Below are 113458 nucleotides of genomic sequence, written 5' to 3' on the forward strand. Positions count from 1 at the left end.
TGGTGCAGCGATACAGCTACTGCAGCTCGCCTGCCCGACGCTAGTCAACCGCATTGCCCAAGTGGCTTGGCCACCAGAACCATCGGCCGGCTAACCGGACCACGTGCCCACTTACTTAATGATGTGAAGGCCGTTGGTTTAGTTATCGGAACGTGCTTGCAGGGACTTGAGTTTTTTTTTGAAAGGGTCTAGGAACATTTAGATCTGGTGAAAAAAGCGCTTTGCGGCTGCCAACTCCAAATCTGCTTTCCAGGCATTCTTTCTAGACTGCGGTTCATGGCTATTCACCAGAAACCCGTCAAAACTCCGAACAAGGCTCATAACGGCGCGCGCGCCCAGGTCTTGAGGTTGGCCCAGCAAAATTGGGAGTCGGGTGTGAAATACGCCAAGTCTGGCGACTGGTCCAAGGCGCAAGTCGCCTTCGACAAGGCGGTGAAAGGGCAACCCCAGGATGCGCTGTACCTGCTGAACCTGGCGCGGGCCCAGATGAAGAATGGCGACACCAAGCACGCTCAGCTCACGGCGATGAAGGTGGTCGACCTGGAGCCGGACAATGTCCTTGCCCTTGAGATCGCCTGTGAGTGCCTGAACCTGCAGAACCGCCATGTCGAGAGCGTGGTGTTGATGCAGAAGCTGCCTGAACATGTGACGCGTTCGGCCCGCTATTACCAGCTGCTGGGCGAATCCTTGTTCAACGCCAGTCAGTATGAGCAGGCCATCAGTGCCTTGTTCGCGGGCTTGGGGCTGGACATCGACCACGTCCTGTCTCACTACCGGCTTGGGCTGTCATTCAATGCGCTCGGGCTCAAGCAGGAAGCCATCGAATGCTTTCGCACGGCGCTGACCTTGGGCATGGGGCCGGGCGATCTGGCCGCGCAAGGCCTGTTGACCTTCATCGAGCGAGAAATCTGCTCCTGGCAGCATGCCAGGACCGACCTGGCGGTCCTTCGCGGCTTGGCCGCCAAGCTGCCAGCTGATTCAGTGGCCTGGGCTTCGGTGTTCGCGCATGTCACGGTCACGGACGATGCGCAAGAGCACCTTCGCGTCGCTCGCTCGTGTGCGCGCTTCCAGGCCCGCCTGGCAGAGCCACTCGCGCCTTTGGCGCCCCGTGCGCTCGGCGAACGTCTCCGCGTGGGTTTTGTGTCGGCCGATTTCCACCAACATGCCACCGCCATCCTGATGGCGGAGGTGTTTGAGCAGTTGCACGCAGATTCCCGCTTTGAAGTCACCATGTACTCCCATGGCCCGGAAGATGGCAGCCCCATGCGTGAGCGGCTCAAGCTGGCTTGTGCCAAGTTTGTCAAGGTCGAGGCATTGAGCGACAAGCAGGTTGCGCAGGTGGTCCGCGAGGATGGCATCGAGGTGTTGGTTGACCTGAAGGGGCACACTCGCGGCAGCCGCCTGGGTATCTTTGGCCATCGGGCCGCGCCAGTGCAGGCCAGCTTCCTGGGCTTTCCCGGCACGACGGGCGCCGACTACATGGACTACTTCATTGGCGATGCCATCGTGTCGCCCCTGGAGCACGCGAACAACTACAGCGAGAAGCTGGCCCTGATGCCACGCTGCTACCAGCCCAACGATCGCCAGCGTGCCAAGCCACAGCCTTGCACCCGCGAAGAAGTGGGGTTGCCGCAGGATGCCTTGGTGCTGTGCGGCTTCAATCAGCCCTTCAAACTGTCACCCGAGGTGTTCGATGTCTGGTGCCGCATGCTGCGCCAGCTGCCTGGCTCGGTGCTTTGGCTGCTGCAGTGGAACGACCAGTCGCCTGCTCAACTGCGCGCTGAAGCTGAGGCGCGTGGTGTAGACGCCAGCCGCCTGTTCTTCGCGCCCAGGGTAGGGGCCAAGGAGCACATGAGCCGCCTTGCGCTGGCCGATGTGTTCATCGACACCTGGCCTTGCAATGCGCACACCACCGCCAGCGATGCCTTGTGGGCGGGCGTGCCTTTGGTGACCTATGCCGGCCATACCTTCGCGTCGCGCGTGGCCGCCAGCTTGTTGAACGACGTGGGCTTGCCCGAGCTGATCACCACCAACCTGGCCGACTACGAGGCCAAGGTGATGCAACTGGCCACCGACGCTGCTCGGCGTCAAGCCATTCGGGACCACTTGGTTCAGGCGCGCGAGACTGCGCCACTGTTTGACAGCCACAGCTACACACGCGATTTCGGCCGCTTGCTGTGGGCCATGGCCGAGCGTTGGTCGCAAGGCCAACCCTGCGATCACATCGCCCTCATTGAAGACGGAACCGCATCATGACCCAGCTCCCCCACATCCACCTGTGCATCGTGCAACCGAGTGGCTATGTGCATTCGCTGGGTTTCCTGGACCAGGCGCGCTATTTCCGCCACCAGTTCCGCCGCATGGGCGCCCAGGTGAGCCTGGCCAAGAACCGTTTGCGGCATGACGCGGTCAACTTCATCTTTGGTGCACACCTGGGCTTCGACGCTTCGCTGCGTCAGCGCTACAGCTGCATCTTTGTGAACCTGGAGCAACTGGGGCAAGGCGGTGCGGCCGTATCGCGCGACTACCTGCAGTTGCTGTCCGGCTCAGCCGTGGTGGACTACGACGCGGACAACGTCGCTGCTTACGCCTCAAACGCTGATGACGTGCCTTTGGTGCCATTCTTGTACGCACCCTATTTGTCGCAGGTCGAATTCTTGCCACTGGAAGACCGCCCGATTGACCTGCTCTTCATCGGCAGCATGAACGAGCGTCGCCGGGCCATGATCAGCCGCATTGAGGCCCAGGGGGTGAAAGTCAGCTTGTTTGACAGCCCGCTCTATGGACCTGAGCGCGATCAGTTGATTGTTCAGTCCAAGGCCGTGTTCAACGCGCACTTCTACGCCAGCAGCCGGTTCGAACAGGCACGTGTATCGCACTGCCTGTCAGTGGGCACGCCGGTGATCTCCGAGCGAACCCCACAAACACGGCCGCACGCCGCGTTTGAAGACAGCGTGATCTGGCTGGACGAGGCCAACCTTGACACCTATTTTGCCGAGCAGTTCCGCTCCCCCGAGTTCTACGAGCAGGCCATCCAGTGCCTGGTGAACTTCCAGGATGCCGACCCCATCGAGGCCTACGCCGACTTGCTGGCCTTTGCCGCCGGTTATGGCCGCACGCACCAACTGGCGCGATCGCACGATGATTGGCAACCGACCCGGATCAACCTGGGTTCGGGCAAGGATTACAAGCCTGGCTGGCTGAACATCGACGTGCTGGACCGCGCGCAGCCCGACCTGGTGCTGGACCTGGGGCGGCCCGTGACCTGGCCGGTCAGGGTCACGACCTCGTATGGCGGCCCGCTCTGTCTTCAAGCGGGTGGTGCCGACCTGATCTACGCCAACAATGTGCTGGAGCATGTGCCGGACTTACCCGAGCTGATGGGCAATTGCCTGAAGTTGCTGAAGACTGGGGGCAAGTTCTTGCTGGAGGTCCCCTACGAGCACGCGGCGACGGCCTGGCAGGATCCCACCCACCTTCGCGCTCTGAACGAGAAGTCTTGGTTGTACTACACCGACTGGTTCTGGTACCTGGGTTGGTTTGAGCATCGATTCACTGTCGAGCAGTTCGGCTACCTTGACGACAAGCTCCAGGAGTGCGCCAAAGACAAGGCCGCTTTCATGCGTGTGGTGCTGACCAAAGTCGAGACCACGATGAAGGAGCGCACCACAGCACGCGTCATGCGGGCCGACTTCTGCCTGCCCGACGACTTGCCGACCGATGCCATCGCGGCAGTCGATTCAAGACCGGGCTTGGTGCTGCATCAAGCAGGCAAGAAGCACATTGTCAACAAGACGGGCCTGCGCGACAAAGTGGGGCGCAGCGATGTCTGCATTGGCCGTTTCACCTATGGCATGGAGCACCTTTCCGTGCGTGAGTGGGGCGATAGCGCTTCGCTGGACATCGGCAGCTTTTGTTCCATCGCTTCGTCCGTGACCATTTTCCTGGGTGGTAATCACCGAACCGACTGGGCGACCACTTATCCCTTTGGACACTTGTATCCCGACGAGCTCGGCGGCCAAGGCATCAAGGGACATCCTGCCACCAATGGGGATGTGGTCATTGGCAACGATGTGTGGATTGGCCATGGGAGCACCATCATGTCGGGCATCACCATCGGGGATGGGGCGGTGATTGCCGCCAATGCCCAGGTCGTCAAGGATGTCGCGCCCTATGAGATCGTGGGTGGCAATCCGGCCAAGCACCTCAAGTTCCGGTTCGACGAGCCCATCCGGGCCGCCCTGCTGAGGCTGCAATGGTGGACTTTGCCGGAAGAGGCCATTCGTCAGATCGCCGAGATTCTCAGTGCCGAGCCCACGCTGGCGGTGGTCGAGGCATTGGTGCAAAAGTTCAGGGCCGTGGATGCTGGGTCCAAGGACCTGGCGGCCTGATCAGAACAAGCGCTGCCCCGTGAGCCGCTCGTGCTCGCGGATGGCGAATCGGTCGGTCATGCCGGCGATGTAGTCGGCCACCGCGCGGTGCTTGTCCTCGCGCTGAGCGTGGTCCACAGGCATCTCGCCGGGATGTTGGGCATAGGCCGCGAACAACTCGGCAATCACCCGCTTGGCGCGGACCGTGGTCTCGTTGACCTGTGGATGCCGGTACAGCTCCTTGAACAGGAAGCGCTTGAGCTGCGTGCTGGCTTCCCGCATCGGGTGGCTGAAACGCACCAGCGACGGGCACAAACGCGCCGCGTCGGCGGAACTCGGCGCGTGTTCGGTGATGGCGTCGCGTGTGGCGTCGATCACGTCGTAGACCTGCTGCGAGAGCATGCGGCGGATGGTGTCGAACAGCAAGCGCCGTCCTTTCACCTGCGGGAACTCCGACAAGGTCTCGTCGCGAAAGCGCGTGAACAAGGGCACGTCTTCCAGCTGCTCCATGGTGATCAAGCCGGAGCGCACGCCATCGTCGATGTCGTGGGCGTTGTAGGCGATCTCGTCGGCCAGGTTGCACAGCTGGGCTTCCAGGCTGGGCTGCGTGCCCTGCAGAAACCGGTGGCCCACGCCATGGAGCTCGCGCGCTTCCATCAGTTCGGCATTCTTGCGTGTGCAATGCTTGAGCACGCCTTCGCGGGTTTCAAAGCTCAGGTTCAATCCGTTGAAGGCGGGGTAGCGCTCTTCCAGCTCATCAATCACGCGTAGCGACTGCAGGTTGTGTTCAAAGCCGCCATAAGTGCTCATGCACTCGTTGAGCGTGTCCTGGCCCGCGTGGCCAAAGGGCGTGTGGCCCAAGTCATGCGCCAGCGCGATGGCCTCGACCAGGTCTTCGTTCAGGCCCAAGGCCCGCGCGATGGAGCGGCCCAGTTGCGCCACTTCCAGCGAATGCGTCAGGCGTGTGCGGAACAGGTCACCTTCGTGGTTCAGGAAGACCTGCGTTTTGTAGACCAGGCGCCGGAAGGCCGTGCTGTGCACGATGCGGTCGCGGTCGCGCTGGTAGTCGTTGCGCGTCGGCGCAGGAGCTTCCGCGTGTCGCCGACCTTTGGACTGGTCAGGGTGAGAGGCGTAAGGCGCTAACCACATGAGTTTTTGATGTGAGAGCCAAGATGTCAAATCTTAGTGTCTTTGTGCGTGAATCCTTGAGCCTCTCGCATCTGCGCAGCGTCCAGTGCCACCCTGATCGGATCGCAAGTACTTTTGAACATGGCCCGAGTCACGGTGTGAGCATGACACACCGGGCATGTCAAGGGCATAGCTGCCTGATGCCAGTTTGAGGGGACTTGCCAGCAGCACCAAGGACTTCACATCAACTTGTGCCCAAGTGACCGAGACTAAAGCCCATCAAGGCCTGAATTGCAAGCCAGGGTATCTAAGCAACGCAAATACGCAATCCCCTGTTGCCAACGCAAATAGCAACGTTGTAGAGTTTGCCCAGATCTACAGAAACTCAAGGGAGGAAGCCATGGCTAATCAATCACTCGTTCGCGCCCCTGTTCGCCTATCGGTCAGACACGCGTTGCTGGTCATGGCACTGGCCATGTGTTCCACCGGCTCCAGGGCCGCCATGCCAATCGCTGTGTCGTCCGGCTATCAATACAACTGCGCATTGACGTCTGCAGGCGGTGTTAAGTGTTGGGGCATTACACCTGGGCTGTTGGGCAATGGCACTATGGCCACTTCCAGCGTCCCTGTGGACGCCACTGGCTTGACCAGCGGGGTCAGCGCTGTCTTCACCGGTCCCAACCACGCTTGCGCAATCCTGACTGCCAACGGTACTGTCAAATGCTGGGGGGGCAATGACGTTGGTCAATTGGGAAATGGCACCAAAAGCACCTCTGCCCCTGTCCCAACACCTGTCACGGTTACCGGCCTTTCAGGCGCGACTTCTATAGCAGTAGGCTCCGCTCATACCTGTGCCTCGCTGTCAAACGGGACCGTCAAATGTTGGGGCAAAAACAACGTCTACCAGTATGGTACGGGTAACACGATCGAATCAATGACTCCCGTTGATGTCCCCGGTCTGACAGGCGTTGTTGGCGTCATGGCCGGAAATCAACATACCTGTGCCTGGACAATCGCGCAAACAGTTAAATGTTGGGGCAACAACAACTACGGACAACTTGGTTTTGCCACCCCAAACCCTGCCACCCTGAGAACGGACGTTAGCGGAGTGAGCAATGTTGTCGCCATGTCTGCAGGGCAATGGCATACCTGTGCCCTCACCTCCGCAGGTGAGGTGAAGTGTTGGGGCGCAAACAGTTATGGACAAGTGGGAACCGCGCCAGCAACGAGTGTTCCTACACCAACCACAGCTACCGGCCTTGCGAGCGGAGTGATTTCGTTGGCAAAGATCACTGCTCAGGCCAACAGCAGCTGCGCAGTTCTGGCTTCGGGTGAAGTGCGGTGTTGGGGCTTGAACAACAATCGGCAACTGGGTCTCGGAAGCGACAACACCAACAAGTCCACGCCCACGGCCGTTCTGGGCTTACCTGGAAGCGCTAGCGCCGTATCCATGGGCGGAACAAGTGCCTGCGCCTTGGTTCAAGATGGCGTGCAATGCTGGGGCGCCAATGGGGGGCAACTGGGTAACGGCACAACGGCGGCAATTCAAATTCCAGTGGGCGTGTCAGGCTTGTTCGGCAGCGCACCACCAGCCCTGCCGGAGCCAATCAGTCCCGTTACTTCTTCAACACCAGCCTATGTTTGGAAAGCCATCCCCGGCGCAAGCGACTATCGCATCAATGTTAATGGAAGCGTCAGCAGCTATACCGCAACGCAAGCGGGATGCGAAGGTGGAGTCGGTTTGTGTAGGATCGTAGGCGCCACGCTGACATCGGGTGTCTACACATGGTACGTCCAAGGCTATAACAGCTATGGCAACGGACCATGGAGCAGCGGCACTAACTTTGCACTTTGACGAGAGAGGCTTGGCGGCCTCTTATCAATTTGAACACCTTTGATCGAGTGCGAGGCTTCAGCCCTGCGGCCTTACTTCACAGGTCGATCAGGCGGTGTGCGCGGCGATGACTTCGCGCACGATGGCATCGGGCGCGGGGCGCATGCTGGCCTTGCCCAACTGATCGATCACCACGAAGCGGATCTCACCGTCTTCGGCTTTCTTGTCCACGCTCATCAATTCCAGGTAGCGTTCAAAGCCCAGGGCGGGGCCAACCACGGGCAAGCCAGTGCGTTCGATCAGGGCCTTGATGCGCAGGGACGTGGCCTGGTCGATCAGGCCCAGGCGGCTGGACAGGTCGGCGGCCATCACCATGCCGCAACCCACGGCTTCACCGTGCAGCCACTCGCCATAGCCCAGTCCGGCCTCGATGGCGTGGCCGAAGGTGTGGCCAAAGTTGAGGATGGCGCGCAGGCCGGCTTCTTTCTCGTCGTGGCCCACCACCCAAGCCTTGATCTCGCACGAGCGGCGGATGGCGTGGCGCAGGGCAGCGCGGTCGCGCGCCAGCAGGGCGTCCAGGTTGTCTTCCAGCCAGGTCAGAAATTCGGCATCGGCGATGGGGCCGTATTTGATGACCTCGGCCAGGCCGGCGAGCAACTCGCTTTGCGCCAGGGTGTCGAGCGTGTCGATGTCGCAGATCACGCGCTGGGGCTGGTAGAAGGCCCCGATCATGTTCTTGCCCACCGGGTGGTTGATGGCGGTTTTGCCGCCCACGCTGGAATCGACCTGGGCCAGCAAGGTGGTGGGCACCTGCACAAAGGGCACGCCTCGCATGTAGCAGGCGGCCGCAAAACCCGTCATGTCACCCACCACGCCGCCGCCCAGGGCGTACAGCACCGTCTTGCGGTCGCAGGCCTGTTCGAGCAGGGTGGTGAAGACTTGGTTCAGCGAGGGCCAGTCTTTGAACTCTTCGCCATCGGGCAGTTCGACCGACAGCACGCGCTTGTGGTGGGCCCGCAGGGCTTGCGTCAGCTTGGCCGTGTAAAGCGGCCCCACGGTGGTGTTGGTGACGATCAGGGCCGTGGCCGATTTGGGCAAGCCAGCGTAGGTGCCGGGCTGGCCGAGCAGGCCTTCGCCGATCAGGATGTCGTAGCTGCGGTCACCCAGGTCGATGGCGACGGTGGTGGTGGAAGGCGAGCTGGAGGAGGTCGATGCCATGAGCGCTTGGGGTCCCAACAAGGGCCCCAAGCCCGCGCAAGAGTGGGTGGAGTTCCCAGCGGTCCCGGCCGCGACGCAGGGGGCATCAATCAAAAGAAAAGGGTGACGAGCCTTACCCCGGCACTGGAGGCAAACGGTTAGGGCTGCTTCGTTCCCAATCTGACCCGGTTGGCCGCGCCCCCATGCGGGGAGGCCCGTCACTGACCATTGTAAACGAGGTCTCAGAACAGGGTGCGGCAGACCTCTGGCGAGTGGGGGAGTCCTGCCGTCAGATCGTGCTGGACAAAGCTCACCTGCCCTTGCCAGCGCCCCTGCTGGCATTGGAAGCCCAGCACGCCAAACCCATCGCCCGGGCGTGGGTACCAGGTGTCGACGTGGCAGACCAGTTGGGTACCTGCCAAGGGCGTGCGCAGGGAAAACGACTCGCGGGGCACGAAGTCTTCGCGCCGCGAGTTGGCGAAGGGGAAAGGCGCATACAGGGCCGGGCAATGCACGGACCAGGCGGTGACGTCCCGCTCCGGGGCCTCTGGGCAACTGATGGTGATCTGGCATACGCAGCCCAGGTGTTCGTCGCCCGACGCGAACACCACGTGCCTGGCCTGGAGTTGCCACAGCCGGGCGAGCAGGTCGTGCAGGGCGGCGGGGTAGCCGTCCCAGGCATCAGACTGGAGGGCGCCGGCCTCGTCGGCCAGGCTGGTGTGTCGGCGAGGCAGCACCATGGAGGGCCCGGCCACCACCTTGGGCGTCCAGGTGCCAGCGTGTGTTGCCAGCCAAGCATCCAAGGCCTGCCTTTGTGCGCTGGACATGATGCGGGCCTGGCCCAGGGTGCGTGCCTGCCGACGTTCGCGCTCCGTGCGCGTGTCCATCATGAAGCAGGCCAGGGGGCCTTGCTGGAAGTGGTACCAGACAGGTGGCGCGGTCTGGTGGACGGAGTGGCCCCTCAAATGGGCAAAGTAGGCGGCCAGGCCGCTTTGCCGGACATGGTTATTCTCGCCAAACCGGGTGTGCAGCGGCCCGATGGGCGACCAGTTGTCATGGAACTCGTGGTCGTCCGGCAGGGCGTGAACCATGGGGCCCGCCAGGGCCTGGCGCACCACCGGGCGGGACAACCAGTGCCGGTAGGGGCCGTGGTAGCGGTCATCCACCGCGGTCGGGTCGAACAGGCCCGCCGTGGCATCGCTGTAGACCTGGTCTCCGACCAGCAGGATGGCATCCAGGGGGCTGTGCTTTTGCCATTGGCCCAGGCGGTGGTAAGACAGGTCGGCCGGCCCGGGCGCCCACTGGCCGCCACGTGGCTGGCCATCAATCATGCCGCTGGCGTATTGGCAACTGGCCACGGCGATGTGGATGCGTTGTGCTTTGGGCACGCGGTGCTGAGCCGGCCACCGCGTGCGGCGGGCCGCGAGCAGGTTCAGCTGTGCCAGGTCTTGAAAGCGCCCGCCTTCCAGGTGGCGGTGAATCTCTTCGCTGATGCCGGGGTGATCCAGCTCGGGCATGCAGCCCGGTGCGCTGGATGGATCGGTCAGCAGCAGTGCGGCACAGCGGTCATGGGCTTGCAGCCAGCCGTCGGGGATGTCGAAAAAATGCACGGTGGCGTGGTTGGCTGGCCAGCGCCAGGCGTGGATGTGCCAACGGTCCGAACCGGGCTGCGCGGGGGCCACCAGCACCGCGAAAGTAGGATGGCATTCGCCGGGCGCGGCGCCCAGGCCAACCCGCACGACATCGCTTTCGGCCTGGTGCAGCACCATGAACGGACCATGGCCCGGCGTTGAGCAGCCCAGCCTCCCTGAACCCCGAGGGGTGATTTTTTGCATATCAACATCACAACGACAACAACCCGGTGAGCTTGCTCAATGCAAGAAGCGTGTGATGTGTGGAAAAACGTCGTGATGTGCCCGTTTTCCGATCAGGCAGTCTTGATGTCCATAGCCGGGAATGGGGGCGCAGACCAGGCGTTCGGCAAATGCCGGCCCCAGGCTGTCCACAAAATCCCGGAACAGGTGCATGCCGGTGATGTCGGACAGGCCGTTTTCCTCGCCATGCACGTACAGGCAGGGAAAGGTGAACGCGGCGGCCATGCGGGCGGGCGTCACGTAGATGGGGTTGCCTTGCTGGTCGGTCAGGCAACGCCAGCGGGCGAAGTGGATGGCCTGGCTGACTGAGGCCAGGTTCATGGGGCCGAAGTGGTCGTCAATGGCGTCCAGCATGCCCGCCGACAGGTTCAGGGCGTTGAAATCGCGGCCATACAGCGCGTCCATGCGGTGCCGTGTGCCGATCCAACTGGCTTGGCGCCAGGGCGGCCAGAACGGGTTCTCCATGCTGTATTCCGCGTCGGGGTAGGCCTGTGAGGCCAGCAGGCGGTCCAGCAAGGTGTCGGCCAGGGTGGGGTGCTCGGGGCGGAACTCGAAGCGGCCCAAAGGCATGAACTGGCGCAGGTAGCGGGCCAGGTAGGCCCGCATCACATTGGCTGGGCTGAAGGCCACCTTGGGGGCGACCTGCGAGATGACCAGTCGGCGGATGCGGCCCTTGAGCGCTGCGCGCAAGGCGGGCCGGGCATCCGTGGGTGTGGCGTGCGCTGGCAGGTCGCCGAGCAAGGCCATCCACAGCATCGCCGAGCCCATGCAGTGGGCCACGATGTCGATCTGGGCGTGGCCGGTGGCGCGCGCGATGTGGTCCACCGCTTCAGGGATGTCGTTGTAGGCGACTTCCTCGAAGCTCCAGGGTTGGCTCGACGTGGGCATGCCGGGGCTGGTGCGCATGTCCAGGATCCACACGTCATGGCCTTGCTTCCACAGGGTCTCGGCCAGGTTGGGGCGCACAGCCGGGTGGGCAAAGGTGGTGCCACTGGCGCTGTAGCCGTGGATCATCAGCACCGGACGGCCTTGGTGTCGGGCGTAGCGTGTGAGCCGGATGCGCACGGTGGGCGGGCCCATGTCCAGCTCGATGATCTCTGGCGGGGGTAGGTCAGGGATGGCGCCGGGCAGCCGATGGGCCTGGCGCGGCGGGGGCGCGTCGGGCTTGCGAAAGGTCCACACGTGGGTGTGCAGCAGCACGCGCGAGACCCAGGCCGCCAGGCTGCCCAGGTCGGCCAGGGCATCCGGCATGGTGTCGAAGCGCAGCAATCGCAGCAAGGGCACGCCTTGCTCTGCGAAGTACGACAGGTTCACCTGCATGGGGATGTCGGCGTTGGACCAGACGGGGCGCCCCGGGTGCTGGGTCAGGCGCATGCTCATCAATTGAGCCCAGGGGTTGCCACGCCGCGAATAGGTCAGACGCTTGTGGCCGGCCAGGTCTTGGCCTTGCCAGGCCTGCTGGAGCTGCAGAACCCAGGGGGCCTGGCTTTGCGTTGTGGCTTCGAGTGTGCGCAAGCGGTAGTCAAAGCGGCGCACCTCACCGGCCCGGGTGGCCAGTTGAAGCAGCCCGCGCAGGCGATCGACTGTGCTCAGTTGGAGGGTTGATGAGGACGGCGGGTCGCGGCCCAACAGGTGGAGCACGGTGTCTCGCAGGCCGCGGTTGATGAGCCAGGCCCAACCCGCGCGTGCCGTGCGTTGCCAGGCCCCCGAGGCCTCGCGGTGCATGAAACGCAACTGGCCCGCCAAAGGGGCCGTCAAGACCACCTGGCCCCATTCGAAGGCCGATGCCACGCGCGACGCCTGGCTGGCGATCAGGGCAAATTCCAGTCGGCTGTGCTGCGGGTCCAGGCGCAGGGTGCGGGCATCGGGATGCGGCTTGAGCAGGGACAAGGCTTCCACCGGCTGAAAGCGCAAGGTCAGCCTCAAGGCCAGGCGGTGTCCTTTGGGCCAGGGGGCGTGTGTCCAGTCCCCGGGGTTCACCCAACCATGCAGTTGCTCGGTGACATCAATGGTCGTGGGGGTTCGTTGGCGCGCGGCGCTGCCGTACAAGGTTGATGGCTGACGGTAGACGCGCGGGGCGGTCACGGGGGCTGGTGGCGTGAGGTCTGCCTCGGTCAGTAGCCAGAGCACGCGCAGCCGATCGATGGCCCGTTGTGCCACGGCGGCGATGGTCAAGGCGGGGTTGATGCCCAGTGAGGTGGGAATGATCGAGCCGTCCAGCACGACAAGGTCCGGGTGCACCTCGGTGCCCTGCCCCTGGAAGACCTGGCCGAGGTGGTTGACCACGCCATGGGTGCCCGAATCTCCCATGGCACAGCCGCCGAGCGGGTGGGTGCTCACGGCCGGGCCTTTTTGATCGCCGGTCAAGGCGCGCATGCTGGCGGGCAAGGGCTGCCACAAAGGCATGGGGAGCACCTGACCGGGCCGGGCATTGGCCTCGCACCATTGGCGCAGCGCCGCCAGTTGCTGGTCGGGCCGTGGGTCTTCCTGCAACTCGGGCCAGGACACAGTGAGCAGCCCTTCGCCACGGCTCGGGTCTTCCCAGTCGATGAGGTCGGGCGGGCGCAGGTGGCCGTTGGCACTGTCGTGACCAATGATCGCCAGCACCTGGGTGTGCCTGAGTTGCTGGTCCAGCAGCACCAGGGGGTCGTCGTCGTCCGGCTGGTGGCGGGTCAGGTCGAAACGGTCAAGGTCGTGCAGGGCCTTGGCGGTGGTGAACAGTTCTGCGAACAGCCGCTTGAGGGGCCCGGGCACGGCCAGTTCCTGAACAACGTGGCCCAGGCCCGGCGCCGTGGTTTGTCCGGCATGGGAGGCCTGGCGCAGATCGACCATCGCGGTGATGGTGGGGCCCACCTCGCGTTCACCAGGGGCTTGGTGCTCATCAGCCACGGCATTGACCGGCGAGGCCTGCCCGTACACGGCGGCGAGCACATCGCCGTTGCTTGAAAAGTGCTCGCCCAGGCGGCCTGAGGTTGGCAGGCCATGGGCCCGTGAGCGCATGAGGATTTCGGTGGAGCCGAACGTGCCTGCGGCCAGCACGACCCGCCTGGCGCGAACGGTGAACGCCTGGTCAGTTTGCGCCGCGAACAAGGGGTTGGTGTGTTCGATCCAGACCCGCCACCCCCCATTGGACAGGGCCTCCAAACGCTGCACGCTGGCACCGGTGACCAAGGTCGCGCCCCGCCGCCGAGCCGAGGCCAGCAAGGTCTTGTCCAGTGATCGTTTGGCGTTGTGGTTGCAGCCCGTGGCGCAATCACCGCAGCGTTGGCAGCTTGACCAGTCCACGGTGATGGGCACCGATTTGAACGTGCCGCCATGGGCGGGCGATGCGTCGGCCAACGCTTCGAGCGCGGCGTGCTTGGCCAGCCTGGGCTGGTCGGTGGGGCAGGGCTGCGCGCCCAGCCGGGTGGATAAACCTTGTGCCAGATCGCGCAGCAAGGCAGTGTCTTGGCGCAAGGCATCCGGCCACGCGGCCTGCTCGAACACCTGGGGCTCAGGCATGGCCATCACACCGGCATTGATCAGTGAGCCGCCACCCAGGCCGTTGGCCACCACGGCGCACACATCGGGCCCCACGCGCACGTCGAACAAGCCGGTGCGCATCCCTTGTGCCGTGGTGCTGTCGGGTGCGGTGAATCGCACGTGGCCAGGCAGTTCGGCCAACCGAGCGGGAAAACTGCCTTGCGCGTAGGGCTGGCCGCGCTCCAGCACCCACACCCGACTGGCTTGGCCGGTGTGGCCATCAAGCACGCCAGCCAGGGCGTCGGCGGTCACGGCGGCGCCATAGCCACTGCCCACGATCAGGACATCGCAATCAAATCGTTCTGCCGAGGATTTGGCCCGCTCAAGCCTGATGCCCTCTTGCCTGGCCATCAGTGATTCCAATCCCATGGAAAAAAGATGTTCGGCAGCGTCTGGGGGCATGCTCAGTTTTCTTCCTCAAGCGCCAGCCGAATGGCTTGAAGCAAGGTGTCGGCGGACACCGGTTTGTGCAGCAAAAGCAAGCCTTCTTCCTGGGCTTCCCTCAAGCGGTCGGGCGCGGTGTCGCCGCTCACCAGCAGGGCGGGCAGGCTGGGCTGCAGTTGCCTGAGCTTGCGGATGGCCTTGATGCCGTTTTCTTCGGCGCGCAGTCGGAAGTCCACCAGGGCGATGTCGGGCGGGTCTTCGGCGGCCAAGCGGATGGCCTCGTCCGTGCTGGCGGCCAGGGTGACGCGGCAACCCCGCGAGGTCAGCAAGGCTTTCATGGCTGCGCGCACTTCGGTCTCGTCGTCAATGACCAGCATGTGGCACATCGGCATGGACGCTTCCGGCTCTTCAGGCGCCGGTGTTGGGGGCAGCGCCGATGTGGCTGCGCCCATGCTCAAGGTCACCTGGGTGCCCACGCCGATTTCTGATTCCAGGGAGATCCGGATGTCCAGCAGTTGAGACAGCCTTTGCACGATCGACAGGCCCAGCCCCAGGCCTTTGGTACGGTCGCGCTCGGGGTTGTCCAGCTGGAAGAATTCTTCGAACACTTGGCGGTGGTGTTCGGATGGAATGCCTCGGCCGGTGTCGCGCACCTTGATGAGCACCCGGTCGGGCAGCCCATCCTGCCCGGGCAGGGCCTCGGCGCCCAGCCAGACCGTGCCGGCATCGCAGTATTTGATGGCGTTGTCCAGCAGATTGCGCACCACCCGGCTGAGGTGCACGCCGTCAGAGTGAACGCCCAGCGATTCGGGGCAGGTCAGCACCAAGCGCAGGCCTTTGCTGTGGGCCAGGGGCGTGAACTCGTGGTGCAGCTGCTTGAGCAAGGGCGCCAGGTGCATGGCGCAGGCCTGGGTCTGGATGATGCCGGCGTCCAGCTTGGACAGGTCGAGCAAGCCCGACAGTTGTTCGCCCAGCGCCCGGATGGCGGTGTTCATGTGGCCCACGATGTCCTGGGCGCGATCCGACAGGTTCTCGGTGTTCAAGGCGGCGCTGAACAGCGTCAGGGTGTGCAGGGGCTGGCGCAAGTCATGGCTGGCGGAGGCCAGGAAGCGCGTCTTGGCGATGTTGGCATGTTCGGCGACCTCCAACGCGCCACGCAGTTCACGGTTGAGCTGGAAGGCTTTCTGGCGCAGGCCCACGGCCCGCTGCAGGGATTGGTAGTTGCCGCGAGCCAGTGACATCAGGACCAGCAGGTACATCACGATCAGCACCGACATCGAGGTGCCCAGCCAGCCCTGTTGCGCGTTGGAGGGCACGATCAGCCACGCCAATGCCAGTCCGCCCATGACCGGCCCGGCATAGGCCGAGTAGATCGCAGGGTGCCCGGACGTGCTGCCCACCGCGCCACTGGACAAGCCTGCCAGCAGCATGGTGAGCACCGACCTTTCCAGCTCGGTCATGAGCGGAAAGAAGAACACGCACATCGCGTGGGTGAGGCCGTTGACACCGCTCAGAACGATGGCTTTGCGCAGCGCGGGGACCAAAGCTTGGTCGTCGGCATCGTCGGCGGGAAACGTCAGCAGCCGCCAGCGCAGGGTCAGCACGCCCGCGACCATCAGCAGCCATCCGATCACCAGCCAGCCTGGGTAGCTGCGCATGGCAATGGATGCGATCAGGGCCGCGACCAGGAACACGGGCCACGGTATCAAGCCCACTTGGCGGGCCACCAGGCTGAGCACCTCGTGCACCGCTGAATGCGGTGGGCTCAGCGGCGCATTGGTGGGGGTTTGCACGCCTGCACTCATCGTCACCAGTCGCGCTTTTTGCGAGGGGCGGGGCGTTGCAAGGTGTCCAGTTGCCGCAGTAGACCCAGTTCGTGGGCCTTGTACATGGCCTGTGCGCGGCTGCTCACGCCCAGCGTTTGGTAGACGGCCCACAGGTGCGCCTTGACCGTGCCTTCGGCGATGCCGATGTCGCGGGCGATGACTTTGTTGGACTTGCCTTGCAGCAGGCTGCGCAGCACGGCCAGTTGCCGGTCGCTGAAGCTGACCGTGGGAGGTGGCACGGCCGCACCTGGCGCCGAACTTGAGTCGTGACTGGAGGGCGGCGTGGCCACGGCCTTGGGGGGCAGGTAAATGCCCTGGGCCAGCACAATGCGCAGGGCCTCGATGGTCACGTCGGAGTCGGTGTCTTTGGGGATGAAGCCGGAGGCACCCGCCTGGATGCAGGCGTGGATGGTGTCCAGCTCATCGTCGGCAGAGATGATCACCACCGAGGCGGATTCGAACCATTGGCGGACTTCGCGCAAGGCGTCCAGCCGGCTCTGGCCGGGCAGGTTCAGGTCCAGCAGGACCAGGTCAAACCCATCGGCGGGGTGCTTGCAAGCATCTGCCACCCTCGCTGCCTGGACCACGTGGTTGTGGGCATCCAGCGAGAGCAGCAGACTCTGCAAACCCTCTCGGAAGAGAGGATGGTCGTCAATGATCAATACACGCACGGCTGCAACTTCTCCAACCGGCTAGCGGCAGACCCATGACGTTCCCTGAGCAAATGCCTTTAATTGTCGTGAACGGACAGCGTTTGAACAATCCGTTGGACAAATGGTAACGAGGTGCATCGCGCAAAAAAGGGCCTAAACCTCAGTTTAGCCTTGGGCCTGATCAGCGCAATTGCAGCTCATCCGCCCCGTAAACCACGTTCAAAGGCTCGATCACGACCTGCTTGGGACCGGCTTCGACCCGGCCCGCGATGATCGCGTCAATGCCCAGGCTTTTCGAGATCTCAACCACGCGTTGGGCATCGCCCGCCGCCACGTACAGCGCAAAGCCGGCGCCCATGTTCAGGGTGCCATAAGCCTCTTGATCATCCAGTTGGCATTCGCGCTGCATGAAAGCCAGCACGGGCGTGACCGTGGGCACCTGCGTGATGCGGTAAGTCAACTGCTTGGGGTGGCGCAACAGCTTGCGCCAGCCATGGCCCGTGACGTTGGCGCAGTAGTGCGGGTTGATGCCCGCCGCGGCCAAGGCCTCGGTCACGGGCGAGTACAGCACCGTGGGGGCCAGCAGGGCCTCGCCATAGGTCACGCCGGGCGTGATCTCGGTCAGGTATCCCTGGGGCAGACGCTCGGCGAGCTTGCGCGCCAGTGACAAGCCATTGGCGTGGATGCCGCTGGAGGCCAGCAGCACGATCGCGTCGCCAGGCCCCATCTTGTCGCCCACCGACAGGCGGGTCTTGGGGCTGATGATGCCGGTGCAGGACGCGGCCAGGTCGACCCGGCCATCGGCCACGATGCCGGCCAGCGCAGGGGTTTCGCCGCCGCCCCAGGCCACGTTGCAGACGTCGCAGGCCTTCTTCCAACCGGCCACCAGGGCATTGGCGCGCACCTTGTCGCCAAACCAGTCGGAGCCGCCAGCAGCCCAATAGGCTTGCACCACCAAAGGCGTGGCACCCACGGTGATCAGGTCATTCACCGCCATGGCGATGGTGTCCTGCGCGATGCCGTCGTAATAACTTTTGCCAGTGAGCTTGGCCATGTCGTCGGCCACCAGGGTCTTGGTGCCCAGGCATTCGACGATGCTCGCCAAGTACATCGGGCCCACATCGACCACATAGGCCGATTCGCCGCGCGAGGCACCCACTTCGCTGAAGCCATGGCTGGCCAGGTGCGCGCCTGTTTGCGCGGCGGCCCGTTGCGCGGCCACCTTCAGCGGGTCGATCAGGTCGTAGTTGACGCCGGCCTGGTCGTAGGTGAGGGGGGTGGACGGATTTTCAGCAGTCATGGCGCAGCGATGGGAAAGGCAAAAGCGCGATTATCCGGCACTTGCCTGCACTTGCGTCATGAACTCGGTTCGGTCACTGGCTGATCTTCAGGGCCTCGTCGACCTGGTACTCGAAGTAACGCTGGCCAGAGAACGCGATGGTGGCCATCAGCACGGTGGCACCCAGCAGCAGCGCCAGCACCACCGCCACCACCGCCGCCCAGCCACTGGCGGGGGCATTCGGGTCTTCGCGCAAGGCCGGGTTGAAGCGCGCGTGCCATTTTTCATCGGCCATCAGACCGTAGAAAATGGCTTGCAGCATCGTGTAAGCCACCATGAAGCCCAGGATGGGAATGAGCAGCCAGGCCAGCTTGTCGTCCTGCCCGATTTCTTCAACACGCTGAAGGCCCAGCACCCCCAACAGGGTCGGAATCGGGTGCAACCAGCCCCACCAATCGCCAAACCCGTGGAGGTAAAAGCGGTGCAGTCCCAGCGGGCCGCCGATCAGGGTGACCCAGGTGGCCAGGGTCTTGGACTTGTAATTTTGGACGTTGGCGGTGGTGTTGCTCATGGGGTTGCGCCATTGAATGCGCACAAAACGAATTGCTCGGACTATAATGCGCGGTTTTCCAGCATGTGTTTTGCCGGGCGGTTTGCTGCCAGGCGGGGCGCGTATCTAAATGTGCTGGAACGATCAGGTGTCGGCCCAAGGCAAAAAGCCCCAAGCCGGCCGACAGGTCGCCGGACCCCGAGTGTCTCCCGGGAAAGGCAGCCGCCCAATTCATTTGAAGGACACATCATGGTCGTGATTCGACTTGCTCGCGGTGGCTCCAAGAAGCGCCCCTTTTTCAACATCGTTGCCGCTGAAAAGCGCAACCGCCGTGACGGCCGCTTCCTGGAGCGCGTGGGTTTCTACAACCCCGTGGCTTCCGGTCAAGCCGAGTCGCTGCGCGTCGCTTTTGACCGCGTGGAACACTGGGTGAGCCACGGCGCACAAGTGTCGCCCACCGTGGAACGCCTGTTCCGCGAAGCCAAGACCAAGGCCGTCGCGGCTGCTTGAGTCTTGATGGCATGAACGATCGCGTGGCTGCGCCCTCCCTGGGGCTGGACGATGAAGTCGCCTGGCCTGAGGACGCGGTGGAAGTCGCGCGCATCGGCGAGGCCTGGGGCATCCAGGGTGGATTCAAAGTCCAGCCTTTTTCGGGTGACCCCCAGGCCCTGTTCTGCACCAAGCGCTGGTTTTTGCGCCCTGCTGAGGTTCAGCCGGGCGTTGCTGTGCGCCCTGTTGCGAAGTCTGCAGCCCCCGCTGTGGCACGCCTGAGTGCGCCCCGCACCCTGAAGATCAAGAATGCCCGCGAGCAAGGCGACACCATCGTCGCCACCGCCGACGGCATCACCGATCGCAATGGCGCAGAGGTTTTGCGCGGCGCCCGCGTGTTCGTGTCGCGCTCAGCCTTCCCCACGCCCGATTCCGACGAGTTCTACTGGATCGACCTCCTGGGCCTGACCGTGGTGAACCGCCAGGACGAAGTCCTGGGCACTGTGGCCGACCTGATCGACACCGGTGCTCACAGTGTGCTGCGTTGCGTTGACGAAGCCAACACCGAGCGCCTCATCCCTTTCGTGTCGGCCTACATCGACAGCGTCAGCCTGGCTGACAAGCGCATCGTGGCCGATTGGGGCCTGGACTACTGAACAAGGCGGCACGTTCGTGCGCTTTGACGTCATCACCCTGTTCCCCGAATTGTTCGCGCCCTTCCAGTCGGTGGGCGTGACGCGCCGCGCGTTTGAAAACAAGTCGGTCGATGTGCGCCTGTGGCCGCTGCGTGATTTCGCGGAAGACACCTACCGTCGGGTGGACGACCGGGCTTATGGCGGCGGCCCCGGCATGGTCATGTTGGTCGAGCCCTTGACCAAAGCCTTGAGCGCCATCCAGGCGGATCAGGCCGCGCAAGGTCTGCAGCAGCCATTGCCCGTGATCCTGTTCAGTCCGGCCGGTCGGCCCTTGACCCAGTCCCGCGTGCAGTCCCTGGCGCAAAGCCCTGGCGCCGTGTTGCTGTGCGGCCGCTACGAGGGCATCGACCAACGCTTCATCGAAGCCCATGTGGACGAGGAAATCAGCCTGGGCGACTACGTGTTGTCGGGCGGCGAACTGCCTGCCCTGACCCTGATCGATGCCGTGGCGCGTTTGCAGCCCGGCGTGCTGAACGACGCGGCCTCGCACCAGCAAGACAGTTTTTCGGACGGTTTGCTGGATTGCCCGCATTACAGCCGCCCTGAAGTGCTGACGGTGGAGGGGGTTGAAATGGCCGTGCCGCCAACCCTGATGTCGGGCCACCACGCCCACATCGCCAAGTGGCGGCGCGAGCAACAATTGACCATCACGGCCCGCCGAAGGCCGGAGTTGATCGAGATTGCCCGCCAGTCTGGCGCGCTCAGCAAAGAAGATGAGCGCTTTCTTAAAACTTTACTGCTATAATCGCGGTCTTTTCCCCGATCCTCTATCTGGCCCGCCACGCTGGCGACTGTGCGCAGACACGATCACTTAGGAGTTATCCATGGATCTGATCCAGCAGCTTGAGCAAGAAGAAATTGCTCGCCTGAACAAGACCATCCCCGTGTTCGCCCCTGGCGACACCGTGGTGGTGAACGTGAACGTCGTTGAAGGTACCCGCAAGCGCGTGCAGGCCTACGAAGGTGTCGTGATTGCCCGTCGCAACCGCGGCCTGAACAGCGGCTTCATCGTGCGCAAGATCTCCAGCGGCGAAGGCGTGGAACGCACGTTCCAGCTGTACAGCCCTCTGATCGCTTCGATCGAAGTCAAGCGCCGCGGCGATGTCCGCCGTGCCAAGCTGTACTACCTGCGTCAACGCAGCGGCAAGTCGGCTCGGATCAAGGAAAAGCTGGCCTGAACGAAGTGAAGCCGCGGCTGCAAGTCGCGGTGCCTGCGAAGCGGGCATGCCAGGTTTCACTAAAAGCTGGCTTAATCCCAGCGACTCCCATCAACCGCCTGTTGCTCACGCTCAGGCGGTTTTTTGCTTTTCAAACTGTCCGTCATGGTTCTGCCGTTTGACCCTCAAGCCACTGAAGTGCTCGGATACGACCAGCATCTGCCGGCCGTGGGCGCTGCGAGCCTGACCGCGCACGCCTTGCGCCAGCGCTTCAAGCATCCGCCAGAATGGACGCCTGATGTGGAGGTTGAGCGGTGGTTCAACGCCACCAGCCCCAGGCCCGCGGCGGTGCTGATCCCTTTGGTGATGCGCCCGGAGCCCACCGTGCTGTTGACCCAGCGATCCATGCACCTGAAAGCGCATGGCGGCCAGATCAGCTTTCCGGGAGGGCGGCATGAGCCCGCCGACATCACGCCGGTGAACACGGCCTTGCGCGAGGCCCACGAAGAGGTCGGCCTGCACCCTGAGCGGGTCGAGGTGCTGGGCAGCCTGCCCACCTACACCACCAATTCTGGTTTTGTGGTGACCCCGGTGGTGGGCCTGCTGCAGCCCTGGGATCTGGACGACGAACTGCTCAAGCTGGAGCGCCAGCCGGGCGAGGTGGATGAGATTTTCGAAGTGCCTCTGGCCTTTTTGATGAACCCGGCCCACCACCAGCGCCGCTTGCTCATCGTGGCTGGCGCACCCATTGAGCTTCTGGCCATGCCATGGTCATCCACCCTGGCCGAAGAACCGTATTTCATCTGGGGCGCCACCGCCGCGATGTTGCGAAATCTGTACCGATTCCTGGTGGCGTAGCGCCAGCCCAGGCTTTTTTACATTGCTGCACGGGCGCACCGCTATGATCGCCGCATGAGTTTCTTCGCCGTGCTGTTCGCCTTGTTGATCGAACAGCTCAAGCCCTTGCCGAACCGCAATCCCATTCACCACAGCCTGACGCGCTGGGTGCTCTGGACTGGGCGCAATTTTGACGCGGGCGCGCCTTCGCACTCCAAGGTGGTCTGGGCGATCACGGTGCTGGGCCCGGCCCTGGCGCTGGGCTTGGTGTATGTGCTGCTCAACCGCTACAGCACGGTGCTGGCGCTGGTGTGGGACGTGGCCGTGCTGTACACCACGCTGGGTTTTCGCCAGTTCAGCCACCATTTCACCGCCATCCGCGATGCCCTGGACAACGGCCGCGAGGACCGCGCTCGCGAGTTGCTGGCCGAATGGCGCCACGTGGATGCCAGCGAGTTGCCCCGTGCCGAGTTGCTGCGCCATGTGATCGAGCATTCGCTGCTCGCGGCGCATCGCCATGTGTTCGGCGTGTTTTTCTGGTTCGTGGCCTTGTCCACGCTCGGCCTGGGGCCGATGGGTGCGGTGTTGTACCGCATGGCCGAGTTCACCAGCCGTTACTGGGCCTACAAGAGCCATGTAACGGGTGCGCCCACGCACGACGGGCTGATGAACCTGTCGCAAAAGCTGTTCTCGTGGCTGGACCATGTGCCCGCGCGCTTGACGGCCTTTGGCTTTGCCGTGGTCGGTAACTTCGAAGAAGCGGTCGAGGCCTGGCGCCGACATGCCAAGCTGTGGATCAGCAGCAATGAGGGCACGATCCTCGCGGCGGCGTCCGGTGCCGTGGGCGTGCGTCTGGGGGGCAAGGCGCCACCCGCCGCCTCGGAAACCCTGGACGTGAGCCGCACGCTCAGCGGTGGCGATGACCCGGATACCACCTCTTCGGCCGGCAGCACGTCTGGCGTGCCACCCCAGATGGCGCATTTGCGCAGCGTGGTGGCCCTGATCTGGCGGTCGGTGGTGTTGTGGATGCTGCTGCTGGCCCTGCTGTCCCTGGCCAACCTGATCGGCTGACCTGGGCGCTCACGCTCAGCTTGGGCTTGGTTTCAGCCCACTTTGGCGATCGTGCCTTGCGCGGTGGCGCAAAGCTTCTCGCTGCCATCGTCCAGCACGCTGAAAACATCGCAGCGGCAGGTGGCCGATGTTTTCCCCGCGTAGATCACCGTGGCCCTTGCCAGCAGTGCCGTGCCCACGCCGGGGCGCAGGTAGTTGATCTTGTACTCTGATGTCAACACGGCCGGGCCCAGGCTGGTGCCGCCGGCAAAGGTCAGCGCGTTGTCGGCCAGGTAGCTGATCACGCCGCCATGCGCGAAGCCGTTTTGCTGGCGCAACTCGTCGCGCAAGGCCAGGCGCAAGACCACGCCTTCCTCAAGCCCGTAGGCGATCAGTTCGGTGCCCAGCAACTGGCTGAAGCCCTGCATGGCCAGCACCCGGCGGCCCATGGCAAGCATGTCGGTCATGGTGTGGCCCTGGTCAGTCGATCTTGATGTTCATGGTGATGCGGGCGTGGAACACCCTGGTGCCCTGCGCATCGAAAATGTCGACCGGCACTTCGTGGTCGCCAGGCTGGTGCCAGGCCACCTGGCTGCCATCGGCCACGGCGCGCACATCGGTCTTGGCCTTGGCCAGGTATTGCACCGTCATGCCCTTGGGGATCCAGCGGGCGCCCGCGGGGATGGAGGCGTCGGTCATGGTGCCGGCCACCAATTCGGCCGCGTTGCACAGCGCGATCGCGTGGACGGTGCCCAAGTGGTTGGTGATTTCGCGGCGAAAGGGCACGGTGGCCTCGGCGCGGTTCGGCTGCAGGTCGGTGAACTGCGGCGTGATGGTGCTGAAGTAAGGCGCGAACTGGCAGACAGCGGCGGTGAACTGGTCGGCGCCAGCGCTTTTGTACAGGTCGAGAAGTTGGCTCATGAAGGGTCTCCGGGTGATGTGACGGTCAAAAACTGTTTGCAGAATAATATTCTGGAATATTATTCGGTGTCAAATGCATGCCTGATGAAAGCCTTGCGAGTCTGCCGATGCCTGTTGCCCTGAACCCCGCCTTGAATGCCGTGCTGGAGCAGGCCTACCCGGGCGCGCGTGCCCAATTGAAACGCCGCATCCTGCTGGGCGCCTTGGCCTGCTTCAACGAGCACGGCATCGAGCCCACCACCATCGACATGCTCAAGGAGCGCTGTGATGCCAGCGTGGGCAACCTGTACCACCACTTCGGCAGCAAGGAGGGGCTCGTGGCCGCGCTGTTCTTCAGCGCGATGGACGCCCATGCGGTGTTGACGGACGAGGCTTTTTCTCAGGCCACCAGCCTGCGCGAAGGCGTGGTGGCGTTGGTGCATGCCTATGTGGACTGGGTGACGGCGCAGCCGGAGCTGGCGCGCTTCATGTTCCAGGCGCGCGCCAGCGTGGCCAAGGGGCCGCATGGCCAGGAGCTGCGCCAGCGCAATCGCCTTCGCGGCAAGGCGCTGGTGGCCTGGTTTGCCGAGCCGGAACGGCAGGCGGGCCTGCGCGAGTGGCCTGCCGAGTTGTTGATGTCCCTGATCATTGGGCAGGCCGAGAACTACTGCCGCGCCTGGTTGTCGGGGCGGGTCAAGACCTCGCCGCAGCAGTACCGCGACATGCTGGCCGAGGCGGCCTGGTGTTCGGTGGCCCGCCCTGTGGCCTGAGCGAGGGGATCAGCCCAAGGCTCGGGCCTTGGTCAGCCAGTCGCCCAAGGCGTTGACGATGTCGGTCTGGCTGAACGAACAGCTTTCTTCCGAGAACAGTGCGCTGGATTCAAGCTGCGTGAGGATGCGCTCCAGCACGTCGCGGTAGCGCTGCGGTAGCGCGGGCTGGTGCCCTTCGGCCGCGTTGCGCCATTGCTGGACCAGTGTGTTCAAAGGCAAGGTGCCTTGGCGAAAGGCATCCAACGTGGCGGGCAAAGGGCTGAGTTGGTCTGAAGGCATGGCAGGTCACCAGCGGGTCTGGCTGAGTTCATCGAACAGGGCGGTGTACAGGCTGATGCGCATGGCGCTGATCTCACCTTGCTGCACCGCGGTTTGAACACCGCAGCCCGGCTCTTGCCGGTGCGTGCAGTTGGTGAAGCGGCAGTCGGTGGCGTGCTTGGCAATGTCGGGCATCAGGTGCGCCAGTTGTACCGGCGTGACGTGGTGCAGGCCGAACTCCTGAAAGCCCGGCGAGTCGATCACCGCGGCGCGGTTTTCAGCGGCGCTGGTGGCTTCGCCTTCCACCCAGTACCAGGTGGAGTGCGTGGTGGTGTGCTTGCCGGAGTTCAGCGCCTGCGAGATTTCGCCCACCTCGGCGCGCGCATGCGGGGCCAGGGTGTTGATCAGCGTGCTCTTGCCGGCGCCCGAGGGGCCCAGCACCAGCGTGGCTTTGCCGCGCAGCTTGGGCAGGATGATCTCTTTGGCGGCTTCGCCCTGGTGCTTGAGCGACAGCTCGATGACCTCGTAGCCCATGGCGCGGTAGGGCAGCAGGCGCTCACGCGCCACCTCGGTGCCGGGCAGGTCGGTTTTGTTCAGCACGATGCAGGGCGTGACACCGGCCACTTCGGCCGCGATCAGCGCGCGGGTGAGCTGCGCTTCGCTGAACACGGGTTCGACCGCGATCCACATCAGCAGCAGATCCAGGTTGGCCGCGAAGGATTTGCTGCGCCATTCGTCTTGCCGGTAGAGCAGGTTGCGGCGCTCTTCGATGTTGACGATGACGCCTTCGTCCGAGCCATCTTGCGTGAGGTGCCAGGTGACGCGGTCGCCCACGACGACCTCGCTTTTCTTGCCACGCGGGTGGCAGATCAGGCGGCGGCCGTCGGACGTTTCGACGAAGCAATGGCGGCCATGCGTCGACACGACCAGGCCGTTTTCAAGCTCGGTGCCCTCGGGGATGTCGTGGCGTTTGTTGGTGGCCGGAGAACGGGTGGAAATGCGTTGATGGGATCGCATGGGCGCTATAGGCTCAGTGCATCAACGCGGGCGGCGCAGATGAAATCATTCAGGGACAGGCCGGCCACCGAGTGGGTGGACCAGCGAAGGGTGCAACGGTTGTAGCTCACGGCCAGGTCGGGGTGGTGGTCCTGTTCGTGCGCGATCCAGGCCACGGCGTTCACGAAGGCCATGGTGTGGTGGAAATCTTTGAAGGTGAAGGTGCGGTGCAGCACACCGCCGGGCACGCTGTCGTCGATGGACCAGTCGGCCACCTGGGTCAGCATCATCTGGCCGCCCTGTGGGGACAAAGGCGCGCCGCTGCGGTGCTCGCAGCGTTGCTGGGCCAAGGGCAAAGCGGAAGGCTTCGGGGTGGTGCTCATGGTCACAAGCCCATGGCCGCCATGCGCTCGGACGCGGGCGGGTGCGAGTAGTAAAAGCGCACGTACAGCGGGTCGGGCGTCAGGGTGGACGAGTTGTCCTTGTACAGCTTGATCAAAGCCTGGCGCAGGTCAGTGGCCTGAGCGTGTACGCAGGCATAGGCATCGGCCTGGAACTCGTCGCGGCGCGAGAAGTGCGCGAACACCGGGGCCACGAAGAACATCACCACCGGCACGGCCAGCATGAACAGCAGCAAGGCCAGTGCATCATTGGGCGCGCCCAGGTTGGGCGTGACGCCCAGGCCCTGGTAGAAGAAAACCTGGCGCGACAACCAACCCAGCAAGGCAAAGCCCAGCAGGCTCATGGCGAACATGCCGATCATGCGTTTGAGCACGTGCTTGTGCTTGAAGTGGCCCAGTTCGTGGGCCAGCACGGCTTCGATCTCGCCGTGGCTCAGGCGGCTGAGCAGGGTGTCGTAGAAGACCACGCGCTTGGACGATCCCAGCCCCGTGAAGTAGGCATTGGCATGGGCCGATCGGCGGCTGCCGTCCATCACGAACAGGCCCTTGGCGGCGAAGCCGCAACGCGCCATCAGGGATTCGACCTTGCCTTTCAGGGCGTCGTCTTCCAGCGGCGAGAATTTGTTGAACAGTGGCGCGATGAAGATGGGGAACACGATCATCAACAGCAGGCTGAAGCCCACCCAGGCACCCCAGGCCCACAACCACCATTGCGGCCCGGCCGCGCCCATCAGCCACAGAATCAACGCCGCGATGGGGGCGCCCAACACCAGGCCCAGCAAGCCTTCCTTGAGTTGATCACCCACCCACATGCCGAACTTCATGCGGTTGAAACCATGGCGTTGCTCGATGCGGAAGGTGCTCCAGGCCGCCAGCGGCAGATCGACCAGGCTGCTGATGAGGCCGAAGCTGAGGATCAGGGCCAGTTGGTAGACCAGGGGGCCATGGCTGGGCACCACGGCATCGCGCAAGGCGATGTTGAGGGCATCCAGGCCGCCCAGCAGCGTCCAGCCCACCAGGACCGCCGTGCTGATGGCCGTGCTGACCAGGTCAAAGCGCAGCTTGTCGACCGTGTAGTCGGCGGCGCGCTGGTGGTTGTACAGGCCCACAGCCATGTCAAACCCGGCGGGAACCTGGCCACGGTGCTTGACCACGTGCCGAATCTGGCGGCTGGCCAGCCACAGTTTGGTGATGATGGACGCCAGCAGGAAGGCGGCAAAAACCAGAGAGAGGGTGCTTGATTGCATGGTTGCAAGTGTACGAGTTGCCCGACAATCTGCACTCGACCACCCATTGTTTGCCCCTCATGCTCGATACGACGCCTTCCACCGCTGCCCCGACCCTGGCTTCCAGTGATCAGAACCTGATCTGGATCGACCTGGAGATGACCGGGCTCAAGCCGGACACCGACCGCATCATCGAGATCGCCGTGGTGGTGACCGACCCGAACCTGACCGTGCGCATCGAAGGCCCGGTGTTCGCCATCCACCAATCAGACGCCATGCTGAATGGTATGGACGCCTGGAACAAGGGCACGCACGGCCGCAGTGGCCTGATCGATCGGGTGAAGGCCTCGACAGTGGATGAGGACCAGGCCGTGCAGGCCGTGATCGCGTTTTTAAAGCAGTACGTGCCCACCAACAAGTCGCCGATGTGCGGCAACTCGATCTGCCAGGATCGGCGCTTTCTGGCCAACTACATGCCCAAGCTGGAAGCCTTTTTCCACTACCGCAACCTGGACGTGAGCACGCTCAAGGAGTTGGCCAAGCGCTGGAAGCCGGGACTGGCCGAAGGTTTCAAGAAAGCGCAGGCGCACACGGCGCTGGCCGACATCCACGAGTCGATCGACGAGTTGGCGTATTACCGCGAGCACTTTCTGGTGAAATGATCCTGGCTCGGGCGTGTCAGCCCCGACGGCGTTGGCCCACGAAGGCGCACGTGAGCAGACCAGACAGGATCAGGGCCCAGGTTTCGGGCTCTGGCACCAGGCCGACGCCATGCAGTGAGCCCACATCGCTAGAGCTCAAGGCCGTCTTGTAGATGTTGATGCCTTTGATGACACCCGCACGGCTTTCGTAGGCGTCGCCGCCGCTGCCAGGGGTCGCCACGTCGTCGGTGAAGATGTAGAACTGGCGTGGATCGAAGACGGCCAAGCCGAGGTTGTCCAGGAAGCTGAACTGCTGAACACCATTGATGTAGCCGACCACCAGATTGGTGGCGCTGCTGCGGCTGAAGGTCACGCTGAAGGGGGTGTCGTCCTGGATCAGCGGGCTGGAGCCCATGTTCGAGCCGCCTTGGTAGTCGTAAAAATTGATGTTGTGGTTGTCGATGTACAGGCCGATGTCCTGGGTTCTGTTGGCAAAGTCCAGCAGCTTGACGGACCAGCGCGTGACCGCCACGCCACCGAAGTTCAGGTCGATGGTGTAGTCGCCAGCGCTTGGCAGGATGCTGCTGGCGTCCAGGGTGATCTGCGATGGGATGCCCTGGTCGTTGTAGAAGCCGTGGGTCTGCAAACCATCAGGCGTCACGTTGGCATTGACCAAGCCCAATTCAGGGTGGGCAGCGGCGTCGAACAGGTTGTTGAACTGGACCGAATAGTCGGCCACAGGCGCAGCGGCCAGCGCGGCGCCGTGGACGGTGGCAATGGCGAGGAGGCTGGCGACGGCGGCACGGTGCAACATGAGGGACTTCCTTTTGAGCTGGCCCGCTGTGGCCCAGCAACTGAACGATTTCCGGATGGATGACGAATTGTTGCAATGCAGCGCATCCGGTGGGGCGAATGGGACCCCTTGGTCAAAGGGGGGCGCCCCAGTTCAATCGGGAAACCGGTACAAAGTCGCACTTTTCAGCCACCCCTCCACGGAGTCGGCGGCCACTTCGATCCCCAATGATTGGCCTGCCCTGCGGAGTTCGGACAAGGCCCGGCTGGCTTGCACCGCTGGCGCGCCATGCTGTTTCGATAATTTTTCGCCATGCGCATCGACCACCAGCGGCGTGTGCAGGTAGCTGGGCGTTGGCACGCCGAGGCACTGCTGCAGCCATTGCTGGCGGGGGGTGTTGTCTGCCAGATCCTCACCGCGCACAACGTGGGTGATGTGTTGCTCGGCATCGTCCACGACCACCGCCAACTGGTAGGCCCACAGGCCATCGGCGCGTCGGATCACGAAGTCGCCCACGGTGCTGTCCAGTGCCTGCGTCTGGGCGCCAAGGCGGCGGTCATGCCAATCCCATCGTGCCGTCGAGCCATGGGGCACCCGCAAGCGCCACGCGCGCGGCGCGCGTCCACGCAGCCCGCCATTTTCAGGACGGCAGGTGCCGGGGTAGACCAGTTCGCCATGGCGGGGCTTGAGCAGGCCCAGCGCGGCGTTGGCCTGGGCGATGTCGGCGCGCGTGCAGGCGCAGGGGTAGGCCAGGTTGCGGGCCACCAAGGCCCCTAGCGCGGCCTGGTACAGGGGGCCGCGCTGGCTTTGGTAGACCGGTGGCTCGTCGGCCACCAGGCCCAGGGCGGCCAGTTGCCCAAGGATGACTTGATCGGCGCCGGGCACGCAGCGGGGGGTATCCACATCTTCAATGCGCACCAGCCAGCGACCGCCGTGCGCGCGCGCGTCGAGCCAGCTGGCCAGCGCGGCGACCAGCGAGCCTGCGTGCAAGGGGCCCGTGGGCGATGGCGCGAAGCGACCGATGTAAACACCCGGCGCGGGGGCGTTCACAACAGCATGTCTCCGTGCAGGGACAGCATGGCGTGGCGCGTGGCTGGCCGACTGAGTTGCTGGAGCCACCAGTCAAGGGCTTGGCCAGGCCGGGTCGATTGTTGTCGCCAGGCGTAGTAGGTGTGGTTCAGGCGTTTGGGCTGGTCCACGGTTTTGAGGACCAGCCGACCTGCCTGGATGTGGGGCCGCACGATGGGCTCGGGCAGAAAACCGCAGCCCAGGCCGCGCAGCAGGGCCTGCAGCTTGCCCGACATGGAGGGCAGGGTCAGCACATCCTGCCCGGGCTGGATGCCCACGGTGAGGGGTTGCAGGTCGCGGGCGGTGTCGGCCACGGCAATGATGCGGTGCAGGGCCAGGGTGCTGACGGGCAGGGGCTCGGCTTCATGGGCCAGTGGATGGTGCGGGGCCACGGTGAGCACGAACTCCAGTTCGCCCAAGGGCTCGAAACGGATGCTGGACGACGACTGCCGATCGCCAGGCACGCCGATGGCCAAGTCGGCCTGGCCCGACACCAACGCTTCCCAGGTGCCATTGAGCACCTCGTTGCGCAACTTCAGGCGCGTGGGGGGATTGAGGGCGTAGAAGGCTTCGATCAGGTCGAACACCGCGCTGGGCGCCACGGCGTTGTCGATGGCGATGGTGAGCTGGGTTTCCCAGCCGGAGGCCACGCGCTGCACGCGGTTGGCGACGGCGTCCATCTGCTTGAGCAGCAGGCGGCCTTCGTGCAGCAGTTCTTCGCCCGCGGCGGTGAGCTTGGCCTGGCGCGAACCGCGATCGAAGAGCAGCACGTCCAGCGCTTCTTCCAGCTGACGCACGCTGTAGGTCAGCGCCGATGGCACCTTGCCCAGCTCACGCGCCGCCGCCGCGAAGCTGCCGGTGCGGTCGATGGTGTCCATCATCAGCAGGGCGTCGGGGGTGAGGGCGTGACGGCGTTCTGACATGAGCAATGCCGCGCATGACCCGATGTCAGCGCTGCTGAACTTCCAGCGAGTAGGCCGCGTGCTCGTCAACGCCGATGGTTTCGACCAGCCAGGGCAGCGCCTCGGCCAGGGTGTCGTACAGCGTGTGCGGCGGGTTGATGACGAACATGCCGCTGCCATGCAGGCCCAGGCCGTCTTTCGAGGCGCCCTTGACCCGCAGGGTGGCGTGCAGCCAGTCGACCGACAACTCGGCCGCGGCGCGCTTGAGCTGCGCTGGCAACTGGTTGGATTCGCGCCGGGCCACCTCGGGGTACCAGATGGCATACACGCCTGTGGAAAAGCGCGGCACGTTGTCTTTCAGGGCCTGCACCACGCGGCGATAATCTTCCTTGATTTCGTAGGACGGGTCCATGTGGACCAGGCCACGGCGCGGGGGCGGCGGTACACAGCCTTTGAGGCCACCAAAGCCATCGGCCGCCTGAATGCTCACGCCGCGTTTGACGGACGAGAAGTGGTTCTGCAGGTTCTTGATTTCGCTGGGATGGAGTTCGAACAGGCGCAGGTGGTCGCCCTCACGCAGCATTTGCGCGGCGATCTGCGGCGAGCCCGGGTACCAATCCAGGCGGTCGCCCGTGTTGGTGGCGCGGATCTGCTCGAGCAGATCGGCCACGCCCTGAGGCAGAGCCGGGTCGTTGCGCTCTTTCCAGACCTTGACGATGCCGCCGAGCGCTTCACCACTCTTGGCCGCGTAGGTGCTGGTCAGGTCGTAGACCCCGCCACCGGCGTGGGTGTCGATGACCCAGAAAGGTTTGTCTTTGAGCAGCAGGTGCGAAAGCAGCTGCACCAAAACCATGTGCTTGAGCACATCGGCGTGGTTGCCCGCGTGGAAGCCGTGTCGATAACTGAACATCCGCCAAGGGTAGCGGCTTTTCGCCAATTTCCCGGCATGATCCGACGATTCGCTTTGCTTTGATGAACGATTTGGACTAACTGGATGACCATGACCAACGCCTCCGCTCCCGTCCGCTTGCTGGTGATTGCTGGCAGCGCCCGAAAAGGCTCCTACAACCGCCAATTGGCAGACCTGGCCGAGCGCAAGGCGCAGGCTTTGGGCGCCCAGACCACCTCGGTCGATCTGGCGGCTTTGGACATGCCTTTGTTCCACGCCGACTGGGATGCCCAGCACGGCGTGCCGCCCGGGGCTTTGAAGCTGCGCGAGCTGTTCGCCTCGCACGATGGGCTGTTGCTGGCCTGCCCTGAGTACAACGCGTTGCCCACGCCCTTGCTGATCAACAGCTTCGATTGGCTGTCGACGGTGCCTGAGGGTGAGGGCCACCCAGGCGGTGCGGCCACCACGGTCAGCAAGCCGGTGGGATTGTTGGCGGCCTCGCCAGGCGCCTTGGGTGGCATCCGCGCCTTGCCCATCGTGCGCACTTTCCTGAGCACCAATTTCGCCATGGTCGTCGTGCCCGAGCAACTTGGCGTTTCTCATGCCGACCAGGCTTTCGACGAGGCCGGTGCGTTCAAGAGTGCCGGCTATGACAAGATCCTGGGCAAAGTGGTGGCCTCGGTCATCCAGCAGGCCCGCTGGCGCGCCATGGCCTGAATCTCGTCACTTGTTGTTGGCTGTGCCCGATTGAGCCAGGAAGGGCAGGGCAGCCTTCAAGGTCTGCTGAGGGTCTTCCTCTTGCGGTATGTGGCCCAGCTCGGGAAAGGTGACCAGCGTGCAGTGCTGGATTTCCCGGCAGAACTGCGGCCCATTGGCGGGCGAGACCATGCCGTCCTTCAGCCCCCACAGCACCAGCGTGGGTTGTTGCACGCGGCGGACCATGTGAGCACTGGCACCCCATTGAGCCTGGTCCATGCGCTGGAACAATGCCCGCCGGTTGCCCACGCGCAAGGCCAGCTCGAAGTAGCGTTGAACCTTTTCCGGCGTGACCTTGCTGGGGTCGCCAAACACGCTGCGCACGCTGGATTCGACCACGGCGCGGGGCAGGATGCGTTCCGCGATCCAGCGCCAACTGCGCGCGCTGGCGATCTGGAAGGCGATGGGCATGGACAGCGCTGACTGCGGGTAGCCGTCGGAGTCGATCAGCACCAGCTTGCGCACACGCTCCGGCGCCAGGATGGCGGTCTGCCAGGCCACCTCGCCTCCCAGCGCGTTGCCCACCAGCATCACCCGCTTGACGCCGAGCGAATCCAGCAGGCGCAGCAAGAAGCGCGTGTAGGCATCGATGTGGTACTCGCCTTGGGGGCTGGGGCCGGTCAGGCCAAAGCCCGGCAAATCAACCGAGATGACCCGCCGCGTTTTCTGTAACTCATGTTGCCATCCTTCCCAACTGTGAAGGCTGGAAGCCATGCCGTGCAGCAGCACGATGGGCACGGGATCATTGCGCGGCCCGGTGTCGCGGATGTGCGCCTGGACGCCATCCAGTTCAATGAAGGTGGAGGGCTCTTTGGCCCATTTGGCCACCAGCGGCCCGATCTGGCGATCAGGCTCCCACGACACCGTCACGGCGATGGCCAGGCCCAGGCCCAGCAGCACGCAGGTCCACCAAACGCGATTGAGCCAGCTCATGCAGCGATCAACTGGTGGCTTGCACCGGCTGGCGGGGCTTGTTCATGCGTTTCATGTGTCGAATCACGTGGGTTTGGTAGCTGGCACCCAGCAGGCGCACGACCTTGTCTAGGAGCTTGGCATCGGGCCCCACCAGCACTCGACGCTGGTTTTTCTCCACGGCGGTGAGGATCTGCAAGGCCGCCGATTGCGCGGTGGTGACGTCGATCATCTTGCTGGCACGGCGTTTCTGATGCTCGATGCTGACACCCGTGATCTTCTCCATTGCCGGGTCGATCTTGCCTGCCATGGCGATGTTGGTGGCGATGCCACCGGGGTGCACGCAGGTGGCGCTCACGCTGGTGCCTTCCATTTCAAGCTCCATGCGCAGGCATTCGGTGTAACCACGCACGGCGAACTTGCTGGCGTTGTAAGTGCCCTGGCTGGGGATGGACATCAGGCCGAACAGGCTGGACGTGTTGACGACGTGGCCATCGCCCGAGGCCTTCAGGTGCGGCAGGAAAGCCTGCGTGCCATGCACCACGCCCCAGAAGTTGATGCCCATGATCCACTCGAAATCGCTGATCTTGCAGGAGTCGAGCGGCACCGTCAGCGACACGCCCGCGTTGTTGAAGATCAGGTTGACGCGGCCATGATCCTTGGCCACCTGGTCGGCCCAGGCGAAGACGTCGTCGCGCTTGGCCACGTCCAGCTTGGCAATGGTGACCTTGACGCCATGCACGCCTGCCAGCTCGGCGGTTTTGACCAATTCAGTCTCATTGACATCGCTCAGGGCCAGGTGGCAGCCACGGCTGGCCAGCTCGACGGCCAGGGTGCGGCCCATGCCCGATGCGGCGCCGGTGATGGCGGCCACTTTGTTCTTGAATGATTTCATGGTGATCAGGCTCCGGTTGTGACGCGGGTGATGAACTGGGCGGATTCTTTCAGACTCTGGCGCCCTTCAGGCAGCATGACCATGGTGGGCCACACGTGCGGCATCTTGGCCTTCAGGTGAATCTCGCTTGGCACGCCTTGCTGAAGGGCTCGGTCGTGCAGGCGGGTCGAGTCTGACAGCAGGATCTCGTGCTTGCTGGCGTGGATCATCAAAGGCGGCAAGCCTTTCAGATCCGCGAACAGCGGTGAGGCCAGCGGGTGTGTGGCCGATTGACCAGCCAGGTAAAAGGTGGCCGCCTGGGGCAATGATTCGGGGTTGAACATCACGTCGGCGTCGGCCAAGGTCTTCATGGTCTCGCCAGAGCACGACAAGTCTGCCCAGGGCGAAAACAGCAAAGCGCCTGCAGGCATGGGCAAGCCTTGGTCGCGCGCGGCCACCAGGCAGGCCAAGGCCAGGCCACCACCGGCCGAGTCGCCCGCGAACACCACGCTCTTGGGCGAAATGCCCTGCCTCAACAGCTCCTTCCACCAGGCCACGGCATCGTCAACGGCGGCGGGGAAGATGTTCTCGGGGGCCAGGCGGTAGTCGACCGACAGCACGCGAGCCTTGGCCGATTTGGCCAGGTAGGCGCAGACGGGGCGGTGCGTGTCCAGGCCGCAAAAGAAGTAGCCACCACCATGGAAGTACAGCACCGTGCGCTGCGGGTTGGCCACGCTCAGCCATTCGGCGGCGCACAGGTCGGAAGCGCTCTTGGCGGCCACGGGCGTGTGAGCGATATCGGCGGGCGGAGCTGGGTAACGCTTGGCCGCCTTGGTGATCATGTGGCGGACTTTGCCCACTTCGATCGGACCACGGCCATTGCGCTTGAACTGCCAACGAAGAATCAGGTTGGCGATGACGACTTGGATGCTCATGCTTTGTCTGCGGTGTATTTCGAAAGGTTGAAGTGGCGCGTCTTCAAACGGTACGCAAATGTAAAGCCTGGCCACAGCAAGGAGTTGCGGCCCTTGTCATCGACGTACCAGCTCTTGCAACCCGAGTTCCACACCGTCTGCTGCAACTCGCTTTGCACCTTGTCGATGAACTGCGCCTGCGCTTCGGGCTTGACGTCCAGCGCTTTGATGCGGTGCTCTTTCATGGCCTTGATGGCGTTGACGATGTAGTGCGCCTGCGACTCGATCATGAAGACCATGGAGTTGTGGCCCAGGCCGGTGTTGGGGCCCATCAGCATGAAGAAGTTGGGGAAGCCCGACACGGCCACGCCCAGGTAGGCCTCGGGGCCTTGCTTCCACACGTCGGCCAGGTCAATGCCACCTTTGCCAAACACCGTCTTGCGGGGGATTGGATCCTGCACCTTGAAGCCGGTGCCCAGGATGATGGCGTCCACCGGGCGCTCCACACCATCGGTGGTGACCACGCCGCGCGGCGTCACTTCCTGGATGCCTTCGGTGATCACATCGACGTTGGTGCGGGCCAGGGCCGGGTAGTAGTCATTCGAGATCAGCAGGCGCTTGCAGCCGGGGGTGTAGTCGGGCGTGAGCTTGGCGCGCAGTACCGGGTCCTTGATGGACTGCGAGATCTTGCGCTTGGCCACCTTGGCCACCAGGCCCATCCACTCGGGCTTGAACTTGAAGGCCAGGAAGCGCAGCTCCATGGTCCAGTACAGCTTGGTGCGCTCCCAGCGCTGGCGCCAGGGGTTGGCGCTGAAATCAGCCTGTTCGCGCTGCGACAGGGGACGGTCGTCTTTGGGCACGACCCAGGGCGGCGTGCGCTGGAAGTAATACAGGTGATCGACCTTGGGGGCGATGTTGGGCACGAACTGGATGGCGCTGGCGCCGCTGCCGATCACGGCCACTCGCTTGCCCACCAGGTTGTAGTCGTGGTCCCAGGTGGCGGAGTGGAAGGTGGCGCCCTTGAACTTGTCCAGGCCCTTGATGTTGGGTGTGGCCGGGTTGCTGAGGCCGCCCATGCCGGAGACCAGGATCTCGGCCTCGAAGACGCGGCCGTCGTCGGACTCGACCACCCACAGCTTGCGGACGTCGTCAAAACGCGCGCTGACCAGGTTGGCATTGAAGCGGATGTGCTTGAGCAGGTCGTACTTGGTGGCCACGCCCTTGAGGTAGGCGTAGATCTCGGGCTGGGGCGCGTACATGCGCGACCAGTTGGGGTTGGGCTCGAACGAGAACGAATACAGGTGCGAAGGCACATCGCAGGCGCAACCCGGGTAGGTGTTGTCGCGCCAGGTGCCGCCCACGTCATCCGCCCGCTCCAGCAGCACGAAGTCGTTTTCGCCCATTTCGCGCAGCTTCACGCCCATGCACAGGCCGGAGAAACCGGTGCCGATCACCAGGATCTTGTGGTGCTGCACGGGGGCAGTCTGGGTGTCGGCGGTGGGCTTGTAGGCCAGGTTGGAATGGGGGTTCATGAGACTTGCCAAATCCGTTTTTGTGACAAAGAATCATGTCAGATTAACTTTGACAATGATCCATGTCAATATAGTGATCCCTATGGACGGACTAATTTCTGACACCAACCCCCCGAACAAGCGCCGCTACGGTGGTGTCTTGCCCGAGGACCGCCAGCGCCAGCGGCGGGTCAAGCTCATCGACGGCGCCATCGAGGTGTTCGGCACGAAGGGCTTCCACGCTGCGACCGTGCGCGAGGTGTGCGTGGCCGCGCACCTGACGGAGCGTTACTTCTACGAGTCCTTCAAGACGCTGCCGCAACTGTTCATCGCCGTGTACGCGCATCTGCGGGAAGAGCTGATGGCCAAGACTTTGGCCTCCATGGCGCAGGCCGAGCAGACGCCATTGGGCCTGTTGGAGCCGGCCATCCGAGTGTTCCTGGAGTTCATCCGCGACGATCCCCGGCGTGGCCGGATCATGCTGGTTGATTCTCTGGGCATCGACAGCGAAGTGGCGGCGTTCAGCGGGGCCACGGCGCGTGACTATTCAGAGTTGCTCAAGTTCCACCTGAGCCGCATGGTGCCCGCCCGCGATTTGCCCGATCTCAGCCTCGATCTGCTGGCCGAAGGCATGATTGGCATGAATGTGTTGCTGGCCGCGCGGTGGATGCAGGATGGCTTTGTGGAGCCGATCGACAAGGTGGTCAGGACGAACCTGTTGCCGTACCAGGGGTTGATGGCCTTGCTGGATTCCAAGCGGCCTTGAAAGTTGGCCTCTGCATGTTGTTGCGTATGCTTGTCGCGGGGTGGGCGAACAGATCGAGTCAGTGCTCGCTCACCAAAAAAATGACACATACCCCGGCAGGATTGGCCATGATTGCCGCGGCAATAACTGGCACAACATTAGCCTCAGGCTATTTGGAGCCTTCTGAGGGGAGAAATGCCTCTAAGAAGGCCGGCACTCCCCAAGTTGCTGCAACTGCTTATCGCTCTGAGAACGCTGCCTACACTATCGGTGCAGTGGTAGGTGTAGCGCTATGGGGAGAGTGATATTCAAACCAGCACTTGGGCTGAATGCTGACCACTCAAATTGCCTTGCTCAGAGCGCTGCGACGATTAACCCACAGATTTATCATCCCTAAACCAACCAAAACCAGGATGACAGACTGGGGCTCAGGAACGACCGCAGCAGACCCGTCACCGCCAGCGTAAGCCTCTATTTTAAAGATGGCGGTTTGTTCAACGCCTGAACCATTGATAAAGAAAAGATCGAATTTTTCGGCATTGCTGACTTTCTGATTGAAATAGCCTGTCGAAGTGCCGGAATAATCAAGAGCCTGGTTAACCTCCGCCTTTGACATACTCCATCTGGAATAGATGACATCGAAGCCTTCGTCGACGTATTGATAAAACAAGGTAACAGTGGCATAGGCATTTGCCCGGTCGGAAACAAATGGGAGGCACTCACTTTGGAGGCTCAATGGTGCGCAGATGATGGGCGCATTTAAAACATCAGCGGTAGTTGAGATATTGCCAGATATTTTCAATATGGAATTGGGCGACAGTACGATTTGACCCAGCAGATCGGCGGAATTTATAAGCTGCGTGGATGAGGAGAAACGCGTATTATTTCCGATGGCATAACCGCTTGCAGAAACGCTATCGACCGTGGTGGCGCCGGTGGCGCCAGCCTTCAAATCAGGGGTGGTTATGTCTGCAAAAGTTGGGGAAAGTCCGAGTGCATTGGCTGCTTGCCAATTCTCAAGAAATCCTCCAGTTTCAGACGTCGCTGTGACGGAAGCTTGAGATTTATTTGAAGGTAAATATGAGAAATAAGGCGACACCTGGTCATTCAAATTTAAATCAGTTAGGCTGAAGCTAATGTTTGAAACAGATGCGGTAGCCTTCGACGCAGCCACGGCTGCATTTGCGCCAAAAGCAAGGGCGCAGATAATCGCCACATGTGAAACACGGATCATGTATTTTCTCCCTAGTACAGTAAATAAAACGGCTCCATTAGCCATTCTTAATTATGGCATTGCCTACAGGAACTATTTCGTAGGCCCCCGAATTGAGGGGCAGGCTGCAAAACTGAAGTTGAACCACCTGGCATTCAGAAGGCCAGCTGGAAGGAGGGCGCATGGTTTTCATCCATCAGGCTTGTAACACTTCGGAACAAACGGTGGTTGATCTTCAGCGAGTCTTCGAAAAATGCTGCCAAATTTATCGGTAGTCCTTGGGCAACGTCTGTACGCGGGAACGCCTGCGAGCTCAGGCGACTCCCCACTCCTCACTGTTCACTAGGCGTCAAATCCGCGCCCAGCGCTTCACGCTCATCGAAGACAAAGCAGTTGCCCTGGTAGTGCGACCCGCCAGCCAACTCGAAGTACTTCAAGATGCCGCCGTCCAACTGGTAGACATGGTCCACGCCAGCCTCCGCCATGAACAGGGCGGCCTTTTCGCAGCGGATGCCGCCCGTGCAGAAGCTGACCACGGTCTTGTCCTGCAGTTCGGCCTTGTGGGCCAGCACCTGCTCCGGGAACTCGCTGAACTTGCCCAGGCGCCAATCGATGGCACCTTCAAATGTTCCAAAGTCAACCTCGAAACCATTGCGAGTGTCCAGCGTGACCACTTCGCGGCCTTCGTCGTCATGGCCCTGGTCGAGCCAGCGCTTCAGGGTGGGCGCATCCACCGCCGGTGCGCGGCCCTCGGTCCCTTCCACATCCGGGCGGATGGTGGGGTGGTTCATGCGGATGATCTCGTTCTTCACCTTGACCAGCATCTTGTGAAAAGGCACGGCCTCGGACCAGCTTTCCTTCGGCGTCAGGTCGGCAAAACGCGGATCGGCGCGCAGCCACGCCACGAAATCGCGCACAGCCTGTTCAGTGCCCGCCAGGAAGAGGTTGATCCCTTCCTCGGCCAGCAAAATGGTGCCTTTCAGGCCTGAGGCCTGGCACAGCGCCATCGCCTGATCCCGCAACTGGGCGGCGTCGGGCAAGGTGACGAATTTGTACGCGGAAATGTTCAGGATCGAGGCCATGGGCGCAATTCTACGGAAGGGGCTTCTTACAATCCCCCCATGCCCTTCATTCACCTGCGCACCCACACCGAGTTTTCCGTCGTCGATGGCACTTTGCGCATCGACGATCTGGTGGCTGCCGCCAAAGACGACCGCCAGCCCGCCCTGGCCATCACCGACCTGAGCAACCTGTTCGGCGCGGTCAAGTTCTACTCTGCCGCGCGCAAAAAGGGCGTGCAGCCCATCATCGGGGCCGACGTCTGGCTGGAGGCCGACGAGCCTCAGCGGCCTGCCTCGCGTTTATTGCTGCTCATCCAGAACAGCCAGGGTTACTTGCATTTGAGCGAGCTGCTGGGCGATGCCTGGACGGCACCCGGCCAGCGCACGCACGCCACGGTCAGCTGGAGCAACCTGCAGGCCAAGTCAGCGGGCCTGATCGCGCTGTCGGGCGCTGAAATGGGTGTCATCGGCCAAGCCATGACGCAAGGCGATCTGGCGCGCGCCGAAGCATTGGCCCAACGCCTGGGCGGCATCTTCGAAGGGCGCTTCTACATCGAGCTGCAACGCTCGGGTCATGGCACGAACGAGACCTACATCCGTGCCGCGGTGCCCATGGCGTCGCGCCTGGGCCTGCCGGTGGTGGCCACGCACCCGGTGCAGTTCCTGACCCCCGATGACTTTGAAGCGCACGAAGCCCGCGTCTGCATCGCCGAAGGCGAGACCCTGGGCAACCCTCGCCGCAACAAGAAGTTCACGCGCGAGCAGTACTTCAAGACGCAGGCGCAGATGGAGGCCTTGTTCGCCGACATCCCTTCGGCCTTGGCCAACACGGCGGCCATTGCGCGCCGCTGCGGGCTGACGCTGGTGCTGGGCAAGCCGCAACTGCCCGACTTCCCCACGCCCATCCTGGAAGACGGGCCGGACAAAGGCAAGCCCATGCCCATGTCGGACTACTTCCGGGTTCTCTCCTTCGAGGGTCTGGAAGAGCGGCTGGTGCACCTTTACCCGGATGTGGCAGCGCGCGAGGCCAAGCGGAAAGAGTACGTCGACCGGCTCGAATTCGAGATCAACACGATCCTGAAGATGGGCTTTCCCGGCTACTTCCTGATCGTGGCCGACTTCATCAACTGGGCCAAGAAGAATGGCTGCCCAGTGGGGCCCGGACGGGGCTCCGGCGCAGGCTCGCTGGTGGCTTACGCGCTGAAGATCACCGACCTCGACCCACTGCAATACAACCTGCTGTTCGAGCGTTTCCTGAACCCCGAACGCGTCTCGATGCCCGACTTCGACATCGACTTCTGCCAGGGCAACCGCGACCGCGTCATCGACTACGTCAAGGACAAATACGGTCGCGAAGCGGTCTCGCAAATCGCCACCTTCGGCACCATGGCCGCCAAGGCCGCCTTGCGCGACGTGGGCCGCGTGTTGGGCATGGGCTATGGCCATGTCGACAGCATTGCCAAGCTCATCCCCGCGCCACCGGGCAAGAGCGTGACGCTGGCCAGGGTGCCCGCCAACCCCGACCCCGGCATCATCTATGCCCGCAAGGAAGCGCCCGAGCTGGAGCAGCGCGAAGCCGCCGAAGAAGAGGTGGCCGAGCTGCTGACCCTGGCCATGCGCGTCGAAGGCATGGTGCGCAACATCGGCATGCACGCCGGGGGGGTGTTGATCGCGCCGGGCAAGATCACCGACTTCTGCCCGCTGTACATGCAGCCGGGCAGCGACAGCGCGGTCAGCCAGTACGACAAGGACGACGTCGAAGCCATCGGCCTGGTCAAGTTCGACTTCCTGGGCTTGGCCACGCTCACGATCCTGGAGACCGCGAAAGACTTCATCATCGCGCGCCACCCGGACCAGAAGGACTTCGATTTCGCCAAGATCAAGCTCGACGATGCGGCCACCTACCGACTGTTGTCCCAGGGCAAGACCGTGGCCGTGTTCCAGCTGGAATCGCGCGGCATGCAGGGCATGCTGAAAGACGCCAAGCCCAGCGTCTTCGAGGACATCATCGCGCTGGTCTCGCTGTACCGGCCAGGCCCGATGGACCTGATCCCCAGCTTCTGCGCGCGCAAACATGGCCGCGAAGAGGTCGAGTACCTGCACCCCTTGATGGCCGAGGTGCTCAAGGAGACCTACGGCATCATGGTCTACCAGGAGCAGGTGATGCAGGTGGCCCAGCGCGTGGGCGGCTACTCGCTGGGCGGCGCCGACATGCTGCGCCGGGCCATGGGCAAGAAGAAGCTGGAAGAGATGGTGGCCCACCGCGCCACCTTCGCCGAAGGCGCGGCCAAGAACAACATCTCGGCGGCCAAGGCCGACGAGATCTTCGACCTGATGGAGAAGTTCGCGGGCTACGGCTTCAACAAGTCGCACGCTGCAGCCTACGCCTTGCTGGCGTACCACACGGCCTGGCTGAAGGTGCACTACACGGCCGAGTTCTTCGCGGGGAACATGAGCGTGTCGAGTGACGACACTGACAAGCTCAAGATCTTCCACGACGATGCCACGCAGAACTTCGGCATCACCTTCACACCCCCCAATGTCAACGCGGGCGCGTGGAAGTTCGAACCCATCGACCGCAAGACCATCTGCTATGCGCTGGGGGCCATCAAGGGCACGGGGCAGGGCGCCATCGAGGCCATCGTGGCTTGCCGCAACGAAGGCGGGCCCTTCACCAGCTTCTTTGATTTCTGTGCCCGGGTGGACCGCTCGCGCGTCAACAAGCGCGTGGTCGAGGCGCTGATCAAGGCCGGTGCGTTCGATGCATTGGAGCCACGGCGCGCCAGCCTGCTGGCCAGCGTGGCCCTGGCCTTCGACTACGCCGACACGCAACTGGCCAACGCCGACCAGGGCGGCCTGTTCGACTTCGGTGATTCGCACGCCGCCTCCACCAACGAGCCCGACCTGGTGCCCACCGAACCCTGGGGCCTGAAAGAACAGCTCACGCTGGAAAAAACCGCCATCGGTTTCTACCTGTCTGGCCACTTGTTCGACGAGGCGGAAGCCGAGGTGCGCCGCTTTGCCAAGCAGCGCATCGCCGATTTGCAGGACAGCCGCGAGGTGCAGGTGGTGACCGGCATCATCAGCGAGTTGCGCGTCATCAACGGCACGCGTGGCCGGGTGGGCCTGTTCAAGCTGGACGACAAGAGCGAAAGCATCGAGGCGGTGGCCAACCAGGACACGCTGGATGCCAACAAGGAGCTGTTCAAGGAGGACGAGCTGGTGATCATCACCGGCAAGGTCCAGACCGACCGCTTCTCGGGCGGTTTGCGCCTGAATGTGCAGCAGGTGATGAGCCTGGCAGCAGCGCGATGCCGCTTTGCGCGCTTCGTGCGCGTGACGGCCAAGAACCAGCACCTGCCGGTGGCCGATGTGTTGCGCGAGTTCCCGGCGCGGCGCGTGGCCTCGGCCCAGCCCGATCAGCCCGAAACCATCCAGGGCTTGCCGATCCGCGTGGTGGTCGAGCGCCAGGCCGGTGACTTGTCGGCCCGAGGCGAGTTGGACCTGGGCGAATCAGCGCGGATTTACCCCAGTGACCAGGCCTTGGCGCGCTTCAAGGAGCTGATGCCCTTGGGGCAGGCCCAGGTTGTGTATGGCGAAGGGTAGTGTGCGCTCAATCCCAGCGGTGGTACCCGCCGCGCTCATGCCATCGGCGATCACCATGCCAACCGCGGGCTGGCGGCGCGCCGCCATAGATCACCATACCCGGATTGGGCGGGTAGTACGTGGCCGGCCCCACGCCAGATTCGTCCACCATCGGCTGCGGGGCCATCACCATGGGCGCAGGCGAGCCCACCGGATTGACCGTCACTTGCAGCGGAATCGTCCGACCGGGTTCCTCGTCCATCTGCGTGTTGTAGCGCTGGCCAGCGAATTCGTAGACCACGTCATAGGCCACCACCTGGTTCTCATAAGAGGCCTGCTGCTCGCAATGGCGCACCGAGCGTGTCGTGCCTTGGCGGCCATTGTTCTCGATGTGGTCACCCAGCACCGCACCGCCGATCAGGCCGGCACCGGTGGCAAGCGCATTGCCCGATCCCTTGCCCAGGGCATTGCCCACCACGCCGCCCGCGATGGCGCCCAGCAGGGCACCCGCGCCAGAAGAGCGCGCAGGCTCCTGGTACAGCTCGTCACGGCAAACCTGGCGGGGCACTGCCACCTGTGCCACCACCGGTGTGGCCGAAATGACCTTGGCCTGCACGGTGGACGAGGTTGAACTGGGCGCACCAACGACCGAGCCCACACGGGGCCCGGCAGTGGCGGCGCCCGTGGCCAATGCGCAGCCCAGGGCCAGCAGGGTGTTCAGGGTGGGGCGTTGGTTCATGGTGATTTCTCCATTGACGGCCGACCATGGAGTCGACCCTGAGCCTTCAACGGCCCCCAGTCAAGGCGGGTGGACAGGGTTGATTTGTGAATTGCGTAAAGATGGGTGAAGACTTCCATGCCGCAGGGCGCCTAAAATGCGCGGTTGTCTCAATCGCCATTCATCACCATGTCCAAGACCGTCAAGCCCGCCGCCAAGCCCGCGAAACCCGTGAAAGCAGCCGCGCCCACCGCTGCCGCTGCGCCCCAAGTCAAGAAAGTCGTCCTGGCTTATTCAGGCGGTCTGGACACCTCCATCATCCTGAAATGGCTGCAGGACGAGTACCACTGCGAAGTGGTCACTTTCACGGCCGACATCGGCCAGGGTGAAGAGATCGAGCCGGCGCGCGCCAAGGCCATCAAGATGGGCATCAAGCCCGAAAACATCTTCATTGAAGACCTGCGCGAAGAGTTCGTGCGCGATTTCGTCTTCCCCATGTTCCGCGCCAACGCGCTGTACGAGGGCGAATACCTGCTGGGCACCTCCATCGCCCGGCCCCTGATCGCCAAGCGCCTGATCGACATCGCCAAGAAGACCAAGGGCGATGCCATCAGCCACGGTGCCACCGGCAAGGGCAACGACCAGGTCCGCTTCGAACTCGGCGCCTACGCGCTGATGCCCGGCGTGAAGGTGATCGCCCCCTGGCGCGAGTGGGACCTGCTCAGCCGTGAAAAGCTGCTGGCCTACGCCGACAAGCACGGCATCCCGGTTGATTTCAAGAAGCGCAAGGGCGGCGCGCCCTATTCGATGGACGCCAACCTGCTGCACATCAGCTACGAAGGCGGTGTGCTGGAAGACCCGAACTTCGAGCCCGAAGCCAACATGTGGCGCCTGACGGTCTCGCCCGAGAAAGCGCCCAACAAGCCGCAAATCATCGAGCTGACCTACGCCAAAGGTGACGTGGTCGCCATCGACGGCGTGAAGATGTCGCCCGCGCAAGTGCTGACCAAGCTGAACGAAATTGGCGGCAAGCACGGCATCGGCCGCCTCGACAAGGTCGAGAACCGCTACGTGGGCATGAAGAGCCGTGGCTGCTACGAAACCCCCGGCGGCACCATCTTGCTGTCAGGCCACCGCGCCATCGAGTCGATCACGCTGGACCGCGAAGTGCTGTCCCTCAAGGACGACCTGATGCCCCGTTATGCCCGCCTGATCTACAACGGCTACTGGTTCAGCCCCGAGCGTGAACTGCTGCAAGGGCTGATCGACAAGAGCCAGGAAACCGTCAACGGCACGGTCAAGCTCAAGTTGTACAAGGGCACCATCCTGTGCACGGGCCGCGAGTCCAAGACCGACAGCCTGTTTGACGCCAAGATCTCGACCTTCGACGACGACGGCGGCGCCTACAACCAGGCCGACGCGGCCGGCTTCATCAAGCTGAACGCGTTGCGCCTGCGCATTGGTGCCAACGTGAACGCCCAGCGTGCGGCCACGGCCAAGGCGAAGGCCGACAAGACGGCGGCCCGCAAAACAGCCGCCAAGAAGCCAGCGGCGAAGAAGGCCGTGGCCAAGAAAACCGCCTGATCACGCCTGGATGGCCGCCGCCGAGCGGTGGTCATCCTTCAGCTTCCTCATTGATTCCGGAGATTCAACATGACCACGACCACCCTGGCTGGCACCGTCAGCACCCAGGCCAATGTCTACTTTGATGGCAAGTGCGTGTCACACACCGTGACCCTGGCCGATGGCACGCGCAAGAGCGTTGGCGTGATCCTGCCCGCAGTCTTGACCTTCAACACGGGCGCGCCCGAGATCATGGAAACCGTGGCCGGCCGGTGCAGCATCAAGCTGAAGGGCGAAAGCGACTGGAAGACTTACGGCCCGGGCGAAAGCTACAACGTGCCGGGCGATTCGTCGTTCGAGATCAAGGTGGAAGGCGAGGCCTACCACTACATCTGCCACTTCGGCTGATCAGAAGCGCGGTTCGGGTACCTCGTCCATGGACTGAGGTTCGCATTCCATGGCGAGTGTGCCCAAGGACGTGTCGTTGTGGTCCAGCAACTCGCCTTCCAGGTCGCCGCTTTGACGGTCGATGGACAGGCGGATGGTGGCCAGCTTTTTGAGGTTGGGCTGCCAGACGATCCATTGACCGCGCACCCAGTCGTTGTAGTACTCGGTGCCCGGCAAAGGCAGCTTGTACAGCAGGGTGTAGGACACCTGCGAGGCCTTGTAGCGAAGGCGCTCGCCCACAGGCAACACATTGGACTTCTGAATCAAGGCCGTGGTGTTGTTGTCACGCATGGCCAGATCCAGCGTGGCCGCCTTGCTTTTCTTGCCGGCGGACAGCTTGCCCTCGCAGCTCAGGTACAGGCTGAACTCGGCCGCGCAGGCGTGGCCGGTGATCAACATGGCGCCAGCCAGACTGGCCAGGCGAATGACTGAGGTCATTGGGTTTTCTTCTTGGGCTTGGCGACGGGCTTGGGCTTGGTCTTGGCGTCAATCTCCTTGGACGCGGCGGTGTCGCCACCTTGCACGCCCAATCGGCCGCCGGTGCCCAAACCACCCTTGACGGTTTGCGCCTTGTAGTTGCGCAAGGCCTTGACCATCTGGTTGTACGAGTCGGCAAAGGCGGCCACCACGATCTTGCCTTGCGGGGTTTGCGAATAGCCACCGCCACCGCCCAGGCCACCACCACCGAACAGGGCGCCAAAGCCGCCAAAGTCGAAGTTCTTGGCGCTGCCTTCCGAGGCCGAGATCTGCACGCCAGAGCGGTTGTCCAGCAAGAGCAGCGTGGTCGAGGCTTCATTGCGGCTCACGCTGCCAGCCAGGGCGCCAATCATGCCCAGGGTGCCACCGACGCCAAAGGCGTTGCCGCCTCCGGTCTTGCCCGAGAACTGGATGGACGGGGCCATGGTGTAGTCGGCGGCGACCATCTGGCCTTTGCCGAAGTTGCTGCCTGCGCGGCTTTCTTCGCCGCGGGCCAGGTCTCGCTCGCGCATGAGGCTGTTCATGCTGCGGCCACGTTCAACGATCACGAAGCAATTGCTTTGCTGGATCATCATGCGCAGCACGGGCACGGTGGAGCCCAACTGGCGCTCGCGCAACTGGTAGTACCAGGGAGCGTTGGTGTCTTCTTCGATGGCCAGGGTGCCCAGCGTTTCTCCGCAAGATTCCAGCGCTGAATTTTGGCCTTCAGCGGAGCTGCCTCCGGCGGCACCGGTCACGACGCCCTTGTTCTCGCCCATGGTGGGCCCGGTGGAGCAACCGGACATCAGCAACAGGCTGGTGGCCAGCGCCATCGATGGGACAAGTCGTTTGTGGGAGGCCAAATGCATGAAATTACCCCTGTGAAAATGCGGACTGAAGATGGTCAGCGGGCAGTATAGGCGGGCGCCCTCGGGATAGGCTACCCCTCTCTCTAGGGAGGCGTGGGGCTGGGCAGCCACAGCTCAAAACACGAGCCCTGGCCTGGTTCACTGTGCACCTGCACACGGCCTCCGTGGCGTCTGGCCACCGTGTCGATGAACACCAGACCCAGTCCCACGCCCGCGGTGACCCGCGCGGCGGTGCTGCTCTCCAGGCGCTCATAGCGCCTGAACAGTTTTTTCAATTCGGCGGGCGGGATGCCTGGGCCCCGGTCGATCACGGCGATCACGCAGAAGCCTTCCTGGGGCGTCATCCGCAGGCGCACTTCGCTGCCTTGGGGGCTGAACTTGATCGCGTTGTTCAGCAAGTTGATCAGCGCCCGGCGCACCAGCGATTGGTCCAGTGGCAGCACGGGCGTCCAGTCGGGCGCCCAGTCCTTGACCATGGTGATGTCTTTGACCCGAGCCTGCAGGTCGACTTCCTTCAAGGCTTGCTCGGCCACCTGCGCCAGGTTGGTGGGCTGTTGCTGGATCGGGTGTGTCTCGGCCCGCATGATTTGCAGCAGCTCGTCGCACAGGGCCAGGGTGCTGCGGGCCAGCATGTCCACGTGGTCCAGGACCTCTTCGGCCGGCATGGCTGCACGTGTCATGTGCTGCAACTGCACCAGTGAGATCAGCGAGGCCTGCGGCGAGCGGATGTCGTGGGCGATGAAGCCCAGCAGTTCGTCGCGTTGTTGCTCAATCAGGCGGATGGGCGTGATGTCGGCCAGGCACAGCACCAGCCAGGGCGGCTGATTGGCGGCCGAGGGCAAGGGGGCGATGCGGGCCAGCAGGTGCTGGTCAAACGGGCCGTGGACCTCGGTGATGATGACGCGCTCCTCGGCCAGGGCGCGCTCCAGCAGCATGGTCCAGCGTGGGGCATCGGTGGGCATCCAGCGGGCCAGGAGTGTGTCCAGGGATTGGCCGGTCAAGGTGTCTTGGTCGGCCAGGTTCAGCAAGGTGCCAAGCTGTGGATTGGCCTGACGCACCTGCCCTCGGCCATCGACCACCAGCACGGCTTCGGGCATGGCCTCCAAGGTGTTGACCAGCAGTTGCTGGGCCTGTTGAAGGCGGGCGTTGGCGCCCTGGATGGCGGCGATGCGCCGTTCCACCTGGTCCCGGGGGACATGCTGCTTCGGTGACTCAGGGCTGGGCGGCTCGGGTGTGGCGGCCAGGCGCAAAATTTCAGCATCCAGGAAGTCCTGGGTGGTCTCCAACCGGCGCCAGCTCCAGACCGGGTAGGCCAGCAGTGCGGTCAGCAGGAAGGCGGTGGGTGCGAACCACACGCCCGCGGCCAACAGCGCGCAAGAAGCCAGGGCCACGCCCAGGGCCGACAGCAGGGCTGCCAGCAGGGCCTGGTAAGGAGACAGCCGGATGAAGGCGAACATCAGCCCCAGGATCAAGCCCGCCGAGACCACGCCGACCACCAGGGGCGGCACGGGCCGTACCCAGTCGCCGGTGCGCAGCATTTGCAGCAGGTTGGCGGTGATCTCGACGGCCGGCATGGCCTGCGACAGGCCCGACACCGGGGTCTGGTACCAGTCGCCCAGGCCGATGGCGCTGGCGCCGATCAGCACGTACCGGCCTGTGAAAACGTTGGCCGGGACGTCGCCGCGCAGCACGGCGGCGAAAGACACTTGCTTGACCGTGCCGGGGGGGCCGATGTAGCGGACCAGCACGCGATCGTCTCGCCGCCAGACCGGGTTGGTGGCGGCGCTGGCGGGCGCGGACTGGGCCTGGATCGAGGCGTGCATGGGCTCGCCCGCCACTTGAAGCAGGGCCAGCGCCATGTGCGGGTGGCGGCCCGGTGCGATGCCCGCGTGCAGGGCGGCCCAACGCAAGACGCCATCCACGTCCAGCTCGGCGTCGGCATGGGCCAGGTGCGCTGGCGCGCGCAAGGCGGGCACCGGTGGCAGCTCGCGCACCAGGTGCTGGGGCAGTGCTTCGAAGCTCAATGGCAGCACCACTTTGCCGGATTGCTGGATGGCTTGCGCCAGCACCTGGTCCTGTTCGGGATCGGGGGAGGGCTCGCTCAGCAACAGGTCCAGCAGGATGGCTTTGGGCTGGGCTTGGTTGATCTGCTGGATCACCGTGGCGTGCAGGGCCCGGGGCCAAGGCCACTGGCCCAACTGCCGCAAGCTGGCTTCATCAATGGTGACCAGAACGATGTCGTCGGGCGCGGGGCGGGACCACAGCGACAGCCCGGTGTCGTACGCCGCCTGGTCCAGGCGCCAGGTCCAGGAGCCGGCGCCCAGCAGCAAAGCCAGCAGCGCCAACAAGGCCGACACCCCCAGCCATTCGCGGCGCCAGCGTGCGTGGCGGGCATCGGGCGTGCTCACCACGGGCTGGTCGCTCGGCCACCGTGGCCCGTGCGCAGGCACTCGCCGCTGCCATCCTGAACACACCGGGGCAGTGAGACCACTTGCGGGGCTGTGAACGGGCCGATGAACCCGTCGGCGTCAATGGCCTTGTAGCGGATGAACAGGCGCCCGCCCTGGTCGGGGCGGTCTACCTTGATCGCGGGCTCGGTCAGGGCTTGCGCCAGCAACAGGTGCTGGAACGCTTCATCGCTGGCCAGCTGGAACTCGAAGGTTTGGCCAGGTTCGGCCGACCAGTTGAAGTGCAGGAACTGTTCATCGACCTTGGGGGGCTCGGGTTGCGGAGGGGGGGGCCGCAGCTGAAAAGATTGAGGGTCGCCGAACGGGCCCTGGTCACCATCGGGGCGGATGCTGGCCACGCGCCACACGTAGTCGCCCACGGGCAAGGGCACTTCTTGTCGGGTGGTCTGGATGAAGCCGTTGTCGTGCAGCAGGCGCGCAAAGCTGGCGTCTTGCGCGATCTGCAGGTGGTAGCGGCTGGCGTCGGGTTGCTCGGCCCAGGCCAAGGCCACGGCGGTGGCGCGCACTTTGCCGCCGGGTGGGGGCAAGGAGGCAATGGGTGGCTCGGGCCGTGCTTTCAGGTGGAACTGCCGAAAGGCGTCGGGGCCCTCGATGCCTTGTTCATTGGCCACGCGCACGCGCAGGTGGTAGTGGGCATCGGGCAGGTTGGCGAAGCGGAACTCGGGCGTGGGCGAGGTGACCTCGCCTTGCACGTGCCTGAAGGCCTCGTCATCGGCCACCTGCGCCCGGTACAAGGCGGCCCCAGGCACCGGTGGCAGGTTGATGCGGACCAGGATGCGTTCGTGCAAGGCGGGGACCGCCGACAGATCAGGGCCTGGCGGCAGTTTCACCGGGGCACCCGCGCGCTGGCCCTGGTTCACCTGGGTGCCGAAACCCGCGGCCAGCCATCGCGCTGTTTGGCGGGGCCCCGACGTGCCGCCCACCGACACCGCGCCATTCAGCACTTCGCTGCGGGTCACTTGTTGCGCTTCGTCCACCGAGATCCGAAAGTCGGTGCCGCGCACGCCCAACAAGGCTTGCGGTGTTTTGACCTCGAAGCGCGGTTCGCCCCCGGTCATGTGGGCCACCAGGGCTTCCAGGCGCCCCTGGATCAGGCGCAAGGTGGAGGCGAAGAATCCGGCGGATTCGTAGTGGTTGCTGCGCTCGACCTGCGCGGTGGTGGCCGACTGGACCCGCAGCACCGAGCCGTCGGCCAGTTGAACGGTGACATAGCCGTTCGCGCCGGTTTTGATTTCGGTGCCGGGCGGGATGGCGGCCCCGATCTGAGCGGGCGTCGTCTTGCCGCGCGCCGGGGCCAGCGTGGCCTCACCGACCACGGCCAACACAGCGCCCTGAACGGACTTGGATTTCATCAGCGCCACGGGGATGCGGATGGTAGAGCCGATCGGGATGCGCCGGGGGTTGTTGATGCGGTTGAGTCTGGCCACCTGGGGCCAATCAGCAGGCCGGACCAACAAGGCCTGGCCCAGGCCGATCAAGGTATCGCCGGGCCTGGCCTGGTGGCGGTAAAAAGAACCATCGCCTGCGGCACTGACTTGATGATGAGCACCGCCAAGTCCTGCAGAGCACGCCAGCATGATGGCCCTGGCTGAGCGCTTGGCGTGCAGCATCGGCAAGACCTTTCCCCGTTATGTATTCGGACAAGCTTACGTCAAAGCCCGGGGCGCCACAATGCGGGTGATGCGGCCTTACACCACCACGGGTTCGGGCTCCAGCCGGATGCCGAAGCGGCCGTACACGCTTTCCTGGATCGCTCGCGCCAGGGTGAGCACCTCGGCGCCGATGGCGCCACCCCGGTTGACCAAGACCAGGGCTTGCTTTTCATACACGCCCGCGCGGCCGATGGATTTGCCCTTCCAGCCACAGGCGTCGATCAGCCAGCCTGCGGCCAATTTGAAGCTGCCATCGGGCAAGGGGTAATGCACGATCTCCGGGTCGCGGCCGATGATGTCGCGGCACTGTTCGGCCGTCACCACCGGGTTCTTGAAGAAGCTGCCCGCGTTGCCGATCACGGCCGGGTCAGGCAGCTTGGCGCGGCGGATCTCGCAGATCCAGTCGAAGATCTGGCGGGCATCGGGTTGGGTGATGCCGGTCTCGGCGATCTTGCGTTCCAGCTCCAGGTAGCCCAGCAAGGGCTTCCAGGGCCGTGGCAGTTTGAGGCGGACCTTGGTGATGACGGTCTTGCCCGCCAGCTCGTGCTTGAAGACGCTGTCGCGGTAGGCGAAGTGGCAGCGGTCCACGCCCAGGGTCACGGTGCGGCCGGTGGTCAGGTCCACCACGTCGACGGATTCCAGGCGGTCTTGCAATTCGACGCCATAAGCGCCAATGTTCTGCACGGGCGAGGCGCCCACCGTGCCGGGGATCAGGGCCATGTTCTCCAGGCCGGGCAAGCCCTGGTCGAGCGTCCAGGCCACGGTGTCGTGCCAGGACTCGCCAGCACCCACCTCCACAATGAAGGCATCATCGCGGGTTTCCAGCAAGCGCTTGCCCTTGATCTCGATCTTGAGCACACACAGGTCCACGTCCTGGGTGAAGACAAGGTTGCTGCCCCCGCCCAGGATGAACTTGCGGGCGCGGCCGAATTCAGGGCTGTCGACGACTTTGCGCACGTCGGCCTCGGACGTGATGCGCACCAGGGTCCGTGCCACGGCGGGCAGACCAAAGGTGTTGTAGGGTTTGAGGCTGGCGCCGCGGTCGACCGCTAGGGGTAAGTGCATGGCAGAATTTTCGCAGACCAAAGGAGACTTTTCATGCCCAGTTTTGACACCGTTTTAGACCCCAACCTGGTTGAAGTGCGCAATGCCGTCGACCAGACCACGAAAGAAATCGTCACGCGCTTCGATTTCAAGGGCACCAGCGCCCGGATCGAGATCAAGGAAAAAGAGATCACCGTGTTCGGCGACAGCGATTTCCAGCTCGACCAGGTGCGCGATGTGCTGACCCTGAAGATGACCAAGCGCAACGTCGATTCCCGTTTCCTGGACGTGGGCAAGCCCGAAAAAATGGGTGGGGACAAGGTCAAGCAAGTTATCACCGTCAAGGCCGGGATCGAGGCCGAATTGGCCAAGAAAATCAACAAACTGCTCAAAGACAGCAAGATCAAGGTCACGTCCAGCATCCAGGGCGACAGCATTCGGGTACAAGGCAACAAGCGCGATGACTTGCAGACGGCGATGGCCTTGATCCGCAAGGAGATCACCGAAGCGCCTTTGTCGTTTGACAATTTCCGCGACTGACTGATTCTTTGACAAGGGCGGCAGCACCGCCCACAGGGAGATTTTTTTGCCGACCACCTTGCACACCATGCCTGTGTCTTTGCGCCACGTCCTGGCCTTGTCTGCCTTGATCGCCCTCACCTTGACCACCGCGGCCCGGGGCCAAAGCGTGGCCATGACCGGCGGCATGGGCAGCAAGGCCTTGCTGGTGGTCGATGGCAGCCCGCCCAAGGCTGTGGGGGTGGGCGACACCTTCAAGGGCGTCAAGGTGATCAGCGTCAACAGCGACAAGACCGTGGTCGAGATGAAGGGTGTGCGCCACACCGTGGTGATGGGCGGTGCGCCAGTCAGCGTGGGCGGCTCGGGCGGCGGTGGCTCGGGCACGCAGATCGTGCTGTCGGCCGGGTCCGGTGGGCATTTCATGTCGCAGGGCACCATCAATGGCAGGGCTACCCAGTTCATGGTGGACACCGGCGCCACGACCATTGCCATGGGCGTGGCCGAGGCCCAGCGCATGGGCATCAAATACCAGGATGGTGAACGCTTCCAGGGCAGCACGGCCAATGGCATCGTCATTGGCTATGGCATCAAGCTGGCCAGCGTGCGCATCCAGGACGTGGAGATTTTCAATGTGGATGCGGCGGTGTTGCCCCAATCGATGCCCTACATCTTGTTGGGCAACAGCTTCCTGTCGCGCTTTCAGATGAAGCGCGACAACGACACCTTGACGCTGACCAAGCGGTACTGATGGAATTTCGAACCGGAGGGCTTGCCCATGGACCTGAATTTCACGCCTGAAGAACAGGCCTTCCGCGACGAGGTGCGTGCCTGGGTGCGTGCCAATCTGCCCGTCCACATCTCGCACAAGGTGCACAACGCTTTGCGGCTGGACAAGGCCGATCTGCAAGGCTGGGCGCGCATCCTGGGGGCGAAGGGCTGGCATGGTTGGGCCTGGCCCCAGGAGTTCGGCGGGCCGGGCTGGAACGCCGTGCAGCGCCACATCTTCGAAGAAGAGTGCGCCCTGGCGGGTGCGCCGCGCGTGGTGCCTTTCGGCCCGGTGATGGTGGCGCCGGTCATCATGGCCTTTGGCACGCCCGAGCAGCACCAGCGTTTCCTGCCTGGCATCATGAGCGGCGATGTCTGGTGGAGCCAGGGTTACAGCGAACCCGGTTCGGGCTCGGACCTGGCCTCGGTCAAGACCCGCGCCGAACGCCAGGGCAACAAGTTCATCGTCAATGGCCAGAAGACCTGGACCACGCTGGGCCAGCATGGCGACTGGATCTTCTGCCTGGTGCGCACCAACTTCGAAGGCAAACCGCAGGCTGGTATCTCCTTCCTGCTGATCGACATGAAGTCGCCCGGCGTGACCGTGCGGCCCATCATCACCATCGACGGCGAGCACGAGGTCAACGAGGTGTTCTTCGACAACGTCGAGGTGCCAGCCGAGAACCTGGTGGGCCAGGAGAACCAGGGCTGGACCTATGCCAAGTACTTGCTGGCGCACGAGCGCGCCAACATCGCGGACGTGAACCGGGCCAAGCGTGAGCTGGAGCGCCTCAAGCGCATTGCCGTGCTGGAGGGCGTGTACGACGACGCCCGCTTCCGTGACCAGATTGCTTTGCTCGAGGTCGACATCGTGGCGCTGGAGATGATGGTGTTGCGCGTGCTCAGCGCCGAGAAGGGCGGCAAGAGTGCCCTGGAGGTGGCGGGCCTGCTCAAGATCCGCGGCAGCGAGATCCAGCAGCGCTACACCGAGCTGATGATGCTGGCCGCTGGCCCTTACGCCGTGCCATTTTTGTTCGAGGCCATGGAGGCTGGCTGGCAGGGCGACCAGTATTTTGCGGGGGGTTTCCCCGGTGGGGCGCTGCACGCCGCGCCGCTGGCGGCCAATTACTTCAACCACCGCAAGACCACGATCTATGGGGGCTCCAACGAAGTCCAGCGCAACATCGTGGCCCAGACCCTGCTGGGCTGAGCGCCAGCCCCAGACGAGGAGACCTGCATGGATTTCGATTTCAACGACGACCAGGAACAATTGCGCGACGCCGTGCGCAAATGGGTGAGCAAGGACTTTGACTTCGAACGCCGACGCGGCATCGTCAAGGCGGGTGGTCAGCAGGGCGGCTATTCAAAAGAGGTCTGGCAATCGCTGGCCGACCTGGGCCTGCTGGGCCTGGCCGTGCCGGGCGACCATGGCGGCATGGACATGGGCCCCGTCGAGGCCATGGTGGTGATGGAAGAGTTGGGCCGCGGCCTCGTGCTGGCGCCCTACGCGGCGGTGGCCTTGATGGGCGTGGCCGTGTTGCGTGACCACGTGCCTGCTGCCGTGCAAGCCCCATGGCTGCCGCGCATCGCCGAAGGCCGGGCGCGCCTGGCTTTGGCGCACCAGGAGCGCAAGGCGCGTTACCGCCTGGACCACGTCATCACCACGGCGCAAGCCCAGGGGGAAACCTGGGTGCTGAATGGCAGCAAGAGCCTGGTGCCGGTGGGGGATGAGCAGGACGGCGTGGCCGAGGCTTACATCGTGTCGGCCCGCGTGACCGGTGCGGTGGATGACCACGCCGGCATTGGCCTTTTTCTGGTGGAGCGCGGTGCGCCTGGTGTGCGCGTGCAGCCCTATCCCACGCAAGATGGCAGCCGCGCCGCCGAAGTCACCTTGACCCAGGCCGCGTCGACGCTGCTGGTGCCCGCCCTCAGTCAGGGTGCACATCCGCTGGGCGGCCATGCCGTGCTGGAGCATGCCGCCGACATCGGCATCGCAGCCCTGTGCGCCGAGGCCGTGGGCGCGATGGAGCAATTGCTGTCCATCACGGTGGACTACCTCAACACCCGCAAGCAGTTTGGCGTGGTCATCGGCAGCTTCCAGGCCCTGCGTCATCGCGTGGCCGACATGAAGATGCAGTTGGAGCTGGCACGTTCCATGAGTTACTACGCCACGCTCAAGCTGACTGCGCCAGCGGCCGAGCGTCGTCGGGCCTTGTCGCAAGCCAAGGTGCAACTGGGGCAATCCATGCGCTTTGTCGGCCAGCAGGCCATTCAGCTGCATGGCGGCATCGGCGTGACCGACGAATACAGCGCCGGGCACTACGTCAAGCGCCTGACCGCCATCGAGTTGACCTTGGGCGACACCTTGCACCACCTGGGCGAAGTGGCTGCGCGCATGGATGACACCGCTGGCGTTTTTGCCTGAATGGCCTGATCGCAGGGCTCACAAGCCGTGGCGCTTGATCTTGTCGTGCAGCGTGGTCTTGGCGATGTTCAGGGCCTCGGCACAGCGCGCTACATTGCCGCCATGGCGCTGCAGTTCTGCATTGATCATGGCGCGCTCGAACTGGTCGACGGCTTCTGACAGCGACTGGCTGGTGGCGCCCGCCGTGTCGGCCACGTCGACCACGCCATTGCGCACGCCCAGCACCAGGCAGTCGGCCACATTGCGCAGCTCGCGCACATTGCCCGGCCAGGCATAAGCCATGAGCTTGGACATCAAGGCGGCGCTCAACTCGGGCTGCGGGCGGTTGAAGCGCTGTGCCGCCAGCAGGGTGAAGTGCGTCATCAGCATGGGGATGTCTTCGCGGCGATCGCGCAGCGGCGGCAGTTCGATGCAGACGACATTGAGGCGGTAGTACAGGTCGAGTCGGAAGGTTTTGTCTTGCGCACGGGCCAGCAGGTCGTCCTTGCTGGCCGCCACCACACGGCAGTCCACGTCGATGGATTGGTTGGAGCCGAGGCGCTCCAGTTTGCGTTCCTGCAGAACGCGCAGCAGCTTGATCTGCATGCTCATGGGCATGGTCTCGACCTCGTCCAGGAACAAGGTACCGCCTTGGGCATGCTCGATCTTGCCGATGCGGCGCTTTTGCGCGCCAGTGAAGGCGCCGGCCTCATGGCCGAACAGCTCGCTGTCCAGCAGGTTGTCGGGCATGCCGCCGCAGTTCAAGGCCACATAGGGCGCATCGCGGCGGTGAGAGAAATCGTGCAAGGCCTGAGCGACAAGCTCTTTGCCGCAGCCGGTTTCACCGCGGATCAGGATGTCGACGGGCGATTCGGCCACGTCCAGCACCAGCTGGCGCACGCGCTGCATGGCATCAGACTGGCCGATCAGCTTGCTTTCGATGCCACTGCGGTGGGCCAGCTGCTGCCGCAGCCGGGCGACCTCGCTGGTCAACATGCGTTTTTCAAGCGCGCGGCGCACCACGTCAACCAGCACCTCGGGCGCAAAAGGTTTGGTGATGAAGTCGTAGGCGCCGCTGCGCATGGCCTCGACGGCCAGCGTGACGTCGCCATGGCCGGTGATCATGATGGTGGGCAGCGACGGGTCAAACTGCTGACACAGGCGGATCAGCGACAAGCCATCGGCCTTGGGCAGGCGCATGTCGGTGACCACCACGCCGATCTGGCCAGCGGTGACGTGTGGCAACGCCTCCTCGGCCGAGGCCACGGCCTCGACCGCCAGGCCGGCCAGTTGCATCGCCTGCACGCAACCTAGGCGGACGTTGGGGTCGTCTTCGACGATGAGGATGGTGAATTCGTTGCTCATGCGGATGGTGGCCAGTGTGCGGGGGCGGGCGTGTCTTCGTGGGCGCCTTTTTCGGGCAATAAAAGCACGAAGCGTGCGCCGCCTTCGGCGAGGTTCTCCGCCGTCAGTTGACCATGAAATTCGCGGACGATGTCCTGCGATATCGACAAGCCCAGCCCCAGGCCGATACCGACCGGCTTGGTGGTGAAGAAGGGCTCGAACAGGCGCGGCAGCAAGTGTTCGGGGATGCCGCTGCCCGTGTCACTCACCGTCAGACGGATCCAGCCATCGCCGGTGGGCCGGGCGCTCACGCTCAAGGTCTTCAGCGGGGCTTCGCGCATGGCGTCCAGCGCATTGCCGATGAGGTTGACGATGACCTGTTCCAGGCGGTTGGGGTCGCACCAGGCCAGGGTGTGGCCTTCGGGGCAGTCGTTGTTCAGGGTGATTTCTTCGGAGCGAAGCCGCGAGTTGAACAGCAGCAGGGCGTTGTTCATCGCCTGTCCGACGTCGGTGATGGCAGGCGAGGCCGGTGCTTTGCGGGCAAAGCCTTTCAAGGGATGCAGGATGCCGCCCATCTGGTCGGCCAAGCGGCTGATGATGCCCAGGTTGCTTTCGACCGTGCCCAGCATGCCCCGTTTGAGGAACTCGAAGGTGTTGCCCGACAGGGTGCGGATGGCGCTCAAGGGCTGGGACAGCTCGTGGGTGATGCCGGTGGCCAGCTGCCCCAGCACCGCCAGCTTGGCGGCTTGCACGAGTTCGTCTTGCGCGGCCCGCAAGGTGCGTTCGGCCTGCACCCTTTCGCTCACTTCCTGGCGCAGTCGGAGGTTGGTCTCGGTGAGGGCCTTGGTGCGGCGCGTCACCTTGCTTTCAAGCTCCGCATTGGCTTGCTCCAGCACGCGCTTGGATTCCAGCTTCTGCGCCAGAATGCGTCGCCGCTGGTTGACCACCACCCCCAGCAGCAACACGAAGCCAGCGGCCACACACGAGAGCAGGCTGACCAGCACCGCCTGCTTGCGCACCGCGCCCAGGTCCGTGAAGATCAGCAGTTGCCAGTGCATCTTGTCGATGGCCCTGGCCTGCGCCAGAACGTCTGAACCGAGGTGGGGCGACAAGCCCCCGCCGTTGACAACCACGCCCTCGGTCAACTGTGTATCCTTCAACTCGGACAACTTGGTGTTGAGCGGAAACCTGGGCAAGGTCTTGAGGTTGTAGCGTTGGGTGAGCTGCCAATCCACGCGCTGCTCGACCGTCTGCTCGGTGAGCGTGGTGTAGCGCCAATCGGCTTGTGACGACAGGATGACGACCCGGTTCTCGTCGGCGATCAAGGCCGGCACTCCCAGCATGGACCACGCCTGTTCGATGGGCTCCAGCGAGATCTTGATGACGGCCACGCCGATCACCTTTTGCCCGTCCCGGATGGGGTTGGACAAGTAGTAGCCAGGCACACCCTGCGTGTTGCCGATGGCAAAGTGCCGGCCGACCTTGCCCGACAGGCCATCCAGAAAGTACGGTCTGAAGGCCAGGTCCTCGCCGACGAAACCCGTGGTTTCATCGCCATTGCTGGCGGCCACGACGATGCCGCGCTCGTTGAGGATGTAGACCACCATGCTGCCCAGGTGGCTGTTGAGCTCTTTCAGATAGCCGTTGACCACCTTGACCCGGCTGAGCTCGCCCGGATCGCGCAGCATGGCCAGCACGTCCTTGTTGAGCTGGATGGTGGCGGGCACATGCTCCAGGCGGTTGAGCAGGCTGTCGACCGTGGAGGCGAACAGCTCCAGCCTGTGTCCGGCGTTGGCCTGAACCGCTGCCATGCCTTGGCGCTGGCTCATCTCAAAGCCGAGCGCGCCCGACAAGAGCAACAACAACAGGGCCAGGCCCACTTGCATCAGCGTGCGCGCGCGCCTGAGGATGTCCGGGATCGACAAAGGCGGTTTGCTGGCTGCGATCAGATCGGGGTCGGTGGGGATCTCTGCCAGTGGCGGTGTGGATGCCAAGTCGGCGCCTGCTTTCCGTGATTCAAGGTGGTGTCATGTTGTCATGGATAAAGGCCGCGCAGGGCACGCGCTTCCAGTACCCGAGTGCAGGCCGCGATGAAAGCCGCTGTTCGCAAGTGAACACGCTTTTCCTGGGCCACGTTCCAGATCGGCTCGAAGGCTTCGGACAGCACGCGGTCGAGCCGCATGTTGATGTCCTGCTCGGTCCAGAAAAAGCTGGATGCGTTCTGCACCCATTCGAAGTAGCTCACCGTCACGCCGCCCGCGTTGGCCAGCACGTCGGGGAGCACGGTGCAGCCCATGTCCCACAGGATGTCTTCAGCCTGTGGCGTGGTCGGGCCGTTGGCGCCCTCGACGATGAGCTTGGCCTTGATCTGATGGGCATTGGCTTCGGTGATCTGCCGCTCCAGCGCGGCGGGCAGCAGGATGTCGCAATCGACGCCCCAGAACGACGCGTCGTCGATGACCGTGCAACCGGGGAATTCACGCAAAGTGCCTTGCGCTTCCTTCAGATGCTGCTGCAAGGCATGCGGATCAAGGCCGGCTTCACTGTAGATGGTGCCGCCCACTTCCTGCACGGCCACGATCTTGGCGCCATGCTCATGGAACACCCGGGCCGCAGCGTTGCCGACGTTGCCAAAGCCCTGGATGGCCACGCGGGCCCCTTCCATGGGCCGTTGCAAACGCTTCATGGCCTCTCTGGCGACCACGAAGCAGCCGCGCCCCGTGGCATCGCGACGGCCCAGGCTGCCGCCCATGCTCAGGGGCTTGCCGGTGACCACGCCGGTTTGCGTGCCGCCCTGGTTGATGGAGTAGGTGTCCATCATCCAGGCCATGACCTGTTCATTGGTGTTCACATCGGGCGCCGGGATGTCGCGGTCGGGGCCGATCAGCAGGCCGATCTCGCTGGTGTAGCGGCGCGTCATGCGTTCAAGCTCGGCCAGCGACAAGCGGCTGGGGTCCACTCGGATGCCGCCCTTGGCTCCGCCATAGGGCAGGTTCACCGCCGCGTTCTTCACGGTCATCCAGCCGGCCAGCGCCATCACCTCGGAGATGTGCACCTGCGGGTGAAAACGCACGCCCCCCTTGCCAGGCCCGCGCGACAGGTTGTGTTGCACGCGGTACCCCTCGAAGTGCTCGATGCGGCCGTCGTCCATGCGCACGGGCACGTCCACGATCAAGGTCCGCTTCGGGCGGCGAAGCGTCTCCATCCAGCGGGCCAAGGGGCCGAGGTGGGGCTCGACACGGTCGAGCTGCTCCATGAACATGCCCCAGGGGCCGGGATGAGCAGGATCGATGTAGGAAGGAAACCTGGGCGCGGTGGGCATCGTCATGGAAAGCCTGTCGTTCAGTGGTTGAGGATCTTGGCCAAAAACTGCTGGGCTCGGGGGGATTCAGGGTGGTCAAAAAAGGCATCCTTGGCGCGGTCTTCCACGACCTTGCCAGCGTCCATGAAAACGACCCGGTTGGCGACCTTGCGCGCGAAACCCATCTCGTGGGTCACACACATCATGGTCATGCCTTCGTGTGCCAGCTGGACCATCACGTCCAGCACTTCGCCCACCATTTCGGGGTCGAGGGCGGAGGTCGGCTCGTCGAACAGCATCACGATGGGGTCCATGCTCAGGGCACGGGCGATGGCCACGCGCTGCTGTTGGCCGCCGGACAACTGGCCTGGCGACTTGGCCGCCTGCACCTTCAAGCCGACGCGGTCCAGAAGCTTCATGCCCTTGTCCACGGCTTCGTCCTTACTGCGGCCCAGCACCTTGGTCTGTGCCAGGGTCAGGTTGTCGATGATGCTCAGGTGCGGGAAGAGTTCGAAGTGCTGAAACACCATGCCCACGCGGCTGCGCAGCTTGGACAGATTGGTTTTTGGGTCGCCCACCGAAGTGCCATCCACCAGGATGCGGCCCGACTGGAAGGGCTCCAGCCCGTTGACGCACTTGATGAGCGTGGATTTGCCCGACCCCGAAGGGCCGCACACCACCACCACTTCGCCCTTGGCCACCTGCGTGGTGCAGTCGGTCAGGACCTGGAAAGCACCGTAGTGCTTGGAGATGTTGTCGATCTGGATCATGGAGGAAGGCTTTCGATGAAGTTGTCAGATCAGGGGCGGGTCAAGCGTGAGCCATGCGGCGCTGCAGGTACTGCACCAGTCGCGACAGGCTGAAGCACAGCACGAAGTAGACGGCGCCAGCGAAGAGCAGCAGCTCGACCAGGCGGCCATCGCGGTCGCCCACCTTGTAGGCGGTGCCGAAGAAGTCGGCCAGCGACGAGACATAGACCAGCGAGGTGTCCTGGAACAGCACGATGGCCTGCGTCAGCAGCAAAGGCACCATGTTGCGCAGGGCCTGCGGCAAGATGACCAGGCGCATGGTCTGGCCATAGCTCAGGCCCAGGGCCGAAGCCGCAGCCATCTGCCCCTTGGACACGCTCTGGATGCCCGCCCGGATGATCTCGGCGTAGTAGGCCGATTCGAACAGCGCGAAGCCCACCAGGGCTGAGGTCATGCGCACATCGGTGCCCGGGTCAAGCCTGAAGAAGCTGGTGAGCATCTGCGGCACCAGCAAGAAGAACCACAGCAGCACCATCACCAGCGGCACGGCGCGGAACAGGTTCACATAGCCCGCAGCGAACCAGCGCAGCGGCGCGGACGATGACAGGCGCATCATCGCCAGCACGGTGCCCCACACCATGCCCACCACCAGCGCGGTGGCCGTGATTTCCAAGGACACCACCAGGCCTTGCGCCAGGAAGGGCAAGGCGTTGGGGATGGAAGACCAATCGAATTCGTAAGCCATGGTGGTGCCTTTCAGGATCCGAGGTAGCCAGGCACTTTGACCTTGCGTTCCAGTTGATGCATCAAGGCCATCACGACGACGTTGATGAGCACATACATCAAGGTGACGGCGATGAAGGATTCATAAGGCTGCGCGGTGTAGTCCACCAGTTGCCGACCTTGCGCGGCCAGCTCCAGCAAGCCAATGGTTGAGCAAACGGCCGAGTTCTTGAAGATGTTCAAAAACTCGGAGGTGAGTGGTGGCACGACCAGCCGGAAGGCCATGGGCAGCAGCACGTAGCGGTAGGTCTGCGGCAGCGTCAGGCCCAGGGCCAGGCCGGCACGGGTCTGGCCCACCGGCAAGCTCAGGATGCCGGAGCGCACTTGCTCCGACACCCGCGCGCTGGTGAACAGCCCCAGGCAGATGAAGGCCGCGCCGAACTGCTGGGCGACCGGCGGCAACTGCTTGATGGCATTGCCCCACGACAGCGGCAGCAACTCCGGCACGATGAAGTACCAGATGAACAACTGCACCAGCAAGGGGATGTTGCGCAGCACTTCAACGTAGGCGGTGGCCAACCGCGACATCCACTTGACCGGAGACGTTCGAAGCACGCCCATCAAGGATCCGAGCACGAGTGCCAATACCCAGGCACTCAAGGACAAGGCGATGGTGACTTGCAGGCCCGAGAGCATCCAGCTCAGGTAGGTGCTGCCGTCCCCCATCGATGTCTCTTGTGAAAAAACCGCCCAGTTCCATTGGTAGGACATGTCGACTCCGGTCAAGGGTGTGTTTGCAACGAGAGCTTATTCAAAACGCGTGCCTGATGCCCAGCAGCAAGGCGTTCACATCTTGGCCCAGGGACGTGGTCGGACCAAGACCCGTGGCGGCGGTCGTGGTGTAGGCCGTGCCGCTGCCATTGCCGATGTGGCTGAGGAAACCATACAGCTTGGTGCGCTTGCTCAAGGGGTGGGTATAGCCCAGGGTCCACTGGGTGGCGCTGCTGCCATCGACGTCCTTGGCCTTGCCCGCGCCAAAGCCTGCGCTGAAGGTGTCGTTGCCCACCGGCACCAGCACGCCGGCGAAGACTTCGTTGCGGTCCTGGGCTGGGTCGCCGCCCAGGTTGTAGACCTGTTGGTAGCCGCCCGTCAGCTTGAAGCTGCCGAAGTCGTAGCCCGCGGTCAGCAGCCCGAAGTACACATCGGGTGCGGTGTTGGTGGCGCGCTTGAACTGGCTCAAGGCCACTTCGAGCGTCAGGGCACCCGGCGCGTACTTCACGCTGCCCGCGTAGGTGTTGCCGTTGCTGGTGGAGCCCGTGGTGGTCTCGCCCATGGCCACCATGGCCGTGCCGCTGAAATCACCCAGCTTGGGTGAGGTGTACACCACCGAGTTGTTGGCCCGGCTGATGGTCGAGACCACGCCGCTTTCGGCGGCGCTGCCCGCGCCGGTGCCGTAGGGGTCTGCCGCGTCCAGGGTGTTGTACTGCGGCACGTATTGGCGGCCCAAGGTCAGCGCGCCATAGGTGGCCGACGACAGCCCGACCCACGCCTGGCGACCAAAGGCCAGACCGCCTTGGGCGTATGAGCCCGTGTCGGCCAGGATGCCGGACTCCAGCGTGAAGATGGCCTTGTTGCCATTGCCCAGGTCTTCCGAGCCCTTGAAGCCCAGCCGAGAACTGCTGATGCCGCCTGACTGGATGGAGGTCTCGGTGCGGTCACCCTTGCCGTACTGAACGTACATGTCCAGGATGCCGTAGATGGTGACGGTCGATTGGGCCGATGCATTGAAGGCGGTGGCGCCCAGCAAGGCGGCGAGGGCCAGGACGCTGGCGGTGTGGAGTTGGTTTTTCATTTCAATATTCCATGAACATGCGTTGGATATCCTTGCTGTCGTTGGTGCGCGTCAGCGCCAGCGAAGCCAGGATGCGGGCCTTCTGAGGATTCAGGTCGTGGGCGACCACCCAGTCGTGCTGGTCGTCGGGCTGCTCGGCATTGCGCAGCACGAAGCCACCACCCACCACGCGGGCCGAGCGGATGATCTGGATGCCTTTGGCGCGCAGTTCACGCAAGGCGGGCACCACCGGGGCGGCCACGGAGCCATTGCCGGTACCGGCGTGGATCAGTGCCTTGGCGCCTGCCGCAGCAAAGGCCTTGTAGGCCACGTCATTGGCGCTGCCGTAGCCATAGGCGATCTCGACCTTGGGCAGCACCGAGATGCTGTCGATGTCGAACTCCGACTGCAGGGTGTGGCGCTTGACCGGCGCGCGGAACCAGTAAGTCTTGCCTTCCACCACCATGCCCAGGGCACCCCAGGGGCTCTTGAAAGCTTCGGTGCGGATGTTGATCGACTTGCTGACGTCGCGGCCCGAGTTGATCTCGTCGTTCATCACGACCAGCGCGCCCTTGCCGGCACTGGTGGGGGAGGCGGCGGTGGCCACCGCGTTGTACAGGTTCAAGGCGCCATCGGCCGACAAGGCCGTGCCCGGGCGCATGGAGCCCACCACCACGATGGGCTTGCTGGTGTGCACCGTCAGCGTCAGGAAGTAGGCGGTCTCTTCCAGCGTGTCGGTGCCGTGCGTGATCACGATGCCATCGACATCGGCCTGCTTGGACAGCGCCGAGACGCGCTTGGCCAGGGTCACCAGGTGTTCGTTGTTCAGGCTTTCGGAAGCGATCTGAAAGACTTGCTCGCCGCGCACATCGGCCAGGTTGGACAACTCGGGCACGCTGGCCAGCAGCTTGTCGACCGGCACTTTGGCGGCTTGGTAAGTGGCGCTGTTGGCCGCCGAGGCGCCCGCACCGGCGATGGTGCCGCCCGTGGCCAGGATCACCACCTGGGCCTTCTTCACAGCTTGCGCATGAGCCAGGGGCGCGAAGCCAAGGCCAAGGGCGCAGCCCAGGGCTGACAGCCAGCGGATGAGGGATCGTTGGTTCATGGACGTTCTCCAGTTTGATGAAGCAAACAATGCAGCGGCCTCAGCCGTGCCCAAAAGGGCTCGACTTCAGCTGAGGTTCAGGTACAGCGGAATCTGTGGCGCTAGGGTGGCGCTCAGTCCATCGTCTTGTCGTTGGGCGCCTTGAACAGCGCGGCATTCGTCTCGGACAAAGGCCAGTTCAAGTTCAGGCCCTTGGGCGGAATGGGTTGCTGAAACCACTTGGCGTAGATCTTGGCCGCCTCGCCCGAAATCATGGCCTTGGTCAGGGCATCGTCGACCAGCTTCTGGAAGACCGGGTCGCCCTTGCGCATCATGCAGCCGTAAGGTTCGAAGGACATGGGCTTGCCCACGACCGCCCAGTCATCGGCCTTCTTGGCCTTGGCCTTCTCGCCATACAGCAGGGCGTCGTCCAGCATGAAGGCGGCCGCGCGGCCGGTCTCCAGCGTCAGGAAGGATTCGCCGTGGTCCTTGGCTGAGATGATGCTCATGCCCGATTTGGACACTTCGTTGAACTTGCGCAGCAGCCGTTCGGACGTGGTGCCTGCGGTGACCACCACGTTCTTGCCCTTCAGGTCGGCGAAGTCCTTGATGCCCGAATCCTTGCGTGTCATCAGGCGCGTGCCCACGATGAAGATCGTGGTCGAGAAATCGACCTGCTTGGCGCGTTCCTTGTTGTTGGTGGTCGAGCCGCACTCCAGGTCCACCGTGCCGTTGAGCACCAGCGGGATGCGGTTCTGTGAGGTCACGGGCACCAGCTTGATCGCCAGCGAAGGTTTTTTCAGATCAGCCTTGATGGCTTCGACCACTTTGAGCATCAGCTCGTGTGAGTAGCCCACCACCTGTTGCTTGTCGTCGTAGTAAGAGAAGGGGATCGAAGACTCGCGGTGCCCCAGGCCGATCGTGCCGTTGTCCGCGATCTTCTTGAGGGTGGGCGAGGACTGTGCCGCTGCGGTCATGGCCATCGAGGCCAGGCACAGGTTCAAGACCGTGGCGCGAAGAAGCTTGTTCGTCATGGTGGGAGCCCTTGCTATGTTGTTGATGGCGCCATCGTGAGGCCGACGCCCTCGTCAGAAAAGTACTTTCTGCAATCGCAGATCGCGTGCCAGCAACATCCGAACAGGCCATTTCAGCCAAGTGCTTGAATTTAAAGTGAAATAAATCACACGTGGACGACTGGGGTACGGATTTCCGGATTTGGCGCCCACGGTTTGTCCGTTCGGCCGAACGCGCAAGGGCGCGGGGGCTTTGGCCGGAGTCGGTGGCATCATGTCGGGCCGAAAACAGCTCGTTTTCCCTGCCTCGAACCTGCCCATGCCCCCACGTCCCCGTTTGCCTGCTGGTCACCAGCCTCTTGACCAGATCCTGTTCGCGCAGGGCTTTGGCGCCCGCCGTGAGTGCGAAGGCCTGATCGTGAGCAATCTGGTCAGTGTGCGTGGCGAAATGGTCGATGATCCGGACGCTGCTTTCCCCGAAGACCGGCTGGAACTGGTGGTCGATGGCCAGCCGTGGGTCACCCACGTCAAGGCCTTGGTGATGCTGAACAAGCCAGCGGGCTACGAATGTTCGCTCAAGCCAGGCGCCTGGCCTGGCGTGCACAACCTGCTGGCCCCGCCGCTGCGCCGCCGAGGCTTGCAACCTGTGGGGCGCCTGGACCAGGACACCACCGGCCTGCTGTTGATGACCGACGACGGCGCCTTGCTGCACAAGCTGACCTCGCCCAAACACAACGTGCCCAAGGTGTATGAAGTCACGGTCAAGCACCCCATGACAGACAAGCAGGTCCAGTCCCTCATGTCGGGCGTGGTGCTGGACGACGACCCGACGCCCGTCCTGGCCGAACACGCTGAGATGGTGTCCGAACTGCACCTGCGCTTGTCGCTCACCCAAGGCAAGTACCACCAGGTCAAACGCATGGTGGCGGCCGTTGGCAATCGGGTTGAGGCCCTGCACCGCAGCTCCATCGGCCAACTGGCCTTGCCCGACGACCTGGCCCCCGGCCAGTGGCGCTGGATTGAAGATCCGGCCGTCGTGTTGCCTTGATAATCAAGGGCTTATGCAAGTCTTTCGCGGATTCCACCATGCGGCCCTGGCGCCGGCTTGTGCCCTGACCATCGGCAACTTCGATGGTGTGCACCGCGGCCACCAGGCCATGTTGGCCCTGCTGCGCAACGAAGCCCAGCACCGCGGCCTGCCCAGCGCCGTGATGACGTTCGAGCCCCATCCCCGCGATTTTTTCGCCGCCCAGGCTGGCAAGCCCGAGTTGGCCCCCGCCCGCATCGCCACCCTGCGCGACAAGCTGTCCGAGCTGGAACGCTGCGGTGTCGATCAGGTTGTGGTGCTGCCCTTTGACCGCCGCCTGGCCAGCCTCACGCCCGACGAGTTCATCGACCAGGTGCTGCTGAGCGGCCTGCACGCTCGATATGTGTTGGTGGGCGACGACTTCCGTTTTGGCGCCAAACGTGCCGGGGACTACGACTTTCTGGACGCCGCAGGCAGCCAGCGCGGCTTCGATGTCGCCCGCATGCTCAGCTACGAAGTCCATGGCACGCGCGTGTCCAGCTCGGTCGTGCGCGATGCCCTCGCCGCGGGGGACATGAACCAGGTCGCAGCCCTGCTGGGCCGCCCCTACAGCATCAGCGGCCACGTCATCCATGGCCAGAAACTGGGCCGCGACCTGGGTTGCCGCACGATGAACGTGCGCTTTGGCCACCAGAAACCCGCCACCCGCGGCATTTTCGCGGTCCGCACCCACGGCCTGGCTCCGCAGCCACTGGACGGCGTTGCCAGCCTCGGTGTGCGCCCCACGGTGGAAGACGCCGGGCGGGTGCTGCTCGAGGTCCATTGCTTCGATTGGCCCTCCAATCTGGGCATGGAGGGCGGCTACGGTAAAATCGTCCGCGTGGAACTGCTGCACAAACTCCGAGACGAAGCCCGCTATGACGGGCTGGAGGCCTTGCAGGCCGCGATCCAACAGGATATTTCCGATGCCAAGGCCTTTTTCCAGGCCCAGGGCCGCCAGACCACCCGCGACCGAATTTGACGCGGGCTGACCGATCCGCAGGCTGCTGCCTGCGGACAGCCCGGACACAGTCGCCCCCGCACACGCCGAGTCGGTCGGCGATGCCCCAGATGCCCACGGACCCACCACACCAGCGCCCAGCGCGCCGGATGGGTCTGGTTTGACCGAGATCGACATGAGCCAAGACGACAAAAGCCAAGCCGGCAGCGCCTACCGCGCCACGCTGAACATGCCCGACACCCCTTTCCCGATGCGCGGCGACCTGCCCAAGCGCGAGCCGGGCTGGGCTAAACAATGGGAAGACCAGGGCATCTACAAGAAGCTGCGCGATGCCCGCTGTGGCGCGCCCAAGTTCGTGCTGCACGACGGCCCGCCCTACGCCAACGGCCAGATCCACATGGGCCACGCCGTCAACAAGATCCTGAAAGACATGATCGTGAAGGCGCGCCAGCTCAAGGGCATGGACGCCGTTTACGTGCCCGGCTGGGACTGCCACGGCCTGCCCATCGAGAATCAGATCGAGAAGACCTTCGGCCGCAACCTCAGCCGCGACGACGTGCAGGCCAAGGCCCGGGCCTACGCTGGCGAGCAGGTTGATTTGCAACGCACCGACTTCAAGCGCCTGGGCGTGCTGGCCGACTGGGACCACCCGTACCGCACGATGGACTTCAGCAACGAGGCGGGAGAGATCCGCGCGCTCAAGAAGCTGATCGAGCGTGGTTTCGTTTACCGTGGCCTCAAGCCCGTGTACTGGTGTTTTGACTGCGGCTCATCCTTGGCCGAGTTCGAGATCGAGTACGCCGACAAGAAATCGCAGACGCTGGATGTGCAGTTCCTGAGCAGTCAGCCCGCCGAATTGGCCGCTGCCTTTGGCCTGCCTTCTTTGAGCGGCAAGGATGCCTTCGCTGTCATCTGGACGACCACTGCCTGGACCATCCCCGCCAACCAGGCGCTGAACGTGCACCCTGAGCTGAGCTACGCCCTGGTCGACACGCCGCGCGGCCTGCTGATCCTGGCCGAATCGCTGGTCGAGAAAGCCTCGGCCCGCTTCGGCTTCGAGCCGGACCGGGTCAAGGTGATGGCGACGACCACCGGCGCCAAGCTGGAAGGACTCAAGTTCAAGCACCCGCTGGCCCATGTGGACAAAGGCTACGACCGCGAAGCTCCCATCTACCTGGCCGACTACGTCAGCGCCGAAGACGGCACCGGCATCGTGCACGCCGCGCCCGCCTATGGCGTGGACGACTTCCAGTCCTGCCTGGCCCATGGCCTGGCTTTCGACGACATCCTCAACCCCGTGCAGGGCCACGGTGTGTATGAGGCCGAGCTGCCCTTGTTCGGTGGCCAGCACATCTGGAAAGCCGCGCCCGTCATCATCGAGACACTCCGCGAACACGGCCGCCTGCTGGCCTCCAGCGACATCACCCACAGCTACCCGCATTGCTGGCGCCACAAGAAGCCGGTGATCTTCCGCGCGGCTGCTCAGTGGTTTGTGCGCATGGACGAAGGCGAAGGCGTGTTCACCTCGAACAAGGCCGACAAGACCCTGCGCCAGATCGCGCTGGACGCCATCGACCAGACCGCCTTTTACCCCGAGAACGGCCGCGTGCGCCTGCGCGACATGATCGCCAACCGGCCCGACTGGTGCATCAGCCGCCAGCGCAACTGGGGCGTGCCGCTGCCTTTCTTCCTGCACAAGGTGACGGGCGAATTGCACCCCGACACCATGGCCTTCATCGACCGCGCCGTGGCGCTGGTGCAAGCCGGTGGCGTCGAAGCCTGGGCCAAGCTGGACCCGGCCGAATGGCTTGGAGCGGAGGCTGAAAACTACAGCAAGAGCACCGACATCCTCGACGTGTGGTTCGATTCGGGCTCGTCCTTCTTCCACGTGCTGAACCCCGAGTTCGGCAGCCACCCTGACGCTGGCCACGCCCAAGGCCCAGAGGCCGATCTGTACCTGGAAGGCCATGACCAGCACCGCGGCTGGTTCCACAGCTCGCTGCTGGTGGCCAGCGCCCTGTACGGCCGCGCGCCTTACAAGGGCCTGCTCACGCACGGCTTCACGGTGGACAGCCAGGGCCGAAAGATGAGCAAGTCGCTCGGCAATGGCGTGGATCCGCAAGAGACCAGCAAGAAGCTGGGTGCCGAGATCATCCGCCTTTGGGTCGCTTCCAGCGATTACTCTGGCGACATCGCCGGTGACGAGAAGATCCTGGCCCGCGTGGTCGACGGCTACCGCCGCATCCGCAACACCCTGCGCTTCCTGCTTGCCAACACCTCCGATTTCGACTTTGCCAAAGACGCTGTGCCCGCCAGCGAGTTGCTGGAGATCGACCGCTACGCCCTGGCGCGCGCCGCCGAACTGCAGTCCGACATCCTGGCCCACTACGAGCGCTACGAGTTCCACCCCGTGGTCGGCAAGCTGCAGGTCTACTGCTCTGAAGACCTGGGCGCCTTCTACCTCGACGTGCTGAAGGACCGCCTCTACACGACCGCGCCCAAGTCGTTGGCCCGCCGCAGCGCACAGACCGCGCTGTACCAGATCACGCAAGCGATGCTGCGCTGGATGGCGCCTTTCCTCAGCTTCACCGCCGAGGAGGCCTGGCAAGTGCTCAAGCAAGGCGAGACCATCTTCACCGAGACCTACTGGGATTTCGGTGACACCGATGCCGCGCTGCTGCCCAAGTGGTCGCGCGTCAAAGAGATCCGCGAGCTGGTCAACAAGGACATCGAAGCCGTGCGCACGCAAGGTCTGGTCGGCGCTTCCTTGCAGGCCGACGTCACGGTGACCGCCAATGCCGAAGACCATGCTTTGCTGACATCGCTGGGCGACGACCTGAAGTTCGTGCTGATCACCTCCAAGGCCACCCTGGCCGAAGGCGATGCCCTGGCGATGTCGGTCACCCCTTCAAACTCGACCAAGTGCGAGCGTTGCTGGCACTACCGTGACGACGTGGGCAGCGACCCCAAATACGCCACCATCTGTGGCCGCTGCGTCAGCAACCTGTTCGGCGCCGGCGAAGCCCGGCAGGTGGCCTGATTCATGGCAACGCGCAAATCAAGCAGCACCGCGGGCGGCCTCCTGCCCTGGCTGGGCATCGCCCTGGTCATCTTCTTGCTCGACCAGCTCACCAAGACCTTGGTCGTGGGCTTTTTCCAGCACGGTGACAGCCGCCACGTCACCGGTTTCTTCAACCTGGTGCGGGCGCACAACTCGGGCGCGGCGTTCTCCTTCCTGGCCAACGCGGGGGGCTGGCAGCGCTGGTTCTTCGTGGGCCTGGGGGCCTTGGCCGCCGGGTTCATCGTCTACATGCTGCGCCAGCACGGGCAGCAAAAGATGTTCGCCTGGGCCCTGTCCCTGATCCTGGCCGGTGCGGTCGGCAATGTGGTGGACCGCCTGGTTTACGGCTACGTGGTTGATTTTCTGGATTTCCACTGGTCGTGGATGGCGCCGCTGTTCCCGGGGGGGCACTTTCCCGCCTTCAACGTGGCCGATTGCAGCATCACCATCGGGGCAGCCTTGCTGATCCTTGATGAGTTGCGCCGGGTTCGAAAGTCCTGATCCACAAGGGCTTTACCTGGCCTTAACAAGGCGCGCACGGCGCTCCTTTAACATGCGCTGGTTGTTCACACGGAAAGCGCATGTTCATGTCCAGAACCTGGTGGGCGGTCTGCCTGCTTGTCGGCGCAGGCCTGATCGCGTTGACGATGCCTTGGTCGCCGCGTCTCCAGGCGGCGCCCGCGCCCAAGTCGGCACCCAGCGTGCCCGTGAGGGTCGCGCAGGTTGTGCAGCAGGATGTGCCGCTGGAGTTGCGGATGATCGGCCATGTGCAGTCCTTGCACCAGGTGCTGGTGCGGCCCCAGATCGAAGGCGTGCTCACTGAAGTTCGCTTCACCGAAGGCCAACGCGTGGCCCGGGGCGATGTGCTGGCCAGGCTGGATGACCGCGCTCTGAAAGCCCAATTGGCCCAGGCCGAAGCCGAACTGACGCGCCTGCAGTCGCAGCTCCAGTTGGCCAGTGCCGACCTGAAGCGCTATGAAGGCCTGGCCGCGCAGTCGGCCGTTCCGGTGCAGCAACGTGATCAGCAGGCGGCGGCGGTGGTGCAGTTGCAGTCTCAGATCCGCGCCCAGGAAGCCGCCTTGAGCGCCGCCCGCGTGCAGTTGTCTTTCACCACCATCACCTCTCCGGTGTCCGGGCGGGTGGGTTTGCGTGCGGTGGATGTCGGCAACCTTGTGCGGCCCAGCGACGCGGCGGGCTTGGTCACCGTGGTCCAGACCCAGCCCATGGCCATCGTGTTCTCGGCCCCCCAAACCCGCCTGGTCGATGTTCGTGAAGCCTTGAAGGTCAAAGGCGGCGCCACCGTGCGCGTGTCCGACCGCGAACGCGGCACGGCCCTGGCCCAAGGCCGACTGCTGACGGCCGACAACGTGGTCGATGCTGGCAACGGTTCCCTGCGTTTGAAAGCCCAGGTGCCCAACGCGGCCGAGAACCTTTGGCCCGGCCAGTTCGTGGCGGTGACCCTGGTGACCGGCCAAATGCCGCAAGCCCTGGTGGTGCCTGCCAATGCGGTGCAGCGCGGGCTCAAGGGCAGCTTCGTGTGGCGGGTGACGGGCGACAAAGCCGACATGGTGCCCGTGTCGGTGCGTTGGCAGAACGATGAACGCGCCGTGCTGGCCACCGGGGCCATCAAGCCGGGTGACCGGGTGGTGGTGGACGGGCAGTCGCGCCTCAAACCCGCCCAAGCCGTGCGCGTGCTCGATGGCGCGAAGGGCTGACGCATGTCTGGCACCCCTCAGCCCCAGGATGCTCAATCCCGAGTCAACATCTCAGCGTGGTTCATCGACCACCCTGTGGCCACCACGCTGCTGACCCTGGCCCTGGTGCTGCTGGGCCTCTTTGCCTTCCCCAAGCTGCCGGTGGCGCCGCTGCCGCAGGCCGAGTTCCCCACGATCCAGATCTCGGCGCGGCTGCCCGGTGCCAGCCCTGACACCATGGCCGCGGCCGTGGCCACGCCACTGGAAGTCGAGCTCAGCGGCATCGCCGGCATCACCCAGATGACGTCCACCAGCTCCCTGGGCGCCACCAGCATCACGCTGCAGTTCACGCTCGACAAGGACATCACCGCCGCCGCGCAGGAAGTGCAGTCCGCGCTCAACGCGGTGGCTGGCCGCCTGCCGTCCGACATGCCCTCGCAGCCCACCTGGCGCAAGGTGAACCCGGCCGACAGCCCGATCCTGGTGCTGAGCGTCAACTCCGATGTGCTGTCGACCACTGAGTTGAGCGACCTGACCGAGACGGTGCTCACGCGCCAGATCAGCCAGATCCAGGGCGTCTCAGACGTGGGCATCACCGGTCAGCAAAAGCCGGCCATCCGCATCCAGGCCTCGCCTGCGCAACTGGCCGCCCAGGGGCTCACGCTGGCCGACATCCGCGCCGCCGTGCAGAAAGCCAACGTCAACCAGCCCAAAGGCTCGTTGGTGGGCGCCGAGCGCAACGCCACCTTGGCCACCAATGACCAGCTCTTCAAGTCCAAGGATTACGCCGACGTGGTGGTGACCGACCGCGACGGCGTGCCCGTGCGCATCGGTGACCTGGCCAAGGTGATCGAGGGCGCCGAGAACGACTATGTGAAAGCTTGGCAGAACGGCCGTGAGGGCCTGAGCATCATCGTGCGCCGCCAACCGGATGCCAACATCGTGGACACGGTCGATCGCGTGCTGGCCGCCTTGCCGCGCTTGCAAGAGCGCCTGCCCGCCAGCGTCGAGGTCAGCGTGCTCAATGACCGCACCCGCACCATCCGTTCCTCGCTGCACGAGGTCGAGATCACCCTGGGCCTGACCGTGGTGCTGGTGGTGGTCGTGATGGGTTTGTTCCTGCGCCAGGTGTCGGCCACCATCATCGTGACGGCCGTGCTGGGCGTGGCTCTGGTGGCCACCATCGCGGGCATGTACGCGCTGGGTTTCAGCCTGAACAACCTGACCTTGGTGGCCCTGATCATCGCGGTGGGTTTCGTGGTCGATGACGCCATCGTGGTGGTCGAGAACATCCACCGGCATCTGGAAGCCGGTGAGCCCATGCGCGAGGCTGCCCTCAAAGGCTCGGCCGAGATCGGCTTCACGGTGATGTCCATCAGCATCTCGCTGATCGCGGCTTTCATTCCCCTGCTGTTCATGGGGGGCGTGGTGGGCCGGCTGTTCAGCGAGTTCGCCGTCACCGTCACGGTGGCCATCCTGGTATCGGTGGTGGCTTCGCTCACCTTGGCGCCGATGATGGCCTCGCGTTTCATGAAAAGCGCCCCCGCTCACCATGACGACAATTGGCTGAGCCGCTTCATTGCGGGCTATGGCCGCAGCGTGGGCTGGGCGCTGGACCACCCTCGCACCATGCTCACGGCCTTCTTCGCCACCTTGGCCGTGGCGGTGGCCGCCTACGTGGGCGTGCCCAAGGGCTTCTTCCCGCTGCAGGACACGGCCTTTGTGCTGGGCACCACCCAGGGGGCGCAGGATCTGTCGTTCGATGAGATGGAAGCCAAGCACCAGGCCTTGGCCGCCATCGTGGCCAAGGATCCAGCGGTGCAGGGCTTTGCTCACTCGGTGGGGGCCACCGGTGGCAGCTCCAACCTGTCCAGCGGGCGCTTCTGGATCGTGCTGAAAGACCGCGGCGACCGCGACGTGTCGGCCGAAGGACTGATCGACCGCCTGCGCCCGCAATTCAACCAGGTGCCGGGCATGGCGCTCTACCTGCGCTCGGCCCAGGACATCAACCTGGGAACAGGTCCTGCCCGCACCCAGTACCAGTACGCCCTGCAAAGCAATGACAGCGACGAGCTGGCCACCTGGGCCGACCGGCTCACCGAGCGCCTGGGCCGCCTGCCGCAGTTCCGCGATGTGTCGAATGACTTGCAATTGGGCGCTGGCGTGGCCCGCCTCACCATCGACCGCGCCGCAGCGGCCCGCCATGGCCTGAGCGTGGACGACATCAACCAGTTGCTCTACAACGCCTACGGCCAGCGCCAGATCAGCGAGGTGCAGACCGAGGTGACCCAATACCAGGTGGTGCTCGAGATCGATCCGGCTTTGCGCGGCCGGGCGGACAGCCTGGACTGGCTCTACCTGCGCTCCACCAAGACGGGCCAGATGGTGCCTCTGGCCGAGGTGGCGCGTGCCGAGCCGCTGGACAACGGCCCGCTCACCATTGCCCACAACGGCATGTCGCCCGCGGTGAACCTGTCCTTCAACCTGGCGCCCGGCGTGTCGCTGGGCGAGGCCGTGCAATTGATGACGCAGGCGCGCACCGAGCTGAACGTGCCCGCCCGCGTGGCCGGGCGCTTTCAGGGGGCGGCCCAGGCTTTTCAGGATTCGCTGGCCTCGCAGCCCTACCTGATCCTGGCCGCCGTGCTGGCCGTCTACATCATCCTCGGCGTGCTTTACGAGAGCTTCGTGCACCCGCTCACGATCTTGTCGACCTTGCCCTCGGCCGGCCTGGGGGCGGTGGCCCTGTTGTGGCTCAGCGGCATGGATTTCTCGGTGATGGCGCTGATCGGCCTGGTGCTGCTGATCGGCATCGTCAAGAAGAACGGCATCCTGCTGGTTGACTTTGCGCTGCAGGCCCAGCGCGAGCGGGGGCTGTCACCGCGCGAGGCCATCCACGAGGCCTGCCTGGCGCGCTTTCGGCCCATTGTGATGACCACGATCGCAGCCTTGCTGGCGGCCATCCCGCTCATGTTGGGCCTGGGCACGGGCGCCGAATTGCGCCAGCCACTGGGCTTCGCGGTGGTGGGTGGATTGCTGGTCAGCCAGGTGCTCACGCTGTATTCGACACCGGTGGTGTACGTGGCGCTGGACCGGCTTTTCCACCGGCGGCCAGCGCCTGCAGCCTTGCAGACCCCCTGAACATGGGGGTGGATGCAAAATAAATCACGCTTTTGCATCTGTTTGGCGTCCTCCTGGCCAGTACCTGGGCCAGTCCGATATTCCACAACGTCGGCTGGCCTTTGCAACACAGCTAGGAGTGAATCATCATGAAATTGAAATCAAAGCTGACGGCGTCGGCTGCGGTGTTCCTGTCGTCTGCCTTCATCGGGCAGGGGGCGCTGGCCGAATCCATGCTGGCCCTGACCTCGGACCAAAAGCTGCTCACCTTCGACACGTCCGCGCCGTCCTTGGGCAGCCTGACCACCATCTCCGGCCTCATTGGCAACGATCGCTTGCGCGCGATTGACATGCGGCCAACGACGGGCATCGTCTATGCCCTGGGCATCAACAACAACCTCTACACCTTGAACGCGGGCACCGGCGTCGCCAGTCTGGTCACCTCGCTCACGGCCGATGCCACCGACACCAGCGACACCTTCACCGGCCTGCGTGGCACCGCCTTCGGGTTCGACTTCAACCCGGTGGCCGACCTCAGCGGCGCACCTTCGCTGCGCGTGGTCAGCAATGCCTCCGAGAACCTGCGCATCGCCGTCAGCGGCCCCAACGCTGGCAAGGTGATCACCGACAACACGATCCGTGGCGGCACGCTGCAGATCGTGGGCTCGGCCTACACCAACAACGACACCAACCCGGCCACGGGCACCGCGCTCTTCGGCATTGATGCGGCGTCCGACAGCCTGTATCAACAGGGCCTGCCCACCAGCGGCATCCAAACGCTGATCGGCTCGCTGGGCGTGAACACCAGCGCGGTGGCCGGCTTTGACATCACGGCATCGGGCAAGGCCTTTGCCGCGCTGACCAACGGCGACACGGGCGAAACCGGCCTGTACTCGATCTCGCTGACGCCCGGTGCCAACCTGGCCACCTGGATCGGTGAGTTCGGCGTGGCGGGCGCGCCGGTGAGTTCCATCATCGGACTGACCTCTGTGTCACCCGTGCCGGAACCCTCGGCCTGGGCCCTGACGCTGGCGGGCCTGGCGCTGGTACCGATGGTCATGCGCCGTCGTCGCCAAGCCTGATGCCGCTCTGATCTAATGGCGGGCTACCCCTTGGTGGCCCGCCTTGAAACTTGACGCCCGAACCCTGCTGCTGCTGACCCTGCCGCCCATCATGTGGGCGGGCAACGCCGTGGTGGGGCGGCTGCTGGTGGGGCTCATGCCCCCGGTGCAGATGAACACCGTGCGCTGGGCGCTGGTGGCCGTGCTGATGGCCCCCATGGCCTGGAAGGTCTGGCAGCGGCCCGGCGAAGTACGTGCCCGCTGGCGCTACCTGGCCTTGATCGGCGCCTTGGGCGTGGGCACCTACAACTCATTGCAGTACCTGGCGCTGCAAACCTCCACGCCTTTGAACGTCACGCTGATTGGCGCGAGCATCCCGGTGTGGATGATGCTGGTGGGCGCGGTGTTCTTTGGCCAGCCCGTCAGTGGCCGCCAGTGGGGTGGTGCAGCCCTGTCCACAGTCGGGGTGGTGCTGGTCATTGCGCAAGGCCAGTGGCGCACCTTGCTGCAGGTGCAGCTGGTGCCGGGTGACTTGTTGATGCTGCTGGCCAGCCTGGCCTGGGCCTTCTACAGCTGGCTGCTGGCCAAACCCCCTCTGTCCATGGTGGCGCCGCAAAGGCCAAGCTGGGCTTGGGCCGAGTTCCTGTGGTTGCAAGTGTTGTTTGGCCTGGTCTGGGCGGTGCTGTGCAGCGGGCTGGAGTGGGCCGTGCCCACGGCCTCGCCACCTGTCCCAGTGGCGTCGGCCATCGAGGCGATCAATGCCTGGCCACCCATGCTGAGGCTGGCCGTTGGCCTGGCGTTCGTGGCCTTGGGCCCATCGATCGTGGCCTATCGGTGCTGGGGCCTGGGCGTGCAAGCCGTGGGGCCCACCCTGGCGGCTTTCTTCATCAACCTCACGCCGATCTTCGCCGCCGTGTGGGCGGCTGTTCTGCTGGGGCAACACCCTCGCTGGTATCACCCTTGCGCGTTGCTGCTCATCGTGGCGGGCATCGCGTTGTCGTCATCAAGGCGAGCTGTGCCTCAGTGAGTGCGCCCACCACGGCGCTTGGGCGGAAAGGGCGGTTGGCCGCGCCAGTAGCGGATCATCAGCCAGCCACCCAGCATGCCGCCCAGGTGGGCAAAGTGGGCCACCCCGGCCTGCGTGCCGGTCACGCCAAACAGCAATTCCAGGCCACCAAAAATGGCCACGAAGTACTTGGCCTTCATCGGGATGGGCGGGATCAAAGGCACGATGATGCGGTTGGGGAACATCATCCCGAAGGCCAGCAGCAGGCCGAACAAGCCGCCTGAGATGCCCACCGTGGGGTTCATCGAGCCGTTCAGCTGCGACACCAGCAACTGACACAAGGCCGCCGTGAAGATGCTGGCCAACATGAAGTGGCTGTAGCGCTTGGGGCCCCAGACGCGCTCCAGTTCAGCGCCGAACATCCAGATGCCCATCATGTTGAAGAACAGGTGCGTGAACGAGCCATGCATGAGGCCGTAGGTGAGCACCTGCCAGGGGTAGAACTGGGACGACTCCAGCGGCCACAGGGCCAGCCAGTAGGACAAAACCTGCCCAAGGGCTTCGTCAATGCAAAACAGCGCAACGTTGATGAGCAACAGCGCCTGGGTGATCGGTGGCAGAGGAGGCATGCGGTCACGAAAGGTGGGGGCTGAACAGATCCCCATCATAGAGCCCCTTGAACAACCTCATTCGCCTTGATTGATCGTGGGGGAAGCTTCAATTTCGGGCTTGTGTCGGCAATCGGTCACAGCATGCTGGCACGTAACTCGCTATGGTTTGAACCAGGCACCGCACATCGACGGCGCCACTACCGCTGGAGACCACGACCATGTCCGCCCACATCGTGCTCACGTCGCACCCCGCCCGCCACGGCGGCGGGCCCGGCAGCCCCACCGCCGTCCACTGGGGGGCGCCCACGGCGGCCGAGCGAGGGCCGCTGGTGGCCAGTGTGGGCAGCCCGGCGCAGCGCAATGTCATCGGCACCCACTCGGGCGCCTATTCGGTTTACCGCGCCCTGGCCGTCGCTTCGGGGGCCTTGCAGCGCGACCACAAGCCCGATTTCACCAACACGGCGCCGGTTGAAACCATCGGCCCGCACCCCCAGTGGGCAGACCCGCAAAAAATCGTGTCGCTGGACCCTTGGGGCCACATGGTCTCGGTGGCCTTTGCCGAGCAGATCGCCGCTGGCATGGATGTGCGGCCCACCATCGCCATCACCAAGGCCCACATCAACATGCCCGAGCTGGTGGCCTCGATCGCCGCGGGTCGGCTCAAGCCCGATGGCGACATCCTGGCGGCCAATGGCGATGTCAAGGTCACCAAGGCCGCCATCGACCCGGTCTGGCACCTGCCGGGTTTGGCCGAGCGTTTCGGCATCAAGGAAAGCGCCCTGCGCCGCAACCTGTTCGAGCAAACGGCCGGCATGTTCCCCGAGCTGGTCACGCGGCCCGACCTCAAAGTCTTCCTGCCGCCCATTGGTGGCATGACGCTGTACTTCTTCGGCGATGTGGCCAAACTGGGGCAGGCCTCCACCAAGGTGGCTTGCCGGGTCCACGATGAATGCAATGGCTCGGACGTGTTCGGCTCCGACATCTGCACCTGCCGCCCCTACCTGGCCCACGGCATCGAGGTCTGCATCGAGATGGCGCAGCAAGGCGGCGTCGGCCTCGTCATCTACAACCGCAAGGAAGGCCGCGCCCTGGGCGAGGTCACCAAATTCCTGGTCTACAACGCTCGCAAGCGCCAGGTGGGCGGCGACCGTGCCGAGACCTACTTCGCGCGCACCGAATGCGTGGCCGGCGTGCAAGACATGCGCTTCCAGCAATTGATGCCCGATGTGTTCCATTGGCTGGGCATCAAGCGCATCGACCGCTGGGCCTCGATGAGCGACATGAAGCATGGCGCGCTGGTCGAGCAAGGCATCGAGGTGGTGGAGCGCGTGCCCATCCCTGAAGAGTTGATCCCGGCCGATGCGCAGGTGGAGATGGATGCGAAGAAAGCCGCAGGCTACTTCTCCCACTACACGCCGGATGCGACCGAACTGGCCCTGCCCAAGGGGCGCGGGTTGATGGAATGACCGTCATGAACATGAACCCACCAGTTCGCACGGCAGGGCAGGGGGGCATCCCACCTTTGCTCACGCCTGAATCGTTGTTGACCGCGCAAGCGGTTCGGCGCAGCGCTTCGGCCTTGATGGCAGCGGCCCAGGCCGGGCAGTCTGCTCACTTCACCTGGCACCCTGAGCGCGTGGCGGTGGCCGCCGCCTACGTGGCCGGGGTGATCCGCGAGCGTTACCCCGATCTGCAGGTGCCGTACCACAGCCGTTGGCGCCACTTTGAAGCCGGTGGCCTGGACCGCTGGGCCATGGTCGCCCACCAGCACGGGCTGGACGGCCACACAGCGCGCCTGGAGCGAGCCCGCTCGAGGGTGGACCTGGTCGTCATCAGCGTTCTGCTGGATGCCGGAGCCGGTGCGGCCTGGAGCTATGCCGATTTGGAAACGGGCCAAACGTTGACCCGGTCCGAAGGCCTGGGCGTGGCCAGTTTGCGGTGGTGGGCCAAGGGCGCCTTGTCCAGCAACCCGCTGCACCCGACGCGGTCCGATGCGCAAGCCTTGGCCCTGGTAGACGCGCAGGCAGTGGGGCGGGCTTTGCAAGTGCGCACCGACAATCCCTTGGTCGGCCTGGAGGGGCGGGCCGATCTGCTGCGCCGCCTGTCGCTGGCGCTGGAGCAGCACCCCGACATCTATGGCCGCCCTGATGCGCCCGGCTTGCTGCGCCCCGGCCACCTGGTCGACACCCTGTTCCGCCAGGCACCCACTGGCAAGATCAAGGCCTCGGCCGTGCTGGCCGTGCTGCTCAACACCCTGGGCGACATCTGGTCAGGCCGCCATCAGCTGGGCGGTGTCAACCTGGGCGATTGTTGGCGCCACCCCCAGGCGCCGGATGGCTGGGTGCCTTTCCACAAGCTCAGCCAATGGTTGACTTATTCCTTGCTGGAGCCTCTGGAAGACGCGGGCCTGACCATCACCGACCTGGACGAGTTGACCGGCCTGCCCGAGTACCGCAATGGCGGCCTGCTGCTGGACCTGGGCGTTCTGCAAGCCCGCGACCGAGCCTTCCACACCCAGCGCTGGACCGTCGATGCCGAGCCCATCGTGGAATGGCGTGCCCTGACCGTGGCCGTGCTCGACCACCTGGCCGAAGCCGTGCGCGGCGAGTTGGGCCTGAGCATGGAGCAATTCCCGCTGGCCCGCGTGCTGGAAGGCGGCACTTGGGCGGCGGGGCGCAAAATCGCCCAGGCCAAGCGCCCGGGCGGTGTGCCGCCCGTGCACATCGAAAGCGACGGCACCGTTTTTTAAGGACGAGACATGGCCCACGACTTCCCCAACCTCTTTGTCATCGACCACCCCCTGGTGCAGCACAAGCTCACCTGGCTGCGCAACAAGGACACCAACACCGAGAGCTTTCGCAGCCTGCTGCGCGAAGTCAGCCAGATGCTGGCCTACGAGGCCACGCGTGATCTGCCGACCGAACTGCTGTCCACCCCCACGCCCATCACCACCTTCGATTCGCCCGTGATCAGCGGCAAAAAGCTGTGCCTGGTGTCCATCCTGCGCGCCGGCAACGGCATGGTTGACGGCCTGCTGTCGCTGCTACCGCTGGCGCGCGTGGGCCACATCGGCCTGTACCGCGACCCCGGCACGCTGGAGCCCGTGGAGTACTACTTCAAGGTGCCCAGCGACATTGCCGAGCGCCAGGTCATCGTGGTCGATCCCATGCTGGCCACCGGCAATTCTGCTGTCGCGGCCATCGACCGCATCAAGGAGTGCGGCTGCCCCAGCATCAAGCTGCTGTGCCTGCTGACCGCGCCAGAAGGCGTGGCCAACATGCTCAAACACCACCCGGACGTGCCCATCATCACGGCCTCGCTGGACAGCCACCTCAACGACCACGGTTACATCGTGCCTGGCCTGGGTGATGCCGGGGATCGGATCTTTGGCACCGTCTGATTGCGGGAATTAAGCGCGGATTCGGGCGTGCATCGCACCTTCGCTGAACAGGTTTCTGGCCAAACTGCCGACAACCTTTTCTTTGGGGATTGTTGCGATGTCGTGGTTTGCCAATTTGCGCTTGCGTGCCAAGCTGATGCTGTCTTTCGCGGTGGTATTGACCATGACCGTGCTGCTTGGCGTGTTTGCCGTGCTCAAGTTGTCGGCCGTCAACGACCAGTCCAGCGAAGTGGTCAGCAACTGGATGCCCAGCATCCAGACGATTTCGGCGCACAGCATGGCGGCCGCCGACTTGCGCCTCGGCGATTTCGAGTTGGTGTCGGCGGTGGATGCGCCTGAAGTCCAGCAGGCTGAAAAAGACATCGTGCAAGCCACGGCGGAGTTGGCCAAGAGCGAGTCCGAGTACGTCAAGCTGATCTCCAGCCCCGAGGAAAAAGCCATGTGGGACGCCTTCAAGCAAGACTGGAGCGCCTACCTGGCTGAGCACCAGGAGATCATCTCCCAGGTGAAGGCCGGGCAGAACGACGCCGCCAAATCGCGGCTGCTGGGACGCAGTCAGCAACTCTTCGCGCAGGCCAGCGACAAGCTGGACAAGTTGGTCCAGCTCAACGTCAAAGGTGGCCATGAGGCCGGTGCGCAAGTCGAGGACATCTACAACAGCTCGCGTTGGGCCATCCTCGGCGTCGTGATCGCTGCGGTGATCCTGGGCATGGCCATGGCCATGTACGTGGCGCAGATCATCTCCGTGCCGGTTCGCGAAACCGCCCAGGTGTTGCAAGCCGTGGCCGAAGGCGACCTGACGCAGACCATCCACTCCGACCGCCTCGATGAAGTGGGCGCCATGCAGCGTGCCTTGGCCCAAATGATCGACAGCTTCTCGGGCACCGTCTCCAAAGTGCGCGCTGGCGCCGAATCCGTGGCCACAGCCTCGGCCGAGATCGCCCATGGCAACCAGGACCTGAGCGCCCGCACCGAAAACCAGGCCTCCAACCTGGAAGAAACCGCGGCCTCGGTCGAGCAGATGTCCGGCACCGTGCGCACCAACGCCGACAACGCCCGGCAAGCCAATCAACTGGCCAGCGCCGCTTCCGAAGTGGCCGCGCGCGGCGGCGAAGTCGTCAGCCAGGTGGTCAACACCATGAGCGGCATCCAGGCCTCCAGCAAGAAGATCGCCGACATCATTGGCGTGATCGATGGCATCGCCTTCCAGACCAACATCCTGGCGCTGAACGCGGCGGTGGAAGCGGCCCGTGCTGGCGAGCAGGGCCGAGGCTTTGCCGTGGTGGCTGGCGAAGTGCGCTCGCTGGCGCAACGCAGCGCTCAGGCCGCGCGCGAGATCAAAACCTTGATCAGCGACAGCGTCGAACAAGTCAACGCAGGCAGCGACCTGGTCAGCGCCGCCGGCGCCACCATGAGCGACGTGGTCCTGCAGGTGCGCAAAGTCACCGATCTGGTCGGTGAAATCGCCCACGCGAGCACCGAGCAAAGCCAGGGCATTGCCCAGATCAACCAGGCCATCGGCCAGCTCGACCAGGCCACGCAGCAAAACGCGGCCCTGGTGGAGCAAAGCACGGCGGCGGCCGACAGCCTCAGCACCCAAGCCCAGGCTTTGGCGCATTCGGTCGCAGCCTTCAAGACCAGCGCATCGGCGCAGCAATCGGGCGCCAAGCCCAACGTCCCCGCATTGCCAGCATCAATGCACCAAAATGGCGCAGCTGCCAAGCCCCTCGTCAAAGCATTGCCTCAGAGCGTCAAAACCATGGGCGCCGCCAAAGTGAGCACTACCAAGGCATCCCCCAAGACCGCCCCGCTGGCGCTGACGGCCCCAAGCTCCGAGCCTGCCATGGCCAAAGCCGTTTCGGCCAATGCCGACGACTGGGAAACCTTCTAAAAAAGCGCCGCAACACATGGCGTGAAGCCTGCTAGGCTCCTGGGCAAGTCATTGCCCAGGAGCTTTTGTGCTGGACCTCATCCTTCGACATGGCAACTTGCCTGATGGCCGCGCCGATCAAGACATCGGCATCCTGGGCGGCCAGATCGTGGCCGTGCAGCCCGCCTTATCCACGCCCGCCGCGCAAGAGATCGACGTGGCTGGCCAACTCGTCAGCCCGCCTTTCGTCGATGCCCATTTCCACATGGACTCGACCCTCAGCTACGGCCAACCGCGCATCAACCAATCAGGCACCTTGCTGGAAGGCATCGCCTTGTGGGGCGAACTCAAACCGCAACTCACGCAAGACGCCCTGGTCGATCGGGCGATGGCCTATTGCGACTGGGCCGTGGCCAAAGGCCTGCTCGCCATCCGTTCGCACGTTGACGTGTGCGACCCCAAGCTGCTGGCCGTCGAAGCCCTGCTGCATGTGCGCGAACGCGTCAAGCCGTACCTAGACCTGCAGCTGGTGGCCTTTCCGCAAGATGGTGTGCTGCGCGGCCCCAACGCTTTGGTCCAACTCAAGCGTGCCCTCGACATGGGTGTGGACGTGGTTGGCGGCATCCCCCATTTCGAACGCACCATGCAGGATGGTTTTGATTCCGTGCGCCTGCTGTGCGAACTGGCCGCCGAGCGCGGCCTGCGCGTGGACATGCACTGCGACGAAACCGATGACCCGATGTCCCGCCACATCGAAACCCTGGCCTTCCATTCGCAACGGCTGGGCTTGCAGGGCAGGGTGGCCGGCTCACACCTCACCTCCATGCACAGCATGGACAACTATTACGTCAGCAAGCTCTTGCCCCTGATCAAGGAAGCGGGTGTGGCCGCCATCGCCAACCCGCTCATCAACATCACCCTGCAAGGCCGCCACGACACTTACCCCAAACGCCGCGGCATGACACGCGTGCCCGAACTGCTGGCCCAGGGCATCGATGTGGCCTTTGGCCACGACTGCGTGATGGACCCCTGGTACGGCATGGGCAGCGGCGACATGCTGGAAGTGGCGCACATGGGCTTGCACGTCGCGCAGATGACCAGCCAGGCCGCCATGCTTCAATGCTTCGAGGCGGTCACCAGCACGCCCGCCAAGATCCTGGGCCTGTCAGGCTACGGGCTGGACGTGGGCTGCAACGCCGACCTGGTCGTTTTGCAAGCCCGCAACCCGGTCGAAGCCATCCGCTTGCGCGCCACCCGTTTGCACGTCATTCGCCAGGGCCGGATCGTGGCCCAGACGCCACCCAGCGTGGCCGCCTTGGCCCTTCCTGGGCGCCCAGAAAGCGTCAGCTTTCTATGCTAAACTCCGACCCCTCACATCAGAGCCCTGGTGGTGAAATTGGTAGACGCGCCGGATTCAAAATCCGGTCCCGAAAGGGGTGCCGGTTCGATTCCGGCCCGGGGCACCACACAATCAAAACCCGCATGCTTGACCAAGCGTGGCGGGTTTTTTGTTGCCTGCCACAATACCGGTTCAACGCACACCGCTGACCCTGTTTGACACGATGAACTACCCCACGCTCGAAGACGTCATTGGCAAAACGCCCATGGTCCGCCTGCAACGCATCCCCGGCGCCGACAATGAAGCGCGCGGCAACGTCATCCTGGCCAAGCTGGAAGGCAACAACCCCGCCGGCTCCGTCAAAGATCGCCCCGCCATCAGCATGATCCGCCGCGCCGAAGAACGCGGCCAGATCAAGCCCGGCGACACGCTCATCGAAGCCACCTCCGGCAACACCGGCATCGCCCTGGCCATGGCCGCTGCCATCCGCGGCTACCGCATGATTTTGATCATGCCGGAAGACCTCAGCGTGGAGCGCGCCCAGACCATGAAGGCCTTTGGCGCCGAACTCATCCTCACGCCCAAGAGTGGCGGCATGGAATACGCGCGCGATTTGGCCGACCAGATGGTGCGCGATGGCAAAGGCCTGGTGCTTGACCAGTTCGCCAATGCCGACAACCCCCGCATCCATTACGAGACCACCGGCCCCGAAATCTGGGCCGACACGCAAGGCGAAGTCACCCACTTCGTCAGCGCCATGGGCACCACCGGCACCATCACCGGCGTCTCGCACTTCCTCAAGGAAAAGAACCCGGCCGTGCGCATCGTCGGTGCCCAACCCAGCGAAGGCTCGCGCATCCCTGGCATCCGCAAATGGCCCGAGGCTTACCTGCCCAAAATCTATGAGCCGAGCCGGGTCGACGACATCGTCCACGTCAGCCAGGCCGATGCCGAAGACATGGCCCGCCGCCTGGCCCGCGAAGAAGGGCTTTTCGGCGGCATCTCGGCGGCCGGTGCCTGCTGGGTGGCCCTGCAATTGGCGCTAACCGTGAGCAACGCCACCATCGTGTTCGTGGTTTGCGACCGCGGCGACCGTTATCTGTCCACTGGCGTGTTCCCCGCCTGAGGTACCATTCATTCATGGACATCAACAAGGAACTTGACGCCCGAGGCCTGACCTGCCCATTGCCCATCCTCAAGGCCAAGAAAGCCTTGTCGGACATGCACAGCGGCGAGGTGCTCAAGGTCTTGGCCACCGACCCCGGTTCGGTGCGCGACTTCCAGGCCTTTGCCCGCCAGACTGGCAACGACCTGGTCGATCAGCAAACCAAGCTCAACGGCGATCAAGAGGAATACACCCACTTCCTGCGCCGCCGCTGAACCCAGCGTTACAGCAGCAACTCAGGCCCCGAAGGTGGATTCAAGCCCAGGTGCCTGAACGCCGATGCCGTGGCCATGCGCCCACGCGGCGTGCGCTGCAAAAAGCCTTGCTGGATCAGATAAGGCTCGATCACATCCTCGATCGTTTCGCGCTCTTCGCCAATGGCCGCGGCCAGGTTGTCCAGGCCCACCGGCCCGCCATCAAAGCGGTGAATGATGGCCTCCAGCAACTTGCGGTCCATCACGTCCAGGCCGAGCGGGTCCACGTCCAGCATGGCCAAGGCCAGATCGGCGATTTGGCGGGTGATGCGACCATCGCCCTTCACCTCGGCATAGTCGCGAACCCGGCGCAGCAAGCGGTTGGCAATGCGAGGTGTGCCACGTGAGCGACGAGCCAACTCCAAAGCACCTTGCTCATCAATCGGCGCATTCAACAACCGGGCTGATCGCGTCACGATGCGCTGTAATTCTTCTGCTGTGTAGAACTCCAGCCGAGCCACGATCCCGAAGCGATCTCGCAGCGGATTGGTCAGCATGCCGGCCCGCGTGGTGGCGCCCACCAGCGTGAAGGGCTGCAAGTCCAGCTTGATCGACCGCGCGGCCGGGCCGTCGCCGATCTTGATGTCGATCTGGTAGTCCTCCAGAGCGGGGTAGAGGATTTCCTCGACGACCGGGCTCAAGCGGTGGATCTCGTCGATGAACAGCACATCGTGCCGTTCCAGGTTGGTCAGGATGGCGGCCAGGTCCTTGGGCTTTTCCAGCACGGGTCCTGAGGTCTGGCGCAGGTTCACGCCCAGCTCGGTGGCGATGATGTGGCTGAGCGTGGTCTTGCCCAGGCCCGGCGGGCCGAACAGCAGCACATGGTCCAGCGCCTCACCGCGCTTGCGCGCCGCGCCAATGAAGATCTCCAGTTGCTCGCGCGCCTTGGTCTGCCCCACGTACTCGTGCAGATCCTTGGGGCGCAATGCACGTTCAAGCGCATCCTCGTGCGGCGAAGTCACCCCGGCCGCGACCACCCTGGGGGCCTCGAAAGCGGGGGCGCTAGAAGGTTTGGGGCGTGCCGAACTTCCGAAGTCATCGGTTTGAATGCTCATGGGCGTGGATTATCCGGCTTCTTGGCGGTGTTGCCTTTGAACAACGATGAGCCGTTTGGATTGGGGTTTATGACAACCCTGTCATCACGCCGATCGCAAAAGTCTGTTGCAATTCGATCAGTTTCGGCGGGCTGCTGTTGGGCACCGTCGCTGAGGCCTCTGGTTCAACTTTGGAGAATTCAATGAAAAAGACTTTGCTGGCGATCGCTGCTCTGGCTGCTACCTCGGGCGCTTTCGCCCAATCTTCCGTCACCATGTACGGCGTGGTCGATGTTTCGATCGAAAACGTCAAGGGCGACAAGGGCGTGACCCGCGTTTCGTCCGACAACCTGGCCACCTCGCGCCTGGGTTTCAAGGGTTCTGAAGACCTGGGCGGCGGTCTGCGTGCCAACTTCGCCCTGGAAACGGCGATCAAGGCTGACACTGGTGCTAATGGCAACACCGCTTCGGGTGCTACCGTGCGCTTCTTCGACCGCGCAGCATGGGTTGGCCTGCAAGGTGGCTTCGGCGAACTGCGCCTGGGTCGCATCGACTCGTCGATCGGCGCATTGGCTGGCGACACCAAGATCCTGGGCGCTCAAGCCTATGACGACTTCAAGATCGCCAAAACCCGCGCTGGCGACAGCTATCGCCGTGTTGACAACGCCATCACTTACGTGCTGCCCACTTTCCTGCCAGGCCTGTCTGCTCAATTGCAGTACTCCACGGCAGTGGGCACTTCGGGCGCTGTTGGCACTGAGTTGTCCGGTGTTGATGCTGGCAAGGCCTATGGCCTGAGCGTCAAGTACGCTGCTGGTCCTTTCTCGGCTGGCCTGGGCTACCTGTCTGCCAAAGACGAGTCGGCTGCCACCGCTGGTGATCAAAAGGCCAATGCCACCCTGCTGTATGCAGGCTACGACTTCGGCGTGCTCAAGCTGACCGGCTACTACGACACCGAAACCAAGGTCTCCGGGGCTGATCGTCTGGTCTTGGCCGGTATCCGTGTGGGTGTGCCCATCACTGCCAACTTCAGTGTGCAAGCCAGTTTGGCTCAAGCCAGCAACGTGGCTGTTGGAGCAGTGACCAACAGCGATCATGACGATGCCACCATCGCCGCCATCAAGGCCGTGTACAACCTGTCCAAGCGTACTTCGGTGTATGGCCTGGTGACCAACGTGAACAACGAGTCCCTGTCCAACCTGAACGTCTCCGGTGTTGCTTTGACTGAGCTTGGCAAAAGCTCACGCGGCATCGCCTTCGGCATCGCTCACGCCTTCTGATCAAGGCTTGATTGATCTGATGGAAAGGGGCTTCGGCCCCTTTTTTCATGTCTGGTTGACCTTGATGTTGCCCTTTCGCGACACCTAGCACAAACCTCTAAATGGGTACTGGCTGGTTGCGCAACAATCTGATTCGACCCCCGATTCAGGGGGATATCTAGGAGATATCCATGCAAAAGAACGTTCTGACCAAAGCCGTCGCGGTGGCTTTGGCAACCCTGGGTGCCGGCGGCGCCATGGCTCAATCCAGCGTGACCCTCTACGGCAATGTCGATGTGAGCGTTGATCACGTCAGCCGATCTGCTGGGACCTCAACCTCCCCTACGGCTAAGTACAGCGCTACGCGTGTATCCCCAAGCGCCACATCGCAGACGTCGTTTGGCTTCAAGGGTGTGGAAGACCTTGGCGGCGGTATGAAGGCAAGCTTTGTCCTGGAAGGCCAGTTGAACCATGACACGGGTGCCCTGAGCCAGGATGGCCGGATCTTTGGTCGTCAAAGCTATGTGGGTTTGACCACCAATTTCGGTGAATTCCGTTTGGGTCGTCAATACGCTCCTATCTTCTATTCCACCGCCTTGGTCACGACCGAGCGTTTCGGTGCTACCGACCTGTTCATCGAAGGTGGTGCATCTAATAACCTGCATGTCCGTCACGACAACCAGATCAGCTATTGGCTCAAAGCTGGGGGCTTCACGGGCGAACTTTCTTACTCGCCCAATGCCGGCGTTGCTTCGATCATCAGTCCCGCTCGTGCGCCCGCTGCAACGGCTTCGACGGGCCAGATCATTGGTGGTGCCACCGCTGGTTCGGAAACCGGAACGAAGGCTGGGCGCACTTTTGGTTTGTTTGGCGCTTATTCCAGCGAAAGCCTAACGTTGACTGGTGGTTATCACCAGAATGCTTTTGACAACACGCCTGTGAGCTATGGTGGGGTGTTCACCACTAACTTTAACTTGGACAAGTACCAAGCATTCAATTTGGGTGCCAAGTTCACTGTTCCCAATTCATCTGGACTGACTTTCAATGGTGTGTATGGTCAAGGCAAATATGGCTTGACTGATGGCCGTGATTTGAAGCTGGATTTCTTGGCCATTGGTACGCGTATTCCCGTGGGTGATTGGGCGCTGGTCGCGCAGGCATCGCAAACCAGGTTTCGCAATTTCACGAAAGGCAAAGACACAGGTTTGATGTTGGGCGCCGACTATGCTCTGTCCAAGCGTACCAGCCTGTTCACGCGTGTTGGCCAGATCAGGGATGACCAAGGTACGCCTTTCGCGGCTACAGCGTTGGGTGCTGCAGGTCCTTCTGTGGCTGGTGGCCCTGACGTCATTGGTGTCGCCACTGGTTTCCGCGAAACACCGATTTTCGCAGGCGCCAACATCAATCCCGATGGCAAGACCACTTACATTGGTATGGGCATTCGCCACAGCTTCTGATACCGGTTCTGCCAAAAGTCAAAACCGCCCTTCGGGCGGTTTTTTTTGGGAGCTACCGGAAGTTGGTTTTGCTTGATCAGCCTTTACTGCTCAAGCAGGCTCACCCAGCCCGCCATGGCTTTGGCCAAGCCTAGGTGGGGGGGGGCTCACGTGCAGCTCACTGTATGCTCAAAATCTACTGGCACCTTGCTTTGGTCTTGGGTGCAACACACCGCATTGCGCCCCGCCATGTCTACCACGATGACTGTTCGTCTCGAAGATGCTGTTAAAGATCGACTTGACCATTTGGCGCAAGCCACCCATCGAAGCTCAGGGAGTGCTGTCTGTACCGTTTCCCACACAACATCCAGATTGATGTCGAAATAGCCATGGATGATGCGATTGCGCATACCGCGCATGCCGCGCCAAGGAATGGCAGGTTGTGCTTGGGCAAATTCGGCGTGGACATCCATCACCTTAGTAGCTGCTTCGCCAATGATGATGAGGCTCATGATGACGGCTTGCTGGGTTCGCTTGTCATCTAAAAAGCCGTCTTTGCTGAGTCCTTCCACGAAACTGCATGCGTCAGTTGCTGCCTGGTGCATATGGTCAAGGTAGTCAGGTAAGCGGCTTTCGCTCATACAGGTTGCGCTTCTGCGAGGACTTTTGCTCGAAACTTTGGCGGCAAGTCGGCCGGGGTCAGCAAATCGACGTGGACGCCAAGTAGCGATTCCAGCTCGTCTTGCAGTCCGCCAAGGTCAAACAGTGTTGCGCCAGGCAGGGCATCGACCAGCAGATCCAAGTCGCTGTCATCCGTATCGGTGCCATGAACCACCGATCCAAAGACACGCGGGTTGGTCGCCCGAAAGCGGCCCGCCGCTTCACGCACAGTACTTCGCTTGAGATCAAGCGCGAGTGATGGTCGCATGAACACTTTCGTTATCGAAACTCGTTCGATGATGGTAAGTGATTTCATGAATCATGCAATTCGGTGCTCCAGCCTGAACAAGTCCTGGACCGCCTCACGCTCCCGAATCACCCACACCTGATCCCCATCCACCATCAACTCAGCCGCCCGCCCGCGCGTGTTGTAGTTGCTGGCCATGGTCATGCCATAAGCACCAGCCGACAGCACAGCCAATACATCACCGGCTTGCACCGCCAGTGCGCGGTCACGGCCCAGCCAGTCGCCTGACTCGCAAACAGGCCCGACCACATCCCAGACCTGCGCTGCCGCCGTGCTTTGGCGCACATTGACGATGCCCATGTAGGCCTCGTACAACGCCGGGCGCATCAGATCGTTCATGGCGGCATCCACCACGCAAAAACTCTTCTGCTCACCCGGCTTGAGGAACAGGACTTCGGTCAGCAGCACGCCCGCGTTGCCGACGAGGGAGCGGCCCGGCTCAAACAGAATCTCGCGGTGGCCATGGCCTCGTGCATCGATCTTCGCCAAGAGCTTGCCAATCAGCACGTCCGCAGCAGGTGGCGTTTCATTGGTGTAAGTGATGCCCAAGCCGCCACCCAGGTCCATGTGATGAATGGGCACGCCCGCCGCTTCAATGGCCTCGACCAGATCCAGCACGCGATCCAGGGCATCCAGGTAAGGCGCCACTTCCGTGATTTGCGAGCCGATGTGGCAATCAATGCCGACCACGTCCAGGCCCGGCAACGAGGCTGCGCGCTGGTAAGTGGCCACGGCCTCTTCATGGGCAATGCCAAACTTGTTGCCTTTCAGGCCCGTCGAGATGTAGGGGTGCGTGCCGGCATCCACATCCGGGTTCACGCGCAGGCTGACACGCGCCCGGCGCCCCAGGCTGCTGGCCACCTCGGACAACACTTCCAGCTCAGCTGTGCTTTCAACATTGAAACAGCGCACGCCAGCCTCGATGCCAAGCTGCATTTCCGCCCGGGTCTTGCCCACGCCTGAAAACACCACCTTGCCCGGATCTCCTCCGGCGGCCAGCACCCGGGCCAGTTCGCCAGCGGACACGATGTCAAAACCACACCCTGCCTGGGCAAAGGTCTGCAGCACGGCCAGGTTGGAATTGGCCTTGATGGCATAGCACACCAGGTGAGCCCGACCCTTCAGGGCACTTTGATACGGTGCCAGCGCGGCCAGCATGGCGCGGCGCGAATACACATACAAGGGGCTGCCGTGCTTTTGCACCAGGTCGCCCAGCCGGACATCGTCCAAAAACAGATCGGGGCCACGGTAGGCCAGAAAGGGGGAGCCGGGCAGGGTCATGGTGTTTGCTTGGCCTTGGTGCCAGAGGATGCGGAGGGGGTGCCTTGATCGGGCGAAGGCAGGTACAAGGGGCCTTTTTGGCCGCAGGCGCTGAGCAGCAGGGTGCCCAGCAGCACGAGTGCGGGCAGAGGTTTTGCGATGCTGCCTAAAATCAGAGACTGTTTCTTCATGCCGACATTCTAAGGATTCCCCGATGAACGCCCTCAATACGCCTTCAGTCCTCACTGATGCGCAATACCACGAGGCCATCCAGGCCGTGCTGACGCGCATCGAAACCACGGTGGACCGCTGGCTGGAGGGCGATGTGGCGGACATCGATTCCGCGCGATCCGGCGGCATGCTGACGCTCACGTTGCCCAACCGCACTCAACTCATCATCAACGCCCAGCCCCCATTGCAGGAACTGTGGCTGGCCGCCAAGCGCGGCGGCTTTCATTTTCGACAGGCTGGCGATGGCCGGTGGCTGGACACCCGTTCTGGTGAGGAGTTCTTTGCCCTGTTGTCGGCTTGTGCCAGCGAACAAGCCGCCGTGCCCCTGAGTTTCTGAGTCGTTCATTGGGGTTTGGCGTTGCCGAACATGTCGAGGATGTTTTGCTTCTCGTCGGAGGAGGTGGGTTCGGGCGTGCTTGGCGCTTGATCTTCCGGCTCGGGGGCCAGTTCACGAACGCCGGTGCCTGAGGTGTATTCCTCGTAGAACCACTCTCCGCCGATGTTGACCATGCCATCAGGTTGCGGTGGTTCTTCGACCGGTACGCCTCGCAGGGCGGTGCCCATGTAGTCGATCCAGATCGGCAAGGCCAGGCCGCCGCCCGTTTCCTTGTCGCCCAGTTTGCGGGGTTGGTCATGGCCAATCCACACCACTGCCACCGTGTGGGCCGTGTAGCCCGCGAACCAGGCGTCCATCGAGTCATTGGTGGTGCCGGTCTTGCCATACAAATCGGGGCGTTTCAGCGTGGCCTGCGCCTTGGCCGCCGTGCCCGACCGGGTCACCTCTTGCAGCAGGCTGCTCATCATGAAGGCGTTGCGCGCATCGATCGCGCGCATTGATTCGTTCAGCAAGGCAGGGCGGTACTGGGCCAGCGCGTGGCCTCGAGAGTCGGTCACTTTCAGCACCAGCATGGGGTTGACGCGGTAGCCGCCATTGGCGAACACCGCGTAGCCATCGGCCATCTGCATCGGGGTGACCGAACCTGCGCCCAGGGCCATGGTCAGGTAGGCCGGGTGCTTGTCGGCATCGAAGCCAAAGCGGGTGACCCAGTCCTGCGCATACTTGGTGCCGATGGAGCGCAGCACCCGGATCGAGATCATGTTCTTTGATTTGGCCAGGCCGCGGCGCAAGGTCATGGGGCCTTCAAACTTCCCGTCGTAGTTCTTGGGCTCCCAGGGCTGGCCGCCAGTGACGCCTGCGTCGAAAAACAAGGGGGCGTCGTTGACGGTGGTGGCGGGGGTGAAGCCTTTTTCCAAGGCGGCCGAGTAGATGAAGGGTTTGAAGCTGGAGCCCGGCTGGCGCCATGCCTGCGTGACATGGTTGAACTTGTTGCGGCCAAAGTCAAAGCCGCCCACCATGGCCTTGATCAGGCCTGTTCTTGGGTCCATGGACACAAAAGCACCTTCCACTTCGGGCAATTGCACCACGGTCCATTGCTCCGAGGCGTTTTGCATCAGGCGAACCACCGCTCCACGGCGGATCTGCACTTTGGGATTGGCTTTGTCGTTCAGAGCGTTGCCGACGGCGCGCAGGCCTTCGGGGCCAATGGTGATTTGCTCGCCGGATTGCAGTGCCACCACCAATTTCTTGGGCTCGGCCGACATCACCACGCCCGCCTGAATGGCGTCGCTGTCAGGGTGTTCTTCCAGCGCTTCGGCCACTCGGACATCCACTTGCTTGGGGTCGGCCGGCAAATCGATGTAGGCCTCCGGGCCCCGCCATGACTGGCGCCGGTCAAAATCCATCAAGCCCTTGCGCAAGGCCTTGTACGCGGCGGTCTGTTCGGGCATGCGCACGGAGGTGTAGACATTCAGGCCTCGCGTGTAGGCGTCGGGCCCGTACTGGTCGTGCATCAAGGAGCGGGCGGCCTCGGCCGCGTACTCGGCATGGGCGGAAACCGGGGCTTTCGTGCGGTAAGCCAGTTCTTCATCCTTGGCTTCATCGCGTTGTTCTGCCGTGATGAAGCCGTTTTCAAACATGCGGTCGATGATGTACTGCTGGCGAATCGTCGCGCGCTTGGGGTTGCGAACCGGGTTGTAGGCGGACGGCGCCTTGGGCAGGCCGGCCAGCATGGCGGCTTCGGCCACGGTGATGTCCTTGATGGGCTTGCCAAAATAGGTGTCGCAGGCGGCTGAAAAACCATACGCGCGTTGCCCCAGGTAGATCTGATTCATGTAGAGCTCCAGGATCTGGTCCTTGCTCAACAGGCTTTCGATCTTCAGGGCCAGCAGCATCTCGTAGATTTTGCGGGTAAAGGTTTTCTCGGTGGGCAGGTAGAAATTGCGGGCCACCTGCATGGTGATGGTCGAGGCACCCTGGCTGCGGGCCTCGCCAAAATTGGCCAGGCCGGCACGCAGCACGCCGATGTAGTCCACGCCGCCGTGTTTGTAGAAGCGGGCATCTTCGATCGCCAAAACGGCTTCCCGCATGACTTGGGGAATTTGTTTGATGGGCAGAAAATCACGTTTTTCTTCGCCAAACTCTCCAATTAGCACGTTATCTGCCGAATAAACGCGCATCGGCATTTTGGGCTGGTAGTCGGATAATCCGCCAACCTCGGGTAATTGAGGGTATGCCACCACCAGTCCGATGCCTGCCAGCAAAGCGCCGCCCAAAGCGGCCGCCAGCCCCAGTCCGATCAAGGCAAGCAGGGGTTTGGCGAGCCAGGTTGCCCACCAGGGGCTGGGTTGATGTGGGGCTTTGGAAGAAACGGAATCGCTCATGGGGGCAGGCCTGTGACACTGCGCGGATTATAGGAACTTGGAAAGGCTTGAGCCCCTGTACACCATGGCACACTTTGAGCTCATTCACATCTTGGTCGGATTTGCAACTGTCTGTAAGGCGTGTGCATATCGCAACGTCGTTGGGATTTGCCCTGCTTTAACTTCGTTCAAACACAAAACCTTTACTGATAGCATTGAAGTGGTTTATTAACATTCCAGCGCCTTAGTCGGTGCGTGGGGGACGGTGTGAGCTTTCTTGACACGCTCTTGGGCCGCAAGCATCCGCCAATGATTGGACTGGACATCAGTTCATCAAGCGTGAAGCTGGTCGAGCTGAGCCAGACGCAGTCTGGCGAATACATACTGGAACGATTCGCGTCCGAGCCCTTTGAAAAGGGCTGGATCGCCGACGGTCAAATCGAAAAATTCGACGAAGTCGCGGAAGCGGTGCGCAAGGTCGTCGTCAAAAGCGGCACCCGCACCAAGCACGTGGCCATGGCCATGCCGCAGTCGGCCGTCATCACGAAAAAAATCATGCTCCCGGCAGGCCTGCGTGAAGAAGAAATGGAAATGCAGGTGGAGGCCGAGGCCAACCAATACATCCCGTTTTCTCTGGACGAAGTCAGCCTGGATTTCTGCGTGGTCGGACCCAGCCCGACATCGGCGGGTGATGTCGAGGTCATGATCGCCGCATCGCGCAAAGACCGTGTGCAAGACCGTCAAGGCCTGGCCGAATCGGCCGGCCTCAAGCCTGCCATCCTGGACATCGAATCCTATGCCTCGCGCCTGGCCGTGCAGCGCCTGGTTGAGAACCTGCCCGGCGAGGGCAAGGATGCCCTGGTGGCCTTGTTCGAGATCGGGGCCGAGAACACCAGCCTGAAAGTCTTGCGAGACAACGAGTTGCTCTACGACCGCGACCAGGCTTTTGGTGGCGCTCAGTTGACGCAACTGATCTCGCGCCAGTACGGTTTTTCGTTTGAAGAAGCCGAGACCAAGAAACTGGCGGGCGATCTGCCTGAAGATTTTCAAAGCACGATCCTGGGTCCCTTCGTGGACAGCCTGTCACAAGAAATTGGCCGCGCCTTGCAATATTTTTTCACCAGCACACCGCATCACAAGGTGCACTACGTGATGCTGGCCGGCGGCACGGCCGCCTTGCCAGGTCTGAAAGACCGAGTGACCGAACTGACGGGTTTTGCCTCCATGGTGGTCAACCCCTTCGATGGCATGAAGCTGGGATCGGCCATCCGCGAAAGCAAACTTCGCCGTGAAGCGCCGTCCTACCTCACCGCCTGTGGACTGGCCATGCGGAGGTTCCTCGCATGATTTTGATCAACCTGTTGCCTCATCGCGAGGAAAAACGAAAGCTGCGCAAGCAGGCTTTCTTCGTGGGTCTGGGGCTGTCTGTGGTGGCTGGCGCGGTTTTGGTCGCACTGGCTTATGCGGTTCAGCAGCAGATGATCTCCGCACAGCAGGCTCGCAACGAGTTCCTCAGTGCCGAGATCCACAAGCTGGAGGAAGACATCAAGGATGTCTCCGGCCTGAAGGCCGAGATCGAGTCCTTGAAGGCCCGCCAAAAGGCCGTGGAAGACCTGCAGATCGACCGGAACATCCCGGTGCACTTGCTCAACGAACTGGTTCGCCAGACACCCGAGGGCATCTACCTCAAGACCATCAAGCAAGATGGTCAGACGGTGATGGTGTCCGGCATTGCTCAGACCAACGAACGGGTGTCCGAGTTCTTGCGCAACACGGCCTACAAGTCCGAGTGGCTTGAAAAACCCGAATTGCAGGAAATCAAGGCTTCTGCGCAGCAGGCGAAAGACGTGCGCGAGCCCAAGCGCCTGTTCGACTTCTCCATCCGCTTGAGTTTGAAGCGTCCTCAGGATGTCTCGCCGGCTGCCTCGGCGGCATCGGGTGCGTCAGCACCGAGTCCAGCTGCATCCGCGGCCCCGAAGTCTTGAGGCGGGCACATCATGGCGAATCCTAATTTCAACATTGACTTCAACGCCTGGTTTGCCGATGCGCAGGATCAGTTCCGGGGCCTCAACCCCAATGAGCCTGGGCAGTGGCCCATCCTGCCAAAACTGGCCATGTTCCTGCTCGCCGGTGTGGTGGTGCTGGTGCTGGGCTGGTTCGGTTTGCTCCAAAGCCAGGACGAGGCGCTGACCGCCGAGCGAGACAAGGAGCCTGCACTCAAGCAGGAGTTCCGCAGCAAGCTGGCCCAGGCCATCAACCTGAACGAGTTGCGCAAGCAACGCACGCAGGTTCAGGAGTACGTGACCCAGCTTGAAAAGCAACTGCCCGGCAAGGCCGAAATGGACGCTTTGCTGTCCGACATCAACCAGGCAGGTCTGGGGCGTGGTCTGGAGTTCGAGTTGTTCCGTCCCGGACAGGTGTCGGTGAAGGACTATTACGCCGAGTTGCCGATTTCGATCCGGGTGACCGGCCGATACCATGACATCGGTGCCTTCACCGCCGACATCGCCAACCTCTCCCGGATCGTGACGTTGCACAACCTGACGATTGGCACGCCTGCCACCGCAGCCGCTGGTTCTGGCGGCGCCCTGTTCATGGAAGCCACGGCTCGTACCTACCGTTACCTTGATCCCGCCGAGGTGGAAGCTCAGCGCGCCGACAAGGCCAAAGCCAACAAAGGGGACAAGAAATGACCTGTCGCCCTCATCTGGCCTTGGTGGCCTTGACCGCGATGACGCTGCTGGCGGGCTGCGCGTCCGAGCAGGATGAATTGAAAGCCTGGATGGACCAGCAGCGGCATGAGGTGCAGCCCAGCGTGCCGCCGCTCAAGCCGCCGCAAAAGTTCAACCCTCGCGCTTATGTGGGCGCCGATGGTGTGGAGCCCTTCAGCACTCAGAAGCTCACGGTGGCCCTCAAGCAAGAGGCCAGGCAGCCCAACTCCGCCATCTCTGCTGAATTGAACCGCCGCAAAGAGCCTTTGGAAGCCTATCCATTGGATTCCATGAGCATGGTGGGCAGCGTGAATCGTAAAGGTGCTCCTTATGCCCTGCTGAGGGTCGATAACCTGCTTTATCAAGTCAAGACCGGGGACTACCTTGGCCAGAACTACGGAAAGATCATGAAGATCACCGAGACCGAAATTGAGTTGCGCGAGATCGTTCAGGACGCCGCAGGCGAGTGGACCGAACGCCCGACCACGCTGCAACTCCAGGAGACCGCGCGATGAAACACCTGCAGGAGAAATTGACTATGAAACCGTGGCGCGTCTTGCTGGCGGGGCTGTCGCTGGCTTTGGTGTCTCCCATGACCTGGGCTGCAGCGGCCATTCAGTCGATCACCAGCAGCCAGCAGGCTGGCTCTGATGTGGTCCGCATTGAGTTGTCCGAGCCCCTGGCTCTGGTGCCGGCAGGCTTTGTCGTGCAGGCACCGCCTCGCATTGCGATCGATTTGCCTGGTGTGACCAGTGCCTTGGGTCGCAACATGGTGGACCTCAATCAAGGCAATCTGCGCACGGTGAATGTGGCACAAGCGGGTGAGCGTACCCGTCTGGTGCTGAACTTGCGCCAGCCCACCACCTACAAGGCCCAGTTGCAGGGCAAAACCTTGATTCTGGTGCTTGACCCATCGCCAGCCTCGACCCCGGCCCCCGTGACCGAGGCCAAGACGGGCACGGCCACCTCGCCGGAGACTGTGCATTTCGCGGAAGCCCGTAATGCGGCGCCTTTGGCACTCAAGGACATCGACTTCCGCCGAGGCCAGGATGGTGCAGGCCGGGTTGTCGTGGACCTGCCTAACAACCAGGTGGGCGTGGACATCAAGCAGCAGGGACAAAACCTGGTGGTCGAGTTTGTGCGCGCCAGTTTGCCTGACCGTCTGAAGCGCCGCTTTGACGTGGCAGACTTTGGCACGCCGGTGCAAACCGTCAGCGCCACGCAGACGGGTGACCGGGTCAAACTGCTGGTGGACGCCCGCGGCGATTGGGAACATTCGGCCTACCAAAGCGACAACCAGTTCGTCCTGGAAGTGCGTCGGCGCAAGGTTGACCCGAACAAACTGACCCAAGGGCCAGGCTATTCGGGCGAGAAACTTTCGCTGAACTTCCAGAACATCGAAGTGCGTGCCTTGCTGCAAGTCATCGCCGACTTCACCAACTTCAACGTGGTGACCAGTGACACCGTCACTGGCAATGTGACCTTGCGCCTGAAAGATGTGCCTTGGGATCAGGCTTTGGACATCATCCTGCAAGCCAAGGGCCTGGGTGTGCGCAAGAGCGGCAATGTGCTGTGGATCGCGCCCAAGGATGAAATCAATGCCAAGGAAAAGCTGGATCTGGAAGCCAAGGCCCAAGTGGCGGCCCTGGAGCCTCTGCGCACTCAATCTTTCCAGCTCAACTACACCAAGGCCGAAGAAATCGCCAAGGGGTTGACGGGGACGCAATCGGGCAGCGGTTCGGGCGGTGGTGGCAATACCACCACCAAGATCCTGTCACCTCGTGGCAGTGTCATTTATGAAACCCGCACCAACCAGATCTTCGTCAATGACATCCCTTCCAAGCTGGAAGAGATTCAGCAGTTGATCAGCAAAATCGACATTCCTGTCCGCCAGGTTCTGATCGAGGCCCGGATTGTGGAAGCCGACGACAGCTTTGGCCGCTCCCTGGGCGTGAAGTTGGGCGGCGGTGCTACTTCCGTTGGACGGGGCGAAATCCAAGGTAACGTTGCTGGTACATACCTTGGCGCCGTGGCAGGTACTACCAGTTCCCAGTTCGTGAACTTGCCTGCATCGTCAGGTTTCGGAACACCTGCCAGCGTGGGCATCTCGCTCTTCAATTCCAGCCTTACCCGCTTCCTGAACCTGGAGTTGTCAGCACTTGAAGCCGATGGCCGTGGGAAAATCGTTTCCAGCCCTCGGGTAATCACGGCAGACCAAGTAAAGGCCTTGATCGAGCAGGGCACTGAGTTGCCATACCAAACGGCAACGTCCAGTGGCGCGACTGCCATCACTTTCCGCAAGGCCAACCTTAAGCTGGAAGTAACGCCTCAAATCACCCCTGAAGGCAGCATCATTCTCGATGTGGATGTCAACAAAGACAGCGTGGGTCAATCGACCGACTTCGGTTTTGCCATTGACACTAAGCACGTGCAAACACAGGTGCTGGTTGAAAACGGCGGTACGGTTGTCATTGGCGGCATCTTCTTGCAGCAAGAGCTCAACAATGAACAAAAAGTGCCTTGGCTGGGTGACATTCCCTACATGGGTGTCTTGTTCAGGAACAGCACGCGCCAATCCAAGCGTTCCGAACTGCTGATCTTCCTGACCCCCAAAGTGGTCTCCGAGAAGGGCGCTTTGCGCTGAGCGAGACCTTTGGATGCCGTGATTGCACTCGTGGGGCTGCCTGGCGGAGGTAAATCAACCGTCGGGCGGCAACTGGCCAAGCGAATCAAGGCTCGCTTCATCGATTCAGACGTGGTGCTGGAAGAGCGGATCGGCATGCCCATCCGCTTGTTTTTTGAGCAACATGGCGAGGCGCTTTTCCGCGACCATGAGGAAGCGGTCATTGATGAGTTGACGAGCCAGGCTGCGGGGGGAGCGGGATCGCCGCTGGTGATCGCCACGGGTGGTGGTGTGGTGCTGCGACCAGCCAACCGCCGACATCTCAAAGAGCGGGCGACCGTGATCTACCTGCGGTCAACACCTGAAGAGTTGTTTCGGCGCTTGAGGCATGACACGCAAAGGCCGCTACTGCAGGTCAAGGACCCGATGGCCAAATTGCGCGAGCTTTATGAGCAGCGGCACCCTCTTTATGAAGAAACCGCGCACCACTGCATTGACACCGGGCGCCCTTCGGTCGGGGCCCTGGTCAGCATGATCATGGTGCAGCTGGGGCTGGCGGAGTTGAGTCCGCCGGAGGCTTGATCCCTCAGCCCAGTTGAAGCTGTTGCAGGTACTGCTTGAGCCAAGGGCCTACTTGGCTGTGCTGCAAGCCCAGTTCGATGTTGGCCTCCAGGAAACCTTCCTTGCTGCCGCAGTCATAGCGCTTGCCCTGGTACTGGTAGGCAAAGACTTTTTCTCGGCGCAGCATGCCCGCGATGCCGTCGGTGAGCTGGATCTCATTGCCCACGCCCCGAGGTTGCGAGCGGATTTGCTCAAAAATGCCTGGTGTCAAGATGTAGCGACCGGCCACGCCCAGGCGTGAAGGCGCTTGATCAGGACTTGGCTTTTCAACGATGCGCGACACATCCATCAGGTGCGGGTTGACCTGGGTGCCCGCCACGATGCCGTAGCGCTTGGTCTGCTCTTGAGGAACTTCCTGCACAGCCAGGATGGACGAACGCCATTGCTCGAATTGCTCGACCATCTGGCGCAGCACGGGAGTGTCGCCCACCATCAAGTCGTCGGCCAGCAGCACCGCAAAGGGTTCGCCCCGCACCAGGCGCTCGCCGCACAGCACCGCGTGCCCCAGTCCCAGGCTTTTGGGTTGGCGCACGAAGACGCACTCCATGTCGGCAGGTTTGATGGACTGCACGACGTTCAGGAGCTCATGCTTGCCAGCTTGCTCCAGCTCATATTCCAGTTCAAACGCGGTGTCGAAATGGTCTTCGATCGGGCGTTTGTGCCGCCCGGTCACGAAGATCATCTCGCGGATGCCAGCCTCATAGGCTTCTTCCACCGCGTACTGGATCAGTGGTTTGTCCACCACGGGCAGCATTTCCTTGGGCTGCGCCTTGGTGGCGGGCAGGAACCGGGTGCCCAGTCCGGCGACCGGGAAAATGGCCTTGGTGATTTGCATTTCTTGGATTCCTCAGTGCAGCGCTCAATGTTGTCAGCCATGGAGCCTTTTGCACATGGATAGTTCCCTCACCCAGGGGATCACCCTAGTCGTTGGAACTGCTCACGCACTCTTTCCAGGGTGGCGGTGAAATCGGCCAGGCGTTGCTTTTCCTGTTCGACCACGGCGGCGGGCGCACGGGCCACGAAGCTTTCATTGCCCAATTTGCCGTGGACCTTGGCAATTTCGCCCTCCAGGCGCTGGATTTCCTTGTCCAGGCGTTTGCGCTCGGCTTCCAGGTCGATCTCGACATGGAGTGCCAGGCGGGTTTCGCCCTGAACCGCCACTGGGGCCAGGCTGGTCGCTTCCGTGAACGCGGCCTCGTCCAGCACCTTGACCTCGCTGAGCTTGGCCAGGGCCTTGATCAGCGGTGCGGCCTGGGTGACGAAGGCGGTGTCGCCCACGGTCAGCAAGGGCACTCGCTCGGCAGGTGACAGGCTCATTTCGCTGCGCAGGTTGCGGCAGGCACCTACCAGGGCCTTGAGCTTGGCCACCCAGGCGTCGGACTCGGGGTCGATGCGGCCAAGGTCGGGCTTGGGGTAGGGGGCCAGCACGATGGATTCGTCGGAGCCAGCGCTTTTGCGGCCCGCCACGGGGGCCACGGTTTGCCACAGCTCTTCGGTGATGAATGGCGTGATGGGGTGCATCAGGCGCAAGATGGTTTCCAGCACGCGAATCAAGGTGCGGCGTGTGGCGCGTTGTTGCGCCTCGTTGCCGGTGTCCTTGGCGGCGTTGAGTTGCGCCTTGGCGATCTCGATGTACCAGTCGCAGTACTCGTCCCAGACGAATTGGTAGAGTGCGGTGGCGACGTTGTCCAGGCGGAAGTCGGCGAAAGCTTGCTCGACGGTGGCTTCCAGGCGCTGCAACTCGCTGACGATCCAACGGTCGGCCGGGCTGAAGTCCAGGTAACCGTTGGCCGCGCACTGGCCGGGCTCGTGCTTGACGAGACCGCAGTCCTGGCCTTCGCAGTTCATCAGCACGAACTTGGTGGCGTTCCAGAGCTTGTTGCAAAAATTGCGGTAACCCTCGCAGCGCTTGCTGTCGAAGTTGATGCTGCGGCCCAGGCTGGCCAGGGCGGCGAAGGTGAAACGCAGGGCATCCGCGCCGTAGCCGGGAATGCCGTCCGGGAACTCCTTCTCGGTGTTCTTGCGGACCTTGGGCGCAGTTTCAGGCTTGCGCAGGCCGGTGGTGCGCTTGTCCAGCAAGGGCGCCAGCTCGATGCCGTCGATCAGGTCGACCGGGTCCAGCACATTGCCTTCGGATTTGGACATTTTCTGGCCCTGCGCATCGCGCACCAGGCCGTGGATGTAAACGTGCTTGAACGGCACCTTGCCGGTGAAGTGCTTGGTCATCATGATCATCCGGGCGACCCAGAAGAAGATGATGTCGTAGCCGGTGACCAGCACGCTGGAGGGCAGGAACAGGTCCTGTTCGACGGTCTTTTCAGGCCAGCCCAGGGTCGAGAAGGGCACCAGGGCCGATGAATACCAGGTGTCGAGCACGTCTTCGTCACGCGTGAGGCTGCCGGTATAGCCGGCGGCTGCGGCCTTGGCCTTGGCTTCGGCATCGGTGTGGGCGACGAAGATCTCGCCGTTGTTGCCGTACCAGGCCGGGATCTGGTGGCCCCACCACAGCTGGCGGCTGATGCACCAGTCCTGGATGTTGTTCATCCACTGGTTGTAGGTGTTGACCCACTGCTCGGGCACGAACTTGACCTCGCCGCTTTCGACGACGTCAATGGCCTTTTGAGCGATGCTCTGACCAGGCTGGCCATCGACCGAGGGGCCGGCCTTGTTCATGGCCACGAACCACTGGTTCGTCAGCATGGGCTCGATGATCTGGCCGGTGCGGGTGCAGCGCGGCACCATCAGCTTGTGCTTCTTGACTTCGACCAGCAGGCCTTGCGCTTCCAGATCGGCGACGATTTCCTTGCGGGCCACGAAGCGGTCCATGCCGCGGTAGGCGGCGGGGGCTTCGTCGTTCACCTTCGCGTCCAGCGTGAAGATGGTGATCATGGGCAGGCCGTGGCGCTGGCCGACCGCGTAGTCGTTGTTGTCGTGCGCAGGCGTGACCTTGACCACGCCGGTGCCGAAGTCCTTGTCGACGTAGTCGTCGGCGATGATGGGCACCAGGCGGCCGCTCAGCGGCAGCTTGACGTTCTTGCCGATCAGGGCCTGGTAGCGCTCGTCCTCGGGGTGCACCATGACGGCGGTGTCGCCCAGCATGGTCTCAGGGCGGGTGGTGGCCACCACCAGCGAGGTGCTGCCATCTTCCAGTGGATAGCGGATGTGCCACATCGAGCCTTCTTCTTCCTCGCTTTCAACTTCGAGGTCGGACACGGCGGACTTAAGCACCGGGTCCCAGTTGACCAGGCGCTTGCCCCGGTAGATCAGCCCCTGCTCGAACAGCGTGACGAAGGTTTGCGTGACGATCTTGGACAGCTTCTCGTCCATGGTGAAGTATTCGTGCTCCCAGCTGACGCTGGCGCCCATGCGGCGCATCTGGCGCGTGATGGTGGTGCCGCTTTCTTCCTTCCATTCCCAGATGCGGGCGACGAAGTTCTTGCGGCCCAGCAGGTGGCGGGTCAGCTTTTGCTCTTGCAACTGGCGCTCCACCACGATCTGGGTGGCGATGCCGGCGTGGTCGGTGCCGGGCACCCACAGCGTGTTGTGCCCCAGCATGCGGTGGTAACGCGTCAACGAGTCCATGATGGTCTGGTTGAAGGCGTGGCCCATGTGCAGCGTGCCGGTCACATTGGGCGGCGGCAGCTGGATCGAGAACGAAGGCTTGCTCGGATCCAGGGTGGGCGTGTACAGGCCGCGTTGCTCCCACAGCGGGCCCCATTGGGCTTCAATCGGAGCGGGGTCGAAGGATTTGGCAAGTTCGGTCATGGTGGGAGTGTGCTGTGCGCGGAAAAGCCCGGCGGTCTTGGCATTGCCCCGATTTTAGTTGGGCGGGCGGCTTTTTCAGCGGGCAAGCCAATTGCTGGTAAATCCTGCGCTGGATCAAGGTCATTGCTGCCCCGCGCGGTCCATCGGCTTGTAAGCGGCGCTCAATGGTCCTACGATGGAATCAATGGCTGAATGGCTGAAACTCAGAAGGAGTTCAAATGTACGAGCACTTACTGGTACCGGTGGATGACAGCGAGCTGTCCGACAAGGCGATTGAAACCAGCGTGGGCTTGGCCAAACTGCTGGGCGCGTCGATCACCGGCTTCACCGTCGAGCCACCCTTGCCGCCCATGGTGATGGAGCAGGTGGCCATCGCTTACACGGCGGCCACCATCCAGGACCACCAGGCCAGTCGCGAGGCACATGCCCGCAAGGTGCTGAAGCGCTTCGCGGACCGGGCGGTGGAGGCGGGCGTTCACTTTGACGGCCAGTTCATGGTGACCGAAGGCATCCAGCAAGCCATCGTGGATTTGGCCGAGCGGCAGAAATGCGATTTGATCGTGATGGCTTCCCATGGGCGCCATGGCTTCGATGCGCTGATCCACGGGTCGCTGACCAAGAGCGTGTTGTCTCACAGCAAGCTGCCCTTGCTGATCATCCATTGATCAATTGATTGATTAACTCCAGGAGAAAGCAATGTCCGAACTGAGCGCTGCCCAAAAAGACAAATTGATGGCCGACCTGAAAGCGGTGCTGGTCGACGCCGAAGCCTTGTTGGCTGCCACGGCCCACGACGCGAGTGCGGGTGTGGTCGAGTTGCGCGCCAAGGCGCAAGCCACCTTGGCACGGGCCAAGGATGGGTTGCTGGATGCCCAGGGCGCGGTGATCGACAAGGCCAAGGCCGCGGCCAAAGCCACGGACGGTTATGTCCATGAAAACCCATGGAAGTCGGTGGGTGTGGCGGCGGGGGTGGGTTTGCTGCTGGGCATGCTGATTGGTCGGCGCTGACCTGGCCTGGGGACGGGCCTGATGGCTGCTGAATCGACCACGCCTTCAGCCGGTGGTTTGCTGTCGTCCTTGCGAGGTTTGCTGGCCACCTTGTTGGCCATTTTTCAAACCCGGCTGGAGCTGTTGGCCACCGAGTTGGAAGAAGAGAAACTGCGCCTGCTCAAGGTGTTGGCGTGGGGCGCGGTGGCGCTGTTGCTGGGTGGCATGGGCCTGCTGTTCGTGGCGGCCTTCATCACGGTCTTGTTTTGGGATGAGCACCGCTTGCTGGCGCTGGGCTTGATGGGGGTGTTTTTCATCCTGGCTTGCGCGTTGGCGATGTGGCGCGCGAACGCCCATTGGCAGGCCTCAACGGGTTTGCTGAGTGCCACCTTGGCCGAGCTGGACCAGGATCGACAAGCGCTGATGTCGCCCGGGCAGGTCAAGCCGCAGGATGCTGAGGCGCCATGACCGCGCCACGTCTGCACCAGCTGGCGCTCAAGAAACAGCTTTTGCAGCAGCGCAGTGAGGCGTTGCGCAACAGCTTGGCGCTTCAATCTTCCACCACTTTGGCCCCGGCTTTTGGGGTGGTGGACCGTGTCCACCAAGGCGGACGTTGGCTGGCGGCGCACCCGGCCTGGGTGGCGGGTGCGGCGGGTCTGGTGGCCTGGTGGTTGTTTCGGCGGCGCCCCAAAGTCCCATCCAAAGGGACATGGGCCTGGGGCAGCCGGGTGTGGTGGCTTTGGCGGACCTGGCGCCAACTTCAGCCGTTGTTGGTGGGCAAGGCAAACACATAGCTGGCGGCGCAGATCGCCAGCAGCATGAGGGTGGCCACCAGGCTCCAGCGCCAGCTCTGACGGTTCTTCGCGAAGGATGCAGCGGGCGTGAGGTTCTGCTGTGCTTGCCAGGCATCCCAGGCCAGGCGGTCTGCTGCTCGCAAAGTGCCACCGCCCGGCAATTGGATGATGCACGCCCCCGGCTCATCCGTTTGATCGGGCCATTGCACCTGGTGGATGGGAATTTGCCGCAAGATGCCGTGGCCGGCCAACTCAAGCATGCCTTGGGATACCCAGATGCTCACGGCTTGGGCCTGGTCGCTTCGGCCATCGTGGTAGTCCACGGTCAATCGGGTGGGGTCGGTGTGGGGCGTGTTCATGGGTGGGCAACCCAGGCTTGAGCCATGAATGCAGACGAGCCCGAAAGCAGTGATGCTCCAGGCGAGAAGGTGGCCGACATGTTATTTCCCTGAGCTGTGGCGGATGCCGCCTACAATTTTTAGATGATTTCAAATTCGTCTGACCCAGGATTCTTTCCCCAAACCGGCCCTCAGGGCAATTCCCCCTTGTTGGTGGGTCTCAACGCCGAGCAACTGGCGGCCGTGACCGCGCCTCCCGGACCACTGCTGATTCTGGCGGGGGCCGGCTCGGGCAAGACGCGGGTGCTGACCACGCGCATCGCCTGGTTGATGCAAACCGGGCAGGTGTCGCCCGCTGGCGTCCTGGCCGTGACCTTCACCAACAAAGCCGCCAAGGAAATGCTGACGCGCTTGTCGGCGATGCTGCCCATCAACACGCGGGGTCTGTGGATTGGCACCTTCCACGGGCTGTGCAATCGCTTCCTGCGGGCGCACCACAAATTGGCGGGTTTGCCGCAATCTTTCCAGATCCTGGACACGCAAGACCAGCTGTCGGCCGTCAAGCGCATCATCAAGGGGCTGAAGTTCGACGAAGAGAAGTGCATCCCCAAGCAGACCAGCTACTTCATCGCCAACGCGAAGGACGATGGCAAACGCCCCAAGGACATCACGCCGCGCGATGAGGTGGGGCGCATGCAACTGGAGGTCTACCAGGCCTATGAGGATCAATGCCAGCGCGAGGGCGTGGTCGACTTCGCCGAGCTGATGCTGCGCACGTATGAACTGATGCGCGACCACGGCGAGTTGCGCGACCATTACCAGCGCCGCTTCAAGCACATCCTGGTCGATGAGTTCCAGGACACCAACCGCTTGCAGTACGCCTGGTTGAAGATGTTCGCCGGACGGCCTGAAGAGACGGGCAACAGCGTGTTCGCGGTGGGCGATGACGACCAGAGCATCTACGCTTTCCGGGGTGCGCAGGTGGGCAACATGGCGGACTTCGAGCGCGAGTTCCGCGTGCCTCGGGTCATCAAGCTGGAGCAGAACTACCGCAGCTTCGGGCACATCCTGGACGCGGCCAACAAGCTGATCTCAACCAACACGCGCCGCCTGGGCAAGAACCTGCGCACGGATGCTGGCGTGGGCGAACCCATTCGCATCTACGAGGCCAGCAGCGACTATGCCGAAGCCCAGTGGCTGGTGGACGAAGCCCGACTGATGGTGCGAGAAGGCCATGCCTTGAAAGAGCTCGCGGTGCTGTACCGCAGCAATGCGCAATCACGCGTGATCGAGTCGGCGTTGTTCAATGCCAGCGTTCCTTACAAGGTGTACGGCGGCCTGCGCTTTTTTGAGCGTGCTGAAGTCAAGCACGCGCTGGCCTACCTGCGTTTGTTGGAGAACCCGAACGACGACACCAGCTACCTGCGCGTGGTCAACTTCCCGGCGCGCGGCATTGGCGCGCGCACGCTGGAGGTGCTGCAGGACACCGCTCGTGGCAGTGCCCGCAGCCTGTGGCAAAGCGTGACGGCGGTGCCGGGCAAGGCGGGGGGCAATCTGCAAGCCTTCAACGCCTTGATCGATGCCATGCGTGCCGCGACCCAAGGGCTGACTTTGCGCGAGATCATCGAACACGTGGTCGAGGCCAGCGGCTTGGCAGATTTCTATCGGCTGGAGAAAGAAGGTCAGGAGCGCCTGGAGAATCTGGCCGAACTGGTGAATGCCGCCGAAGCCTTCGTGACGCTGGAAGGCTTTGGCAAGGACGCTGTGGGTTTGCCGGTGGACGAGTTGCCCGGCACGATTGCCGAGGGCTTGCCCCGCGCCGTGGCATTGGTCGAGACCTTGCCCGATGCCGAGACCGGCGAGATCATCTCGCCCCTGGTCGCTTTCCTGACCCACGCGGCCTTGGAGGCGGGTGACAACCAGGCGCAAGCGGGGCAGGATGCGGTGCAGTTGATGAGCATCCACGCGGCCAAGGGCCTGGAGTTCGACAGCGTGTTCATCACGGGCCTGGAAGAGGGCTTGTTCCCGCACGAGAACTCGATGACCGACACAGACGGCCTGGAAGAAGAGCGCCGCCTGATGTACGTGGCCATCACGCGCGCTCGAAGGCGCTTGCACATCAGCTTCAGCCAGACGCGCATGCTGCATGGCCAGACCCGCTACAACATCAAGAGCCGTTTCCTGGATGAGTTGCCGGAAGAATCCTTGAAGTGGCTGACGCCGCGCAACCAGGGCTTTGGTTCCGGCTATGCCAAGTCATACCAGGAGGCCTGGAGCAGTGGCAAGGGCATGGGGTCGGTGGTGGGCGCGGGCGCGCAGCCTTATCGATCTGGTGGCAGCTACTACGGCGCCAAGAAGGAAGACGACTTCAAGGACCTGACCGCACCTTTGCCCAACAAGATGGCCCAAGCCAAGAGCGAGGGCGGCTTCCGGTCAGGCCAGAGCGTGTTCCACAACAAGTTTGGCGAAGGCGTGGTGCTGACCCTGGAAGGCAATGGTGCCGATGCCCGGGTTCAGGTCAACTTTGGCCGCCATGGCACCAAGTGGTTGATGCTGAGCATGGCCAAGCTGACCCCGATCGAGTGACCGAAGAAGGCCTCAGACCAGGCCGTTGCGGATGGCGTAGACCGTGAGCTCGGAGTTGTTGGCCAGGCCCAGCTTCTCCAGCACGCGGGCGCGGTAGACGCTGACAGTCTTGGGGCTGAGCAGCAATTGCTCGGCGATGTCCGACAGCTTCTTGCCCGAGGCGATCATCACCAGGGTTTGCAGCTCGCGGTCAGACAGTTTTTGATGCGCGTCTTCAGGCGCGGGCGTGGTCAGGTTGTCGACCAGCATCTGCGCCATCTCGGGCGTCACGTATTTCTTGCCCTGCGACACGGTGCGCACGGCGGCCACGATCTGGGCGGCGTCGCTGCCCTTGTTGAGGTAGCCCGCAGCACCGGCCTTCAGGGCACGCATGGCGTACTGGTCTTCGGGGTACATGGACACGACCAGCACCTTCAAGGTGGTGCCTTCTTCCTTCAGCACATGCAGCACGTCCAGGCCGCTGCGGCCGGGCAGGTTGATGTCCAGCACCAGCACATCGCAGGACTTCGAGCGCAGCAATTCGCGCAGTTCGCCATAGTCGCCCGCCTCGCCAACGACGTCGATGTCGTCTGCATCGGCCAGCGTGTCGCGGATGCCTCGACGGATCAAGGCGTGGTCGTCACACAGAATCACTTTGATCATTGGGTACCCCATGCGGTGGGGTCGTCAGGGTCGCCTTCGGTACCGACGGTATCGATGCTCAATTCTGGCGCAATTGCATCCAGGAAACCGTTTTCGGGGCCAGACAAGGGGACGGACAGAATCAAGGTTGTGCCATTGGCACCACTGCTGATGTCCACCCAGCCACCCACGGTTTCGGCGCGCTCGTGCAGACCTCGGATGCCGAAGGACTTGGCCTTGGCCAGGTCGTCGGGGCTCAAGCCTCGGCCGTTGTCGCTCACTTCCAGCGACAGCACGCCGCCGGCCTGGGCCAGGTCCACACTGACGCGGCTGGCTTGCGCGTGTTTGGACACGTTGGTGAGCGACTCCTGTGCGAAGCGGTAAGCCACCAGCGGCACGCCAGCCGACAGCACCATCTGTTCATGGCTGGTGCGAAATTCGGTGGCGATGCCGGTGCGCTTGGCGAACCGGTCGCTCATCCACTGCAGGGCGGCCACCAGGCCTTGCTCAAGGATGGCGGGCCGCAGGTTGTGCATGATGCGCTGCGTGGCCTCGTGGGCCATGGTGACGGCCTCCATGGCCTGCTGGGCGTGCTCGGCGATGTCGGGCGTGGTGGCATGCCGCGCGATCCAGGCGAGGTCGAACTTGACGGCGGTGAGCGCGCCGCCCACGTCGTCATGGATTTCGCGGGCAATGGCCGCGCGTTCCTGCTCGATGGTGGTCTGCAAATGCTGGGCGAGTTCGCGGATTTGCTGGCGTGAGCGGGTCAGGGCCAGGTCGGCGTACTGTTTCGCGATGCGGGTGCGGTTGGCCTCGATGGCCAGCAGCGCGGCCGGGGCCAGGCGCGCCAGGTTGCTTTTGAGCAGGTAGTCGTTGGCGCCGTTGCGCATCGCTTGCACAGCGATGTCTTCGCCGATTTCGCCAGATACCAGGATGAAGGGCACCAGCTTGCCCAGCGAGCGCACCTTGTCCAGGGCGGCCAGGCCAGAGTAGCCGGGCAGGTTGTAGTCGGACAGGATCAAGTCCCATTCCTGTTCCAGGGCTTCGGACAGGCTGGCCTCGTTTTCGACGCGCAAAACCTCGGCCAGGATGCCGCCCCGGCGCAGGTGAATCATCACCAGGTCATGGTCGGGCTCGCTGTCTTCCAGGTGCAGGACCCTGAGGCGAACGGGCGATTCGCTGGTCGCGTGGGCGGGTGCCGCAGGCGGCCGTGGAAAGGAAGGGGGCGTGAAATGGTCGGACACAGGGGGCCTTCAATCCTTCGATTTGCGCCAAGTTTTCCCGCGTCATTGTGACTACTCGGCGGCCGAATAAGTGAAAAATTCTAACAATCGCGCAAGTCCCGCGCATTTCCTGCCGATATAGGGAATGACCTCGGTGCGACATGCGCACCGACATGCCAGTCCCGCAGTTTGGGGCCCCGAAACCAGGTTCAGTGGAGTCACGGATGCTGACCAACGAAGAAGGCGAAGTGAGCGCCCCACCCGCAGAGATGTCTCTGTTGGCCGCGGCTGCTTTGCAAGACCACCTGATGACGGCGGCCAATGACCTGGAGCGGCTTCAGCGTTTGCTGGACGATGCCTGCGGCGCCCTGATCGACGGCTTTCACGGCGCGGCCAGCCAATTGGGCGCAGTGATCGACCAGGGCGGCAAAGAGCTGCCCCCGGCCTTGCAGGAAACCCTGCAGACGCTTTACCGCACGGTGACAGCGCTGCAATTCCAGGACATGGCCACTCAATTGATCGTTCACACCAACCGGCGCCTTCGCAGTTGCGCCGACCAGATTGCCAGGGATGCCATGGGCGATGACCCCGATGGTGAAGCGATCGTGGACGAAGGCCCCCTCAAACCCAATCCCGTGACCCAGGACGAAATGGACGCTGGGTCTGTGGAGTTGTTCTAAAGATTCTGTCTCATCTGCCGAAATACCGATCGTCGTTGATTGGCTTTTTTGGCCCCCTGACCTGTTTTGTTTTTATTCAAGCCCCCCCGGAGAGCGACATGCATTCAATCCTTGCCGTCGACGATTCAGCCTCAATGCGGCAGATGGTTTCTTTCACGCTCAAGAGCGCCGGTTACAACGTCATCGAAGCCGTTGACGGCCAGGACGCCTGGGAAAAAGCGGGGGGCCGCAGTTTTGACCTCGTGCTGACCGACCAGAACATGCCCCGCATGGATGGCATCAGCCTGACCAAGAAGTTGCGCGAGAACCCGCAGTTCAAGGCCACGCCCATCCTGATCCTGACGACCGAGTCCAGCGACCAGATGAAGATGGCCGGGCGTTCGGCAGGTGCCACGGGCTGGCTGGTCAAGCCTTTTGACCCCAACAAATTGCTGGAAGTCATCAAGAAGGTGATTCGCTGAGGCGAGTCGGCCAAGCATTGATTGACGCAGTGATCACGCACAAGACATTCAGGAGCCGGACATGGCAGAGATGAACACCGACAACAGCCAATCCGCAGGGATTGACCTTAGCCAGTTTTACCAAGTCTTCTTTGAAGAAGCCGGTGAGAACCTGGACAACATGGAGCAGCTCCTGCTCGGCCTGGACATCACCCAGGCGGATGACGAAGAACTGAACGCCATCTTCCGCTGCGCGCATTCGATCAAGGGCGGCGCGGCCACCTTTGGCTTCAGCGATGTGGCCGAGTTGACCCACCAGATGGAGACGCTGCTGGACAAGCTGCGCCGCCACGAGCTGGCTCCCAAT

103 protein-coding genes, 1 tRNA gene, 1 other RNA gene and 1 pseudogene (1 of these 106 cut by a window edge) are annotated in these 113458 nt (G+C 63.2%); 53 read left to right on the forward strand and 53 right to left on the reverse strand.

The features are described from left to right. The first annotated feature begins 276 nt into the window (after window positions 1–276). On the forward strand, window positions 277–2256 hold the full coding sequence (locus Q7V20_RS22110) for a tetratricopeptide repeat protein (RefSeq protein ID WP_304795987.1): 1980 nt from the start codon (window positions 277–279) through the stop codon (window positions 2254–2256). Beyond that, the gene (locus tag Q7V20_RS22115) at window positions 2253–4391 is read left to right on the forward strand and encodes a methyltransferase domain-containing protein (RefSeq protein WP_304795989.1); all 2139 of its coding nucleotides are present in this window, start codon (window positions 2253–2255) and stop codon (window positions 4389–4391) included. Before Q7V20_RS22110 ends, Q7V20_RS22115 begins: the two co-directional genes overlap by 4 nt. Here the strand turns inward: Q7V20_RS22115 and Q7V20_RS22120 are convergent, their stop codons facing one another. After that, window positions 4392–5519: a deoxyguanosinetriphosphate triphosphohydrolase gene (locus Q7V20_RS22120; protein ID WP_304795991.1), complete on the reverse strand. Its 1128-nt coding sequence runs from the start codon at window positions 5517–5519 to the stop codon at window positions 4392–4394. A 238-nt stretch (window positions 5520–5757) separates the two neighbouring features. Between Q7V20_RS22120 and Q7V20_RS22125 the strand changes: the two genes are divergently transcribed. After that, window positions 5758–7353: a hypothetical protein gene (locus tag Q7V20_RS22125; RefSeq protein ID WP_304795993.1), complete on the forward strand. Its 1596-nt coding sequence runs from the start codon at window positions 5758–5760 to the stop codon at window positions 7351–7353. Between the two features lie 87 nt (window positions 7354–7440). Here Q7V20_RS22125 and aroB read toward each other — a convergent pair whose 3' ends face one another. The 8 genes from aroB to Q7V20_RS22165 all read right to left on the reverse strand — a co-directional run bounded on the left by aroB (window position 7441) and on the right by Q7V20_RS22165 (window position 18638). After that, window positions 7441–8550, reverse strand: a complete 1110-nt coding sequence (gene aroB / locus Q7V20_RS22130) for a 3-dehydroquinate synthase (protein ID WP_304795995.1) — start codon at window positions 8548–8550, stop codon at window positions 7441–7443. 101 nt (window positions 8551–8651) lie between these two features. Beyond that, window positions 8652–8749: signal recognition particle sRNA small type (gene ffs, locus Q7V20_RS22135), an RNA gene on the reverse strand. Between the two features lie 22 nt (window positions 8750–8771). After that, window positions 8772–10298 carry an alkaline phosphatase D family protein gene (locus tag Q7V20_RS22140; RefSeq protein ID WP_304795997.1) on the reverse strand — a complete coding sequence of 509 codons (1527 nt, stop codon included), beginning with the start codon at window positions 10296–10298 and terminating at the stop codon, window positions 8772–8774. 102 nt (window positions 10299–10400) lie between these two features. Continuing rightward, window positions 10401–14276, reverse strand: a complete 3876-nt coding sequence (locus tag Q7V20_RS22145) for an alpha/beta fold hydrolase (RefSeq protein ID WP_304795999.1) — start codon at window positions 14274–14276, stop codon at window positions 10401–10403. 53 nt (window positions 14277–14329) lie between these two features. Next, window positions 14330–16102, reverse strand: a complete 1773-nt coding sequence (locus Q7V20_RS22150) for a hybrid sensor histidine kinase/response regulator (protein ID WP_304796001.1) — start codon at window positions 16100–16102, stop codon at window positions 14330–14332. Between the two features lie 14 nt (window positions 16103–16116). After that, complete coding sequence (locus Q7V20_RS22155; RefSeq protein WP_304796003.1) at window positions 16117–16806, reverse strand: response regulator transcription factor; 690 nt, start codon at window positions 16804–16806, stop codon at window positions 16117–16119. A 163-nt stretch (window positions 16807–16969) separates the two neighbouring features. Beyond that, on the reverse strand, window positions 16970–18088 hold the full coding sequence (locus tag Q7V20_RS22160) for an AIR synthase-related protein (protein WP_304796005.1): 1119 nt from the start codon (window positions 18086–18088) through the stop codon (window positions 16970–16972). Between the two features lie 73 nt (window positions 18089–18161). Beyond that, complete coding sequence (locus Q7V20_RS22165; RefSeq protein ID WP_304796006.1) at window positions 18162–18638, reverse strand: hypothetical protein; 477 nt, start codon at window positions 18636–18638, stop codon at window positions 18162–18164. 228 nt (window positions 18639–18866) lie between these two features. Between Q7V20_RS22165 and rpsP the strand changes: the two genes are divergently transcribed. The 6 genes from rpsP (at window position 18867) to Q7V20_RS22195 (ending at window position 22866) form a co-directional block, all read left to right on the forward strand. After that, the gene (rpsP, locus tag Q7V20_RS22170; RefSeq protein ID WP_230181851.1) at window positions 18867–19127 is read left to right on the forward strand and encodes a 30S ribosomal protein S16; all 261 of its coding nucleotides are present in this window, start codon (window positions 18867–18869) and stop codon (window positions 19125–19127) included. Window positions 19128–19138: 11 nt separating this feature from the next. Beyond that, complete coding sequence (gene rimM, locus Q7V20_RS22175; protein WP_304796009.1) at window positions 19139–19762, forward strand: ribosome maturation factor RimM; 624 nt, start codon at window positions 19139–19141, stop codon at window positions 19760–19762. A 16-nt stretch (window positions 19763–19778) separates the two neighbouring features. Beyond that, window positions 19779–20546: a tRNA (guanosine(37)-N1)-methyltransferase TrmD gene (gene trmD, locus Q7V20_RS22180; protein WP_304796010.1), complete on the forward strand. Its 768-nt coding sequence runs from the start codon at window positions 19779–19781 to the stop codon at window positions 20544–20546. 79 nt (window positions 20547–20625) lie between these two features. Further along, window positions 20626–20979, forward strand: coding sequence for a 50S ribosomal protein L19 (rplS, locus tag Q7V20_RS22185; RefSeq protein WP_304796012.1), 354 nt, complete (start codon window positions 20626–20628; stop codon window positions 20977–20979). A gap of 144 nt (window positions 20980–21123) precedes the next feature. Beyond that, window positions 21124–21816, forward strand: a complete 693-nt coding sequence (locus tag Q7V20_RS22190) for a CoA pyrophosphatase (RefSeq protein ID WP_304796014.1) — start codon at window positions 21124–21126, stop codon at window positions 21814–21816. A gap of 54 nt (window positions 21817–21870) precedes the next feature. After that, complete coding sequence (locus Q7V20_RS22195) at window positions 21871–22866, forward strand: CobD/CbiB family protein (RefSeq protein ID WP_304796016.1); 996 nt, start codon at window positions 21871–21873, stop codon at window positions 22864–22866. A gap of 32 nt (window positions 22867–22898) precedes the next feature. Here Q7V20_RS22195 and Q7V20_RS22200 read toward each other — a convergent pair whose 3' ends face one another. Beyond that, window positions 22899–23312: a PaaI family thioesterase gene (locus tag Q7V20_RS22200; protein ID WP_304796018.1), complete on the reverse strand. Its 414-nt coding sequence runs from the start codon at window positions 23310–23312 to the stop codon at window positions 22899–22901. Between the two features lie 13 nt (window positions 23313–23325). Continuing rightward, window positions 23326–23766 carry a hotdog fold domain-containing protein gene (locus Q7V20_RS22205; RefSeq protein WP_304796020.1) on the reverse strand — a complete coding sequence of 147 codons (441 nt, stop codon included), beginning with the start codon at window positions 23764–23766 and terminating at the stop codon, window positions 23326–23328. A 107-nt stretch (window positions 23767–23873) separates the two neighbouring features. On the opposite strand from Q7V20_RS22205, the gene Q7V20_RS22210 reads away from it, so the two are divergent. Then, complete coding sequence (locus Q7V20_RS22210) at window positions 23874–24515, forward strand: TetR/AcrR family transcriptional regulator (RefSeq protein ID WP_304796022.1); 642 nt, start codon at window positions 23874–23876, stop codon at window positions 24513–24515. A gap of 9 nt (window positions 24516–24524) precedes the next feature. Here the strand turns inward: Q7V20_RS22210 and Q7V20_RS22215 are convergent, their stop codons facing one another. The 4 genes from Q7V20_RS22215 to Q7V20_RS22230 all read right to left on the reverse strand — a co-directional run bounded on the left by Q7V20_RS22215 (window position 24525) and on the right by Q7V20_RS22230 (window position 27417). Further along, entirely contained in the window at window positions 24525–24794 is a 270-nt protein-coding gene (locus Q7V20_RS22215) for a hypothetical protein (protein ID WP_304796024.1), read from the reverse strand. Window positions 24795–24800: 6 nt separating this feature from the next. Then, complete coding sequence (rsgA, locus tag Q7V20_RS22220) at window positions 24801–25733, reverse strand: ribosome small subunit-dependent GTPase A (protein ID WP_370652549.1); 933 nt, start codon at window positions 25731–25733, stop codon at window positions 24801–24803. Window positions 25734–25795: 62 nt separating this feature from the next. Continuing rightward, window positions 25796–26152, reverse strand: a complete 357-nt coding sequence (locus Q7V20_RS22225; protein ID WP_304796027.1) for a 4a-hydroxytetrahydrobiopterin dehydratase — start codon at window positions 26150–26152, stop codon at window positions 25796–25798. Between the two features lie 2 nt (window positions 26153–26154). Continuing rightward, window positions 26155–27417: a M48 family metallopeptidase gene (locus Q7V20_RS22230; protein ID WP_304796028.1), complete on the reverse strand. Its 1263-nt coding sequence runs from the start codon at window positions 27415–27417 to the stop codon at window positions 26155–26157. 59 nt (window positions 27418–27476) lie between these two features. Between Q7V20_RS22230 and orn the strand changes: the two genes are divergently transcribed. Then, a complete protein-coding gene (gene orn / locus Q7V20_RS22235) occupies window positions 27477–28058 on the forward strand; it encodes an oligoribonuclease (RefSeq protein ID WP_304796030.1) in 582 nt (193 codons plus the stop codon). A 16-nt stretch (window positions 28059–28074) separates the two neighbouring features. On the opposite strand, the gene Q7V20_RS22240 is transcribed toward orn, so the two are convergent. The 4 genes from Q7V20_RS22240 to Q7V20_RS22255 all read right to left on the reverse strand — a co-directional run bounded on the left by Q7V20_RS22240 (window position 28075) and on the right by Q7V20_RS22255 (window position 31710). Continuing rightward, on the reverse strand, window positions 28075–28851 hold the full coding sequence (locus Q7V20_RS22240) for a PEP-CTERM sorting domain-containing protein (protein ID WP_304796031.1): 777 nt from the start codon (window positions 28849–28851) through the stop codon (window positions 28075–28077). 132 nt (window positions 28852–28983) lie between these two features. Further along, window positions 28984–29880: a tRNA glutamyl-Q(34) synthetase GluQRS gene (gene gluQRS / locus Q7V20_RS22245; protein ID WP_304796032.1), complete on the reverse strand. Its 897-nt coding sequence runs from the start codon at window positions 29878–29880 to the stop codon at window positions 28984–28986. Further along, a complete protein-coding gene (locus Q7V20_RS22250; RefSeq protein WP_304796033.1) occupies window positions 29877–30821 on the reverse strand; it encodes a LysR substrate-binding domain-containing protein in 945 nt (314 codons plus the stop codon). Before Q7V20_RS22250 ends, gluQRS begins: the two co-directional genes overlap by 4 nt. A 25-nt stretch (window positions 30822–30846) precedes the next feature. Beyond that, the gene (locus Q7V20_RS22255) at window positions 30847–31710 is read right to left on the reverse strand and encodes a 23S rRNA (adenine(2030)-N(6))-methyltransferase RlmJ (protein WP_304796035.1); all 864 of its coding nucleotides are present in this window, start codon (window positions 31708–31710) and stop codon (window positions 30847–30849) included. A 90-nt stretch (window positions 31711–31800) separates the two neighbouring features. Here Q7V20_RS22255 and Q7V20_RS22260 point away from each other — a divergent pair, with 90 nt between their 5' ends. After that, window positions 31801–32406 (forward strand): NADPH-dependent FMN reductase, encoded by a 606-nt coding sequence (locus Q7V20_RS22260; RefSeq protein ID WP_304796036.1) that lies wholly within the window; start codon window positions 31801–31803, stop codon window positions 32404–32406. 6 nt (window positions 32407–32412) lie between these two features. Here Q7V20_RS22260 and Q7V20_RS22265 read toward each other — a convergent pair whose 3' ends face one another. The 4 genes from Q7V20_RS22265 to Q7V20_RS22280 are packed head-to-tail and all read right to left on the reverse strand — an operon-like array spanning window position 32413 to window position 36677. Next, on the reverse strand, window positions 32413–33378 hold the full coding sequence (locus tag Q7V20_RS22265) for an alpha/beta fold hydrolase (RefSeq protein WP_304796038.1): 966 nt from the start codon (window positions 33376–33378) through the stop codon (window positions 32413–32415). A 7-nt stretch (window positions 33379–33385) separates the two neighbouring features. Then, window positions 33386–34252 carry an SDR family oxidoreductase gene (locus Q7V20_RS22270; protein ID WP_304796040.1) on the reverse strand — a complete coding sequence of 289 codons (867 nt, stop codon included), beginning with the start codon at window positions 34250–34252 and terminating at the stop codon, window positions 33386–33388. 5 nt (window positions 34253–34257) lie between these two features. After that, complete coding sequence (locus Q7V20_RS22275; RefSeq protein ID WP_304796041.1) at window positions 34258–35166, reverse strand: alpha/beta hydrolase; 909 nt, start codon at window positions 35164–35166, stop codon at window positions 34258–34260. Next, entirely contained in the window at window positions 35163–36677 is a 1515-nt protein-coding gene (locus Q7V20_RS22280; protein WP_304796043.1) for an NAD(P)/FAD-dependent oxidoreductase, read from the reverse strand. The genes Q7V20_RS22275 and Q7V20_RS22280 overlap by 4 nt, the downstream gene beginning before the upstream one ends. Before the next feature lie 82 nt (window positions 36678–36759). On the opposite strand from Q7V20_RS22280, the gene Q7V20_RS22285 reads away from it, so the two are divergent. Next, complete coding sequence (locus Q7V20_RS22285; protein WP_304796044.1) at window positions 36760–37422, forward strand: TetR/AcrR family transcriptional regulator; 663 nt, start codon at window positions 36760–36762, stop codon at window positions 37420–37422. A gap of 319 nt (window positions 37423–37741) precedes the next feature. On the opposite strand, the gene Q7V20_RS22290 is transcribed toward Q7V20_RS22285, so the two are convergent. Beyond that, a complete protein-coding gene (locus Q7V20_RS22290) occupies window positions 37742–38635 on the reverse strand; it encodes a hypothetical protein (protein ID WP_304796046.1) in 894 nt (297 codons plus the stop codon). A gap of 311 nt (window positions 38636–38946) precedes the next feature. Continuing rightward, the gene (locus tag Q7V20_RS22295; RefSeq protein ID WP_304796048.1) at window positions 38947–39696 is read right to left on the reverse strand and encodes a sulfurtransferase; all 750 of its coding nucleotides are present in this window, start codon (window positions 39694–39696) and stop codon (window positions 38947–38949) included. Between the two features lie 39 nt (window positions 39697–39735). Between Q7V20_RS22295 and dnaE the strand changes: the two genes are divergently transcribed. Further along, on the forward strand, window positions 39736–43281 hold the full coding sequence (dnaE, locus tag Q7V20_RS22300) for a DNA polymerase III subunit alpha (RefSeq protein WP_304796049.1): 3546 nt from the start codon (window positions 39736–39738) through the stop codon (window positions 43279–43281). A 7-nt stretch (window positions 43282–43288) separates the two neighbouring features. Here the strand turns inward: dnaE and Q7V20_RS22305 are convergent, their stop codons facing one another. Further along, the gene (locus Q7V20_RS22305; protein ID WP_304796051.1) at window positions 43289–43999 is read right to left on the reverse strand and encodes a glycine zipper 2TM domain-containing protein; all 711 of its coding nucleotides are present in this window, start codon (window positions 43997–43999) and stop codon (window positions 43289–43291) included. 168 nt (window positions 44000–44167) lie between these two features. Between Q7V20_RS22305 and Q7V20_RS22310 the strand changes: the two genes are divergently transcribed. Continuing rightward, complete coding sequence (locus Q7V20_RS22310; RefSeq protein WP_304796052.1) at window positions 44168–45562, forward strand: argininosuccinate synthase; 1395 nt, start codon at window positions 44168–44170, stop codon at window positions 45560–45562. A gap of 69 nt (window positions 45563–45631) precedes the next feature. Continuing rightward, entirely contained in the window at window positions 45632–45949 is a 318-nt protein-coding gene (locus Q7V20_RS22315) for a pyrimidine/purine nucleoside phosphorylase (RefSeq protein ID WP_304796054.1), read from the forward strand. Here the strand turns inward: Q7V20_RS22315 and Q7V20_RS22320 are convergent, their stop codons facing one another. The 5 genes from Q7V20_RS22320 to murB all read right to left on the reverse strand — a co-directional run bounded on the left by Q7V20_RS22320 (window position 45950) and on the right by murB (window position 52498). After that, window positions 45950–46426 carry a hypothetical protein gene (locus Q7V20_RS22320; RefSeq protein ID WP_304796055.1) on the reverse strand — a complete coding sequence of 159 codons (477 nt, stop codon included), beginning with the start codon at window positions 46424–46426 and terminating at the stop codon, window positions 45950–45952. Continuing rightward, on the reverse strand, window positions 46423–47313 hold the full coding sequence (locus Q7V20_RS22325) for a CsgG/HfaB family protein (protein WP_304796057.1): 891 nt from the start codon (window positions 47311–47313) through the stop codon (window positions 46423–46425). The genes Q7V20_RS22320 and Q7V20_RS22325 overlap by 4 nt, the downstream gene beginning before the upstream one ends. Before the next feature lie 83 nt (window positions 47314–47396). Further along, window positions 47397–49721 (reverse strand): CHASE2 domain-containing protein, encoded by a 2325-nt coding sequence (locus Q7V20_RS22330; protein ID WP_304796059.1) that lies wholly within the window; start codon window positions 49719–49721, stop codon window positions 47397–47399. Next, on the reverse strand, window positions 49718–51391 hold the full coding sequence (locus Q7V20_RS22335; protein ID WP_304796061.1) for a FecR domain-containing protein: 1674 nt from the start codon (window positions 51389–51391) through the stop codon (window positions 49718–49720). The genes Q7V20_RS22330 and Q7V20_RS22335 overlap by 4 nt, the downstream gene beginning before the upstream one ends. Window positions 51392–51469: 78 nt before the next feature. Beyond that, on the reverse strand, window positions 51470–52498 hold the full coding sequence (murB, locus tag Q7V20_RS22340) for a UDP-N-acetylmuramate dehydrogenase (protein ID WP_304796063.1): 1029 nt from the start codon (window positions 52496–52498) through the stop codon (window positions 51470–51472). 33 nt (window positions 52499–52531) lie between these two features. On the opposite strand from murB, the gene Q7V20_RS22345 reads away from it, so the two are divergent. Genes Q7V20_RS22345 through Q7V20_RS22360 form a run of 4 tightly spaced genes read left to right on the forward strand, consistent with a single transcriptional unit; the run spans window position 52532 to window position 56186 of the window. Beyond that, window positions 52532–53017 carry a YajQ family cyclic di-GMP-binding protein gene (locus tag Q7V20_RS22345; protein ID WP_230181882.1) on the forward strand — a complete coding sequence of 162 codons (486 nt, stop codon included), beginning with the start codon at window positions 52532–52534 and terminating at the stop codon, window positions 53015–53017. Window positions 53018–53063: 46 nt separating this feature from the next. Next, the gene (locus tag Q7V20_RS22350) at window positions 53064–53744 is read left to right on the forward strand and encodes a TIGR02281 family clan AA aspartic protease (RefSeq protein ID WP_304796066.1); all 681 of its coding nucleotides are present in this window, start codon (window positions 53064–53066) and stop codon (window positions 53742–53744) included. Window positions 53745–53771: 27 nt separating this feature from the next. Beyond that, complete coding sequence (locus tag Q7V20_RS22355) at window positions 53772–54971, forward strand: acyl-CoA dehydrogenase family protein (protein WP_304796068.1); 1200 nt, start codon at window positions 53772–53774, stop codon at window positions 54969–54971. Window positions 54972–54998: 27 nt separating this feature from the next. Beyond that, on the forward strand, window positions 54999–56186 hold the full coding sequence (locus Q7V20_RS22360; RefSeq protein WP_304796070.1) for an acyl-CoA dehydrogenase family protein: 1188 nt from the start codon (window positions 54999–55001) through the stop codon (window positions 56184–56186). 18 nt (window positions 56187–56204) lie between these two features. Here the strand turns inward: Q7V20_RS22360 and Q7V20_RS22365 are convergent, their stop codons facing one another. The 9 genes from Q7V20_RS22365 to Q7V20_RS22405 form a co-directional block, all read right to left on the reverse strand. Then, a complete protein-coding gene (locus Q7V20_RS22365; RefSeq protein WP_304796072.1) occupies window positions 56205–57530 on the reverse strand; it encodes a sigma-54 dependent transcriptional regulator in 1326 nt (441 codons plus the stop codon). Next, the gene (locus Q7V20_RS22370; protein WP_304796074.1) at window positions 57527–59503 is read right to left on the reverse strand and encodes an ATP-binding protein; all 1977 of its coding nucleotides are present in this window, start codon (window positions 59501–59503) and stop codon (window positions 57527–57529) included. Before Q7V20_RS22370 ends, Q7V20_RS22365 begins: the two co-directional genes overlap by 4 nt. Before the next feature lie 41 nt (window positions 59504–59544). Continuing rightward, window positions 59545–60837: a Glu/Leu/Phe/Val dehydrogenase gene (locus Q7V20_RS22375; RefSeq protein WP_304796075.1), complete on the reverse strand. Its 1293-nt coding sequence runs from the start codon at window positions 60835–60837 to the stop codon at window positions 59545–59547. 14 nt (window positions 60838–60851) lie between these two features. Next, entirely contained in the window at window positions 60852–61580 is a 729-nt protein-coding gene (locus tag Q7V20_RS22380) for an amino acid ABC transporter ATP-binding protein (RefSeq protein WP_304796077.1), read from the reverse strand. Window positions 61581–61620: 40 nt separating this feature from the next. Then, the gene (gltK, locus tag Q7V20_RS22385; protein WP_304796079.1) at window positions 61621–62304 is read right to left on the reverse strand and encodes a glutamate/aspartate ABC transporter permease GltK; all 684 of its coding nucleotides are present in this window, start codon (window positions 62302–62304) and stop codon (window positions 61621–61623) included. 11 nt (window positions 62305–62315) lie between these two features. Continuing rightward, on the reverse strand, window positions 62316–63053 hold the full coding sequence (locus tag Q7V20_RS22390) for an amino acid ABC transporter permease (RefSeq protein ID WP_304796081.1): 738 nt from the start codon (window positions 63051–63053) through the stop codon (window positions 62316–62318). A gap of 40 nt (window positions 63054–63093) precedes the next feature. Beyond that, a complete protein-coding gene (locus Q7V20_RS22395; protein WP_304796083.1) occupies window positions 63094–64134 on the reverse strand; it encodes a porin in 1041 nt (346 codons plus the stop codon). Window position 64135: 1 nt separating this feature from the next. Beyond that, window positions 64136–65218: a type II asparaginase gene (locus Q7V20_RS22400; protein ID WP_304796085.1), complete on the reverse strand. Its 1083-nt coding sequence runs from the start codon at window positions 65216–65218 to the stop codon at window positions 64136–64138. 113 nt (window positions 65219–65331) lie between these two features. Next, a complete protein-coding gene (locus Q7V20_RS22405; protein WP_304796086.1) occupies window positions 65332–66231 on the reverse strand; it encodes a glutamate/aspartate ABC transporter substrate-binding protein in 900 nt (299 codons plus the stop codon). 298 nt (window positions 66232–66529) lie between these two features. Here Q7V20_RS22405 and Q7V20_RS22410 point away from each other — a divergent pair, with 298 nt between their 5' ends. From Q7V20_RS22410 to Q7V20_RS22445, 8 genes are all read left to right on the forward strand, one after another. After that, entirely contained in the window at window positions 66530–67258 is a 729-nt protein-coding gene (locus Q7V20_RS22410) for a pseudouridine synthase (protein WP_304796088.1), read from the forward strand. Window positions 67259–67271: 13 nt separating this feature from the next. Beyond that, window positions 67272–68258, forward strand: coding sequence for a bifunctional riboflavin kinase/FAD synthetase (locus Q7V20_RS22415; RefSeq protein WP_304796090.1), 987 nt, complete (start codon window positions 67272–67274; stop codon window positions 68256–68258). A gap of 154 nt (window positions 68259–68412) precedes the next feature. After that, the gene (gene ileS / locus Q7V20_RS22420) at window positions 68413–71277 is read left to right on the forward strand and encodes an isoleucine--tRNA ligase (RefSeq protein ID WP_304796092.1); all 2865 of its coding nucleotides are present in this window, start codon (window positions 68413–68415) and stop codon (window positions 71275–71277) included. 3 nt (window positions 71278–71280) lie between these two features. Further along, window positions 71281–71799, forward strand: coding sequence for a signal peptidase II (gene lspA / locus Q7V20_RS22425; protein WP_304796093.1), 519 nt, complete (start codon window positions 71281–71283; stop codon window positions 71797–71799). An 80-nt stretch (window positions 71800–71879) separates the two neighbouring features. Continuing rightward, window positions 71880–73013: an efflux RND transporter periplasmic adaptor subunit gene (locus tag Q7V20_RS22430; RefSeq protein ID WP_304796095.1), complete on the forward strand. Its 1134-nt coding sequence runs from the start codon at window positions 71880–71882 to the stop codon at window positions 73011–73013. A 3-nt stretch (window positions 73014–73016) separates the two neighbouring features. Continuing rightward, the gene (locus Q7V20_RS22435; protein WP_304796097.1) at window positions 73017–76130 is read left to right on the forward strand and encodes a multidrug efflux RND transporter permease subunit; all 3114 of its coding nucleotides are present in this window, start codon (window positions 73017–73019) and stop codon (window positions 76128–76130) included. Between the two features lie 128 nt (window positions 76131–76258). Beyond that, window positions 76259–77191, forward strand: a complete 933-nt coding sequence (locus Q7V20_RS22440; RefSeq protein ID WP_304796099.1) for a DUF4394 domain-containing protein — start codon at window positions 76259–76261, stop codon at window positions 77189–77191. Between the two features lie 43 nt (window positions 77192–77234). Beyond that, window positions 77235–78197, forward strand: a complete 963-nt coding sequence (locus tag Q7V20_RS22445) for a DMT family transporter (RefSeq protein ID WP_304796101.1) — start codon at window positions 77235–77237, stop codon at window positions 78195–78197. Here the strand turns inward: Q7V20_RS22445 and Q7V20_RS22450 are convergent. Next, window positions 78191–78805, reverse strand: coding sequence for a rhomboid family intramembrane serine protease (locus Q7V20_RS22450; protein WP_304796103.1), 615 nt, complete (start codon window positions 78803–78805; stop codon window positions 78191–78193). The two genes, Q7V20_RS22445 and Q7V20_RS22450, sit on opposite strands and share 7 nt — an antisense overlap. Before the next feature lie 200 nt (window positions 78806–79005). Between Q7V20_RS22450 and Q7V20_RS22455 the strand changes: the two genes are divergently transcribed. Genes Q7V20_RS22455 through upp form a run of 3 tightly spaced genes read left to right on the forward strand, consistent with a single transcriptional unit; the run spans window position 79006 to window position 82187 of the window. After that, window positions 79006–80253: a GTP cyclohydrolase II gene (locus Q7V20_RS22455; RefSeq protein ID WP_304796105.1), complete on the forward strand. Its 1248-nt coding sequence runs from the start codon at window positions 79006–79008 to the stop codon at window positions 80251–80253. Between the two features lie 11 nt (window positions 80254–80264). Beyond that, window positions 80265–81536, forward strand: a complete 1272-nt coding sequence (locus Q7V20_RS22460) for a DUF1688 family protein (protein ID WP_304796106.1) — start codon at window positions 80265–80267, stop codon at window positions 81534–81536. Window positions 81537–81545: 9 nt separating this feature from the next. Further along, on the forward strand, window positions 81546–82187 hold the full coding sequence (gene upp / locus Q7V20_RS22465; RefSeq protein WP_304796108.1) for a uracil phosphoribosyltransferase: 642 nt from the start codon (window positions 81546–81548) through the stop codon (window positions 82185–82187). 9 nt (window positions 82188–82196) lie between these two features. Here the strand turns inward: upp and Q7V20_RS22470 are convergent, their stop codons facing one another. Beyond that, the gene (locus Q7V20_RS22470; protein ID WP_304796110.1) at window positions 82197–82352 is read right to left on the reverse strand and encodes a hypothetical protein; all 156 of its coding nucleotides are present in this window, start codon (window positions 82350–82352) and stop codon (window positions 82197–82199) included. On the opposite strand from Q7V20_RS22470, the gene Q7V20_RS22475 reads away from it, so the two are divergent. From Q7V20_RS22475 to Q7V20_RS22495, 5 genes are all read left to right on the forward strand, one after another. Continuing rightward, window positions 82351–84078, forward strand: coding sequence for a methyl-accepting chemotaxis protein (locus Q7V20_RS22475; RefSeq protein ID WP_304796112.1), 1728 nt, complete (start codon window positions 82351–82353; stop codon window positions 84076–84078). The genes Q7V20_RS22470 and Q7V20_RS22475 overlap by 2 nt on opposite strands. 67 nt (window positions 84079–84145) lie before the next feature. Next, window positions 84146–85417 carry an amidohydrolase family protein gene (locus tag Q7V20_RS22480; RefSeq protein ID WP_304796114.1) on the forward strand — a complete coding sequence of 424 codons (1272 nt, stop codon included), beginning with the start codon at window positions 84146–84148 and terminating at the stop codon, window positions 85415–85417. A 21-nt stretch (window positions 85418–85438) separates the two neighbouring features. Further along, window positions 85439–85523, forward strand: a tRNA-Leu gene (locus Q7V20_RS22485). A 96-nt stretch (window positions 85524–85619) separates the two neighbouring features. Continuing rightward, window positions 85620–86522: a cysteine synthase CysM gene (gene cysM / locus Q7V20_RS22490; RefSeq protein WP_304796220.1), complete on the forward strand. Its 903-nt coding sequence runs from the start codon at window positions 85620–85622 to the stop codon at window positions 86520–86522. A gap of 14 nt (window positions 86523–86536) precedes the next feature. Continuing rightward, window positions 86537–86776, forward strand: a complete 240-nt coding sequence (locus tag Q7V20_RS22495; RefSeq protein ID WP_304796116.1) for a sulfurtransferase TusA family protein — start codon at window positions 86537–86539, stop codon at window positions 86774–86776. Between the two features lie 8 nt (window positions 86777–86784). Here Q7V20_RS22495 and ruvB read toward each other — a convergent pair whose 3' ends face one another. Beyond that, entirely contained in the window at window positions 86785–87870 is a 1086-nt protein-coding gene (ruvB, locus tag Q7V20_RS22500; protein ID WP_304796118.1) for a Holliday junction branch migration DNA helicase RuvB, read from the reverse strand. Window positions 87871–88052: 182 nt separating this feature from the next. Between ruvB and Q7V20_RS22505 the strand changes: the two genes are divergently transcribed. After that, window positions 88053–89129 (forward strand): porin, encoded by a 1077-nt coding sequence (locus Q7V20_RS22505; RefSeq protein WP_304796120.1) that lies wholly within the window; start codon window positions 88053–88055, stop codon window positions 89127–89129. A 170-nt stretch (window positions 89130–89299) separates the two neighbouring features. Next, window positions 89300–90565, forward strand: coding sequence for a porin (locus Q7V20_RS22510; RefSeq protein ID WP_304796122.1), 1266 nt, complete (start codon window positions 89300–89302; stop codon window positions 90563–90565). Window positions 90566–90870: 305 nt separating this feature from the next. Here the strand turns inward: Q7V20_RS22510 and Q7V20_RS22515 are convergent. The 4 genes and pseudogenes from Q7V20_RS22515 to Q7V20_RS22530 all read right to left on the reverse strand — a co-directional run. Then, window positions 90871–91185, reverse strand: a pseudogene (locus Q7V20_RS22515) (DUF86 domain-containing protein); the annotation flags it as partial. Beyond that, the gene (locus tag Q7V20_RS22520) at window positions 91182–91472 is read right to left on the reverse strand and encodes a nucleotidyltransferase family protein (protein ID WP_304796222.1); all 291 of its coding nucleotides are present in this window, start codon (window positions 91470–91472) and stop codon (window positions 91182–91184) included. The gene Q7V20_RS22520 and the pseudogene Q7V20_RS22515, both read right to left, overlap by 4 nt. Before the next feature lie 51 nt (window positions 91473–91523). Further along, window positions 91524–92792, reverse strand: coding sequence for a diaminopimelate decarboxylase (lysA, locus tag Q7V20_RS22525; protein ID WP_304796124.1), 1269 nt, complete (start codon window positions 92790–92792; stop codon window positions 91524–91526). Continuing rightward, on the reverse strand, window positions 92789–92962 hold the full coding sequence (locus tag Q7V20_RS22530) for a lipoprotein (RefSeq protein WP_304796125.1): 174 nt from the start codon (window positions 92960–92962) through the stop codon (window positions 92789–92791). The genes lysA and Q7V20_RS22530 overlap by 4 nt, the downstream gene beginning before the upstream one ends. A gap of 23 nt (window positions 92963–92985) precedes the next feature. Here Q7V20_RS22530 and cyaY point away from each other — a divergent pair, with 23 nt between their 5' ends. Beyond that, the gene (cyaY, locus tag Q7V20_RS22535; RefSeq protein WP_304796127.1) at window positions 92986–93339 is read left to right on the forward strand and encodes an iron donor protein CyaY; all 354 of its coding nucleotides are present in this window, start codon (window positions 92986–92988) and stop codon (window positions 93337–93339) included. A gap of 5 nt (window positions 93340–93344) precedes the next feature. On the opposite strand, the gene Q7V20_RS22540 is transcribed toward cyaY, so the two are convergent. Then, window positions 93345–95723 (reverse strand): penicillin-binding protein 1A, encoded by a 2379-nt coding sequence (locus Q7V20_RS22540; protein WP_304796129.1) that lies wholly within the window; start codon window positions 95721–95723, stop codon window positions 93345–93347. A gap of 288 nt (window positions 95724–96011) precedes the next feature. On the opposite strand from Q7V20_RS22540, the gene Q7V20_RS22545 reads away from it, so the two are divergent. Genes Q7V20_RS22545 through Q7V20_RS22570 form a run of 6 tightly spaced genes read left to right on the forward strand, consistent with a single transcriptional unit; the run spans window position 96012 to window position 101618 of the window. Then, window positions 96012–97049, forward strand: a complete 1038-nt coding sequence (locus tag Q7V20_RS22545; protein ID WP_370652544.1) for a pilus assembly protein PilM — start codon at window positions 96012–96014, stop codon at window positions 97047–97049. Beyond that, the gene (locus Q7V20_RS22550) at window positions 97046–97687 is read left to right on the forward strand and encodes a PilN domain-containing protein (protein WP_304796133.1); all 642 of its coding nucleotides are present in this window, start codon (window positions 97046–97048) and stop codon (window positions 97685–97687) included. Before Q7V20_RS22545 ends, Q7V20_RS22550 begins: the two co-directional genes overlap by 4 nt. A 12-nt stretch (window positions 97688–97699) precedes the next feature. Further along, complete coding sequence (locus tag Q7V20_RS22555; RefSeq protein ID WP_304796134.1) at window positions 97700–98395, forward strand: type 4a pilus biogenesis protein PilO; 696 nt, start codon at window positions 97700–97702, stop codon at window positions 98393–98395. After that, the gene (locus Q7V20_RS22560; protein WP_290660375.1) at window positions 98392–98928 is read left to right on the forward strand and encodes a pilus assembly protein PilP; all 537 of its coding nucleotides are present in this window, start codon (window positions 98392–98394) and stop codon (window positions 98926–98928) included. Before Q7V20_RS22555 ends, Q7V20_RS22560 begins: the two co-directional genes overlap by 4 nt. Window positions 98929–98951: 23 nt before the next feature. Continuing rightward, on the forward strand, window positions 98952–101057 hold the full coding sequence (gene pilQ, locus Q7V20_RS22565; RefSeq protein ID WP_304796139.1) for a type IV pilus secretin PilQ: 2106 nt from the start codon (window positions 98952–98954) through the stop codon (window positions 101055–101057). A gap of 30 nt (window positions 101058–101087) precedes the next feature. Next, the gene (locus Q7V20_RS22570; protein ID WP_304796224.1) at window positions 101088–101618 is read left to right on the forward strand and encodes a shikimate kinase; all 531 of its coding nucleotides are present in this window, start codon (window positions 101088–101090) and stop codon (window positions 101616–101618) included. Window positions 101619–101622: 4 nt separating this feature from the next. Here Q7V20_RS22570 and galU read toward each other — a convergent pair whose 3' ends face one another. Further along, entirely contained in the window at window positions 101623–102492 is an 870-nt protein-coding gene (gene galU, locus Q7V20_RS22575) for a UTP--glucose-1-phosphate uridylyltransferase GalU (RefSeq protein WP_304796141.1), read from the reverse strand. Between the two features lie 80 nt (window positions 102493–102572). Next, the gene (locus tag Q7V20_RS22580) at window positions 102573–105422 is read right to left on the reverse strand and encodes a valine--tRNA ligase (protein ID WP_304796143.1); all 2850 of its coding nucleotides are present in this window, start codon (window positions 105420–105422) and stop codon (window positions 102573–102575) included. Window positions 105423–105640: 218 nt separating this feature from the next. On the opposite strand from Q7V20_RS22580, the gene Q7V20_RS22585 reads away from it, so the two are divergent. Genes Q7V20_RS22585 through Q7V20_RS22600 form a run of 4 tightly spaced genes read left to right on the forward strand, consistent with a single transcriptional unit; the run spans window position 105641 to window position 107203 of the window. Continuing rightward, window positions 105641–106087 carry a universal stress protein gene (locus Q7V20_RS22585; RefSeq protein ID WP_304796145.1) on the forward strand — a complete coding sequence of 149 codons (447 nt, stop codon included), beginning with the start codon at window positions 105641–105643 and terminating at the stop codon, window positions 106085–106087. 40 nt (window positions 106088–106127) lie between these two features. Beyond that, window positions 106128–106430, forward strand: coding sequence for a YqjD family protein (locus Q7V20_RS22590; protein WP_290662120.1), 303 nt, complete (start codon window positions 106128–106130; stop codon window positions 106428–106430). A gap of 21 nt (window positions 106431–106451) precedes the next feature. After that, window positions 106452–106877, forward strand: a complete 426-nt coding sequence (locus tag Q7V20_RS22595) for a phage holin family protein (protein WP_304796146.1) — start codon at window positions 106452–106454, stop codon at window positions 106875–106877. Then, window positions 106874–107203 (forward strand): YqjK family protein, encoded by a 330-nt coding sequence (locus Q7V20_RS22600; RefSeq protein ID WP_304796148.1) that lies wholly within the window; start codon window positions 106874–106876, stop codon window positions 107201–107203. Before Q7V20_RS22595 ends, Q7V20_RS22600 begins: the two co-directional genes overlap by 4 nt. On the opposite strand, the gene Q7V20_RS22605 is transcribed toward Q7V20_RS22600, so the two are convergent. Then, the gene (locus Q7V20_RS22605; protein ID WP_304796150.1) at window positions 107170–107562 is read right to left on the reverse strand and encodes a hypothetical protein; all 393 of its coding nucleotides are present in this window, start codon (window positions 107560–107562) and stop codon (window positions 107170–107172) included. The two genes, Q7V20_RS22600 and Q7V20_RS22605, sit on opposite strands and share 34 nt — an antisense overlap. Window positions 107563–107685: 123 nt before the next feature. On the opposite strand from Q7V20_RS22605, the gene Q7V20_RS22610 reads away from it, so the two are divergent. Next, a complete protein-coding gene (locus tag Q7V20_RS22610; protein WP_304796152.1) occupies window positions 107686–110127 on the forward strand; it encodes a UvrD-helicase domain-containing protein in 2442 nt (813 codons plus the stop codon). 12 nt (window positions 110128–110139) lie between these two features. On the opposite strand, the gene Q7V20_RS22615 is transcribed toward Q7V20_RS22610, so the two are convergent. Continuing rightward, the gene (locus tag Q7V20_RS22615; RefSeq protein WP_304796154.1) at window positions 110140–110769 is read right to left on the reverse strand and encodes a response regulator transcription factor; all 630 of its coding nucleotides are present in this window, start codon (window positions 110767–110769) and stop codon (window positions 110140–110142) included. Next, the gene (locus Q7V20_RS22620; RefSeq protein WP_304796156.1) at window positions 110766–111992 is read right to left on the reverse strand and encodes a response regulator; all 1227 of its coding nucleotides are present in this window, start codon (window positions 111990–111992) and stop codon (window positions 110766–110768) included. Before Q7V20_RS22620 ends, Q7V20_RS22615 begins: the two co-directional genes overlap by 4 nt. A gap of 203 nt (window positions 111993–112195) precedes the next feature. On the opposite strand from Q7V20_RS22620, the gene Q7V20_RS22625 reads away from it, so the two are divergent. From Q7V20_RS22625 to Q7V20_RS22635, 3 genes are all read left to right on the forward strand, one after another. Further along, window positions 112196–112651: a hypothetical protein gene (locus Q7V20_RS22625; protein ID WP_304796158.1), complete on the forward strand. Its 456-nt coding sequence runs from the start codon at window positions 112196–112198 to the stop codon at window positions 112649–112651. A 98-nt stretch (window positions 112652–112749) separates the two neighbouring features. Beyond that, window positions 112750–113112, forward strand: coding sequence for a response regulator (locus Q7V20_RS22630; RefSeq protein ID WP_230181929.1), 363 nt, complete (start codon window positions 112750–112752; stop codon window positions 113110–113112). 61 nt (window positions 113113–113173) lie between these two features. Then, on the forward strand, window positions 113174–113458 hold the 5' end (the start) of the coding sequence (locus tag Q7V20_RS22635; protein ID WP_304796160.1) for a chemotaxis protein CheA. Its footprint extends 1830 nt past the window's final position; only the first 285 of its 2115 coding nucleotides appear in the window; the start codon lies at window positions 113174–113176; the stop codon falls past the right edge of the window.

This window comes from Aquabacterium sp., assembly GCF_030652515.1.
Taxonomy (GTDB): domain Bacteria; phylum Pseudomonadota; class Gammaproteobacteria; order Burkholderiales; family Burkholderiaceae_C; genus Aquabacterium.

Coding starts and splice junctions, on each gene's coding strand:
- Q7V20_RS22110 (WP_304795987.1), top strand. CDS start 277: ATGGCTATTCACCAGAAACCCGTCAAAACTCCGAACAAGGCTCATAAC.
- Q7V20_RS22115 (WP_304795989.1), top strand. CDS start 2,253: ATGACCCAGCTCCCCCACATCCACCTGTGCATCGTGCAACCGAGTGGC.
- Q7V20_RS22120 (WP_304795991.1), bottom strand. CDS start 5,519: ATGTGGTTAGCGCCTTACGCCTCTCACCCTGACCAGTCCAAAGGTCGG.
- aroB (WP_304795995.1), bottom strand. CDS start 8,550: ATGGCATCGACCTCCTCCAGCTCGCCTTCCACCACCACCGTCGCCATC.
- Q7V20_RS22140 (WP_304795997.1), bottom strand. CDS start 10,298: ATGGTGCTGCACCAGGCCGAAAGCGATGTCGTGCGGGTTGGCCTGGGC.
- Q7V20_RS22145 (WP_304795999.1), bottom strand. CDS start 14,276: ATGGCCAGGCAAGAGGGCATCAGGCTTGAGCGGGCCAAATCCTCGGCA.
- Q7V20_RS22160 (WP_304796005.1), bottom strand. CDS start 18,088: ATGACTGCTGAAAATCCGTCCACCCCCCTCACCTACGACCAGGCCGGC.
- Q7V20_RS22165 (WP_304796006.1), bottom strand. CDS start 18,638: ATGAGCAACACCACCGCCAACGTCCAAAATTACAAGTCCAAGACCCTG.
- rpsP (WP_230181851.1), top strand. CDS start 18,867: ATGGTCGTGATTCGACTTGCTCGCGGTGGCTCCAAGAAGCGCCCCTTT.
- rimM (WP_304796009.1), top strand. CDS start 19,139: ATGAACGATCGCGTGGCTGCGCCCTCCCTGGGGCTGGACGATGAAGTC.
- rplS (WP_304796012.1), top strand. CDS start 20,626: ATGGATCTGATCCAGCAGCTTGAGCAAGAAGAAATTGCTCGCCTGAAC.
- Q7V20_RS22190 (WP_304796014.1), top strand. CDS start 21,124: ATGGTTCTGCCGTTTGACCCTCAAGCCACTGAAGTGCTCGGATACGAC.
- Q7V20_RS22195 (WP_304796016.1), top strand. CDS start 21,871: ATGAGTTTCTTCGCCGTGCTGTTCGCCTTGTTGATCGAACAGCTCAAG.
- Q7V20_RS22200 (WP_304796018.1), bottom strand. CDS start 23,312: ATGACCGACATGCTTGCCATGGGCCGCCGGGTGCTGGCCATGCAGGGC.
- Q7V20_RS22205 (WP_304796020.1), bottom strand. CDS start 23,766: ATGAGCCAACTTCTCGACCTGTACAAAAGCGCTGGCGCCGACCAGTTC.
- Q7V20_RS22210 (WP_304796022.1), top strand. CDS start 23,874: ATGCCTGTTGCCCTGAACCCCGCCTTGAATGCCGTGCTGGAGCAGGCC.
- Q7V20_RS22215 (WP_304796024.1), bottom strand. CDS start 24,794: ATGCCTTCAGACCAACTCAGCCCTTTGCCCGCCACGTTGGATGCCTTT.
- Q7V20_RS22225 (WP_304796027.1), bottom strand. CDS start 26,152: ATGAGCACCACCCCGAAGCCTTCCGCTTTGCCCTTGGCCCAGCAACGC.
- Q7V20_RS22230 (WP_304796028.1), bottom strand. CDS start 27,417: ATGCAATCAAGCACCCTCTCTCTGGTTTTTGCCGCCTTCCTGCTGGCG.
- orn (WP_304796030.1), top strand. CDS start 27,477: ATGCTCGATACGACGCCTTCCACCGCTGCCCCGACCCTGGCTTCCAGT.
- Q7V20_RS22240 (WP_304796031.1), bottom strand. CDS start 28,851: ATGTTGCACCGTGCCGCCGTCGCCAGCCTCCTCGCCATTGCCACCGTC.
- Q7V20_RS22250 (WP_304796033.1), bottom strand. CDS start 30,821: ATGTCAGAACGCCGTCACGCCCTCACCCCCGACGCCCTGCTGATGATG.
- Q7V20_RS22255 (WP_304796035.1), bottom strand. CDS start 31,710: ATGTTCAGTTATCGACACGGCTTCCACGCGGGCAACCACGCCGATGTG.
- Q7V20_RS22260 (WP_304796036.1), top strand. CDS start 31,801: ATGACCAACGCCTCCGCTCCCGTCCGCTTGCTGGTGATTGCTGGCAGC.
- Q7V20_RS22265 (WP_304796038.1), bottom strand. CDS start 33,378: ATGAGCTGGCTCAATCGCGTTTGGTGGACCTGCGTGCTGCTGGGCCTG.
- Q7V20_RS22270 (WP_304796040.1), bottom strand. CDS start 34,252: ATGAAATCATTCAAGAACAAAGTGGCCGCCATCACCGGCGCCGCATCG.
- Q7V20_RS22275 (WP_304796041.1), bottom strand. CDS start 35,166: ATGAGCATCCAAGTCGTCATCGCCAACCTGATTCTTCGTTGGCAGTTC.
- Q7V20_RS22280 (WP_304796043.1), bottom strand. CDS start 36,677: ATGAACCCCCATTCCAACCTGGCCTACAAGCCCACCGCCGACACCCAG.
- Q7V20_RS22285 (WP_304796044.1), top strand. CDS start 36,760: ATGGACGGACTAATTTCTGACACCAACCCCCCGAACAAGCGCCGCTAC.
- Q7V20_RS22290 (WP_304796046.1), bottom strand. CDS start 38,635: ATGATCCGTGTTTCACATGTGGCGATTATCTGCGCCCTTGCTTTTGGC.
- Q7V20_RS22295 (WP_304796048.1), bottom strand. CDS start 39,696: ATGGCCTCGATCCTGAACATTTCCGCGTACAAATTCGTCACCTTGCCC.
- dnaE (WP_304796049.1), top strand. CDS start 39,736: ATGCCCTTCATTCACCTGCGCACCCACACCGAGTTTTCCGTCGTCGAT.
- Q7V20_RS22305 (WP_304796051.1), bottom strand. CDS start 43,999: ATGAACCAACGCCCCACCCTGAACACCCTGCTGGCCCTGGGCTGCGCA.
- Q7V20_RS22310 (WP_304796052.1), top strand. CDS start 44,168: ATGTCCAAGACCGTCAAGCCCGCCGCCAAGCCCGCGAAACCCGTGAAA.
- Q7V20_RS22315 (WP_304796054.1), top strand. CDS start 45,632: ATGACCACGACCACCCTGGCTGGCACCGTCAGCACCCAGGCCAATGTC.
- Q7V20_RS22320 (WP_304796055.1), bottom strand. CDS start 46,426: ATGACCTCAGTCATTCGCCTGGCCAGTCTGGCTGGCGCCATGTTGATC.
- Q7V20_RS22325 (WP_304796057.1), bottom strand. CDS start 47,313: ATGCATTTGGCCTCCCACAAACGACTTGTCCCATCGATGGCGCTGGCC.
- Q7V20_RS22335 (WP_304796061.1), bottom strand. CDS start 51,391: ATGCTGCACGCCAAGCGCTCAGCCAGGGCCATCATGCTGGCGTGCTCT.
- murB (WP_304796063.1), bottom strand. CDS start 52,498: ATGCACTTACCCCTAGCGGTCGACCGCGGCGCCAGCCTCAAACCCTAC.
- Q7V20_RS22345 (WP_230181882.1), top strand. CDS start 52,532: ATGCCCAGTTTTGACACCGTTTTAGACCCCAACCTGGTTGAAGTGCGC.
- Q7V20_RS22355 (WP_304796068.1), top strand. CDS start 53,772: ATGGACCTGAATTTCACGCCTGAAGAACAGGCCTTCCGCGACGAGGTG.
- Q7V20_RS22360 (WP_304796070.1), top strand. CDS start 54,999: ATGGATTTCGATTTCAACGACGACCAGGAACAATTGCGCGACGCCGTG.
- Q7V20_RS22365 (WP_304796072.1), bottom strand. CDS start 57,530: ATGAGCAACGAATTCACCATCCTCATCGTCGAAGACGACCCCAACGTC.
- Q7V20_RS22375 (WP_304796075.1), bottom strand. CDS start 60,837: ATGACGATGCCCACCGCGCCCAGGTTTCCTTCCTACATCGATCCTGCT.
- Q7V20_RS22380 (WP_304796077.1), bottom strand. CDS start 61,580: ATGATCCAGATCGACAACATCTCCAAGCACTACGGTGCTTTCCAGGTC.
- gltK (WP_304796079.1), bottom strand. CDS start 62,304: ATGGCTTACGAATTCGATTGGTCTTCCATCCCCAACGCCTTGCCCTTC.
- Q7V20_RS22390 (WP_304796081.1), bottom strand. CDS start 63,053: ATGTCCTACCAATGGAACTGGGCGGTTTTTTCACAAGAGACATCGATG.
- Q7V20_RS22395 (WP_304796083.1), bottom strand. CDS start 64,134: ATGAAAAACCAACTCCACACCGCCAGCGTCCTGGCCCTCGCCGCCTTG.
- Q7V20_RS22400 (WP_304796085.1), bottom strand. CDS start 65,218: ATGAACCAACGATCCCTCATCCGCTGGCTGTCAGCCCTGGGCTGCGCC.
- Q7V20_RS22405 (WP_304796086.1), bottom strand. CDS start 66,231: ATGACGAACAAGCTTCTTCGCGCCACGGTCTTGAACCTGTGCCTGGCC.
- Q7V20_RS22410 (WP_304796088.1), top strand. CDS start 66,530: ATGCCCCCACGTCCCCGTTTGCCTGCTGGTCACCAGCCTCTTGACCAG.
- Q7V20_RS22415 (WP_304796090.1), top strand. CDS start 67,272: ATGCAAGTCTTTCGCGGATTCCACCATGCGGCCCTGGCGCCGGCTTGT.
- ileS (WP_304796092.1), top strand. CDS start 68,413: ATGAGCCAAGACGACAAAAGCCAAGCCGGCAGCGCCTACCGCGCCACG.
- lspA (WP_304796093.1), top strand. CDS start 71,281: ATGGCAACGCGCAAATCAAGCAGCACCGCGGGCGGCCTCCTGCCCTGG.
- Q7V20_RS22430 (WP_304796095.1), top strand. CDS start 71,880: ATGTTCATGTCCAGAACCTGGTGGGCGGTCTGCCTGCTTGTCGGCGCA.
- Q7V20_RS22435 (WP_304796097.1), top strand. CDS start 73,017: ATGTCTGGCACCCCTCAGCCCCAGGATGCTCAATCCCGAGTCAACATC.
- Q7V20_RS22440 (WP_304796099.1), top strand. CDS start 76,259: ATGAAATTGAAATCAAAGCTGACGGCGTCGGCTGCGGTGTTCCTGTCG.
- Q7V20_RS22450 (WP_304796103.1), bottom strand. CDS start 78,805: ATGCCTCCTCTGCCACCGATCACCCAGGCGCTGTTGCTCATCAACGTT.
- Q7V20_RS22455 (WP_304796105.1), top strand. CDS start 79,006: ATGTCCGCCCACATCGTGCTCACGTCGCACCCCGCCCGCCACGGCGGC.
- Q7V20_RS22460 (WP_304796106.1), top strand. CDS start 80,265: ATGAACCCACCAGTTCGCACGGCAGGGCAGGGGGGCATCCCACCTTTG.
- upp (WP_304796108.1), top strand. CDS start 81,546: ATGGCCCACGACTTCCCCAACCTCTTTGTCATCGACCACCCCCTGGTG.
- Q7V20_RS22475 (WP_304796112.1), top strand. CDS start 82,351: ATGACCGTGCTGCTTGGCGTGTTTGCCGTGCTCAAGTTGTCGGCCGTC.
- Q7V20_RS22470 (WP_304796110.1), bottom strand. CDS start 82,352: ATGGTCAATACCACCGCGAAAGACAGCATCAGCTTGGCACGCAAGCGC.
- cysM (WP_304796220.1), top strand. CDS start 85,620: ATGAACTACCCCACGCTCGAAGACGTCATTGGCAAAACGCCCATGGTC.
- Q7V20_RS22495 (WP_304796116.1), top strand. CDS start 86,537: ATGGACATCAACAAGGAACTTGACGCCCGAGGCCTGACCTGCCCATTG.
- ruvB (WP_304796118.1), bottom strand. CDS start 87,870: ATGAGCATTCAAACCGATGACTTCGGAAGTTCGGCACGCCCCAAACCT.
- Q7V20_RS22505 (WP_304796120.1), top strand. CDS start 88,053: ATGAAAAAGACTTTGCTGGCGATCGCTGCTCTGGCTGCTACCTCGGGC.
- Q7V20_RS22510 (WP_304796122.1), top strand. CDS start 89,300: ATGCAAAAGAACGTTCTGACCAAAGCCGTCGCGGTGGCTTTGGCAACC.
- Q7V20_RS22520 (WP_304796222.1), bottom strand. CDS start 91,472: ATGCGACCATCACTCGCGCTTGATCTCAAGCGAAGTACTGTGCGTGAA.
- lysA (WP_304796124.1), bottom strand. CDS start 92,792: ATGACCCTGCCCGGCTCCCCCTTTCTGGCCTACCGTGGCCCCGATCTG.
- Q7V20_RS22530 (WP_304796125.1), bottom strand. CDS start 92,962: ATGAAGAAACAGTCTCTGATTTTAGGCAGCATCGCAAAACCTCTGCCC.
- cyaY (WP_304796127.1), top strand. CDS start 92,986: ATGAACGCCCTCAATACGCCTTCAGTCCTCACTGATGCGCAATACCAC.
- Q7V20_RS22540 (WP_304796129.1), bottom strand. CDS start 95,723: ATGAGCGATTCCGTTTCTTCCAAAGCCCCACATCAACCCAGCCCCTGG.
- Q7V20_RS22545 (WP_370652544.1), top strand. CDS start 96,012: ATGATTGGACTGGACATCAGTTCATCAAGCGTGAAGCTGGTCGAGCTG.
- Q7V20_RS22550 (WP_304796133.1), top strand. CDS start 97,046: ATGATTTTGATCAACCTGTTGCCTCATCGCGAGGAAAAACGAAAGCTG.
- Q7V20_RS22555 (WP_304796134.1), top strand. CDS start 97,700: ATGGCGAATCCTAATTTCAACATTGACTTCAACGCCTGGTTTGCCGAT.
- Q7V20_RS22560 (WP_290660375.1), top strand. CDS start 98,392: ATGACCTGTCGCCCTCATCTGGCCTTGGTGGCCTTGACCGCGATGACG.
- pilQ (WP_304796139.1), top strand. CDS start 98,952: ATGAAACCGTGGCGCGTCTTGCTGGCGGGGCTGTCGCTGGCTTTGGTG.
- galU (WP_304796141.1), bottom strand. CDS start 102,492: ATGCAAATCACCAAGGCCATTTTCCCGGTCGCCGGACTGGGCACCCGG.
- Q7V20_RS22580 (WP_304796143.1), bottom strand. CDS start 105,422: ATGACCGAACTTGCCAAATCCTTCGACCCCGCTCCGATTGAAGCCCAA.
- Q7V20_RS22585 (WP_304796145.1), top strand. CDS start 105,641: ATGTACGAGCACTTACTGGTACCGGTGGATGACAGCGAGCTGTCCGAC.
- Q7V20_RS22595 (WP_304796146.1), top strand. CDS start 106,452: ATGGCTGCTGAATCGACCACGCCTTCAGCCGGTGGTTTGCTGTCGTCC.
- Q7V20_RS22600 (WP_304796148.1), top strand. CDS start 106,874: ATGACCGCGCCACGTCTGCACCAGCTGGCGCTCAAGAAACAGCTTTTG.
- Q7V20_RS22605 (WP_304796150.1), bottom strand. CDS start 107,562: ATGAACACGCCCCACACCGACCCCACCCGATTGACCGTGGACTACCAC.
- Q7V20_RS22610 (WP_304796152.1), top strand. CDS start 107,686: ATGATTTCAAATTCGTCTGACCCAGGATTCTTTCCCCAAACCGGCCCT.
- Q7V20_RS22615 (WP_304796154.1), bottom strand. CDS start 110,769: ATGATCAAAGTGATTCTGTGTGACGACCACGCCTTGATCCGTCGAGGC.
- Q7V20_RS22625 (WP_304796158.1), top strand. CDS start 112,196: ATGCTGACCAACGAAGAAGGCGAAGTGAGCGCCCCACCCGCAGAGATG.
- Q7V20_RS22630 (WP_230181929.1), top strand. CDS start 112,750: ATGCATTCAATCCTTGCCGTCGACGATTCAGCCTCAATGCGGCAGATG.